The organism is Marispirochaeta aestuarii, from assembly GCF_002087085.1.
Classification (GTDB): Bacteria; Spirochaetota; Spirochaetia; order JC444; family Marispirochaetaceae; genus Marispirochaeta; species Marispirochaeta aestuarii.
In genome coordinates, this window is the sequence record NZ_MWQY01000017.1 from 1 (window position 1) to 100096 (window position 100096).

General features: G+C 52.0%; 95 protein-coding genes. 36 read left to right on the plus strand and 59 right to left on the minus strand.

The genetic code is table 11. The features are described from left to right. Positions 1 to 175: 175 nt before the first annotated feature. The 3 genes from B4O97_RS14360 to B4O97_RS14370 all read right to left on the minus strand — a co-directional run bounded on the left by B4O97_RS14360 (position 176) and on the right by B4O97_RS14370 (position 3711). Positions 176 to 1315: a DNA adenine methylase gene (locus B4O97_RS14360; RefSeq protein ID WP_083051845.1), complete on the minus strand. Its 1140-nt coding sequence runs from the start codon at positions 1313 to 1315 to the stop codon at positions 176 to 178. Between the two features lie 11 nt (positions 1316 to 1326). Beyond that, the gene (locus B4O97_RS14365; RefSeq protein ID WP_083051846.1) at positions 1327 to 2496 is read right to left on the minus strand and encodes an HNH endonuclease; all 1170 of its coding nucleotides are present in this window, start codon (positions 2494 to 2496) and stop codon (positions 1327 to 1329) included. Positions 2497 to 2739: 243 nt separating this feature from the next. Further along, on the minus strand, positions 2740 to 3711 hold the full coding sequence (locus B4O97_RS14370; protein WP_083051848.1) for a HEPN domain-containing protein: 972 nt from the start codon (positions 3709 to 3711) through the stop codon (positions 2740 to 2742). A gap of 777 nt (positions 3712 to 4488) precedes the next feature. Between B4O97_RS14370 and B4O97_RS14375 the strand changes: the two genes are divergently transcribed. Continuing rightward, positions 4489 to 5751 (plus strand): PAS domain-containing protein, encoded by a 1263-nt coding sequence (locus tag B4O97_RS14375; protein WP_158084313.1) that lies wholly within the window; start codon positions 4489 to 4491, stop codon positions 5749 to 5751. An 18-nt stretch (positions 5752 to 5769) separates the two neighbouring features. On the opposite strand, the gene B4O97_RS14380 is transcribed toward B4O97_RS14375, so the two are convergent. From B4O97_RS14380 to B4O97_RS14420, 9 genes are all read right to left on the minus strand, one after another. Next, entirely contained in the window at positions 5770 to 6210 is a 441-nt protein-coding gene (locus tag B4O97_RS14380; protein ID WP_083051851.1) for an NUDIX domain-containing protein, read from the minus strand. A gap of 105 nt (positions 6211 to 6315) precedes the next feature. Next, positions 6316 to 9372, minus strand: a complete 3057-nt coding sequence (locus tag B4O97_RS14385; RefSeq protein WP_083051853.1) for an efflux RND transporter permease subunit — start codon at positions 9370 to 9372, stop codon at positions 6316 to 6318. Next, a complete protein-coding gene (locus B4O97_RS14390; RefSeq protein ID WP_083051854.1) occupies positions 9369 to 10520 on the minus strand; it encodes an efflux RND transporter periplasmic adaptor subunit in 1152 nt (383 codons plus the stop codon). Before B4O97_RS14390 ends, B4O97_RS14385 begins: the two co-directional genes overlap by 4 nt. A gap of 322 nt (positions 10521 to 10842) precedes the next feature. Further along, positions 10843 to 11727 (minus strand): alpha/beta hydrolase, encoded by an 885-nt coding sequence (locus tag B4O97_RS14395; protein WP_083051856.1) that lies wholly within the window; start codon positions 11725 to 11727, stop codon positions 10843 to 10845. A gap of 145 nt (positions 11728 to 11872) precedes the next feature. Continuing rightward, the gene (locus B4O97_RS14400) at positions 11873 to 12625 is read right to left on the minus strand and encodes a class I SAM-dependent DNA methyltransferase (protein ID WP_083051857.1); all 753 of its coding nucleotides are present in this window, start codon (positions 12623 to 12625) and stop codon (positions 11873 to 11875) included. Between the two features lie 155 nt (positions 12626 to 12780). Continuing rightward, positions 12781 to 13242: a pyridoxamine 5'-phosphate oxidase family protein gene (locus B4O97_RS14405; protein ID WP_083051859.1), complete on the minus strand. Its 462-nt coding sequence runs from the start codon at positions 13240 to 13242 to the stop codon at positions 12781 to 12783. An 83-nt stretch (positions 13243 to 13325) separates the two neighbouring features. Further along, positions 13326 to 13886: a YIP1 family protein gene (locus B4O97_RS14410; RefSeq protein WP_083051860.1), complete on the minus strand. Its 561-nt coding sequence runs from the start codon at positions 13884 to 13886 to the stop codon at positions 13326 to 13328. 59 nt (positions 13887 to 13945) lie between these two features. Then, positions 13946 to 14125: a hypothetical protein gene (locus tag B4O97_RS14415; RefSeq protein WP_083051862.1), complete on the minus strand. Its 180-nt coding sequence runs from the start codon at positions 14123 to 14125 to the stop codon at positions 13946 to 13948. Positions 14126 to 14295: 170 nt separating this feature from the next. Next, complete coding sequence (locus tag B4O97_RS14420; protein ID WP_083051863.1) at positions 14296 to 14616, minus strand: hypothetical protein; 321 nt, start codon at positions 14614 to 14616, stop codon at positions 14296 to 14298. A 158-nt stretch (positions 14617 to 14774) separates the two neighbouring features. Between B4O97_RS14420 and B4O97_RS14425 the strand changes: the two genes are divergently transcribed. Next, positions 14775 to 15536 carry a hypothetical protein gene (locus B4O97_RS14425; protein WP_143305719.1) on the plus strand — a complete coding sequence of 254 codons (762 nt, stop codon included), beginning with the start codon at positions 14775 to 14777 and terminating at the stop codon, positions 15534 to 15536. Positions 15537 to 15551: 15 nt separating this feature from the next. Here the strand turns inward: B4O97_RS14425 and B4O97_RS14430 are convergent, their stop codons facing one another. Further along, a complete protein-coding gene (locus tag B4O97_RS14430) occupies positions 15552 to 17390 on the minus strand; it encodes a PAS domain S-box protein (protein WP_083051866.1) in 1839 nt (612 codons plus the stop codon). A gap of 227 nt (positions 17391 to 17617) precedes the next feature. Between B4O97_RS14430 and B4O97_RS14435 the strand changes: the two genes are divergently transcribed. Together B4O97_RS14435 and B4O97_RS14440 are read left to right on the plus strand one after the other, a co-directional pair. Further along, complete coding sequence (locus tag B4O97_RS14435) at positions 17618 to 19117, plus strand: sigma-54 interaction domain-containing protein (RefSeq protein WP_143305721.1); 1500 nt, start codon at positions 17618 to 17620, stop codon at positions 19115 to 19117. Positions 19118 to 19203: 86 nt separating this feature from the next. Further along, entirely contained in the window at positions 19204 to 21234 is a 2031-nt protein-coding gene (locus B4O97_RS14440; RefSeq protein ID WP_083051870.1) for a methyl-accepting chemotaxis protein, read from the plus strand. A 12-nt stretch (positions 21235 to 21246) separates the two neighbouring features. Here B4O97_RS14440 and B4O97_RS14445 read toward each other — a convergent pair whose 3' ends face one another. Genes B4O97_RS14445 through recQ form a run of 4 tightly spaced genes read right to left on the minus strand, consistent with a single transcriptional unit; the run spans position 21247 to position 26745 of the window. After that, the gene (locus tag B4O97_RS14445; protein WP_158084315.1) at positions 21247 to 21741 is read right to left on the minus strand and encodes a DUF456 domain-containing protein; all 495 of its coding nucleotides are present in this window, start codon (positions 21739 to 21741) and stop codon (positions 21247 to 21249) included. After that, positions 21738 to 22769 (minus strand): histone deacetylase family protein, encoded by a 1032-nt coding sequence (locus B4O97_RS14450; protein WP_083051873.1) that lies wholly within the window; start codon positions 22767 to 22769, stop codon positions 21738 to 21740. Before B4O97_RS14450 ends, B4O97_RS14445 begins: the two co-directional genes overlap by 4 nt. Beyond that, positions 22756 to 24912, minus strand: coding sequence for a P1 family peptidase (locus tag B4O97_RS14455; protein ID WP_083051874.1), 2157 nt, complete (start codon positions 24910 to 24912; stop codon positions 22756 to 22758). Before B4O97_RS14455 ends, B4O97_RS14450 begins: the two co-directional genes overlap by 14 nt. A 27-nt stretch (positions 24913 to 24939) precedes the next feature. Next, positions 24940 to 26745 carry a DNA helicase RecQ gene (gene recQ, locus B4O97_RS14460; protein ID WP_083051875.1) on the minus strand — a complete coding sequence of 602 codons (1806 nt, stop codon included), beginning with the start codon at positions 26743 to 26745 and terminating at the stop codon, positions 24940 to 24942. A gap of 214 nt (positions 26746 to 26959) precedes the next feature. Between recQ and B4O97_RS14465 the strand changes: the two genes are divergently transcribed. After that, positions 26960 to 27634, plus strand: coding sequence for a FecR domain-containing protein (locus B4O97_RS14465; RefSeq protein WP_158084316.1), 675 nt, complete (start codon positions 26960 to 26962; stop codon positions 27632 to 27634). A 6-nt stretch (positions 27635 to 27640) separates the two neighbouring features. Here B4O97_RS14465 and B4O97_RS14470 read toward each other — a convergent pair whose 3' ends face one another. Continuing rightward, on the minus strand, positions 27641 to 28171 hold the full coding sequence (locus tag B4O97_RS14470) for a molybdopterin-dependent oxidoreductase (protein ID WP_143305723.1): 531 nt from the start codon (positions 28169 to 28171) through the stop codon (positions 27641 to 27643). Between the two features lie 8 nt (positions 28172 to 28179). Beyond that, positions 28180 to 28485: a glutaredoxin family protein gene (locus B4O97_RS14475; protein ID WP_083051881.1), complete on the minus strand. Its 306-nt coding sequence runs from the start codon at positions 28483 to 28485 to the stop codon at positions 28180 to 28182. A gap of 141 nt (positions 28486 to 28626) precedes the next feature. Here B4O97_RS14475 and lipA point away from each other — a divergent pair, with 141 nt between their 5' ends. Then, the gene (gene lipA / locus B4O97_RS14480) at positions 28627 to 29526 is read left to right on the plus strand and encodes a lipoyl synthase (protein ID WP_083051882.1); all 900 of its coding nucleotides are present in this window, start codon (positions 28627 to 28629) and stop codon (positions 29524 to 29526) included. Here the strand turns inward: lipA and B4O97_RS14485 are convergent. Genes B4O97_RS14485 through B4O97_RS14500 form a run of 4 tightly spaced genes read right to left on the minus strand, consistent with a single transcriptional unit; the run spans position 29523 to position 32260 of the window. Beyond that, positions 29523 to 30185 (minus strand): ferredoxin--NADP reductase, encoded by a 663-nt coding sequence (locus B4O97_RS14485; RefSeq protein ID WP_083051884.1) that lies wholly within the window; start codon positions 30183 to 30185, stop codon positions 29523 to 29525. The genes lipA and B4O97_RS14485 overlap by 4 nt on opposite strands. Before the next feature lie 6 nt (positions 30186 to 30191). Next, the gene (locus tag B4O97_RS14490; protein ID WP_083051885.1) at positions 30192 to 30968 is read right to left on the minus strand and encodes a TPM domain-containing protein; all 777 of its coding nucleotides are present in this window, start codon (positions 30966 to 30968) and stop codon (positions 30192 to 30194) included. Further along, positions 30965 to 31642 carry a TPM domain-containing protein gene (locus B4O97_RS14495; protein ID WP_083051887.1) on the minus strand — a complete coding sequence of 226 codons (678 nt, stop codon included), beginning with the start codon at positions 31640 to 31642 and terminating at the stop codon, positions 30965 to 30967. The genes B4O97_RS14490 and B4O97_RS14495 overlap by 4 nt, the downstream gene beginning before the upstream one ends. Positions 31643 to 31651: 9 nt before the next feature. After that, positions 31652 to 32260 (minus strand): LemA family protein, encoded by a 609-nt coding sequence (locus B4O97_RS14500; RefSeq protein WP_083051888.1) that lies wholly within the window; start codon positions 32258 to 32260, stop codon positions 31652 to 31654. Positions 32261 to 32473: 213 nt separating this feature from the next. Here B4O97_RS14500 and murC point away from each other — a divergent pair, with 213 nt between their 5' ends. The 5 genes from murC to miaA are packed head-to-tail and all read left to right on the plus strand — an operon-like array spanning position 32474 to position 36440. After that, complete coding sequence (gene murC / locus B4O97_RS14505; protein WP_233143069.1) at positions 32474 to 33838, plus strand: UDP-N-acetylmuramate--L-alanine ligase; 1365 nt, start codon at positions 32474 to 32476, stop codon at positions 33836 to 33838. Further along, the gene (locus B4O97_RS14510; RefSeq protein ID WP_083051891.1) at positions 33835 to 34701 is read left to right on the plus strand and encodes a YicC/YloC family endoribonuclease; all 867 of its coding nucleotides are present in this window, start codon (positions 33835 to 33837) and stop codon (positions 34699 to 34701) included. The genes murC and B4O97_RS14510 overlap by 4 nt, the downstream gene beginning before the upstream one ends. Beyond that, positions 34691 to 35230 carry a (d)CMP kinase gene (gene cmk / locus B4O97_RS14515; protein ID WP_083051893.1) on the plus strand — a complete coding sequence of 180 codons (540 nt, stop codon included), beginning with the start codon at positions 34691 to 34693 and terminating at the stop codon, positions 35228 to 35230. The genes B4O97_RS14510 and cmk overlap by 11 nt, the downstream gene beginning before the upstream one ends. A gap of 57 nt (positions 35231 to 35287) precedes the next feature. After that, entirely contained in the window at positions 35288 to 35479 is a 192-nt protein-coding gene (locus tag B4O97_RS14520) for a DNA-directed RNA polymerase subunit omega (protein ID WP_083051894.1), read from the plus strand. After that, positions 35469 to 36440, plus strand: coding sequence for a tRNA (adenosine(37)-N6)-dimethylallyltransferase MiaA (gene miaA / locus B4O97_RS14525; protein WP_083051896.1), 972 nt, complete (start codon positions 35469 to 35471; stop codon positions 36438 to 36440). Before B4O97_RS14520 ends, miaA begins: the two co-directional genes overlap by 11 nt. Here the strand turns inward: miaA and B4O97_RS14530 are convergent. Genes B4O97_RS14530 through hisD form a run of 8 tightly spaced genes read right to left on the minus strand, consistent with a single transcriptional unit; the run spans position 36377 to position 44869 of the window. After that, positions 36377 to 37816 (minus strand): hypothetical protein, encoded by a 1440-nt coding sequence (locus B4O97_RS14530; protein WP_083051897.1) that lies wholly within the window; start codon positions 37814 to 37816, stop codon positions 36377 to 36379. The genes miaA and B4O97_RS14530 overlap by 64 nt on opposite strands. After that, on the minus strand, positions 37816 to 38406 hold the full coding sequence (amrA, locus tag B4O97_RS14535) for an AmmeMemoRadiSam system protein A (RefSeq protein ID WP_083051899.1): 591 nt from the start codon (positions 38404 to 38406) through the stop codon (positions 37816 to 37818). Before amrA ends, B4O97_RS14530 begins: the two co-directional genes overlap by 1 nt. A 16-nt stretch (positions 38407 to 38422) precedes the next feature. After that, complete coding sequence (gene amrB, locus B4O97_RS14540; protein ID WP_083051900.1) at positions 38423 to 39169, minus strand: AmmeMemoRadiSam system protein B; 747 nt, start codon at positions 39167 to 39169, stop codon at positions 38423 to 38425. Continuing rightward, the gene (locus tag B4O97_RS14545) at positions 39166 to 40587 is read right to left on the minus strand and encodes an NFACT RNA binding domain-containing protein (protein ID WP_083051902.1); all 1422 of its coding nucleotides are present in this window, start codon (positions 40585 to 40587) and stop codon (positions 39166 to 39168) included. Before B4O97_RS14545 ends, amrB begins: the two co-directional genes overlap by 4 nt. Further along, positions 40588 to 41133, minus strand: a complete 546-nt coding sequence (locus B4O97_RS14550; protein WP_083051903.1) for an O-acetyl-ADP-ribose deacetylase — start codon at positions 41131 to 41133, stop codon at positions 40588 to 40590. Positions 41134 to 41161: 28 nt separating this feature from the next. Next, positions 41162 to 42241 carry a histidinol-phosphate transaminase gene (hisC, locus tag B4O97_RS14555; RefSeq protein WP_233143070.1) on the minus strand — a complete coding sequence of 360 codons (1080 nt, stop codon included), beginning with the start codon at positions 42239 to 42241 and terminating at the stop codon, positions 41162 to 41164. A 19-nt stretch (positions 42242 to 42260) separates the two neighbouring features. After that, the gene (locus B4O97_RS14560; protein WP_083051905.1) at positions 42261 to 43574 is read right to left on the minus strand and encodes a bifunctional folylpolyglutamate synthase/dihydrofolate synthase; all 1314 of its coding nucleotides are present in this window, start codon (positions 43572 to 43574) and stop codon (positions 42261 to 42263) included. Next, positions 43571 to 44869: a histidinol dehydrogenase gene (hisD, locus tag B4O97_RS14565; RefSeq protein WP_083051906.1), complete on the minus strand. Its 1299-nt coding sequence runs from the start codon at positions 44867 to 44869 to the stop codon at positions 43571 to 43573. The genes B4O97_RS14560 and hisD overlap by 4 nt, the downstream gene beginning before the upstream one ends. 76 nt (positions 44870 to 44945) lie before the next feature. Between hisD and folP the strand changes: the two genes are divergently transcribed. The 16 genes from folP (at position 44946) to dtd (ending at position 58931) form a co-directional block, all read left to right on the plus strand. Then, positions 44946 to 45797, plus strand: coding sequence for a dihydropteroate synthase (gene folP / locus B4O97_RS14570; RefSeq protein ID WP_096348898.1), 852 nt, complete (start codon positions 44946 to 44948; stop codon positions 45795 to 45797). Continuing rightward, complete coding sequence (gene cdaA, locus B4O97_RS14575) at positions 45785 to 46588, plus strand: diadenylate cyclase CdaA (protein WP_083051909.1); 804 nt, start codon at positions 45785 to 45787, stop codon at positions 46586 to 46588. Before folP ends, cdaA begins: the two co-directional genes overlap by 13 nt. After that, a complete protein-coding gene (locus B4O97_RS14580; protein WP_158084317.1) occupies positions 46578 to 47540 on the plus strand; it encodes a CdaR family protein in 963 nt (320 codons plus the stop codon). The genes cdaA and B4O97_RS14580 overlap by 11 nt, the downstream gene beginning before the upstream one ends. Next, positions 47537 to 47917, plus strand: coding sequence for a holo-ACP synthase (locus B4O97_RS14585; RefSeq protein WP_083051912.1), 381 nt, complete (start codon positions 47537 to 47539; stop codon positions 47915 to 47917). The genes B4O97_RS14580 and B4O97_RS14585 overlap by 4 nt, the downstream gene beginning before the upstream one ends. Continuing rightward, the gene (locus B4O97_RS14590) at positions 47914 to 48765 is read left to right on the plus strand and encodes a DUF2225 domain-containing protein (protein ID WP_083051914.1); all 852 of its coding nucleotides are present in this window, start codon (positions 47914 to 47916) and stop codon (positions 48763 to 48765) included. The genes B4O97_RS14585 and B4O97_RS14590 overlap by 4 nt, the downstream gene beginning before the upstream one ends. Next, positions 48758 to 49495, plus strand: coding sequence for a tRNA pseudouridine(38-40) synthase TruA (truA, locus tag B4O97_RS14595; protein WP_083051916.1), 738 nt, complete (start codon positions 48758 to 48760; stop codon positions 49493 to 49495). The genes B4O97_RS14590 and truA overlap by 8 nt, the downstream gene beginning before the upstream one ends. Beyond that, positions 49488 to 50195, plus strand: a complete 708-nt coding sequence (locus B4O97_RS14600) for a uracil-DNA glycosylase (RefSeq protein WP_083051917.1) — start codon at positions 49488 to 49490, stop codon at positions 50193 to 50195. Before truA ends, B4O97_RS14600 begins: the two co-directional genes overlap by 8 nt. Before the next feature lie 19 nt (positions 50196 to 50214). Then, positions 50215 to 52161 (plus strand): replication restart helicase PriA, encoded by a 1947-nt coding sequence (gene priA, locus B4O97_RS14605; RefSeq protein ID WP_158084318.1) that lies wholly within the window; start codon positions 50215 to 50217, stop codon positions 52159 to 52161. A 44-nt stretch (positions 52162 to 52205) separates the two neighbouring features. Beyond that, positions 52206 to 52700, plus strand: a complete 495-nt coding sequence (gene def / locus B4O97_RS14610; protein WP_319415009.1) for a peptide deformylase — start codon at positions 52206 to 52208, stop codon at positions 52698 to 52700. Further along, positions 52697 to 53647 carry a methionyl-tRNA formyltransferase gene (gene fmt, locus B4O97_RS14615; protein ID WP_083051919.1) on the plus strand — a complete coding sequence of 317 codons (951 nt, stop codon included), beginning with the start codon at positions 52697 to 52699 and terminating at the stop codon, positions 53645 to 53647. The genes def and fmt overlap by 4 nt, the downstream gene beginning before the upstream one ends. Continuing rightward, entirely contained in the window at positions 53640 to 54659 is a 1020-nt protein-coding gene (locus B4O97_RS14620) for a PASTA domain-containing protein (RefSeq protein ID WP_158084319.1), read from the plus strand. Before fmt ends, B4O97_RS14620 begins: the two co-directional genes overlap by 8 nt. Positions 54660 to 54662: 3 nt before the next feature. After that, positions 54663 to 55316, plus strand: a complete 654-nt coding sequence (gene rpe, locus B4O97_RS14625) for a ribulose-phosphate 3-epimerase (RefSeq protein WP_083051923.1) — start codon at positions 54663 to 54665, stop codon at positions 55314 to 55316. A gap of 64 nt (positions 55317 to 55380) precedes the next feature. Beyond that, positions 55381 to 56340, plus strand: coding sequence for a tetratricopeptide repeat protein (locus tag B4O97_RS14630; protein WP_143305726.1), 960 nt, complete (start codon positions 55381 to 55383; stop codon positions 56338 to 56340). After that, positions 56340 to 57374 (plus strand): hypothetical protein, encoded by a 1035-nt coding sequence (locus B4O97_RS14635; protein ID WP_083051926.1) that lies wholly within the window; start codon positions 56340 to 56342, stop codon positions 57372 to 57374. The genes B4O97_RS14630 and B4O97_RS14635 overlap by 1 nt, the downstream gene beginning before the upstream one ends. A 9-nt stretch (positions 57375 to 57383) precedes the next feature. Beyond that, positions 57384 to 58472, plus strand: coding sequence for a tetratricopeptide repeat protein (locus tag B4O97_RS14640; RefSeq protein WP_083051927.1), 1089 nt, complete (start codon positions 57384 to 57386; stop codon positions 58470 to 58472). Positions 58473 to 58481: 9 nt separating this feature from the next. Next, complete coding sequence (dtd, locus tag B4O97_RS14645; protein WP_083051929.1) at positions 58482 to 58931, plus strand: D-aminoacyl-tRNA deacylase; 450 nt, start codon at positions 58482 to 58484, stop codon at positions 58929 to 58931. 4 nt (positions 58932 to 58935) lie between these two features. Here the strand turns inward: dtd and B4O97_RS14650 are convergent, their stop codons facing one another. From B4O97_RS14650 to B4O97_RS14725, 16 genes are all read right to left on the minus strand, one after another. Further along, positions 58936 to 60945 carry a WD40 repeat domain-containing protein gene (locus tag B4O97_RS14650; RefSeq protein WP_083051930.1) on the minus strand — a complete coding sequence of 670 codons (2010 nt, stop codon included), beginning with the start codon at positions 60943 to 60945 and terminating at the stop codon, positions 58936 to 58938. Then, on the minus strand, positions 60942 to 61556 hold the full coding sequence (locus B4O97_RS14655; protein WP_083051932.1) for a CpXC domain-containing protein: 615 nt from the start codon (positions 61554 to 61556) through the stop codon (positions 60942 to 60944). Before B4O97_RS14655 ends, B4O97_RS14650 begins: the two co-directional genes overlap by 4 nt. Positions 61557 to 61575: 19 nt before the next feature. Next, positions 61576 to 62946 carry an RIP metalloprotease RseP gene (gene rseP / locus B4O97_RS14660; protein WP_083051933.1) on the minus strand — a complete coding sequence of 457 codons (1371 nt, stop codon included), beginning with the start codon at positions 62944 to 62946 and terminating at the stop codon, positions 61576 to 61578. Positions 62947 to 62952: 6 nt separating this feature from the next. Continuing rightward, the gene (dxr, locus tag B4O97_RS14665; RefSeq protein ID WP_083051988.1) at positions 62953 to 64092 is read right to left on the minus strand and encodes a 1-deoxy-D-xylulose-5-phosphate reductoisomerase; all 1140 of its coding nucleotides are present in this window, start codon (positions 64090 to 64092) and stop codon (positions 62953 to 62955) included. 5 nt (positions 64093 to 64097) lie between these two features. Continuing rightward, on the minus strand, positions 64098 to 64934 hold the full coding sequence (locus B4O97_RS14670) for a phosphatidate cytidylyltransferase (protein WP_083051935.1): 837 nt from the start codon (positions 64932 to 64934) through the stop codon (positions 64098 to 64100). Next, entirely contained in the window at positions 64931 to 65632 is a 702-nt protein-coding gene (gene uppS / locus B4O97_RS14675) for a polyprenyl diphosphate synthase (protein WP_083051936.1), read from the minus strand. Before uppS ends, B4O97_RS14670 begins: the two co-directional genes overlap by 4 nt. A gap of 8 nt (positions 65633 to 65640) precedes the next feature. Next, positions 65641 to 66195 carry a ribosome recycling factor gene (gene frr / locus B4O97_RS14680; RefSeq protein WP_083051938.1) on the minus strand — a complete coding sequence of 185 codons (555 nt, stop codon included), beginning with the start codon at positions 66193 to 66195 and terminating at the stop codon, positions 65641 to 65643. Between the two features lie 75 nt (positions 66196 to 66270). Beyond that, positions 66271 to 67110, minus strand: a complete 840-nt coding sequence (gene tsf / locus B4O97_RS14685; protein ID WP_083051939.1) for a translation elongation factor Ts — start codon at positions 67108 to 67110, stop codon at positions 66271 to 66273. A 10-nt stretch (positions 67111 to 67120) separates the two neighbouring features. Continuing rightward, positions 67121 to 68083: a 30S ribosomal protein S2 gene (gene rpsB / locus B4O97_RS14690; RefSeq protein WP_083051941.1), complete on the minus strand. Its 963-nt coding sequence runs from the start codon at positions 68081 to 68083 to the stop codon at positions 67121 to 67123. A gap of 97 nt (positions 68084 to 68180) precedes the next feature. Beyond that, positions 68181 to 68813, minus strand: coding sequence for a Maf family protein (locus B4O97_RS14695; RefSeq protein WP_158084320.1), 633 nt, complete (start codon positions 68811 to 68813; stop codon positions 68181 to 68183). Positions 68814 to 68828: 15 nt separating this feature from the next. Further along, positions 68829 to 69065 (minus strand): hypothetical protein, encoded by a 237-nt coding sequence (locus B4O97_RS14700; RefSeq protein ID WP_083051944.1) that lies wholly within the window; start codon positions 69063 to 69065, stop codon positions 68829 to 68831. Beyond that, on the minus strand, positions 69062 to 71041 hold the full coding sequence (locus B4O97_RS14705; RefSeq protein ID WP_083051945.1) for an ABC-F family ATP-binding cassette domain-containing protein: 1980 nt from the start codon (positions 71039 to 71041) through the stop codon (positions 69062 to 69064). Before B4O97_RS14705 ends, B4O97_RS14700 begins: the two co-directional genes overlap by 4 nt. A 1-nt stretch (position 71042) precedes the next feature. Beyond that, positions 71043 to 72347 carry an SH3 domain-containing protein gene (locus tag B4O97_RS14710; protein ID WP_083051947.1) on the minus strand — a complete coding sequence of 435 codons (1305 nt, stop codon included), beginning with the start codon at positions 72345 to 72347 and terminating at the stop codon, positions 71043 to 71045. 82 nt (positions 72348 to 72429) lie between these two features. Continuing rightward, positions 72430 to 73254, minus strand: coding sequence for a hypothetical protein (locus tag B4O97_RS14715; protein ID WP_083051948.1), 825 nt, complete (start codon positions 73252 to 73254; stop codon positions 72430 to 72432). Further along, a complete protein-coding gene (locus B4O97_RS14720) occupies positions 73251 to 74642 on the minus strand; it encodes a LysM peptidoglycan-binding domain-containing protein (RefSeq protein WP_158084321.1) in 1392 nt (463 codons plus the stop codon). The genes B4O97_RS14715 and B4O97_RS14720 overlap by 4 nt, the downstream gene beginning before the upstream one ends. Continuing rightward, positions 74635 to 75738: a tetratricopeptide repeat protein gene (locus B4O97_RS14725; protein WP_083051951.1), complete on the minus strand. Its 1104-nt coding sequence runs from the start codon at positions 75736 to 75738 to the stop codon at positions 74635 to 74637. Before B4O97_RS14725 ends, B4O97_RS14720 begins: the two co-directional genes overlap by 8 nt. Before the next feature lie 140 nt (positions 75739 to 75878). On the opposite strand from B4O97_RS14725, the gene icd reads away from it, so the two are divergent. From icd to aroE, 5 genes are read left to right on the plus strand one after another with little or no spacing between them, the layout of a single operon-like run. Next, complete coding sequence (gene icd / locus B4O97_RS14730) at positions 75879 to 77087, plus strand: NADP-dependent isocitrate dehydrogenase (protein ID WP_083051953.1); 1209 nt, start codon at positions 75879 to 75881, stop codon at positions 77085 to 77087. A 6-nt stretch (positions 77088 to 77093) separates the two neighbouring features. Then, a complete protein-coding gene (locus tag B4O97_RS14735) occupies positions 77094 to 77624 on the plus strand; it encodes a hypothetical protein (protein WP_083051955.1) in 531 nt (176 codons plus the stop codon). Beyond that, a complete protein-coding gene (locus B4O97_RS14740; RefSeq protein ID WP_083051956.1) occupies positions 77621 to 79297 on the plus strand; it encodes a tetratricopeptide repeat protein in 1677 nt (558 codons plus the stop codon). The genes B4O97_RS14735 and B4O97_RS14740 overlap by 4 nt, the downstream gene beginning before the upstream one ends. Beyond that, positions 79294 to 79740 (plus strand): hypothetical protein, encoded by a 447-nt coding sequence (locus B4O97_RS14745; protein WP_083051958.1) that lies wholly within the window; start codon positions 79294 to 79296, stop codon positions 79738 to 79740. Before B4O97_RS14740 ends, B4O97_RS14745 begins: the two co-directional genes overlap by 4 nt. Next, positions 79740 to 81176, plus strand: coding sequence for a shikimate dehydrogenase (gene aroE, locus B4O97_RS14750; RefSeq protein ID WP_083051959.1), 1437 nt, complete (start codon positions 79740 to 79742; stop codon positions 81174 to 81176). Before B4O97_RS14745 ends, aroE begins: the two co-directional genes overlap by 1 nt. Positions 81177 to 81333: 157 nt before the next feature. On the opposite strand, the gene B4O97_RS14755 is transcribed toward aroE, so the two are convergent. Together B4O97_RS14755 and B4O97_RS14760 are read right to left on the minus strand one after the other, a co-directional pair. Then, positions 81334 to 83322 carry a hypothetical protein gene (locus tag B4O97_RS14755; protein ID WP_083051961.1) on the minus strand — a complete coding sequence of 663 codons (1989 nt, stop codon included), beginning with the start codon at positions 83320 to 83322 and terminating at the stop codon, positions 81334 to 81336. A gap of 14 nt (positions 83323 to 83336) precedes the next feature. Continuing rightward, a complete protein-coding gene (locus tag B4O97_RS14760) occupies positions 83337 to 85010 on the minus strand; it encodes a DNA repair helicase XPB (RefSeq protein WP_083051962.1) in 1674 nt (557 codons plus the stop codon). A gap of 117 nt (positions 85011 to 85127) precedes the next feature. On the opposite strand from B4O97_RS14760, the gene B4O97_RS14765 reads away from it, so the two are divergent. Further along, positions 85128 to 86294: a phosphoribosyltransferase family protein gene (locus B4O97_RS14765; protein ID WP_083051964.1), complete on the plus strand. Its 1167-nt coding sequence runs from the start codon at positions 85128 to 85130 to the stop codon at positions 86292 to 86294. A 21-nt stretch (positions 86295 to 86315) separates the two neighbouring features. Then, positions 86316 to 87713, plus strand: a complete 1398-nt coding sequence (locus B4O97_RS14770) for a glycosyltransferase family 4 protein (protein ID WP_233143071.1) — start codon at positions 86316 to 86318, stop codon at positions 87711 to 87713. 69 nt (positions 87714 to 87782) lie between these two features. Here B4O97_RS14770 and B4O97_RS14775 read toward each other — a convergent pair whose 3' ends face one another. From B4O97_RS14775 to B4O97_RS14795, 5 genes are all read right to left on the minus strand, one after another. Further along, complete coding sequence (locus tag B4O97_RS14775; protein ID WP_083051965.1) at positions 87783 to 88799, minus strand: DUF6588 family protein; 1017 nt, start codon at positions 88797 to 88799, stop codon at positions 87783 to 87785. A 76-nt stretch (positions 88800 to 88875) separates the two neighbouring features. Further along, positions 88876 to 89409: a hypothetical protein gene (locus tag B4O97_RS14780; protein ID WP_083051967.1), complete on the minus strand. Its 534-nt coding sequence runs from the start codon at positions 89407 to 89409 to the stop codon at positions 88876 to 88878. A gap of 29 nt (positions 89410 to 89438) precedes the next feature. Continuing rightward, the gene (gene aroC / locus B4O97_RS14785) at positions 89439 to 90506 is read right to left on the minus strand and encodes a chorismate synthase (protein ID WP_083051969.1); all 1068 of its coding nucleotides are present in this window, start codon (positions 90504 to 90506) and stop codon (positions 89439 to 89441) included. Continuing rightward, the gene (locus B4O97_RS14790; protein ID WP_083051970.1) at positions 90496 to 91065 is read right to left on the minus strand and encodes a shikimate kinase; all 570 of its coding nucleotides are present in this window, start codon (positions 91063 to 91065) and stop codon (positions 90496 to 90498) included. Before B4O97_RS14790 ends, aroC begins: the two co-directional genes overlap by 11 nt. Positions 91066 to 91102: 37 nt before the next feature. Beyond that, a complete protein-coding gene (locus B4O97_RS14795; RefSeq protein WP_083051972.1) occupies positions 91103 to 93196 on the minus strand; it encodes an EAL domain-containing protein in 2094 nt (697 codons plus the stop codon). 118 nt (positions 93197 to 93314) lie between these two features. On the opposite strand from B4O97_RS14795, the gene B4O97_RS14800 reads away from it, so the two are divergent. Together B4O97_RS14800 and B4O97_RS14805 are read left to right on the plus strand one after the other, a co-directional pair. Next, complete coding sequence (locus tag B4O97_RS14800; protein WP_083051973.1) at positions 93315 to 94457, plus strand: deoxyguanosinetriphosphate triphosphohydrolase family protein; 1143 nt, start codon at positions 93315 to 93317, stop codon at positions 94455 to 94457. Between the two features lie 91 nt (positions 94458 to 94548). Next, a complete protein-coding gene (locus B4O97_RS14805; protein WP_158084322.1) occupies positions 94549 to 94815 on the plus strand; it encodes a hypothetical protein in 267 nt (88 codons plus the stop codon). A 75-nt stretch (positions 94816 to 94890) separates the two neighbouring features. Here the strand turns inward: B4O97_RS14805 and B4O97_RS14810 are convergent, their stop codons facing one another. From B4O97_RS14810 to B4O97_RS14830, 5 genes are all read right to left on the minus strand, one after another. Next, a complete protein-coding gene (locus B4O97_RS14810) occupies positions 94891 to 95589 on the minus strand; it encodes an anaerobic ribonucleoside-triphosphate reductase activating protein (protein WP_083051976.1) in 699 nt (232 codons plus the stop codon). Beyond that, positions 95586 to 96143: an anaerobic ribonucleoside-triphosphate reductase gene (nrdD, locus tag B4O97_RS14815; RefSeq protein ID WP_083051978.1), complete on the minus strand. Its 558-nt coding sequence runs from the start codon at positions 96141 to 96143 to the stop codon at positions 95586 to 95588. Before nrdD ends, B4O97_RS14810 begins: the two co-directional genes overlap by 4 nt. A gap of 20 nt (positions 96144 to 96163) precedes the next feature. Next, positions 96164 to 98263, minus strand: coding sequence for a ribonucleoside triphosphate reductase (locus B4O97_RS14820; RefSeq protein ID WP_083051979.1), 2100 nt, complete (start codon positions 98261 to 98263; stop codon positions 96164 to 96166). A gap of 53 nt (positions 98264 to 98316) precedes the next feature. Beyond that, on the minus strand, positions 98317 to 98772 hold the full coding sequence (gene nrdR, locus B4O97_RS14825; protein ID WP_083051981.1) for a transcriptional regulator NrdR: 456 nt from the start codon (positions 98770 to 98772) through the stop codon (positions 98317 to 98319). Between the two features lie 144 nt (positions 98773 to 98916). Then, on the minus strand, positions 98917 to 99879 hold the full coding sequence (locus B4O97_RS14830) for a site-specific DNA-methyltransferase (RefSeq protein WP_083051982.1): 963 nt from the start codon (positions 99877 to 99879) through the stop codon (positions 98917 to 98919). Positions 99880 to 100096 lie beyond the last annotated feature (217 nt).

Genomic DNA, 100096 nt, shown 5'->3' on the forward strand with positions numbered 1-100096 from the left:
GTCTGATACTGATTTAATGCAGGGTCCTCGCTGGTTTGTGAGAAATGCGGGCTAACCAGCACTATATCACCCATTTCGCTCGCATTAGCTTCATTTCAACTGTTCAGTTCTTGGAACCAGTAGCACAGACCATGACAATAGCCACGTGTGCTCCAATTGCTGGTTATATGCAAATTTACTTTCTTTCAACTAAATACAAATACTCTTTTATGTGTATCGTTCTATTTCTTAGATTCCTGCTACCACGGAATGTATTGTATTTCGTCTCAATCACATCCACTTTGCCAAATTTTTTTAACATGTGAACCATGTCCTTCTTGCTAATAAAACCTTCAGAGTTGAAAGACACAATTAAGTATTTGGCCTTAATTTTTTCCAATAAATTATTGAACGTTTCTGTGGCATATGCTCTTTTGTTATATAATGATCTTTTCCAATCAGTTGGTATACCAGATACTTTGCTAATATCATTTGGTTTAATATAATCAACAATAAGATTAAGCATAAAATAATTTGAACCATATGGGTGTTGATTATATGGAGGATCTAAATAGGCAATATCGACTTCTTCCAAGCAATCAGAAATTATATTTGAGTCACCACAATGTATTTGATATTCACATTCATAGTTGCTAAAAACTGGGAATGGTAAATGAATATCGCCTAATATTCTAAGAAGAGCGTCAGATCCATTTCCTCCAAATTGTCCGACGCCTGTTTTAGAATTTTTGTAGAACCCTTTAAATACACCAGAAGTATTCGCATGAATAGAGGCTTCAGATAACAATGGCGCTAAGAAATATGGTCTATATTTTTTCGGAACACTTTCAATATAGTGTCTTGCAGTATCTATATACTTTGCATTTCTATTAGTATAAAACACCCTTTCACCATTCTTAACATTTTCATCATCTTTAGGAGCATAAAGTTCTGAAATAAATCCATTAATAAGTTTTTCATTTTCTAGTTTAAAAACAATTTCATTATAGTAGTCTTTTAGAACTTTATCATCAATCTCGCTATGATTCGTAAGGTAACATGTATTAATTATTTCAGAGTATCTTTCAATATCATTTACAATAATCTTCTCAGCATTCTTCTTAAAATATCTAGCAACTATTCCTGATCCAGAAAAAACATCATAAAATGATAACTTATTCTTATCAAGGCGTGTTTTTATTATATTTATGCCTTCATTAATAAATGATAATAATGAACGCTTATTCCCTATGTAAGTAATAATTTGTTCATTGAGATAAGCTTCATTCTCTTCTCTTGCTTCCTCAAAAGCATAAATTATATTTTCAGTTTTCATTGTATCGCCGTTTATCCTTTGAAAATATTATCCCTGTGGTGTTTTAAGTATGATCTCATCCTATCGTTAACAACTAATCCAATTCGGCTATTGCTATTAGTAATTATATCTTTAATTATTGATTTTGATAAGACAGGGTCACTTGATAGGAGAATATTCCCATTATCATTTATAGCTATATATCCTTTATCAAATAAAGCATCATGCGCTGAACACAATGTGAGAACATTATCGAGATCTAATCGTCCTTCGCCGGTCCTCCATGGTTTTATATGGCTACAAATCAATAAGTTAGTTTCATCTACTTCACAAAGTAGACAACGGGAACTATCACGCTCTAGTGCAAGATTTCTAAGGCTACTCGTATTAAGTCTTGAATTTGTAATTACTTTTATAGTCGTATCTCTACCTTCAAGGTTGTACTGTTCGATATTAATTTGACTGATTATTTCAGTTAAAGACTGTGCCTGAATGTCTATTTGCCTAAAAATATCATTCTCTATAACAAGATAAATAAAATCTGAATCATTATCACCAAGAATGTTTCTATCAAAAAAATACTCATACTCTAAAATCACTTCATTTACATGGTTAAGATGTTCATTGTAAATTGGGAAAATGATATTCGGAACATATTCTATAAAATTTGGAGTATTTACCAACTCATAAATGACTCGATTATTTATATTATCAATTAGAATTCTTGGGTATGTATAATATTGGTCGCTATTTGATATAAATAGTTTTTTATTCCCGAACAAACGATGTGTGGATTCTTGCAGATGTCTCTTCGTACTAATATTTTTAAATACTCTGAATGCACTTGCTTCCGCCGTTTTATTTTTTATCAGCATATCAATTTCATTAAAAATATTTTCATTAGCGCACTCAACAGAAACGTTCCCACCATCAAGACTAAATGATATGTTACCAGATAAGCATTCATTATTCAGTTCTTTACCACGAAGTAAGAGTATTCTGTTTTTATCAGAATCATTTTGGATATCATACCCAAAGTAAGACAAATTCCCATCAAATCCTTGTTTGTTTGGAATATCGAATGGTGATTCACTGACTATGTATTCAGTAACATCAGAACGTTTGAAATATACCTCTCTTTTGCTACAACAATAGTAAATTAATTTTATAATGACTGTATCTTTTTCATACGTTTTTAACACATATTACTCCATTGTAACACCCAGTTGAGCTGCAAACCGTTAAGCTGGCGCAGTTTGTGCTGTATTGTTACTTCATTATACAACGATTTCAGCACGGAATCACTTCAATTCTATCTCTCATATCTAACCTTAACTGCACAAACTGTGACAGTAGGTTTGACTGCTCCAACTGCAGGTTATGTTTGCACTTAACACTCTTACCTTCTATTTATAAATACTTTCTTATTGTAATTCAATTCCGAATTATTTTTTCCAACCTGGTTCTATAATTTTTACCTTCGTGTTTTCTATCTTCATGTTCCTTTCCATTTTATTCGTAATTGACATAATTAATCCAATAACATTTTCATATGTTTCTAATAAATACTCTTGCGTAAAACAATCATTATAATATCGACTTGTATCCCCTTTCTTAAATCTTTCTATATCCAATTCAATAGCATCAACAGGATCAATATCATTTACATACATCAATAATTTTCTTATGTCATGGGTCTTTGGATATTGCATCTTTTGTGAAATATAGATTTTTAAACATTTTTCGACTGCCATGTGTAACTCATAAAATGCCAAAGACAATGCCATACTGTTTTTATTTTCTACAATCAAGCTTGCTGATTTCTTTAAATGAACCATAATACTATCTTTAAGATCTTTATTCTCATTTTCTATTTTTGCAGTTAATAAATTTGCTCGTATTGTCCTAATTTCTCTGATATATTTTCTAAGCTTTTTAAGTAATTTTTGATTTTCTGATTCAGAAAGATTTACTATGTTTGGCGGATCTTGAATATATTCGATTATATTCTCACCTCTTTGAACTGAAGAAGGGTAAATGATCCAATAGCTGTTATCCTTATTATGTCGTGTTAATATATATGGAATCCTTACAAGAAAGAAATCATTATATATTCTAACAACTGCATGTCCAAAATCTGATGGACGCTCCTTCAACAACCTTTTTCCATATCTCCTACGGTACCATTCAAGTACATTTTGATAGATATACTTAAACCATATTGAGTTCTCAAAGTCTTGCTTATCTGATATGACACTATCACCTTTCTTAATTGTTATATAGTTTTCTATTAATGCATAAGTAGCATAGTACGGTCTCACAGACATTGGCTTTGATTCTTTAAAGTAATCATCAATATCATTCAATGTATAACTTATTATTTTTATAAAGTCATCTTCTATTATCTCTTCCTTCATCCTACTTCACAACCACTGACCATGCAATTTTCTTAAATCTTAATCTTTCTACCCCTTGTGTCAACATAACATATTATAATCACCGCTTTTCCATACAACTAACGTGAGAGAACAATCTTATGGCAAAACTCTTGAACGGCCACCTTCGCTTCACCAGTAAGGCATGAAACACTCATCCTGTCCAAAAGATAAAGACCCATAATATGATATTTAGCACTACCGTACCTGTATCAACCGTTGTCGGTATGCTGCGCGCTAAGAGAAGTTGGGCCGGGGTATTTTATTGAAGATCATACAAAAGTGGCAGCTGCAACAATAGTTATCTTTACATTTTAAAACGAAATCCCAATTCGTCAACCTCTAATTCTATTAAAATGTAAATTCCTTCAATGTTTTGTACTATCTATGACGTTGTGCATAGGTAGTATTATTCAGCGGGTGGTTTCCTATACGAAAAAGGTATAATGGCCCCAGGCGATTCAAACAAGTCTCTCTTATTTTTATGATTTTTATACTCATACAAGGTCAAAGAATCATACCGTTATTATTCAAAAAGGGTCCCGCCTTCATGATCCTTGTGATAATCCCCAATGAAGATTAAAGGACAACAGGGAAAGAAGTACATAAAAAGAGACCTCATCAAAAAATCCGGTTGACATCTGACCTAATCCATATAAAATATCTAAAATTTAAATGGGGTTCATAATGTTTAAAATAATAGAGTTAATAGAGAAATATAAACTAAGAATCTTTATAAGTTTGACATTAGTGTATGTTATGAGTTCTGCCGCCATAGTCAGGATCCCGGAAGTCAGCATCCAACATATAATATTTATTGCTGCTCCCACCGTGCTGTTCTCCCTGGTTCATTATATTGCAGGGATTACCGTGGGCCTTATATCCGCTGTAATCGTACTTGTCAGCTATTTTGAACAGCAAACAGTGGTTTTGACGGTAAATACCTATGTTCTGTATGGAGTAGGGGTCATTATTAACACCTTTATGTCCTATCTTGTAGGGGCCTTGAAGGACGCGTATCTGCAGAATAAAAAGGCCTTCCAGGCGGTGGAGCAGTCAAAGGCGAAATATCAGCATGTTGTCGACAACATTAAAGAAGGCATGGTCATCGTCGATACCGATGGATCGGTGATCTTCATGAACCGTTCGGCTTCGAACATGCTCAACCTGTCGATTAATAATCTTGGATTCAGCTTTCTCGACCTCTTTAAAATCAGCATACCCTTTGATGAAAAAAGTGGTATCGATGAGAGCGGGTTTGGATCGGTTACAGAGTATGTCCTCGAATATGATAATCCGGAACTTGGTACACGGCAGATTGCGATTGCAGAAACGCCGTATGTAAGCCGGGAAGGGCGGATTTCCGGCAATCTGAAATTCCTGCAGGACGTCACCGATACAAAGGAGAAGGAACTCACCATTGAACTTCTTAAAAAAAGAAATGAATACCTTTTTTCGGAGATGTACGACCGCATCGGCAATAATCTGACCACGATACATTCATACATAAATTTGTATCTTGGGAATGATGAGATACAGCTGTCGGAAGGATTGGACAAGGTGGATGATTTTATCCACACCATGGCGTTTATGAATTCCGAATTCCATAGAAATTTCCGGCAGCAGACAGTCAATCTTGAAAAATGCATACGCAAGATTGTCCATGATCTGTCGGAGAAGTATTATTACAGCCTGAACAACATTCGCATGGATCTGCTCCCCCGGGACATTCACCTGAATATCGCTATTCCCTTCAGCATTTTGCTTACTCTCATTGTTGCCACAATTTTTCTGATGCACAGGGATGAAATCATAAAACCCCAGGTTTCAATAAACACGAAGGAGAAGGATGGAAAAACCGTAATCATTTTTAGCGTAAACACAAAGGATTTCTTCGTAAACTTGAGAAAAAGCGATACCCGCAGGACTGAAAAAGATATTCTCTCTGCCCTGCTTATGCAGATACAGGGGAGAATTTCCATCCTGCCGAAGGCCGGCAACTCCATAAAGCTGGAGTTCTGATTTTACCGGAACGCAGTCTCAATAATTATAGAAGATCTCTACACGATGGTCAGAGAATTTCTTGCTCCGCAGCCTGTCCAGAAGAGAGCGGGTGAACCCTCCCAGCTCATATTGATCAATCTCTTCAAGCTCTGCCCAGGCATATTCCTGTGCCTCATCGTTAAGGATTACCGCTGAACCTTCCGTTCTGCAGAGGTAATCGATAAAGATAAAATGTTTCGGTTCATGGAAGGTATCGCTGAAGATGCTTTCCTTGATTCCCAGGAGTTCCGCGGAATAGATCCGGAGGCCTGTTTCTTCCTGAATTTCACGCCGGAGGGCATCTTCCATTTTCTCACCCAGCTCTATGTGCCCTCCGGGAATGACCCATTTGTTTTCCCATTTATGGGATTTACAGAGCAGGACTTTTCCTGCCGGGTTCAGAATTACAGCGCCGACAGTTGGTTCGGGATAGCTCATATACAGAGAATACTATCAGAGAGCTGAAGCTTGATGGAAGATCGAGATTCGACAATTTTGCCGGTGTATGAGATTGACGGCTTGTAATTGTTCAGGGAACAGTTTTCATGATTTCTTTCCTATCATCGTCAGCACCACAGGCAGGATGGCCAGCGTAATGAAGGTCCCGAAGATCAGACCATAAGCGATGGATATGCCGATCGGAACGAGCATCTGTCCGCCCACGCTTTTTTGAAAGATCAGCGGAGACAGACCGACCGCCGTAGTGATGGTGGTCATAATGATCGGCCTGAAGCGCTGCAGGGCGGCCTCCCTGATTGCAGCGACGCGGGGCATCCCCGAGTTCAGTTTTTTGTTGAAGCAGTCGATCAGCACGACCGAATCATTGACGATGATCCCTGCCAGGGCGACACTTCCGAGGAAGGAGATGAAGGATACCTCGACACCCATGATCATATGGCCGTAGAGGGCCCCCAGAAAACCGAGGGGAATCAGGGAAAGCACCAGAAGGGGTTCTGACCAGGTTTTCATCTGAAAAAGCAGCAGTGTAAACATGATCAAAAGCGCCATTGCCATGCTGAAGAGCATCGACTTCATCATCCGGTTTACCAGTTCGGCTTGTCCCGCTTTTGAGAGACTGACTCCGTCCACCTGCGCGAGTACACGTGGCAGGATATCTTCGTTTATCTCCTTGAGCACGGTATTGAGGTCGGCGATGTTCGAATCGATACCGGCCATCACCCGTATGGAACGATAGCCGTTTTCCCTTCGGATCTGCTGGATACCCTGCCTCAGCTGAAAGTCGGCTATCTCCCTGAAGGGTACGATCCCTCCTCCAGGGGTATGTATGGGAAAGTCTTCTATCCGGCCGATGGAGTTCCGCTCGCTGAGGGGTAGACGCAGCACCACCGGTATACTGCGCCGTCCTTCCCGTACCTCGAACAGTTCACTGCCGTAAAACCCCATCCGCACCTGGTTGGCCACCGAGGAGGTATGCAGTCCCAGGGCCTGTCCCCTCCGGTTGAGGTGTATAAGAAACTCCTTCTGCCCCAGGGGCATGTCGTCGCGGATGTCCTTGACACCCTCGATTTCCCGCAGGGCCTTTTTAAACAGTTCGGCCGCTTTTTCCAGCTGTCCTTCTTCCTTTCCGAGGAAACGGAAGGAAATCGGGTCGCCTCCGAAAAAGGTATCCTTCCCGATGATGACCGATTCGGTTTCGGGAATATCGGGAAGTGCGCGGGCAAAGGCGTTGGCGAATTCGTTGACTGAATAATCCCGTTCGTCGTTTCCGATCAGCAGCAGATAGAGTACCAGATGTGAACTGTCGCCCCAGCAGAGGTAGTCCAGGATGGCGTTTTCATGGTCCGGGTCGGATTGGGCCCATTCACGACCGAATTCACGAGCCCGGCCCTCGAATTCCCGACCGATCCGGTTGACCACTTCGGCGTTGGTACCGGCGGGAAACTCGATCTCCGCGTAGACGTAGGGAGATACCAGCTCGGGAAAGAAGGCCGCCTTGATATGGTTTCCCGCAACGGCACCGACCGAGATGAGAATGGCACCGGCTGCCACAGAGAGTATCAGTGCCCTGTTTTGCAGGGCGAAGTCGAGAAAGGGGGCGTATATCCGATTGATGAGAACGTCCTGGGCCCTTTCGAGACTCCTTCTGACACGGTTAGACCGGCGGGCTTCTTCGGTCAGCGCCCTGGAATGGGACAGATGAGCCGGCAGCAGGATGACCGCCTCGATTATGGAGAAGGTCAGACTCACGACCACCACTATCCCGATTTGCCGGACATATTTTCCCATGTCTCCGTAGATGAAAAAGTAGGGCGCAAAGGCGGCAATGGTGGTGGCCAGGGAGACCAGCACCGGCGGGAGTACGTCGAGGGTTCCTTCGATGGCCGCCTGCCTGCGCTCTTTTCCGAGACGTTTCCAGTGATCATAGATGCTCTCGCCGATGACGATGCCGTCGTCCACCAGTATCCCCACGATAACTATCATGCCGAAAAGGGACATCTCGTTGATGGTCATATCCATGGTCCATTCCAGAAAGAGCAATCCCATAAAGGAGATCGGAATGCCCATGGCCACCCAGAAGGAGACCCGACTGTTCAGGAACAGACCCAGGACCAGCAGTACCAGGAGAAGTCCGCCGATGCCGGAGACCATGAGGGTGTTCAAGCGTTCGTTAAGTTCTTCCACATCACGGATTGCGACCCGGTAGCTTAAAATACCTTCGTAGCGGCTGCGGTATTCCTCCAGTTGGCGGTCCACCAGGCGGGCGATGCCGATTACATCCTCTGTATTGCTGTACATGATGTGAAAGCCGATGGCCGGCTCACCGTTCATCCTGGTATGGACGGCGTTTTCCGCCCGGCCGCGGCGGATGGTGCAGACGTCGCCGATCCGGACAGCGCGGCCCCCGCTCACCTTGACGACTATTTTCTCCAGTTCGGGGATGCTGGTCTTTTTCTCGTAGGTACGTATCTGGATCTGTTCGTCGGTGGTCAGGACCGAGCCTGCTGTCAGATCCAGGCTGGAAGCACGCACGGCTGTATCGATCTCGTCCAGGCTGATGGAAAAACGCTCCAGTCCGCGGGGTTTGACTTCGATGATGATCTGTTCGGAGGGAAATCCCCAGGTCAGTATCTGGGTAACCTGCCCGCTGCGAATCAGTTCTTCCCTGAACTCTTCAGCCGCCTGTTCGAGGGCCCTAAGGTCATCAGTGCCGTACATGAAGAGCAGCATTACCCGGTTCCACTCGGTCTCATGTACGATGACGGGGCGCTCGGCCTCTTCGGGATAATCGGGCAGGGTTTCCACCGTGGAGCGGACCTTTTCCATGAGGGTGTCCATGGGGTACCAGGGGGAAGTCTCCAGGCCGAACCAGGCCGAATTGTCCCTGGAGGTGGCCGAGATGTTGACGATTCCTTCCAGGCCCAGGAGTCCTTCCTCCAGGGGCCGGACGATGTTTTCCTCTATTTCCAGGGCGGACGCCCCGCTCCAGGTAATATGTATGCTTATATAATCGAATTCGATCTTGGGCCAAATCCGTTTCTGCAGGTTCAACAGACCGAAGGTTCCGGAGGCGAAGATGAGGATCATCAGCCAGTTGGTCAGGTGACGGTTATCTATGAAGTAGCTTATGAAACGTTTCATTTTTCTTCGATTCGGCGAAGGGCCATTCCCTGGAGAGGAGACTGCAGCCGCGTAAACACGATTCTGCTTCCCTCCGGCAGCGTGGGAGCAAGGATGACAGTCTCGGACTGGGTGTAGAGTATCTCGACAGGATATTTGACCAGGCGTCCCTCTTCGAAGGTATTGACCGTGCCGTCCGGGTTCAACAGGGCCCTGGGAAGAGCAAAGGCGGATTCGAAGCTTATACCCGGTATCTCGACTTCGGCGTAGTTGCCCGGAAAAAATCGCGGTTTAGAGTCCGGGTTTCGAAAGGCGATATGGACCTTCACCGTCTGCGACTCCTGCTGCATGGTTTTGTCGACCCGTACCAGCCGGCCGGGAAGGGAAATGTCCCGCATTTCCCCGGGATAGACCAGTACCTCCTGCGTATCGGGATTTATCATTCCAAGTTCATCCCTACTGAGCGCTGCGGTCAATTCAAGATTGAGGGGGTCGGTCAGAGTGAACAGGGGTGCTCCCTGAGATATGTTGCTGTAAAGCGTGACCCCGTCGCCTTCCAGAACCCCGGGAAAAGGCGCCGTGATGCGATGGTATCCAAGCCGGATAGCAGCTTCCCTGACGCCGTAGTAGGCGGACAAGACCCCGAAATTACTGGCCAGCAGCTTCTCCCGGTCGGATTCGACCTCTGGCAGGGGAGGGAGATCATCCGCTTCGGGGGATAGACGGGAAAAGAAATCCGACCAGCGGGAGTAGAGAGTTCCGTCTCCCTGGACTGCCGACAGCAGCGAGGCGGTCGATCGAATCAACTCCATCCGCGCCAGCGCCAGATTATTGGCAGCCTCTTCGTCGTCGATCAGGACCAGCTCCTGTCCGGCCTCCACCTCCAGACCGCTTTTCAGGCCTTCGAACGTATTGATGACCTTTCCGCCGGTCATGGCTGTCACGGTCAGCGATCTGGCCGAGCGGATGAAGCCTTCGCCTCTGATGATTACCGCCACCGGTTCATACACCAGCCTCCTGGTTTCAACCAGGCGGGCTTCCTCTTTTTCCGCGGAGGCATGGGGTTTGCCGGGATTGATAACAAGATAGACGGTCAGGGCAGCGCAAAGAAGCAGAACTGCCGCAGATGTCGTAACGGGGCGCTTATGCTTTTTTAAAAAACGTTTCATAAATTCTCCTTTTTTGTTAAAAAAAGGCAAGGCTGTTTGTTGTAATGAAAGATCACAGCTGTAAAAAAAGGGTGCATCAATTATCTGCTCTCCGGCTGAATCAATTACCCGCTGGGAGATCAGATATTCGAAAGCATAGCAGTATTTTAGGACTGATTCTACAGGTGTTTTCGAGATGTGAATTCCAGAGGATCCTTACAGCCCATGACTCCAACCGTTATTACAATAAGTACTAAACCTGCATTAACATGGTATCAATGCTTATTGCACCACTTAACGGGCAACAATCCGCGTAAAAAAAGGACGCAATTGCGGTATATTCTTATGGTAATCCCCAACCCAGATCTGTAACAGCTCCGACAAGCTCCATCTCCCAGACCGCGCGAATTGCTGGATCCTCCCAGGTGGCCAGATGGCTTCCTCCGGGAACGGGATACAGCTTTGCAGTATTTCCTGCCTGCTGCAGCTTCTTTACAAAACCTTCGGTGTAGCTGAAGGGCAGGATATCGTCGTCAACACATTGAGTCATATACACAGGCGGCAAACCTGATCGAACATTATGATAGGGAGAGCAATTAATCGGCTCCTCACGGCCCAGCAGCAATCGTTTAAAATAATCGTCATTGACATTGACCGCTCCGGCGACTGTAAAAACAGCATCGGGAATCGAGCTTATTCCCGGGTTTTCGGACTCCTCCATAAAATGCGGGAACATGGCGGTACTGAGAGCCAGGTGTCCGCCGGCGGAATCGCCCATGGCAATAATACGATGAGGATCGATATTGAACTTTTTACAATATTCCCGGGTCCAGCGGACTGCCGAATTCGCATCCATCATCAAATCAAGAACGCTTATGCTGTGGTAATCAGCCAGCCGATACTGAGCAGCAATTCCAATAAATCCCATATCGGCCATATATCGGGCATTATCCTGAGCCCATTCCATTTTCCCCTGTATCCAGCCGCCCCCACAAAAATTTACTACCGCCGGGTAGGGTTCTTTGCGCCGAGGATCATACCCTTCCGGATAGAAGAAATGCATTTCCAGTTTGCCGTTCACTGTTTCCTTGTAGTAACATGCATAATCGGCTATATCAGCGACGGCATTTGAAACGGGTTCATTTATAAGGTGTGGACTTTTTCCCCCATTGGTACACGTTAAAAATATACCTGACATACAGAGTATGACTGTTAACAGTCTTTTCATTTTTTACCTCCTGATAATGCATCACCGGGTTTTTGGCTCTCCTGTGGGTGGACCTGATACGATTTGATATGCACCACAGTTGTTTAAAAACGCGGGGATCTTGAACCAGGTACATGCCGGTTGTGCGCAGTGCCCGTCTCTTACATTATATCTTCCTGCCGATAAAAACTGTCATCGGGTATTCTCCTTCTCCAAGCAGGTATTTATCATAAATTCCATCCAGACTTCGTGGTTCCATGTTGAAGCCGGCATCCTTTAAAACCTTGTCCCAGGTCTTTTTTGGGAATAGTCCTGCCTTTGATTCTTCCATATACGTACTGAGCTTTCCTTTATGCCGGATCAGATACAGCAAGGTAATTTCATAGGTGTTGGGAACATACGGGTTTATGTAATTATTCTCAAACAGGGTTACATGTGTTTCGCCTTTTTCTCCGGTATAGACAAAGTTATTGTTGTGGAAGGTCTCCTCAGGTTTGCAGACTATCAGTAAAACACCGCCGGGATTCAGGTGCAGTGCCGCTGTCTGTACCGCCTGCTTCAAATCATCAAGGGTCAGCATATAATCAATACTGTCGGGTATGACAACACAGTCAAACAGGCGTTTCAAGCGGATAGTGCGCATATCCCCTTCAATATATTCGATCTCAGGGTTGGTAAGCTTCGCTTTATCCAACATTCCGGTACTTATATCGACACCGCTAACCGTGTAATGCTTTTTAAAATACACGTCAAATCCGCCGGCTCCACAGCCAAGATGCAATACCGTGTTTACAGGTGTTACGGCTGTACTGTTTATAAATTCGATGTATCCGTTTACTTCATCTCTGTAATCCGCCGGATCAGCGAGAAAATCATCAGTCCAGGCAAGTTCATTGTAGGATATCCAGTTCGAAGCCATATCGATACTTCTCCTTTACCTTCTATATTCTGCAGGGAGGCCAGCGTATATACCGTGTTGCGGGTCGCCGGGGTATGTTACTGCGCTCCTGCGAAAAACTGTAATTCCACTCAGGTGTTGAGGATATTCTCTGTCAAGGAAACTGCCGGGCAACCTCAGAATCCGGAAATTTTCCCCGAAACTTCTTCGATGAGAATTTTGAGAACCAGGACATTTGAAACCGCAGTCTTCGGAATATCCCATTCGGAATTCCCCGTCTGCTGCCTCATTATTATTTTTAATCCCTCAATTTTCTGCTTAACGTCAGTCACAAAATGTGCTGTTCCTGTACAAATAACCGAGCGATATTTTGTGCCATAGCCGCACGCTTTATCGGAGGTGACTGATTCTATTGAATCCGTTACCTCTATACAGACCTTTTTGTTCTTTTGTAAAAAATTGAGCTTCCTTCCTTCAGGGGCGGAATGTAAATAGAATGCCCGATCCTTATATCCATAGTTCATTGGGATTACATAGGGTGTATCCCCATCTGAAAGAGCAACTCTGCAAACAGTATTATTCGATAGAATCTCATCTATCAGACTATTGTCAGTTATTTCCTTGTCTTTTCTTCTCATGTTTTTCTTCCAGGCATCTTAAAATCCACAACGCCCTGCGGGAGCACATATTCGCTGTTATTTGAAGTTGACTGATCGACATTTTATAAAATCAGCTCGAATAGTATCGATGCCAGTGTAAACAAAAGAATCGGCCAAATACTTATAAAGAGTGTTTGTTTCCAGTTGAATTCATTTTTTGCTTTAACGGATTTGATTGCTCTGATTAACGCCCAAAACCCACAGAAAAGTGCTATGAGAGTGGAAATGCATAAAATCAACACGCTGTCCGGATGGAAATGGAGAAATATCAGAAACGGTATGCAAGTCAATGAAAAGAGTGCTGGTTTATAAAAATTTTCTCCCACGATGATGACCGTCTCTTTCAAGCGAGTTGTCCCTTTCATAATCCGACTGGCGATCCAGAACCATAAGACACCGAATACGAGCAAACTGAATGCTCCTCCTATCATCGCGCCCAAGATGCCTGCGCCTAAAATGTAAGCAAGCGATTCTGGTTGATCGGCCAGTATACCATTGCCAACAGCCTCGACATAACTCACCAGAAAATAAGCTGCTGATGCCTTGGCAACTCTATTTGTCTGAATGCTGTTTTTAGAATAAGAATTGAGTGTATAATCAGGTGAGTCTGGTTCACTGATCATTAAATACCTCTAAATACCACATAATTACCTTTTCCCCCAATGTGTATTCTTTAAAATATTCATCCTGTACCCCTCTCCAGATACTCATCAATATCCCTCTGTTCAAGGTACCCCAGGGTAACAGCTATCTCCCCGAACTTGAGGCCGGGATTCTCACTCTGGTACTCCATGATCTTTTCGATGTGCTCGAGAGAGAGCATCTGTATTCCTGCAAAGTATTCACCGATCCGTTCTTTCATACCCCTTCCTGATCTTTTTACTTCAGAGCTGCATGGAGTTCCTGGCTCGAGGATTATCAGCCTTTTATAAGCTTATGGAATGAACAATCCCTATACATAGCATTCTGCGATAATTATATCATGGAAAACTGGATGATCTGCATATTTGTTATGATGTACCGGGGTTTGCTTTAGATACGGGTTTTAGGGTCCATGGTCCAACAGCCCTGACATCGTTCAATGATCGGTTCAGCCATAATACGGGCTTCCTGAATGAGGATGTCATGCCTGGCGGCATCGTAGAGAATGTATACGGGCGTTTTTTCTGTTTTCAGCGCTATGGACTGCAGTCTGAAGTTGGGATTGTCCTCGAAAAAGTCTGTCAGCTCCTGCATGATTTCCGGGTAATTCTGATAGGCACAACAAAAAGCGGTTTTACCTTCCCCGTCAAGCTCACTGATTATCCTCGAAAGATCAAGGCTGCAGTGGCGATGGGACGGAGATATAATCATCTTCGGCATTTCATTTTGAGTAAACACATCTGATAATATACCTATAATCTGAAATTTGTCAATTAATATGATTAAATGGATCAGGAAATAGCCGTGTATCGGAAAAATATCGATCCTCCGGCTGGGAAAAACCTTGTAAGTGAATTAGAATTACAGGTATGAACAGGATAACTGCACTCCTTGGCCTGGTGCTACTTGTAACGGCCTGCACAACATCGTCTCCTTACAATCGAGGGTCTCTGAGTGATGCCATGGAGAAGGCAAAGGATGATTATCCCGAGGAACGGGAAGTTCCCAGCCAACGGGACAGAAGGCCCTGGTGGGAAGATGAAGAAGATGATCAGTCTGTTGCGGATGAAGCCGCCTATCTTGCATCCAACAGCAGCGGCCGGGTCTATCTTGGTGCCCGGGGAGGCAACTCCTGGAAAAGCTCTCCCTATTTTGACTCCCTCATGGATGCTGAACTTCTGCTCAGCTTCCGGGATGCACATGCTGAAGCCGGTGTTTTCGGTGGATTCAAATCTGTCACCGCCAAAGAGGGAAGCTCCATCGAGGAATCCGTCGACGGCGGTGTAATTTTTCTGCGGGCCGGTATCGAGGGGCGGTACTATCCTTTCCCCGACCTGGAATTCTTTTCCCCCTATCTGCTGGGGCAGGCCGGCGGCATCTATATGTACTGGTCCTTTAAAAATCCCCTTAAAGCCGGAGCGGATACGATTACCTCGGACAGTGTGGGGGGAATGATGCTCGGAGTCGGCATCGGGGTCAATGTGATCGATACGGATTTTCTTCGTATCGGGGCCGCATGCATTCCGGAAACCCATCTGTTCCACAGCGAAACCCAGGAGGGATTTCAGAACGACGTTTTCGACTACTACGGAACGGTTCGCTGGGCCCTGGAGGCGGGACTTTCCCTTTAGTCAACCTGAGTATATTTACTCTGGAAAGCTCAAGACAAATTTGGATCCTGTGGAGTTTTCGATTTGTATTGTTCCGTTCAATTGTTCGGTAAGGTTTGTAACCATGGTAAGACCGAATCCCCGGGATGTCCGGATATCGAAAGACTCCGGCAGACCCGAACCGTTATCCTGAACAATCACTGTAATGCTGCCGTCCCTGCGGTGGACTTGTATGGAGAGCCTGGGAACGGCATGGCCGGAAAAGGCATATTTCATGGAATTGGTTACCAGCTCGTTTACAATCATACCCAGGGGAGATAACCTGCCGGCGTCCAGGGATATATCCTCAATATCGGTGATCAGTTCAACCCCGGCACCGTTTGGAAAAAGACTTATTACCGATCGTGCAAGCTGATCGAGGTATTCCTTGACCGACGCGCTTTTATGGGAATCCGTGCGGTAGAGCTGGTTATACAGCACCTCCATGCTCTGGAATCGGCTTTTTGCATCCGTCAGGGCTTCCACTGCGGCAATTTCCTGTACCGTTTCAGCCTGAAGGGACAGTACACTGACCATGGTGTTCATGGTATTCTTGATTCGGTGCTGTACCTCCTTAAGGAGGGTCTCTTTTTCCCGCGCCAGTCGCTCAATCCTTTCATCGTTTTTTTTCCGTTCGGTAACGTCCAGTATTATGCCGTGCCACAGAGTCCCCCCGTCCTTGGTACGTTCCGGATGAGCCTGGGACCAGCGCCAGCGTAGCCCCTGCCTGGGAAGGATCACCCGGAATTCACAGAAGAACTCATTCAGGTTGCGGGCAGATTCCTGAATTGCACTGGAAACATAATCGTAATCATCCGGGTGGAGCCGGCCGAATACCGGTGAAGCGTCTTCCCGGACCTCCTCCGGAGAAACCTCGTAAATGCTGTTCATACCAGGGCTGGAGTAGGGAAACGCCGAACTCCCGTCCGGATTAAGGCGGTACTGGTAGATAACCCCGGGAACAAGACGGGCGAGATTGTCAATCATTTCGAGGGTTTCTTCCAGCTCGTCTTCCGCCGCCTTGCGCTCCGTAATATCCTGGGCAATGGAACCGATGGACCGTAATTGTCCTTTTGAATCAAACAGGGGAAAAAGGGTTGTCATAAAATATGAATTACCATTTTCCGTCAGGATTAAGTCGTCCACCTGAAGGGAGCAGAGTTCCTTTTCTACCTTTTCTATACGTTCCCGGAAAACATTGACGACCTCGGGGGCCAGCAGTTCATCAAAACTTTTACCCACCAGCTCTTCCGTTGTACTGTTGAACATTCTCGCGATAGCCGGGTTTACCATAAGGTACCGGCCTTCGGTGTCGAATTCGCTGATCATGAGGGGACTCAGATTGATGATGGAGCGCAAGCGGCTTTCGGCATTCCGGAGTTCCTCCTCCGTATGTTCCTGGCGGGTGAGGGTCCTATTCAGGTGCTGTTTCTGCTGCTTGAGTTCGGTGTGTGCATCGAAGAGCCTGAAGGCCATCCTGATGGATGTCAAAAGGACTGTGTCGCCTGAATTCTTGACGATATATCCGTAGGAGGTAATCCCTTCGGTTTTTTCCACGGTCTCCGCTTCGGTGTGGGAAGAGAGAAAAACTATGGGAACATCCTTTTCAGATAGGATCATCTGGGCGGCTTCTGTTCCGTCGATACCCCTCCCCAGGTCGATATCCATGAGGACCAGGTCGATCATGGAGTCTTCCAGGGCTGTATCCACGGCCTTTTCTCCGGTGTGTACGGTGATGACTTCGTAGCCGTTTTTTTCCAGGACCATCTTTTCGGCCATCGCAATGAGTGCTTCATCCTCTACCAGGAGAATTGTTTTTTTTCTGCTGAGCGTCATTAAACCTTCCCGATCATGATTAGCTCAGAGTTCTGTCGAAGCAAAAATCTGACGCTGATAAAATTATAGGAGAATCAATATATGCGCGCAAATTAATTTACTGGATACAGTCTGCCGCTTTTATAGTTTATTCTGCGTTTCATCCGATAAAGCGGGAGTTCAATAAAAGGTTCTGTGACAGGATAAAGGAAATTGCTATCCTTTTGTCGTTGTTCTATACTTCAGGTATGCCTGCACACGTTCTCCTTACATGGCTTGGACAGCATGATCTTGATGCGGCCTTTGAAAAAAAAGAGGCGGGGCTCGGACCGATTGCTTCAGCCCTGGAGTCCGGTCTCTACAACAGGCTGGTGGTTCTATCCAACTACGATGCAGAAAAGTCCCGCCTGTACTGTTCCTGGATAGAGGTCATGTATCCCAGGGTTGTTACCATTCTCTATCCTGTGGTCCTGACCAGCCCCACCGATTATGAAGAGATCTATATTGCCTGCGAAGGGGTTCTGCAGCAGGAAGAATCTGATGATACAGAACTGACCTTTCACCTGAGCCCCGGCACGCCGGCCATGGCTTCGGTCTGGATTCTTCTGGCCAGCGGCAGATCCCGCGCCAGGCTGATCGAGACCCACAGGGAAGAGGGGCTCAAAGAGGTCAGACTGCCCTTTGATATTTTTGCCCGGTACCGTCCGGAAAAAACCCTCGCCAGCCACATCTCCGCCATCGATGACGCTCTGCTTCCCGGAAGCCCCGCCTTTGACGGAATTATTCATGAATCTGCCGAAATGAGACGGGCGGTGGCAAAGGCCAAGAGGGCCGCGGTGTTTGAGGTGCCGGTGCTTCTTTTAGGTGAGTCAGGGACGGGAAAAGAGCTTTTTGCCAGGGCTGTTCACCATGCTTCGACCCGATCTTCCGGCCCCTTTATCGCGGTAAACTGCGGTGCAATCCCGGAGTCCCTGGCGGAATCTGTCTTCTTTGGTCATGCCAAAGGGGCCTTTACCGGAGCTGTGGAAATGCGTCCGGGATACCTGGAGATGGCAGACGGGGGAACCCTGTTCCTCGATGAGATCGGAGAACTCTCCCGGGACCTGCAGGTTAAACTTTTGCGGGTACTGAACGACAGAAAGCTGCGGCGCCTGGGAGAGGACCAGGTCAGGGAACTCGATTTCCGACTGATCAGCGCAACTAATCGTAACCTTGCTCTCGATGCCGCCAGGGGCCGGTTTCGTCCCGATCTCTTTCATCGTATCGCTGTCGGGGTAATAAAGCTTCCCCCCCTGCGGGAACGCGGGCAGGATCTGCCGCTCCTTACGCGGCATATCTGCGCCAGGCTGAACCGGGAATTTTCATCCACCCCCGGATGGCAGGAAAAATCCTTAAATCCGGGAGCCATGAGGGCAATCGGCCGGCACCACTGGCCGGGAAATATCCGGGAGCTCATAAACACCCTGACCAGAGCTTTTGTCTTTTCCGGCGGGACAGAGGTCGACGAGACCGCGATCAGGGATTCCCTTATCGATTTTGATACCTCCTCGGATGGTCTGCTGGACCTGCCTCTGGGAGAGGACTTTTCCATTGAGGAGATTATTTCCCGGACTGCTGTGCATTATCTGGAACGGGCCATGAAACAGGCCGGTGGAAACAAAACCCGGGCGGCGAAGCTCCTGGGGCTTAACAGCTACCAGACCCTGAGCAACTGGCTGGAACGCTACGGGGTGGAAGAAGATTTCTGAATACGGACGGGAGACCGGGAAGGTATTGTCTGTAGCGAAAAACGGTGTTCCGGGCATATCCCCGGGTACGTGCAGGAGGGGTAAGTATGAAATTAAAAGCTAATGTAATCCTGCTGTTGGCTGTAATGGTGTTTTTATTCGCTTCGGTGAGTATTCCGTATACTCTTATACAGGTCAGTAAAATCCGAAACGCCGCCTTGCACTCAAGCGTTGAAACGATCAGGTCTGAACTGAAGCAGGCATTGAGCGCGAAGGAGGATGTCTGGCTGACAAATGCTCTGCAGATTGCTTTTAATCCGATCATATCAGGTGCGATGGAGCAGGGGGATCGTCAGACCTGCATACAAATCCTGAACCATTACAGCAGTGTCTTTAAGGATAATACGGGTTTTAAAAATGTGCAGGTGCATTTGATCGACAGCCAGCTCAGGTCTTTTGTTAAATCCTGGGATCCTGACAGCTTTGGGGAATCCCTCGATTATTCCCCCGGCTATAAAAAGGTTGCTCAAAGCAGAAAACCTCTGGTAACCATGGAGGTTTCTTCAAAGGGCCTGCGCTTGAAAGGACTCTTTCCTGTTATTGTGGATGGAGTTTTTACTGGAATAGTGAACTTCGAAGGCGGCCTTAACTCCATAAAAAGATCACTGCAGGAATACAATACGGAATTCCTCTATTTCATGTCCAACGAGGATCTTTCCATAGGGAAAGAAATACAGGGAAGTCCGGGCATAGAAGGGTATACCCTGAGTCAGAGCGATTTTGATGAAACCTTTCTTGCCCATGTACAGCAGAAAGTGAATACCCCGGACGCACTGTCGGCGTATGAATTTGACGATGCCTATTTGACCGCTGCGGTGCCGATCTATGACAGTGCCGATACTCTGGCAGGGCTGTATTTCGTGGGAAAAAGGAGCAAAGAGGTAACAGCTCAGCTTGATGAAGCTACCCGGGTTATCACAGTTCTGTTAACGGTTTTTTCTGTTCTCTTTGTTTTTGTCGTCATTACTGTGCTGATTTTTCTTGTACGCACTGTTATACGTCCTTTGGCGGAATTTACCGCCAAAATCAATCAACTCGCCAGGGGGAATCTGTCCTCGAACTTCAGCGACGGAAAAGATCGAAGGGATGTGATAGGTATACTTACCCAGGCACTTCAGCAGATGCAGAACAGTCTGCAGTATAAAGCTGAAATAATAGAGAGCTTCGCTGAAGGAGATTTTTCTGTCGATTTTGAAAAAGAGAGCGAAGAGGACACCCTGGGTGAGTCCCTGATTAGTATGAAGCGTTCTCTGAACGGACTGATCGGCCACGTGGAGAACACCATAGATCAGGTCAACAGCGGTGCCGACCAGGTAGCCCAGGCCAGCCAGAATCTCAGCCAGAGTTCCACCGAGCAGGCCAGCAGTCTTGAAGAGATTACCTCCTCCGCCACAGAAATCAACAGCCAGTCAAAGAAAAACGCGAAAAATGCTGTTGAGGCGCTCAGCCTGGCAAAGCAGGCAACAAAGGATGCTGAAGACGGTAACAGGCAGATGCAGGAAATGGCCAATATCATGGATACGATCAATGCATCCTCCGATGCGATCAACAAGGTGGTCAAGGTTATCGATGATATTGCCTTTCAGATAAATCTGCTGGCTTTGAATGCCAACATTGAAGCTGCACGGGCTGGTAAATATGGAAAAGGTTTTGCGGTTGTCGCCGAAGAAGTACGAAACCTTGCGGTAAAAAGTGCTGAATCAGTAAAGGAGACAACCCAGATGGTAAACGATACGGTGAGCAACATAAAGGCCGGGAGCGATGCCGCAGCCCTCACTTCCAGGCAGCTGGAATCAATCGTTGAAGAATCCGGCAAGGTTGCTGAACTCCTCGACGATATAGCCAAAGCCAGCAGGGATCAGGCACAGGCCATCTCTCAGATTTCCGACGGTCTGGATCAGATTGAGCAGACGACCCAGGCAAATACCGCCAGTGCAGAGGAGAGCGCTGCAGCCTCAGAGGAACTTGCCGGTCAGGCGGATCATCTTCGCGGTCTTATTTCTCAATTCCGGCTCGATCGCCGCTACAGCGAAGCTGTCCTGGCCATTGGTTCAGACAGTGAATATGATGACACATGAGAAAATGCTTTTTTAGAACAATGCAAGGGTACCTTTGATAAAATAAAAACCGATGACACCGCTTACAGCGAGTTTAATCAGGATGGCCGCCATGGTTCCGGTGAATACCCCGAAGGCGGCTTTGAAGGGTCTGGATTCCGGTCGTTTCCAGATAAGTTCTCCTGCCAGGGCGCCCAGAAAGGTTCCGATTATGGTTCCGAAGGGCGGAAAAAAGATGGTACCTATAATCATGCCCGCAATGCTGCCCCGGACTCCCGCCTTCCCTGCACCGGAGAGGCGCGAGGCGGCCACGGGGAGCAGGGAATCAAAAAGCGCCGCCGCCAGGGATATAACTCCCAGCAGGATTATCAGCCACAGAGGGTATATTTCCCATGATCCCGCCAGGGAAACCAGTATCAGTGAAACAAAGGCGACAGGAGGGCCGGGGAGTACCGGTGCAATGCAGCCGATGAGCCCTGCCAGGATAAGGAGACTGCCTGTAAGGGTGCTTAAGACAGCCGGGATCATCGGGAGTTCCGGTGTGCATCGAGAAAGCCCGTCAGAAAATTCCTGACGCATTCTCCCAGAGTGGATGTATTGTACCCCCCTTCCTGGAGAATCAGGGTCGGAAGGTCCAAGGCGGCAAAGGCTGCACCGATTTCAGGATAGTCTGCCGTATCGAGTCCGAGTCCGCCGATGGGATCATCCCTGTGGGTATCGAAGCCCGCGGAGATAATCAGATAGGACGGTTTAAAGTCCCTCACCTTCGCGAGTATCCTGTCCAGTGACGCCAGGTACTCTCTTTTTCCCGCTCCCTTGGGAAGCGGTTCATTATGGTTGGTCCCTGCGGCCTGACCCTTCCCGGTCTCCTCGGCATAACCCCAGAAATAGGGGTACTCCGAGGAAGGGTCGCAATGAACCGAAGAGGTAAAAACCGACTTGACCTCCTCAAAAAACTCCTGGGTACCGTTTCCGTGGTGGTAGTCAATGTCAACGATGGCGACAGTTCCGGAGGGCAGCAGAAACTCGGCCGCAACAGCGGCATTGTTGAAATAACAGTAGCCTCCGAAGACCCGGGGACCGGCATGGTGTCCCGAGGGGCGGCACAGGGCGTATACGCATCTCTCGGTGCCCTCGCGGATCATTTCTGCTCCCGTCAGGGCACTTTCGGCTGAAGCCCGGGCCACCTCGTATGTCCGTTTCTTGATGGGAGTTACCGCATCGGTGCACCAGATTCCGCCCCAGAGAGGTTCATGGACCTTTTTTTTGAGTCCCGCACCTTCTCCCGGAAAAAGATCTGGATAAAACTCCTCTTCGTCGTTGGCCAGCGAGGCGGAGGTGTTGCGAATGTAGTCGTGGTAGGGATGGAGGCGCGAGATCAGGCGTTCCGGGTAGTGCTGTGCCGTAACAAACTCGAAATCTGTCGATTCCCCCAGGGCCTCCTTTATGCTTGCCACCCGGAGGGGTGTGTCCTTCACTTCGTAGGTTTCAGGTCCGAGCTGGTATTTCCAGAAGGGGTTATGGAGACTGTCGTTGTATTTTTCAATGACTTTCATGAATCTTTCTCCCTTTGTTCAGAAGCTCAATAAGCCTGTCATGGGGAATCGGCGGACACCAGCGTTGCTGCCTGCCGTTCATGCCCCCGGAACAGAAGACGGCATTCAGCACCGCCTCCTCAGTTGCCTCGATTACCGCTTCGTAGACAATATTTATGTGATTGTCCGAGATACACTTCAGGTTGATAAAACTCCCGGATGAGCGTGCCACCCGTGGTTTCCGGTTGCCCGTACTGAAGGCGATAATAATCTCACCGCTTGTGGATGCGGCATAGGATCCGGTACGCCCCAGCCCCAGGGCCGCCCGCCGTGAGATACGGTTCAGCTGGCTGCTGATAAGGGGGACGTCCGTCGCCACCACGACAATAACCGAACCTTCAGATAACTCCCTTCGGCCGGAATGCTCAAACTCGGTATCGAGCTGACGTCCCACTACGGCGCCGTCAATTGTAAGGTTCCGCATCCTGCCGAAGTTTGAGAGCACAAGTACCCCGATGGTAAAGCCGCTTCCTTCCGGCAGATCGAAGATTCGGGAGGAGGTACCGATTCCTCCGGCGAAATCGAAGCTGGTCATCCCGGTCCCGGCACCTGTTGACCCCTGGGCGACCGGACCGGGGGAGGCCGCCTCAATCGCCTTTATGGCGTCCTGGGCGCTGCAGGTTCCGATTCGTACATCATTGAGAAAGGAATCGTCCGCTTCACCTACAACCGGAAGCACCACGTCGGTTTCAGTCCCCATGGTGGGGTATTTACGGCTCATGTGCTGAATTACGCCGGCGTGAACCCTGCCGACGGAGTGGGAATTTGTCAGGAGAATCGGTGTTTCGAGCCAGCCTGTCTCCAGAACCTGGGTGAGTCCGGACATTTCTCCCACGCCGTTAAGTACAAAGCCCCCTGCGGCTATGCGGTTTGCATAGGCCTGCCCGGCGGGTAGTACAGCGGTTACCCCGGTACGGATGCTGCTCGATTCGGTCTGTCCGGGTATCTGCACGTTGTCCTCGATCCTGGTCAGGTGACCGACCCGGACACCTTTGACGTCGGTAATCGCGTTTACAAGGCCCGGATTCATGCGGCCGATCTGGATTCCCAGCTCTCTCACGCTTGTTCGGGGAACTGTTGAAGGGTGCCTGTTTTTCTGGTTCTTCCTGGCGGGACGTATGGCCATACCGTAACGGCGTGAAGCGGAACGGATTATAAGCCGCATCACATCCCTGAACTCAAGTCCCCGTTCCCGTGCGGCGGTCATAAGGGATGCGTTGGGATGCAGACTGGGCAGGGGATTCAGTTCAATAAAGTAGGGAGTCCCGTCGGTGTGCAGACGAATATCCACCCGCCCGAGATCTGGACAGGTCATGATATCGAATACCTGCCGCGCCATATGCAGGACCGACCGCTCTTCGCTGCCGTCTATGCGGGCCGGACAGATTACCTGAACAGCCCGGGCCGCTTCGCCTCCCTGCTTCATGTCATAGTCGTAAATATTGAATTTGCCGCCGGTCCTTTCCAGGTCAAAGGTGTGTTCCACGATGTCGAGGATTTTCCCCGGGTATCCCTCAATAAAGGGCACGCTCAGCTCCCTTCCGGTAATGAACTCCTCCACAACCAGCCCCTCGGGATACTGGCTGAGCAGTTCCGCTATCCGCTGTTCTGCCTCTTCTTTTGATTCAACAACTGACCTTTGTGTAATGCCCTTGCTGGATCCTTCGGAGTTGGGTTTTATTATCAGGGGATAGCGGAGTTCTTCATCGATATGGCGGTTTTTTCCGCTTATAAGGACACCCTTCGGAACCCGGATACCCCGGGAAGAGAGCACGGTCTTTGCCAGATGTTTGTCCAGGTTAAGGTGGAGAAGCGAGGCGTTTCCGCCGGTAAAGGGAATGCCCATCTGTTCATACAGGCCGGGGTAAAAGGCCTCTCTGGAACTGCCGATGGTGCCCTCGGCAAGATTGAAGATAAGGTCGGGTTCGCTCTCCACCAGGCGCTCGATAACCTGATGAGGATTCCCGCTCACCTCGACAACCGTAACAGTATGCTGCAGGCTGCTGATGGCACGGTATATTCGCTCGATGTCCTTGGGACTCAGCAGTTCTGCGGTGGCTTCGGAGTCGTCGGTCCGCAGGTTATATGCGACGGTGATCCTCATGCATCCTCCCTGGCAGGGTAGAGTATACTACATTCCGGAGTATTCCGCGATCGCTCTCAGAAAATGGCTTCCGTACTTTGCCAGTTTTACCTCGCCGACTCCGGGTATATCCAGCATTTGATCACTGTTCTGCGGCAGGCGGCTGGCCATGGCCAGAAGGCTTGTGTCGGGAAAAATCATGTAGGGGGGGAGCCCCGCCTGGTCCGCGAGTCTTTTTCGCAGGCCTCTGAGCACTTCGAAGAGCTGACTGTCATGCTTTTCCGGACGGCTTTTTATTCTATCCGAATGCATTCCATCCTCATGAAGCTGTCCGAAAACCTCGAGTTCTCCCCGCAGTACCTGCCTGGCTTTCCCGGTGGGGAGGAGGCTTCCGTGCTGCGGGTCCTGCGTCAGAAGGCCCTGCCGGATAAACTGACGGGAAAGATGAAACCACTGCCGCTTTGTGTATTCCAGTCCAATCCCGTAGGTAGAGAGTTGGTCATGCCCCCGGTCCAGAACCTTTTGGGACTTTGACCCCCGAAGGACATCGATTATGTGCCCCGCGCCGAAAATCCGTCCCGTACGAATAACACAGGAGAGGAACTTCCGGGCTGCCAGGCTGATGTTGTCCTGATGTTCTGTTTGTTTTTTTTCCCTGCTGCAGTTATCACAGTGTCTGCAGTTATCGCCTTCAAAAGCCTCGCCGAAGTAGGAGAGCAGGGGTATTCTCCTGCATATCTCGGACTCGGCATAATTTATCATTGCCTTCAGGTGCAGTTCCGCGGCTTTCTGTCCCTTTTTATCCTTTCCGGAGATGAAATATCGAATTGTCCGTATATCGCCGTAGCCGAACAGCAGAAGACAATGGGAATCAAGACCGTCGCGTCCTGCCCGTCCGATCTGCTGATAATAACTTTCGATATTCTTGGGTAGATCACGGTGCAGGATAAAACGGATGTCCGGCTTGTCTATGCCCATACCGAAAGCGACGGTTGCAACCATTATCTGGACATCGTCCTTTATAAAAGCCCGCTGGTTTGATCGGCGTTCTTCGTCGCTTAGGCCTGCATGGTATGGGAGCGCCAGGAATCCCCGGGACCGAAGCATAGAAGCCGTTTCATCCACCCTGCGGCGTGTGGCACAGTAGATTATCCCGGATTGATCCGGGTATTGCCGGATAAAGTCCAGCATCTGGGAATCCGGATCCGACTTGATGCGTACCTCGAGGAAGAGCCCGGGGCGGTCAAAACCGGCGACAAAGACTTCCGGCCGGATCAGATTGAGGCTGCTGCAGATATCATGGCGTACCTGCTCTGTTGCAGTGGCCGTCAGGGCAATCCACACGCTCTTCGGGAATCGTGTACGCAGGGCGGCTATCTGACGGTATTCGGGCCTGAAATCGTGTCCCCACTCGGAAATGCAGTGGGCTTCGTCTATGGCTATACAGGAGATATCCAGTTGCTCAAGAAACCCGGCAGTTCGTTCCTGCAGCAGGGTTTCCGGTGCAGTATACAGCAGTTTTATCTCTCCACGGCTCAGCAGCCCCATGTTCTGACGGTATTCCTCAGCAGATAAGGAGCTGTTCAGACAGACGGCGGGTATACCGAGCTCCTTCAGCTGGGACACCTGGTCTTCCATCAGGGAGATAAGGGGAGAAACGACCAGAGTTAGTCCCTCCAGCACGAGGGCGGGAATCTGATAGCAGAGGGATTTTCCACCCCCCGTGGGCATTACAACGAGGGTATCCCTGCCGGCGAGGACAGACCCGATAATTTCCTTCTGCAGCGGCCTGAAACTGTCAAAACCGAAAACCCTCTTGGCAATTTTTTTTGCCTCTGTTGTAGATCCCATCATAGCCCTTTTATCTTAGCAGTTTTGTCAAGCAGACTGAACCGCCCATGTTTATACGTCAATCGTCAATACAGGATACCTGTATTAAACCAGGAAAAAGCGCCGTTGATTTCTTATTTCAGAGGTTTCGGAAAAAAGCGACATGGCATGGGCTTTCATTTTTCCCTGTGCTCTGAAAGAAGTTGCGCTATTTAAGGGACTCCCCTACAATGAAGCTATGAACAATAAGACGCTATTATTGCTGGGGTTGCTGGTATGGGTAATTCCGGGATTTGCCGGTGGAGAAAAGGAAGCGGAAAAGAAGGCCCTTCCAGGATATACAGGGATCGTTCATTACCTCGAAGGAAACGTAAGCATGGACGGAGAGTCCCTTGCCATAGGCGATACCGTTGCTCCTGGTTCCACGCTGACCACCGGCGAGGATTCCTACTGCGAGGTTGTTTTCGGCGGAAAGAATGTCTTTCGAATCCTTGAAAGTACCGTTGCGGTAATCGATCTGGAAAGGGGCAGGGGGAATATCCGGGTGGACAGAGGATCCATGGCCTTTCTCCTCAAACGGCTGTCTGCCCTGGATGCAGAGGAACCTGAATTCCTGGTGGATACTCCCTCCGCCGCTTTTGGGGTTCGGGGAACGGCCTTTTTTGTGGCCCTTGAGTCCCCTGCTTCGTCCTATGTCTGTGCCTGCAATGGCAGCCTCCAGGTGGAAGATGCGGCAGGAGGCAACATACAGGAACTCACCGGGTATCACCACAAGGCTTTACGCATTAAGAAAACCGGAGACGGGACTTTCGAATTTTCCGCCCCCGGTCTCCTGTACCACGATGATGAAGACATGAACAATCTTGCAAAAAGCATTGACGAGACAATTCCCTGGGGCCGCCGGGAGTATTAAAGGCTTCTATTCAACCACAATCTTCGAAAGCCATTTTACCCAGTTGGATCCGTCGTGGCTGCCGGCGGCCAGTCGCAGGGGAAATCCATGTACCCGGTGGAACTGCCTGCCGTTGAACTCCCAGGCAATCAGCATGTCATCTTTCATGGCTTCATTAACCGGAAAGCGCGTCCTGTAGGAGCCGTCGGGGGTCGAGAATATCACCATCTTTGCGTCCCGGCGTATTCCTGCCCGTTCAAGGAGGGTACGTACCGTAACACCTGTCCAGATTCCCGAATCAGTAAAGGTATCGACACAGATCAGATCCAGCTTTTCCCGGACCGTGGGCAGGGCTTTTACCTCCGCAAATGACAGGGAGAGGGGACGTCGCACTTTTCCGCTTACCGTAAGGCGGTAGCTCTCTTCGTCCAGGTCAAAGGGTTTTCCCGTTACATGAAGACCGTCAAAGAACTCACCGAACTCAAACTCCCGTTCCTCGGCTGCAGAAAAGGCCGCCAGGATAAAAATAAGACTTAGAACTGTCAGTACTTTTTTCATGTCCAGCTTCACCGGACTTCAGCTGCCTGCCTCAGTTTCTGCTGCCAGATGGTCTGATCGAAGCCATACAGAAAATCATTATCCGTTTTCAAAACAGGGTAGACTATGGATTTTCCCCCTGCGGGTTCAATTTTACGTTTTATTCTGACAATCTCTTTTTTCGGGAGTCTGTCCACCTGAAGATACCGAAAAGAAAGCCCCATACTCTCCAGGAGTTCCTTTGCCTCTCTGCAGTGATCGCAGAAAGAGAGACCGTAGAGCGTCAGTTCCGGTGTTTCAAGCCCGCCTTCCGGTTTGGTATAATCTGCCTTCATCAGGAGTTCCTCCCTGTCGATTCACTAGGTTTCTCAGAATCAGTTATATATATAATACACACTATATAAAGATAGTAGTTGTCTCCTGTCTGGTCAAGATAAAGTTGCCAAAACCGGGGTCGAGCAGTATTTTAAGCACCTATGAAGCGTAGTTTTAATTACACCCGAAAACCTGCCTGGATCCGCATGAGTCTTCTTACCAACAGGGATTTCAATACGATAAAAAAGAGGGTGGGAGAGCGCAGCCTCACAACGGTCTGCGAAGAAGCCCGCTGTCCCAACATCCACGAGTGCTGGGGAGAACACCGAACTGCCACCTTTATGATCCTGGGGGACACCTGTACACGGCGCTGCCGGTTTTGTGCGGTAAAAACCGGAATTCCCGGAGAAGTGGATCTGGCGGAACCCCTGAGGGTGGCCCGCACCATAAGCGAGATGGGAGCCGCCCACGCGGTCATTACCATGGTAAACCGGGACGATCTTGATGACGGAGGAGCAGCTGTCATGGCTGCCACGGTACGTAAGGTTCATGAACTATCGCCGGATTGCAGCGTGGAGGTGCTCTCCTCCGATCTGATGGGGGATAAAAAGAGCCTTGAAATCATGATGGATGCGGAACCGGAGATCATGAGCCACAACCTCGAGACGGTTCGACGCCTGACCTCCGGGGTGCGGTCAAGATCTGACTACGACCGTTCTCTGGGTTTTCTGCGAATGGTAAAGGAGATTGATCCTCAGAAGCTCACCAAGTCGAGTCTGATGCTGGGTCTCGGGGAAGAAAAGCATGAGGTACTGCAGACCATGGACGACCTCCGGGCGGTGGGGGTGGAGATCATCAACCTCGGGCAGTACCTTCAGCCTGGGCGTACTAATCTGCCGGTGGTCCGGTACTGGGAACCGGAGGAGTTCGACGAACTGAAAAACGCCGCCCTGCATCGGGGTTTTCTGCACTGCGAATCAGGCCCCATGGTACGTTCGAGCTACCACGCCGGCGACCAGTATCAGCTTATACGACAGCGGCTCCTGAGGGAAAGGGCTTAGAAATAAATTTCCGCCTTCAACTGTTCCCGCCGAAATCCTGTTTTCCGGGCAAGACTGAAAAGTTCGTAGATCATGTCGCTGTTTCCACAGGCATAGATTGTATCGAAACTGTTTAAAAAGTCCGGATTTGCCCGAAGGTATCCGGTTACCCTGCCGGAAAATGTACCTGAAGGTGCATCCCCCCTGCTGACACAGAGAATCAGTCTTCCGGAGCTAAAATCCCCGTGCAGGTAATCTTCCATAGCAAAGCGGACCCCATGGAGCAGGGTATAATCGGGTTGTTTCTCCGGTTCTGATGAGATGTGCACAAGGGAAGTAAAGGGAGCTATTCCGGTGCCCGTGGCGGCGAAGAGTATTCTTCCCTTCCGGCCTGCTTCAGGCAGAAGAAAGTCCCCGAAGGGTCCCCGGATTTCGAGAGAGTCCCCCGCTTTCAGCTCCGCCAGCACCGGGGTAACCAGACCTTGAGGGATGCGTCGGAAGAGGATGCGTCCTTCCCCTGATCCGGGTGCCGATGCAAGGGAGTATTCCCTCAGATGACCCATGCCTGCGGGCCCGGCCATTATGTACTGACCGGGTCTGAAGGAAAATGCTTCCAGGGAAAAATGTAAAGCATAGACTTCGTTGCCGAAATACTCCCTGGCGATTACCGGGCACAGCACAGGATCCTACCAGCCCCCGGAGGCCCCTCCGCCTCCGAAACCTCCACCGCCGCCGGAGAACCCGCCCCCGCCGAAGCCACCACGGGAGTAGCCGCTTCTGCCGCGGCTGCCTGCGCTGCCAAGCAGGGCCCCCCAGAACAGGGCGCTGCCGAAGGAACCGCCCATTCTGCGGCGCCGGAAGATCATGCTGAGAAAAATGATCACGGCGAAGGCAAAAAAGTTAAAAGCCGCGCCTTCTTCGCTTCTCGATTGTTCCCGTTGCGAGGCGGCCAGCGCCTGGGGAGATATATCCGCTTCGCCGCTTACAATTCCTCCGATGGCCTGCACCGCCTTCAGAATCCCCCCGTCAAAATCGCCGGCCCGGAATCGGGGCTGAATTATCTCCCGGATAATAAAGCCGCTCTTGATGTCTGTCAGGCTGCCCTCAAGGCCGTAGCCTGTCTCGATACGGATCTTTTTCTCCTTCATGGCAACCAGAAGCAGCACCCCGTCGTCCCGGTCGGCGTTTCCCAGCTTCCACTGGTCGGTAACCCGGATGGAGTAAGCCTCCAGGGATTCTCCTTCAAGACCCGGAAGCGTCAGGACGGCGATCTGTGGACCCGCCTGTTTTTCCACCGCTTCAAGATAGGCGGATATCTCCTCTTCGGCCCTGGCGGAGAGGATTCCCGCCTGATCGTTTACCCGTCCTGTAAGAGGCGGTACCTCCAGGGACAGAAGCGGGAGACTGAATAGCAGGAGAAACAGGGATATCAGGACCGTTACTGTACCTTTTCTTATCTTCACGATCCGCTCTCCAGTTCTTCCGGGGCGTTTCCCAGTTCGTTTGTATCCTTCTGCCGCCTTTCGACCTTCTGGGCGAGAATATCTCCGCACTCCTTTACCGCTTCAACAATGGCATCGGCAATCTTTCCTGCGGAGATTTTGCTGATCATTCCGTTCACAATGCTCGTCCAGGTTTCCGGATCGACCTTCTCGTTTATCCCCCGGTCGGCAATCAGTTCGACCCGGCGTTCCAGCAGGGAGACAAAAATAAGGATACCCGTGTGGTCCAGGGTATCATGGACGCCTGCTTCCATAAAGTGTCGCCGGGCCCGGGCCTGGACCGCTGCGGCCATCGCTTTTTTCGGTATGATCAGCCTGTCAACTCCAGGTATCTGGGCCAGAAAATAGGCAAGGGCGCCGGAGAACAGGGCAATCCAGCTGTAAATAAAAGGCAGCAGCCCGGGATTGAAATCCCAGTACAGGGCGGAAAAAAAGGCCTCCATTCTGCTGTCCATAAGTGCCGCAGCGGTAAAGACAATAAAGCCGACGATGAGCGCGAAGACCAGCTCCCGGAACCCGTAGTCGTCACTCTCGGCGATTACGGCGGTGGCTATTTCTCCGCCGCTTTTTTTTTCTGCCTCCGCGACAGCTGCGGCGATACGCCGGCTGTCGTTTTCAGATAATAGTGGTTTCATATGTATTTCCTAAAAGGATACCTGCGGTGCGCTGGATGCTCCCTCGGTTGCGGAAAAATAGGCCTTTTCCCGGAAACCCATCATGTTGGCAATGATTACCCGTGGAAACTGCCTGATGTAGGTGTTATAGCTTCGTGCAGTCTCGTTGAAGCGCTGTCGTTCCACGGCTATGCGATTCTCCGTACCTTCCAGCTGATCCTGCAGAGCCAGAAAGTTCTGGTTTGACTTCAGATCGGGATAGTTCTCGGTAATCATCAAGAGGCGCTGAAGGGCGGAACCAAGTCCCGCCTGGGCCTCCTGAAAACGTGCAAAGGCTTCCGGATCCTCCAGCAGGGACTCATCCATCTGCATAACTCCGCCGGCTCTGCTCCTGGCCTCGGTAACGGCGGTGAGGGTCTCCTGCTCCTGATTTGCAAAACCCTTGACTGTCTCCACCAGATTGGGAATCAGATCGTAGCGGCGCTGGTACTGGTTCTCCACCTGCGCCCAGGCAGCCTTGACGGATTCATCCATGCTTACCATGGAGTTGTAGGTACTCCGGAAACTGCTGTACATTAAAAAAAGGAGAACGAAAATAACACCCAGGACTATAAGTCCCGTACGTAATCCCTTGCTCATTGAACCTCCCGGCCCGGTGCTGCGGACACCATTTTTCTGTATGTATCACACTATAATACAAAGGAGACGTTCCATCGTCCACCACCCCGGCTTTTACCTGGAGGTATTTCTGAAACTCCTTGTAAAAAATGGAACCCTCATCTATTATATCCGGCAATGATCGATTTCAGTTCCGGACCACAGGTGTATTGTATCGGTATCAAGGGTACCGGAATGTGCGCACTGGCAGAATACTGTCGGCATGCAGGGGCCAATGTGGAGGGCTCGGATGTACAGGAGGTCTTCTATACCGATGAGATCCTGAAGTCTCTTGAAATACCCGTGCATACGCCCTTCAAAAGCGGGAATCTTCCCTCCCATATCGACTATCTTTTCTATTCCGCCGCCTATGACGCGGACAACAACCCGGAACTGGCGGAAGCCTCCCGGAGGGGCATCCCGGGAATGAGCTATCCCCAGGCTTTGGGGATGATCTCCCGGGGACAGCCCACCGGCGCGGTGGCCGGGGTCCACGGTAAAACCACGACCACTGCCCTGGCGGGTTCCATGGCTCAGGCCGCGGGCCTTCCCGTGGGAGTGATTGTCGGGTCGGGGGTTTCAAACTTCGACGGGCGCTCCTGCCTCTTCCTGGGAGACAAGGGTCTCATTGCCGAGACATGCGAATACCGTCGGCACTTTCTGAACATTTCTCCCCGCTGGCTGATTGTAACCAGTATAGAACCGGACCACCTGGATTATTTCAGGGATTACGGCGACATATTCGACGCCTTTACCGAGTACGCCCTGAAGCTGCCTGAAAACGGGACTCTTATCTACTGTGCGGACGATGCCGGGGCCTCGGAACTGGCCGGAAAAATGCGCATCCTTCGTGCCGACCTTCGCCTGATACCCTACGGTTTTTCCGCGGACGGCGAATATGGTATTCAAAATTACCGGGTGGAGGGAGAGCGGCTTGTTGCAGAACTGGCCGGTTTCAGTAAGCCTCTCCGGCTCCGCATCCCCGGCCGCCACAGCGTTCTGAATGCCGCCGCCGCCGCTGCCCTTGTAACTGTCATGGGGGCGGATCTGGGACTGAGTCTGGACAGGCAGAAACTGCTTTCTGGCTGCGAAGAATTCCGGGGAAGCCGCAGGCGCAGCGAGATAGTCGGCGAGGCCGGAGGGATACTCTTCATGGACGACTACGCCCATCATCCCACGGCAATACGCACCACCCTCCGGGGACTGCGGGAGTTCTATCCCCACCGGCGCCTGGTAGTGGATTTCATGTCCCACACCTATTCCCGTACGGCAGCCCTTTTCGACGGATTTGCCGCAGCCTTCGGCGATGCGGATGAACTGGTTCTCCACGATATTTACGCCTCTGCCCGGGAGGATTCCGGGGGAGTGAGCGGAGAACAGCTTTACCGGAAAACCGCGGAGAACCACCCCTCCGTACGCTACTATCCTGAACCGGCGGACTCCCTGGAAGAGCTGGATTCTTTGCTCTCTCCGGGAGACCTTTTCATCAGCATGGGAGCGGGAAACAACTGGCTGGTAAGTCACGAACTCTATAAACGACGGAAAGGAAGGTCAGCATGATCAGCATGACGGGTTACGGCTACTGCGAGGAGGAAACCGAGAAGCTCTATCTCTCGGTGGAGATAAAGTCGGTTAACAACCGCTACCTGGACATTCAGATCAATCTTCCGCCTTTTTTGAATCCTCTGGAACCTCGGCTGCGGGAGTTCATCAGCTCCCGGGTCCGACGGGGAAGAGTCGAGGTGTATATACGTCTGCGGGAGCTGGAAGAGGAACTGAAGGTTCACCTGGACCAGTCAGTGGCTTCCGAGTATGCGGAAATCCTGCGGCGGCTTGCCGAACAGACGGGAATAACGGAACCCCTGCGCCTTGATCATCTGCTGGGAATGGAGGGTATTCTGAAAAGTACCCGGAGCCGCGACCTCGAGCGTTACTGGGATGCAATTCAGCCGCTTTTGAGCCGGGCCTTTAATGATTTTTCCCTCACCCGTAAAAAGGAGGGGAGTGCGACAAAACAGGATATTCTCCGGCATATCGAAATTATCCGGGAGGCTCTTTCAGGGGTGGAGGTTTTAAAAGACGACCTGGAAAGCTACTTTACGGAAACCGTGCGGGGAAAATTCCAGGAGGTCGTGGGAGACCAGGTGGAGGAGAGCAGGGTTCTGACGGAAATCGCATCCCTGATGGTCAAATACTCCATCAACGAAGAGCTTGTACGCCTTAAAGGACACCTGAAGAGTTTCAGCAGCATTGCGGAATCCGAGGATGCCGTGGGAAAAAAACTTGATTTTCTGGCCCAGGAGATACACCGGGAAATAAATACCATCGGATCAAAAAGTGTTCAGTACGATATCAGCAGCGGCGTCGTTTCCATGAAGGACGCCCTTGAAAATATACGGGAGCAACTGAGAAATGTCGAATAGAAGAGGAATTATTGCCATATCAGGAAAGAGCGGCTGCGGTAATACCACCGTCACTCATCTGGTGGCCGAAAAGCTGGGCTTTCGTGTGGTGAACTATACCTTCCGGACCATGGCCAGGGAGATGGATATCTCCTTCGACGAGCTCTGTGCTCTGGCCGAAAAGGACGATGCCTACGATCTCAGACTCGACCACAGGCAGGTCGAACTCGCCAGGGAGGGTAACTGTGTTCTGGGTTCCCGCCTCGCTATCTGGCTTTTGAAGGAGGAAGCGGACCTGACAGTTTTTCTCGACGCCTCCCTGGAAATACGGGCCGAACGCATCGCATCCCGTGAGGGAGGAACACACATCGAGGTTATGGAAAAAACCGTCGCCCGGGACCAGCGGGATCATGAGCGCTATAAAAGAATTTACGGTTATAATAACGACGATTACCGTTTTGCCGATCTCATTATCGACACCTCCGTGTCGGACCAGTACGAGGTTGCCGGACAGATAGTTCAACAGTACCGTAATCTCGGCAGGGATTGAGTCTCAGGGACATTTTCTGCTATAATTCCATGCAATATACAGAGTAAGGCGGTTTAGATGATAATTCCATTGGACCTACTGGTGGACAACACGGACAACGTATACGAAATGACCTGCGCCGCCATTCGCCGGGCTGTACAGGTTACCATTACCGGAGACGAGGAGCTCGAAGAGGACGGCGGTAAGGTTGTATCCACGGCGATCAAACAGGTCCTTACACGGACCGTGCAATACAGGCTTGAAGAGTAAATCAGCTTTGCGGCATCATGAACCACCGGTACTTCCGGTGGTTCTTCTTTTTGGTCCCACCGGGGTCGGCAAGACCGATCTTATCCGGAACCTTCCGGTTGAATACTTCGAGGTAATAAGCGCCGACTCCATGCAGGTCTACCGCGGTATGGATATCGGGACCGCCAAACCGGACAGGGCTTTTCGTGAGCATATTCCCCATCATCTCATCGATATCCGGAATCCCGGGGAGCAGTTTCACCTGGGTGATTTTATCCGCCTGGCCGACGAAGCTGTGCTGGATATCCTGAAAAGGGGCAGACTGCCTGTTATCTCGGGAGGAACGGCCTACTACTTCAAGCATTTTCTCTACGGGCTGCCCGAGGCCCCTTCATCGGATCCGCACATACGGGCGGAACTGGCGGCGAGGGTGCAGAGAGAGGGACTCGAGCCCTTGAGGGAGATGCTGCACCGGGTTGATCCCGTCTCCGCCGAAAGGATAGATGCCAGCGATGCCTACCGTATACAGCGTGCCCTGGAGGTCTACATGAGCAGTGGGCGTCCCCTGTCGTCCTTCAGGCTTCCTGAAAAGCTGCGGGAGGGGCTTGATCCCCTGATTATAGGTCTTACAAGACCCCGGGAAGAACTGTACCGGCGAATCGACAGGCGTGTGGAAGAGATGTTCGCTGCGGGGCTTCCCATGGAAGTGGCGTCCCTGAAGCAGGCAGGATATGGTCCGGGGGACCCCGGCATGAAAGCCATCGGTTACCGCGAGTTCTTCGAAGGGGAAGAGGAGCCGCTGCCCCGGATCCAGACTGCGAGCCGCAGATATGCCAAACGGCAGCTCACCTTTTTCCGGACCCTCCCCGGAACGATCTGGATGAATCCTGAAGAAGGGGAAGAGATCATCTCCAGGATCTATTCGTTTTTCAACTCCCGGAAAGAGTCGATTTCCCGGATCTCTTCGGTTTCCAGCGAATAGATATGATAATCCTCCTTATCCCGTCGAAGCCTGACCCTCTCCGTATGCTCGCTTACGTCTATCCTGATGCTCTCCTCCACGTCTTCCGGGTCCCCGCCTGCGGGCTGGGCGAAGATACAGGTGACCAGGAACTCTGCCTCTGCCATTTGACGGATGGAAATATCCGCGGCACCGAATACGAACTGTCCCCGTTTCAGGGGAGGGAGTCCCGAATCGATCCACTCCTGGGCAGATAAAAAGGGCGGCGGACCTCCGACGGAATAGGCCTTTGTTACCCTGGTAATTACCGTGAGTCTGACGGCCGATTCAATATAACGGCTGCCGGCGCCGTCGGTAGTACAGGCGTCCATGGTATCATGGTCCAGGCGGTTCATGCTCTCGTAAAAAAGACGTACCACCTGTTCAGGGTTCAGCCCCCGGGTGGGAGGCGGGACAGAGGCTTTCTGCAGAAGGTTGGCAGTCAGCAGGGTTCCGGCGACAACAAGGATCCCGGCAATTGTGAGGGGAATCCTGTAGCGGTGGAAGAATCTACGCAGAATGCCACGCCTGTGAATAAGCTTCTCCCTGCGACGTGCAAGGCTTCGTATACGCAGTAGATCTGCCTTCGATAACGCGGGAGCGGCTTCCGTCTCCACTTTTTTCAGGAGATCATGCAGCCGGGATAAATCCGGATTATCTGCGCTTCCATCGAGGATCTTGTCGATGTATTCCACTGTCTCCCGGTATAACTCCGGCTTTATCAGGCGGAGGGATACAAACTCAGCCCTGCGCATACGCTCCCTGAGTTCTCCGATGTCGGACACGGCCAATGAAGGTCCGGCAACAAAAGGATGACGTCCCGTCAGGGCAATGCAGGCAAGAAGGGCAAAGGAATAAGCAGCTGACCGGGTTCCCCTGATATCGGGATGCCTGAAGGCTTCGTAAACCTGCAGCAGTTCTTCTTCCCTGAAGCAGCCCCGCTGTTTTTCCGCCATGGAGGGGGAGAGAACCATAACCCCTCCGTCGTCGAGCAGAAAGACCGAGGAGGCGTCGAAGTGTTCAGGTTCTTTTTTCGAACTGAAAATCAGTTCATGGGCTGCAAGGACCTTTCTCAGGCATGGCAGATCGAGCTTGCCGTCGGCAATGATCCTGGAGAGACGTGTCCCTTCAAAACGGGGTCCGATACAGTAGCGTCCCTGGTTTTCGATGTATCCCTCCACCGGCCATTCGTCAAGCCTGCCGTTCCTGTATATCCAGGCCGTATCCGGGGTGTTCCCTGAACGCAGGTTCCAGATATCCGGCCGACTTCCGGGGCTTATCTTTATTCCCGTGTAGTGTCTGCCCTCGCGTCGAAGTTCAATTCTGGTGGAGTCGATCCGGTCTATTATGCTGTTCATCAGGGCTGAAAGTCCTCTTCTGAAAAGATACTGGCGGTAAATATTTCCATTCTGGTTTCAGGGTCTTCCAGGGCTTCTGGAGGAAGTCCCGCCTTGCGGCAGGTATGCAGGGCAAACTCCTCGCGGTTCCATCCCTGTTCGGTGGCCACCTGGGGAAGCAGGACCCCGCTTCTGTATCCTCTGGTTAAATACAGGCCGTGGGTTCCGGGTTCAAGCTCCTTTAGGGAATCGACCTGCACAAGGGGAGACAACACCGATATCTCTATGCTGATTTCCTGGAACTCCTCTTTTGAAAGGGGAGAAAAGCGGGGGTCCCGAAAGGCGCTGGAAAGAGCCATGGATGCAATCGTCTCATGCAGAGCGCTGCGGCTTGTCATGTTGCCGATGCAGCCACGGAGATCTCCTGCCTTTCTTAAGGTAACAAAGGCCCCCGTTTTCTGCCAGAGAACAGGATGTTCCTTGCTGAAGGAGGCAAAGCTGCTGAAGAAGTCTGCCGGAACAGAAAGACCGAGTTCCCGGCCTATTGTCCATCGGGCAAGCGAAAGGAGAGCTCTTTGTTCTTCTTCTGACAGATCGGTAAAGGTCTGCATGAAATCTCACCCCTGCTTATTCCGTTTTTTCCACCCCGGTGCCAGGCGATTCAAGCCAGAGGGCAGCGGAGTACTGTGGTCCTTCCCCATGATACCACCTGCCCGGGGAAGCGTGAAAGTGCATATTCAGGAGCTTCAGCAAAATTCTTCCCCTTTCCCCATGGATTGTTCCGTTTTCATGATCTTCCGGAAAATTCGCGCTGACCATGGGAAAATAATCCCCTCCCAGGTTTTCCAGGAGCTTCAGTCCGGGATCCAGAAGAGATTCGTTTTCAGAGCCGAAGAGCACCGGAAGGACTCTACCGGAAAAACCGAGATTCCCCAGGGCACTCAGGATCAGATCGAAACAGGGTTCTTCTTCAAAGGGGATTCTCCCAGGACGAAAGGCAGATCCCATGCCGGCAAGCTCGTCAAGTTTTTCCCGGGGAACAGGAAGCACGCCGAAGGGGGTGTGAAATCCCGAATAGTCGGGCAGCCAGATGCTCTCTTCTTCTTCCCTGTGTACCAGGGCCATGATGACTACCGCCTTCACGGAAGAAAGAGGAAGCTGTTGAAGCGCCCAGGCCAGGCCGGAACCTGCATAGTCCAGCCCGCCATGGGGAACCATGGCGGCGGCAGCACGTACAGGCTCAGCCGGAGGGAGGGCGGCCCTGCGTTCAGTCATAAGGGCGGAGAAATCCGTCCTGTCCCGGGGAAAAAAATGGCCGTCGGAGAGCAGGGGGCGAATACCGTCCTCTGCGGCGGAGAGGGGATAATCCATCATGAGTCATGGCCTTCCAGAAGACGGCGGAGCCGGTCTTCATCCATGCTGATGGCGAGATTTTTCTCCTGGGTCGGGAGGACCGTCCCGGTCTTTCCCTCCCGGGGGCGACGCAGGTATTTTACCTGGGTATAGTAGCAGTCTCCTCCACCGCCACGACGGGCCTTGCTGTAATGGAGCGCCAGGTTTCCGGCGTCCAGCAGAACCTCCAGGGGAGGGCTCTTGCCCTTCGGTCCCCGAAGGAAGATGTGCCCCCCGGGATAATCCCTGGCATGGACCCAGTAATCGTTGCCCCTGGCCCATTCCCTGAGCAGCTTGTCGCTCTCCCGGGCATTACGCCCGGCAATGATCTGCCATTCCCGGGAAAAGAAATATGCTCCGGGGCGGCTGCTTTCTTCTGCCGGCTTTCTGCTCCGTTTTTCCGGAGGCCCGGGGATTCCTTCAAGGTCGGCAAGCTCCCTGGCCTTTTCGCAGGTATCGACAAAGTGCTCTGCCTGATCGGCTTCCCGGCGTATATCATTAATCTCTTCCAGCGCCCGTTTCCGCCGGCGTTCTTCCTTTTTCCTCAGATTGAAGTATCTCTGGGCGTTCTCCTGGGGAGACAGGGCGGGATCAAGGGGAATCTGAAGGGTTTTTTTCCCGCTGAAGTCCTCCGCCTCGAGCCAGCGGTCCCCGGGCTTTATCCTATGCAGGTTCGCCAGAATAAGGTCCCCGGTGGATTCTTCGCCGGGAAGGTTCTCCTCCCGTGCTGCGGCGGCTTCGAGTCCATTCAGCCGCCCCCGCAGGGAGCTGCTGTAGCGCCGCCATCGGTTCAGGAGCTCGTTTCTTTTCTGCCTGAAGGCCTCTTCGGTTTCCTGTCGTGTGTAGAGTTCTTCAACCAGGGAGTTGTAATCCCTGTGCCCGGAATAGTCCTCGAGGGAAAAACGTGCATCCGGTTCCTGGTACTCTTCCTGCCAGGGAAGAAAGCTGCCTCCCGATACCTCTCCCCGTGCAGGACGCCGGTAAAAGGCGTCGATGATCTCTCCTGTCTCCCGACAGAGGATTATGTTTCCCGCGTTTCCCCAGAGACGGAGCCACAGACTGAGGGTTTCGTCTCCCTGAAGAATCTGAATCTCCACCAGGCGCTGGCCGGGCACCTGACGGGCGTCAAGGATTCTGCAGCCTTTTATTCTGGACCTCAGCAGCTGGGAAAAGCGCTGCAGTTTGATCTGACGTTTTACCTTGCCCGTAATTCTGTGAAGCCGGGTTTTTCCCTGTTTCAGGGAGATATAGAGTCCAAGACGGCCCCGGGGACCTTTTCCAGGCTTGAACAGTTCAAGCACCAGAGAGGAATAATCGGGCTGAATGATGTTCTGAATAAAGCCCCCGGAGAGCTCGAGTTCCGTGAGGATTTGATCGATCTCGCGCCAGTTGAGGGACATTTATTCGCCGATAATCCCGGCGCAGGAGCGGAAGGTCTCAAGATCAGCGGCGGAGAAAAAGACAAAGATTACTTTTTTGGGAAGGTCATTCTCCCGCAGAAAATCTGCCACCGTTGTATAGGCGATCGGAGCAGCCTGCTCCTTCGGAAAGCCGTAAACCCCGGTTGAGATGGCGGGAAAGGCGACGCTCCTGCAGCGCTTTTCCCTGGCGATGTTGAGACTGTTCAGGTAGGCCTCGGCAAGCTGTTTCCGGGCGACCTCATCGTCTCCGCCCCAGCGGGGACCCACGGTATGAATGACGTATTTTGAAGGAAGGTTTCCTGCGGTGCTCAGTACCGCCTTCCCCACCGGCATGCCGTGGGGGTACTCCTTCTGCCGGATTTCCCGGCAAGCTGCCAGGATCGCCGCGCCTCCTGCGCGGTGGATGGCCCCATCTACTCCGCCTCCGCCCATGAGACTTGAGTTGGCTGCGTTGACAATCGCATCCACCTGGAGTGTGGTAATGTCGCCCTGAATGATCTCTATCCTCTCTTCAGTTGTCTCCATCCCTTATCCTCCTGCTCGATCTGCGTTTTTAGAGTTCCCCATTTGTAATACAGGAAAGCTCATGGATAAAGCTCTCCATGTCTTTTCCGGAACCTATACTGATACGCAGAAAATCCCTGGTGCGGGGCTTGGAAAAGAACCGGACCAGGAATCCCCTGTCTTTCAATATAGCATACAGTTTTTTTGCAGTGGTAAAAGAGGGAGCGGCAAAAAGGAAATTGGCCTTTGATGGAAGTACCCGCCAGCCCGCATCCGTCAGTTTTGCCGCGGTCCATTCCCTGACGGCAATCAGCTCGTCCCGGCATTTTTCAAAATAGCCGGTATCCTCCAGGGCCGCAACGGCAATCTCCTGTCCCAGACGGGATACGGGGTAGGAGTTGAAGGCGTCCTTGGTTCTGGTCAGTGCTTCTATCAGATCCGGATGACCGGCGGCGTAGCCCAGTCGCAGCCCGGCCAGGGAATAGCTTTTGGAGAGGGTACCGACTACAAGCAGATTCGGATAGGTATTTACAAGGTCGACCACGCTTTCTCCGCCAAAGTCCACGTATGCCTCGTCCACGGCTATCAGACGGTCCTGCCTGGTTGATTCAAGCAGAGTGATAATCTCGCTTCTTGTAACAGCGATTCCCGTGGGGGCATTGGGGTTTGCCAGGATTATCCCGCTGTAATCGGATTCGGCGGCGATTTTCCTGAAGAGCCCGGTATCCACAGAAAAATCCTCCCCCAGGGGGACCTCCCTGTACGAAAGTCCGTGAAAGGAACAGAAGACCGGATAAAAGCTGTAGCTTACGTCAGGAAAAAGGACAGGACCATACTCTTCGTCAAAGAAGGCGTAAAAAAGATGGGCGAGGACTTCGTCCGAACCGTTGCCGCAGAAGATGTTTTCCTTTCCCAGGCCGAAGCGCTTGGCGAAGGCTTCCCTCAGGCGTGTCGAGTCCGGGTCCGGATAGAGTCTCAGACGGGATGCATCAAAGCTGTGCAGAAGCTCATCCACCCCCGGGGCCGGGGGAAAAGGGTTCTCGTTGGTGTTCAGCTTTATATACTGTCTGTTCTGGGGCTGTTCTCCCGGAACATAGGGAGTAAGGGCCCGCACTTTTCTTGAATACATGATATCTCCTCTGCTGTGCTCAAAAATCCTGCACTTCCTTGACCGCACCGATTAAATAGAAGGACCCCATCACCAGGATCGGCTCATGCGGAGATGCCAGCTCCTGTACCCGGCGTACCGCTTCTTCCGTGTCTGGGATCAGTTCGGTCCCCGGGAAATTCCGGGATACCAGCTCGTGAACCCTATCCGGTCTGCTCGCACGGAAAGTCCCGGGTCTGGTTACGACGATACGGGAGAGCCCGTCGGGCAGAGCCGCGACAACTCCCTCCACATCCTTGTCCTCGGCGATGGCGAAAAGAAGGACGCCTCCTTCAGGATGTCGTGTCCGGAAAAGGGCTGCAGTGGCCTCTGCCGAACGGGGTGTGTGGGCACCGTCGTATATCCATATCCTGTCCCCGGATCTGACGGTCTCGAAGCGGCCCGGGAGCCGGGTGGATTCAATGGCCCCGGTATATACTTCTGCCGGGATGTTCCCCACTTTTCCTGCCGTAAGCTGTACCGCCCGGGCAGCCAGGGCGGCGTTCATTCCCTGGTGCCTCCCGGGAATTCCTGGTCTCGCATGAATACAGGGACCTCCGGGAAGCTGAAACTCTACTGTTTCATTTTCCCCCGGGGAAACACGAAGTTCAGTGAGTCTGAACAGGGGACTGTGCCGCTTATCTGCGATCTCCGTGAGGACCGGGAAGGCCTCCGGATTGAGGTCGCCGAGGAGTACCGGAATCCCCTGTTTAATGATCCCGCCCTTTTCTGCTGCAACTTCGGCAATGCTGTTCCCAAGGAGCCGGGTATGTTCAAGCTCGATGGATGTGATTACCGAAATCTCGGGATTTACGATATTGGTTGCATCCAGCCGTCCCCCCAGACCTGTCTCCAGCACTGCCCACTGACAGCCGGCTTCGCGAAAAGCCAGAAGGGCCGTAAGCGTCAGAAGCTCGAAGGTCGTAGGGTTCGATCCGTCGCCGAACCAGTCGGGCCGAAAGGCTCCGCGTATGCGATTTATCGTATCCAGGAGGATCTCTCCCGTCAGATATTCCCCGTCCAGCATGAAACGTTCACGGTAACTTTGTACATGAGGGGAGGCGTACACCCCGGTTCGATAGCCCGCCTCCCGTAATATGCTTCCCGCAAAGGCACAGGTCGAACCTTTACCCTTGGAACCGGCGACATGAATGATGGAGAAGGATTCCTGGGGATCGCCGAACTCTCCGGCAAGGAACCTCATGCGGTCCAGCCTGAAGGGCCGCAGATTATCCGCGGTACGGCGTTCGAAATTGGTAAAACCCTCTATCCAGCCGAAGGCCTCCGCGAGGGGGGCGGGAAGGGCTTCCCTCATCTTCTTTTCTGGACCGCGTTCTTGTGTGCGGGAAAACCCTCGTATTCAGCGAGAACTGCAACATGTTCCGCCAGAAGGGCATTGCCGGCTTTGGTGGCGTAGATAACAGAAGAGTACTTCATGAAATCCCGTACCGAAACAGGGGAATAGGTCCGGGCTCGTCCGCCGGTGGGCAGGACAGCGTTGGCCCCCACTGCATAATTGGCTGCAGAAAAGGGTGTATTGTCTCCGAGGATTATCTCCCCGGCGTTCCGGATGAGGGGAAGCACGTCGAAGGGTTCATGACACTGTACCTGCAGGTGTTCCGGTGCATAGAGGTTGACGATCTCCGCAGCCTCCTCTATCGAGTCGGCGTAAATGACAGCGCCATAGCCGGAAAAGACGGAGCTGACAAAATCCTTCCTGGGCTGGGGCAGTTTTTCAATTTCCGCGGCAAGATGTTCAGCAGCCCTGCCCGCCACCGTCTCATCGGTACATACCAGAACTGCAGAGCTGTCGGCACCGTGCTCAGCTTCGGTCAAAAGATCGATGGCAAGGAGGTATGGATCCGCCTTGGCGTCGGCAAGCACTGCTGATTCCGAAGGACCCGCCGGCAGTCCCACATCAACGGTGTCGGACAGGAGCCGCTTTGCAGCGGCCACGTACATACTTCCGGGTCCGATAATCTTGGCAACCGGTTTTACTGATTCTGTTCCCAGGGCCATGGCGGCGACTCCGTGGGCCCCTCCGAAGCGGTAAATCTCCTCTATGCCGCAGATCTCCGCGGTATAGAGACAGGCAGGATCGATGCTTCCGTCCCTGTTGGGCGGAGTAAGAACCGCAATCCGCGGGACTCCTGCCACGGTGGCAGGGACACCGAGCATGTAGAGCATGGAGGGAAAACTCCCGCGACCCCGGGGAACATAGAGGGCTGCCGAGTCGATGGGGCTTGCACGTTCACCGGCAAACACACCGGGCCGAATTTCCATCATCTCCATGGACCTGGAAAGCTGGGCCTCATGATAAGAACGGACATTCTCGATGCAGAAGAGCAGAGCATCCTTGACCTCGTCCGCCAGGTTTTCCCTGGCCTGATCAAACTCCTGCTCCCCGACGCGGAAGGGGTGGAGGTCCAGGTCGACCTTGTCGAGTTCGAGACTCAGCTCCTTCAGCGCGGCGTCTCCGTTATCCTGTATCCGCCGGATAATGTCATGAACCGGGTCCATTACACTGTTGATGTTGATTTCTGATCGCTGCAGAATAGAGGTTTTCTGTTCATTGTTTAAGTCGCGCCAGCGCCGTACCGGTATATCCATCCCATCCTCCGGCTGTAACTGTAGTACGAGCCAATTCCTCTGGTCAATACAGAACCTTTTTCTTATAATGACGCTGATGTGTGTTCCAGATCATCCTGCGGATATTGATTTTTTCCCCAAGCCCCTGGTCATGGGTATAATAAATTGTACCCCCGATTCCTTTTTCCCCTCATCCCGGGCCGCCGCTCTGGCGGATGCCTCCAGAAAAGCGAGACAGCTGATTGCGGAGGGTGCTCACATCCTCGACCTGGGAGGGGAATCGTCCCGGCCGGGAGCCGATTATGTGGATGAGGCCGAAGAGCTGCGCAGGGTCATTCCCGTGGTGGAGGAGATCCGGAAAACCTCTCAGATCCCCATCAGCATCGATACCCGGAAAGCCGGCGTCGCAGAGGCTGCCTTTAAGGCGGGTGCCGACATTATCAATGATATCTCCGCTCTGCAGGATGATGCAGCCATGGCAGGGATAATAGCGGATTATGGCGGATACGTCGTCCTGATGCATAAAAAGGGCAGCCCCCGGGATATGCAGCTTGAACCCCACTACGTGAACGTCCTGGATGAGGTACTGGCCGAGCTACAGCTGGCGGTGGAGAAGGCTCTGAGGGCGGGTATTAAAAAGGAGAAGATTATTCTCGATCCGGGAATAGGCTTCGGCAAGCGGCATCAGGATAATCTCGACCTTCTCAGAAATATACCCCGGATCAACGAGCTGGGATATCCGGTGCTGATAGGTCATTCGAGAAAATCCTTCCTGGAAAAGATTTGCGGCCGTGGGGTGGACGAGCGGATTTATGCAAGCATAAGCGCCGGGGTACTGGCTCAACTGAAGGGTGCCGCTGTACTGCGGGTTCATGATGTGGCCGCGACCCTGGATGCCGCAGCGGTCGTGCGGGCTGTAGAAGGAGAAGGCACTGTATGGAGTGGCTGAACCAGATCTGGCTCTTCCGGGATGTAATCCGTCCCCTTCTGGATATCCTCATTCTCTCCTTTATTATCTATCAGATTTACCAGATCCTCGTTCAGACCAGGGCCATTCAGCTGGTAAAGGGTGCCTTTCTGATGACCCTGATCTATGTTCTGGCCTTTTTCCTGGAGCTTTCCACCCTGCTGTGGATCATGAACGGTCTTGCCACGGTTCTTGTCATTATTATCGCCATCGTATTTCAGCCGGAACTGCGGAATATTTTTACCACCATCGGCCGGGGAGAGTGGCTCAGACTGCAGAACAGGGGTACTTCCTACCAGCTGGACAGTGTTCTGAATGCCGTGGAGGTTCTTTCCGGGAGGCAGAGGGGTGCGCTCATCGTATTCAGCCTCAAGGTCGGCTTAAAGAATATAATCGAAACCGGCACCCGCCTGAATGCGGACATCAGTTCTTCCCTGATCCTGACGATCTTCGGCCATGATACTCCCCTGCATGACGGGGCCATTGTTCTCCAGGGGGGAGAGATCGTTTCCGCCGGCTGTTTTCTTCCCCTCTCAGAGCAGTCGGACATCCGCCGCAGCTTTGGAACCCGCCACCGGGCGGCCCTGGGGCTGGCGGAAGAGACCGATGCCGCGGTTCTTATCGTGTCCGAAGAGACCGGCGCTATTTCCCTGGCCTATAACGCCAATCTCTACTACGATCTTACAGTCCAGGAGGTTCGCCTGACCTTGAGACGACTCCTGAACATCCACGAGGATGAACGGGAAGAGGAGGCTGCCGCAATTGAATCCTAGACAGCTGCTTGAACGCATAGCCCATAACTGGCCGGTAAAGGTTCTGTCCGTAGCCCTGGCGGTGCTTCTTTTTCTGTTCTACAGAATATCAAGCCTGGAGGAACGTTTTTTCAGTGTACCCCTGGATCTCAGGATCAACGAAAACCTGGTACCCGCAGGTCCCTATCCGCGAAACGCCAGGGTTACAATCCGCGGTGACCAGGAAGCTGTATTCAATATTATCGAGGACGATATACAGGTTTTCGCCGACTTTACCGATTTCCGGCGGGAGGGTGTCTTCAGGGCCCCCCTGCAGTATCACAGGCAGGGTACTGCCCTTAACGTTGATTATCTTGAAATAAGTGTTGAACCGGTTGAGTTGAGGCTGGAACTGGAAGAAAAACGGGAGAAGATAGTGGATGTCGTTCCCAACATTGTCGGTTATCCGGCCCGGGGCTACGAGCTCGGACAGTATTTCGTTTCCCCCGAAAAGATCCGTATAGAAGGCCCGAAAAGCAGCGTACAGGATCTGCGGTCCATCATGACCGATCCCATCGATCTCACCAATCTGCGCAGTTCCATAACCCTCAAAGTCGGTTTTGAAACAGCCCCCGAGGATATGCTCCGTTTTCCCGATTTCAAGGAAGTCGAATTCCGGGGCATTATTCAGGAGACCCGGCTTATCAGAACCTTCGATAACATCGATATACTGGTGCTGGATATGGACGATGAGTTCAGAATCAGTTCCGAGATTCCGGAGGGCAGTATCAAATTCCAGGGAACCCAGCTCGTTCTTGAAACCGTCAATCCTGAGGATTTTTCCCTGGTTATTGATGGAAGTTTTATATCTTCCCCCGGAAGCTACCGCCTCGCCGTGGAAGCCGAGGTTCCTTCCGACATACTGATATTAAGTTACGAACCCGAAGAGATAAACCTGAGGGTTGAAGCGGCGGACGAGACGGAGGGTTTATGATCCTGGGAATAGGAGTCGATATTGTGCATGTCAACCGCATGGCCCATTGGCTTGAAAGGCCGGAACTGATGCACCGTTTTTTTCACCCTTCGGAAATCGAAGATGCCCTGAGACGGGGAAAATCTTCCGCTCTGTCTCTGGCCGCCCGTTTCGCCGCCAAGGAAGCTTTCGGCAAAGCCCTGGGTACGGGACTGCACGGACTGATCCTGAAAGAGATACGGGTAAAAAACAACCGTTACGGCAAACCGGATATCGAGCTCCTGGGGAGGGCGAAAAAAACCCTGGAGGAGATGGGAGGCAAGACTATCCATCTTACCATGACCCATGAACGGGACAACGCTGTTGCCATGGTGGTTCTCGAAGGAGAGGGACAATGAACAAGACCTCATTTTTTTCGAAAAAACCGATCTCCTGTCCTGTATGCGGTTCCAGCTTCCACCGGGAAGAGATGCTCACCGGAAGCGGACGCCTGATCGCAGGGAATCTTACTGAAGAACTCCGCCGGCTGTACGAGGTAAACAAAAAATTCGGAGAGGTGAATCCCCTGGTTTACCCGATTACCGTCTGTCCCTCCTGTTTTTTTGCCGCCTATCCGGCTGATTTTTCCGATGTTCCCCTTGAATCGGTTCCGGAACTCAAGAAAAACAGCGAAAAACGGGTGGCGGTTATACGTCCCATATTTCCCGAGCTGGAATTTCGTGAACCCCGGGGCCTTAAGGAGGGAGTGGCCGCCTACTATTTTGCCCTGATGTGCTACGATTACTTTCCGAAGTTTACGGCCCCGACAATCAAGCAGGGGCTCTCATCCCTGAGGGCGGCCTGGCTGTGTAACGATCTGCACACCGCGATGCCCAACGAAAACTACGACTATATGGCCAGGCTCTTTTACCGGAAAGCGCGTTTTTTCTACACCCTCGCGGTGGAATACGAATCCGATGGAACCGAGAGCCTGGGAAATGCCGGCAATCTGGGACCGGATCTGGATAAAAACTACGGTTACGACGGGGTCCTCTATCTTGCCTCCTACCTTGAATATATGTACGGTCCCCAGGAGGATCCGGAAAAGCGGGAGAAGTCTCTGCATCTGGCAAAACGTATTGTTGCCAGGATATTCGGTATGGGCAAAGCCACCAAGAGCAAGCCGGAGGCAATACTGAACTGCTCCCGGGATCTTTTTGATTCCATAAACGAGGCCTTGAAGGAGTTCGGGGGGGCTGATGCCTAGAATCCGTCTGGATCTGAGTTACGACGGAACCATGTTCTGCGGATGGCAGCTTCAGAAAAACGACCCCTCCGTTCAGGGGAGTCTGGAATCCGCCCTGCAGAAGCTGACCGGCGGGGAACTCAGGGTTATCGGATCAGGAAGAACCGATTCAGGGGTCCACGCCCTTAACCAGACCGCCCATTTCGACTGCGAAGCGTCGATTCCTCCTGAAAAGTATGCCCCTGCTCTGAACAGTCTTCTGCCCCGGGGAGTGAGGATCTACAGAAGCTCTGAAGTCCCTGATGATTTTCATGCCCGATTCAGCGCGCGGCGAAGAACATATCGATACCTGATTAAAACCGGACAGGAACGGAGCCCCTTCTGTGACGGCCGGATGTATCATATCCGTCATTCTCCGGATATTGTCAGGCTCAATGATCTGGCGGCGCCTCTTGTGGGGACCCACGATTTTACCACCTTCACCGCCGCCGGCGATGCCTCGGAATCCAGGGTTCGTAAAATCGAGGCAGCGAGTTTTTTCCCCCGGCGGGGACTTATCATGTTTCAGATAAGCGGTAACGCTTTTCTCTGGCGTATGGTACGATCAATTGTCGGAACCATACTGGATTTTGAACTGAAGAAAGAAGAGCAAGAGAGTATCCGGGATATATTGCTTTCCAGGGACCGCAGTCTCGCCGGACCTACGGCCCCGGCCCCGGCCCTGTATCTCTACAAGGTATATTATGAATAGCATTCTGTCTAAATATCGCGACATTCTCGACAATTTTGAAGATCTCGAGGCCGGCGGCTATCGCAGGGAACACGGCACAGAAACCGGTGTCCTGCGTCTGTCGGGGAGGGCAAAACCGGAAGAAGCTCCGGTACAGGACCTCTCCTCCTGCAGCCTGGAGGAACTTGCCGGACTGATCCGCCGATGCAGCGCCTGTCCTCTTGGTTCCCTGCGAAAAAACGCGGTTCCCGGCGAGGGGAGCAGCAAGCCGGAGGTAATGCTTATCGGAGAGGCCCCGGGAGGACAGGAAGATGAAAGCGGAAAAACCTTTGTGGGAGCCGCCGGGAAATATCTGGACAAGTGGCTTGATGCGGTTCACCTGTCCAGGGACAGGAACGTTTTCATCGCCAATGTGATAAAATGCCGCCCTCCCGGCAACCGTGACCCTGAAGAGTCGGAGATGAAAAGCTGTTTTCCCTATCTGTTGGCCCAGATCGAACTGCTCAAACCCAGGGCAATTCTGTGCCTGGGGCGTTTCGCAGGAAGAAAGATCACCGGAATGGAAACGAGCCTCAGGAACATGCGGGAAAAGGTCCATTCCTTCAAGGACATCCCCGTGATAGTCACCTACCATCCCAGTGCCGTACTCAGGAATCCCGAACTCCGCCGACCGGTATGGGATGATCTGAGGCGGCTCTCAGGACTTATCGGTCAGGGATGACCGGAGAACGGATTCCACAGTGTTTGCCGAAGTCGCTTTAAACCTGCCTCTGAACAAAACCTTTACCTACAGGCTCCCGGATGATATGAACGCAGGTCCCGGATACCGGGTGGAGGTCGACTTTCGGAGGCGTAAGGTCGTCGCCTTCGTGCTTTCCGTTTCTCCGGATCCTCCTTCCGGAGATTTTACCCTCAAGGATATCCTCCGGGTCCTGGATAATGAGCCTGTTTTCGGCGAATCCGAAGCAGACCTGGCCCGCTGGACGGCACGCCGCTATTTTTCTTCCGTCGGGGAGGTCCTGAGCAGCATGCTGCCGGGGGGAAAAAAGGAGAGCAGCATGCCTTCCATCCTGCCGGAGGATGATGTACCCCTCTCCGAATTTACCCTCTCCGATGAACAGCAGGACGCTGTCCGGGCAATCCTCGATCCGGATACCCGGCCGATCTATCTCTATGGAATAACGGGATCCGGTAAAACGGCGGTATTCTTTTCCGCCGCCACAGAGGTGCTGAAACGGGGAGACGGCGTTATCTATCTCGTGCCGGAGATCTCACTCACCCACCAGATTGTACGGGAGGCGGTTTCCCGCTTCGGGAATATCGTTTCGGTCTGGCACTCCAGGATCACCCCGTCCCAGCGCCTCACGGAATGGAGAAGAATCAGAAGCGGTGAAGCAAGGCTTGTAATAGGTGCCAGGAGCGCTGTATTTGCTCCGGTCGCCAGGCTGGGACTTATCATTCTGGACGAAGAACATGAGGGCTCCTATAAATCCGGATCGAGCCCCCGCTATCATGCCCGGCAGATCGCCATGTACCGTACAAAAAAGGACGCTGCAAGCCTCGTTATGGGAAGCGCCACTCCCAGTGTGGAGGCCTCCTATCTTATGGAGCAGGGACAGTTGAGAACCCTCCATCTGACCCGGCGTCTCGCAGGCGGGGCACCCCCGCAGATGAAAATTCTGGATATGAGGGGAGAGAAGGGTGTAATCAGTGCTGAACTGGCCGCGGGTCTTAAACGAACCCTGGCCGACAAGCGTCAGGCGATTCTCTTTTTGAACCGCCGCGGTTTCTCCTATTTTTTCCACTGCAGGAGCTGCGGGTACGAAATGCGCTGTGAACACTGCTCGGTGTCACTGACTTTTCATAAATCCCGGGGAATCATGCTCTGTCATTACTGCGGCTACCAGAGCCGCCCCGTACAGGTCTGTCCGGAATGCGGTTCCCTGGATGTCGGCTATTCCGGCTACGGAACGGAGGGAATAGAAGAGGAAATCGCCGCCCTTTTCCCCGACGCACGGATAGCCCGTGTGGATACCGATTCGGTGAGCAGAAAGGGAAGTCTCAGGAAAATCCTGGGCGATTTCCGGCAGGGAAAACTGGATATTCTCCTGGGGACCCAGATGGTCGCCAAGGGGCTGAATTTTCCGGGCGTCCGTCTGGTGGGAATCGTAATGGCGGATACGACCCTGATGCTGCCTGATTTTCGCGCCGCCGAAAGAACCTTCGCTCTTCTGACCCAGGTTGCAGGAAGGGCCGGACGTTTCCATCCCGATGGCGAGGTTCTTATCCAGACCTTCCATGGCCAGGCACCGGCCATACGGCTGGCGGCTGAGAGCCGGCAGGAGGATTTCTATGAAGAGGAGCTGTCGGTTAGAAGGAGTCTCGGTTTTCCGCCCTTCGCCCGGCTTATACGAATCCTTTTCCGCGGCAAGAGAAGGGACAAGGTACTGGCTGCCTCCCGCCAGTTCTGCACCGCTCTGGAGCGGGATCTGCCCCGGGGGATCGATCTGCTTGGTCCCAGCGAAGCTCCCCTGGCGGTAATATCCGGCAATTACCGGATTCATGCCATCCTGAGGGGAGAAGAATTTCCCGTTCTTTACGATTTCTGCAGTTTCTTTCTCGAGCGGATCGATCCCCCTTCCGGGGTATACCGTGAGGTTGATGTGGATCCCGTCAGCCTGCTCTAGGGCGAAGAATTGACCCTGTTCCTCCTTTTCGGTACTATTTCCTTATGATGAATATTGTTACCCTCGGCGATGAAGTCCTGCGTGAAAAAAGTACCAGGGTCGAAGAATTCGACGATAATCTCCATCGCCTGATCGATGATATGGCAAATCTCATGCGCGGGCAGGGAATAGGTCTGGCCGCCCCCCAGGTGGGTGTGTCCAAACGTCTTTTTATCTGTCAGCCCGAAGGACACAAGCTGTGGGTTTTTATCAACCCGGAGATTACCCTTACCTCGGAAGAACAGGGGGATTACGAGGAGGGCTGCCTGAGCATCCCCGGTATCTGGTCCGACGTTGTACGTCCTGTTCAGGTACAGATCCAGGCCTTCAACGAGAAGGGACGTCCCTTCCGTGTTGACGCCGATGGAATTCTCGCCCGGGTTATTCAGCACGAACTTGACCACCTGAACGGCGTTCTGTTTATTGATCACCTTTCCGAGGCGAAACGGGACAAAGCGATCAGGGAGTACGCAAAAAAAAGCACCAAGAAGGCGGTATGAGGATCCTTTTCGCCGGGACCCCCGAGATAGCCCTCCCTTCACTTGAAACCTTGAGCCGGGAGGGCCTTGTGGCCGCGGTCCTGACGAGTCCCGACGCCTCCAGGGGTCGTGGAAGAAGCCTCAGCCCCTCTCCGGTAAAAGCCCTGGCTCTGGATCTGAACTTACCGGTTTTTACCCCTGGCCGACTGGGGCGGGAAGCCCGGGAGGAAATCGCCGAAATCGGTGCTGATTTGTTGGCGGTGGTTGCCTACGGAAAGATTTTTGGTCCCCGTTTTCTTGAACTCTTCCCCTCCGGCGCAATCAACCTGCATCCTTCGCTTCTTCCCCGGCATCGAGGGCCTGCTCCCCTGCCATTTACAATTCTGGAGGGCGACGGAGAATGGGGCTTGAGCGTACAGAGAATCGCCCTCGAGATGGATGCGGGGGATATCCTGCTTCAGAAGAGCTTCCCCCTTAAGGGGACCGAAACCACCGGGGTTCTCGGCGCCCTGGCGGCTGAGGAAGGTTCCGCCGCCATGCTCGAAGTGGTTCGGGAAATTGAAGCCGGCATTGAGAAGCCGGTTCCTCAGCGCCATCAGGATGCCACCTATTCCCGGCTCCTTACCAAAGAAGACGGCATGATAGACTGGAACCAATCCGCGGAAAAGATCGGTCGCATGGTCCGGGCCTTTAATCCCTGGCCGGGTGCATACACAGGTTTTCAGGACCAGAAGCTGACGATCTGGGAAGCCGCGGTCCTTCGGGAAAACAGCAGCCTCGGGGCGGGAAATGTGGCGGCAGTAGACAGGAAGAGGGGAATTTTGATACAAACTGGAGAAGGTCTCCTCGCTGTCCAGTCTCTGCAGCTGCAAGGGAAAAAGCGCCTTCCCTGGCAATCCTTCGTCAATGGCGTACGGGGGATCGAAGGATCGATTCTTGGAGGAACCAATGAAAAACTTCATGGCTAAATTACGATCTCTGCTTCCCAGAGAGAGCGATTCTCCCGAACATCGTTATTTCAAGACCGTAATATTTCTTGCCCTGGGAACAATAGTTCTTATGCTGCTTGCAGGCTTTGTGACCTTTATGGTGACGATCCGTGGGCCGGAACAGACCATGGTCCCCAATGTGGTGGGCAATGATCTGGAAAATGCCCTTGTATCCCTGCAGGAGAAGGAGTTGTATCCGCATATTCAGCTGCGTTACTCTTCAACACCGGCGGACAAGGGTACTGTTCTTGAGCAGGATCCGAATCCCGGGGCCATAGTCAAGGCAAAATCAAAGATTGTACTCCGGGTGAGTAAAGGTTCGATTATTGAGCGGATAGACAACTATGTCGGCTGGAATATCGAGGATCTGGAGATACATCTCAAGAGTCTTGTTTCTGTTCACGGGCCCATGCTTTCGATAAAGGAGCCTGTACAACGTATCTTCAATGAGCTGTCCGAGGGAACCATTATTTCCCAGTCCCCGGAGCCGGGTACGGAAATTACCAGCCAGACCGCCCTTGAACTGGTTGTAAGCCGCGGACCACAGACCGGAACCATACTGGTTCGGGATTATACAGATATGCCCTACATTGAGGCGGTCGAGTCCCTTATCCGCCAGAATATCTACTTTACCGTTTCTGCACGGGATGCCGACGAAAACGAAAAAGCCGGTATCGTAGTTTCCCAGAACCCTGCCCCGGACAGCGATGTTCCCCGGGAGTCTCTCCACCAGCTGGTTATAACCAGACCGGAAGATATTCCCGAGGGCCATGTTTTCGGTATCCTGGAAAAGAGTCTTCCCAATTATTCCATACCCGCCAACATAACGATTGACGCGGTATCCCCCGAGGGTGTAAGGGAGACCAGGCTGGAACTCAGGCACAAGGGAGGGCTCCTCTCCGTTCCATATCTGGAACCGGAAAATACGGTGCTGCTCATACTGATCGAGGGTACGGAACGGATCAGGTTCACGGTCAAGAAGGAGGAATAGGGAATGGCACCACTGGTTGCACCTTCCATTCTCTCCGCCAATTTTACCGATATAGCCGGCGCTGTACGTCTTATCGAGTCAGCTGGCGCTGACTGGATACATCTGGATGTAATGGACGGATCCTTTGTTCCTCCCATTACCTTTGGAAGTCAGATGGTTGCCGATATCCGGGCGATCAGCAAGCTGCCCATGGATGTTCATTTGATGATAGATAATCCGGAACGGCACATCGAGAGTTTCTGTGCCGCCGGTGCTGATTATCTGACAGTACATGCCGAGGCCAGCGTACATCTTCATCGTATCCTCCAGACAATCAGGGATCACGGGGTTAAACCCGGAGTGTCCATTGTTCCGTCTACACCGGTGGATCATATCGTTGAAATTCTGAACGAGGTGGATCTTGTCCTGGTAATGTCGGTGAACCCGGGATACGGCGGGCAGAAAATCATACCTTCCACCCTGGCAAAGGTGGAGCGTCTGGTCGGGATCCGGGAAGAAAAATCCCTGTCCTACCGGATTTCAATTGACGGTGGAGTGAACCGGACTACAATAGATGAAGTCCGGAAAAGCGGTGTCGATGTTATCGTGGCCGGAAGCGCCTTCTTCAACGCTGAAGATTCCGCCGCAGAGGTCGCCATACTGCGGGGGCGTCGCTGAGGGCTCTCTTAAAGGTAATGCCGGCTCGTTTATTTGTCGAAAAGTATAGCGGGGGTACATAGGTGTGACAGAAGCCCGAAGAAATACTCTTTTTCTATTATTTGCAGCTCTCGTTGTTCTGTCTGCTCCGGATCTGGCTGCAGCGAATTTGCCTGGCGAAGTAGAACAGGGAATCACTGCCTATCAGGATGGACTGTACACCGAGGCATTACGCAGTTTCCGCAGCGTACTAACTGATTCCCGACTCGAAGATTATCAGGATGATGCCTATTTCTGGATAGGAAAAACCTATCTTGCGCAAGGGGACTACGATGAAGCGACCCGTCATCTGGAGTATTTCCTCTCCAGCTTTCCGGAAAGCCCCCTGAGACCGGAAGGACTGTACCAGAAGGGTCGACTGCTGTATCTTCAGCGGGACTTTGAATCGGCAATACAGATCCTGTACAGTTTTATTCAGGATTACCCCCGGGATGTCTATATTGCCAATGCCTATTTCTGGATAGGTGAGTCATTGTACAGTACAGGACATCTGGATGAAGCCGAAGAGGTTTTCCGTTTCATTGATGAAAAATACCCCTCAAGTTACAAAATAGAAGCTGCCCGCTTTCGGCTCCAGCTTATTCAGTTCAAACATCGTGAAAACGAACTGGTAAAACTCCTGAAAATCAGTCACGAGGAGTATCTCAGGGCTGTCGAGGAGTTTATCCAACGGGAAAAAGCCTACGAGCAGGCGCTGTCTGAATACCAGAAACGCCTGGCGGTTGTTCTGTCCGAGGATTTTCAGGAGGAACTCGACCGTCTTACTGCCAGGGTTAAAGAGCAGCAAATAACGATCAGCGAACTTGAAGAACAGAACAGACTTTTACGGAACCAGGCAGGCGATACGGCTCCCGTCGGCGAAACATCTGCTTCCCGTATATCCCCCACGGATACCGATGTTATCCGTGAACTTCTTGATATGAAGGCGGAAGCCCTGGAACTGAAGGAGTATTATCTCGGTCTCATTGAACGGAGTGGTCAGTAATGGGAATTAAAAGAACTGGACCGGCTGTTTTCTTCCTCATTATGCTTATACCGGTTCTGGCCTATGCACTGAATGTTGAATCAGGCCGCGTGCGCCTGGAAATCAACGAGAAAACCGGAACTTTCAGCCTTTTTTCTCTATCGGAAAAAGAAGGTCAGCCCCTGTCTCTCTTGTATTCCGATGATCCGAGAACCAGCTATTTCAGTATTGCAGTGAACAACCGGATTTACAACCTGCCGGCAAGTTCTGATTTTCGCAGGGAGATTATCAATGAAAAGGGACAGCCCCGGATTGTATGGACCTCCGGTCAGCTTGAAGTTCGTCAGGAGTTCCGGATTATTCGCTCATTTTCATCGGAAGTGAACAACGGACTTGCCATGAGCTTGAGAATTCGGAATATATCCTCACAGAAACTTTCAGTGGGGCTTCGATACCTCCTGGATACCTATCTTGGTGAGAACAGGGGGTCGCATTTTGTGAGTTCCGAGAACAGATCGATTAATGGCGAGACCGTGCTTAAGGCACCGTATCCCCGGTACATTCTGTCTCCCCGTGAACATTCGGCAGACAGCGGACTCATGCTTATGCTCAATGTTCCGGGAGTAACAGTCCCTGATTCGGTGATCTTCGCCAACTGGAAACGTCTGAACGAAAGCTCCTGGTCGTACGATGTGAGCACATCCCGGAGCTTTTCCAATCCCCCATATTCAATAAACGACTCCGCAATTGCCCTGTACTTTGATCCCCAGCCTCTTCTGCCTGGAGACGAGAGGCTTATAGACCTCGCCTTCGGTTCCTACGCACAGGGCGGGTATCTGCCGGCTTCTCAGAACGTGAATGACAAGATAGCGGATATCCTGTCACAAGAGAAGGAAACCGGAGATCCTGAACAGGAGGTTGCCCTCGTCCGGGAGCTTATAGCAGAGATTGATCTTCTTATGGAGACTGACCAGAAGGTGCCGGAAGAAAAAATTCAGATGCTGCGCCAGCTCCTTGAAACCCTGAAGGCTCGAAAGGCTGATTTTGAAGATTAGGCTTTGCTAATGGACCAGGTTCTTTCAGCTGCCGAGAAACTCTATTTCCGCGGAAAATACAGCAGAGTGCTGAGAATGCTGGAACCCCAGGTCTTTCAGTACAGGGACAGCTACCGTTTTTATCTCCTGCTGGGATATTCCTGTCTGTTTACCGGTGATTTCGGAGGAGGATACTCGTATCTGAGACGGGCTGAGCAGCTGAGTCCGGGAGACACCTCGGCCAATCTCGGTCTTGCCCTTGTTTCCGCCAAAAGAGGTGAAACAGAAGAGGCAATACGTATATGGCTCTCTATTCTTGAGAACAAGGGGGAGCTGAAGGAAGTTCAGCGGGGGCTTAAGCTCATACGGGAATCGAAAGAGTTCAGCCAGATCGCAATGCGTCTCGAGGAAGAAAAACTGGACCGTTATCTGCGCTACCCGAGAAAAAAGAAAAACCCATGGAAAAAGGTTCTTATTGTCTCTTCCGTAATTATCCTGGGAAGCTCAGTTTTTCTCTATTTCGATCCCTACGGGTGGTTTTCAAAGAAAGAAATACTGCGTCCGGAAATAGCCGGCATCGACTTTTTTTCCGCCAGCGGGTCCACGGAAAATGAAAACGCGGAGTTTGTCCTTACTGAGGATGAAGTCCGGGCAAGTACTGAAGAAATCCTTGATCTTATGAACAGCTTTCGGGACAATATGGCCAGGAGAGAAATAAACAGGCTTCTTCTTTCCAACGCCGCGGAAGACATAAAGGAAAAAGCCCGGTATCTGATTCAATATATAGCGGAACCCAACTTTGCAACCCTGAAGGACTCTTTTACTTTTGAACAGGTATCGTCTCAACCCCCTTTATACGAGGGGTGTTACATTGCCTGGAAGGGGAAAAGCGCAAATATACTAACCAAAAATGATGAGATTACCTTCGATCTTTTAGTCGGATACCACGACGAAAGCCTCCTCGAGGGTGTTGTCAAGGTGCGTCTGGACTTCCCTGTTTTCCTGGAAGAGAACAGAAGGGTAGAGGTTCTGGCAAAAATCGTCCTTCCGGAAAAAGACCAACCCGGCAGCCGCGGGTTTACCCTTGATGGAGTTTCAATTCATAAACTGCTTGAATAAAAAGGGAATATGAGAGCTGTAGTTCAAAGGACTGGATCCGCCAGGGTCGAAGTTGATAACAGAATCGTCGGAGAGATCGGAAAAGGTCTCCTGGTGTATCTTGGTATTGGAAATGAAGACACGGAAAAAGACCTTCTCTACCTGGTCGAAAAGCTGGTGAACCTGCGGATTTTTCCCGATGAAGGGGGAAAAATGAACAGATCAGTCCTGGATGTCAAGGGCGGCATTCTTGTTGTGAGCCAGTTTACCCTGTATGCTGATGCCAGAAAAGGAAGACGACCTTCATATAATCAGGCTGCGGAACCGGGGAAAGCGGAAAAACTGTATCAGAAATTCCTCGACAGCCTGGGGGAAAGAAATATCCGGGTATCAGCCGGCATTTTCCAGGCAGAGATGAACGTGGTCAGTCAAAATGAGGGACCCGTAACGATACTCCTGGATTCACAAAAAACTTTCTAAGCTTTTAAAATCCGAAGGACCTGGAGGAAATCTCCTTTTCCCCGTTAAACACCTTGACGTAGTCCATTCCGCCGGCAGAGGTGCGTATGGAACCGTCGCTACCTTTCAGCAGCCACTGATTCCCGGGGAAAAGATAGATATCTGAAAGCCAGTCCCCCGATTTCTTGTCCCAGATACTTATTGAAAAGTCACTGTTAACGCTTGCCAGGATTCTCCTGTCCACGCTGATCTTGTGGGGAATGTGAGATACGGATGAAAAGGATGAAAAACCGTCCCAGCCGGAAACCTGAATTTCTGAACGCCCCAGGGATGTATACAGCCGAAGTCCGTCAAGCACAAAGGCAGCGTTATGGTCTTCCCCGGGGTACGAGAGCAGGGGCAGGGAGTGCTGAAAGTTTGAACCCTGCAGCTGCTGCAGGACCGTCATGATATTGCCGCGTCTGTCCTGAAGTCCCAGGGTGTAAAGATGATTTGTCAGGGGATCGAAATGAAGGGAGTAAATAAGAAGATCCTCAGCATCCAGGGGAACAGTCTCGCCGGTTCGGAGATTTATTCGGGTAAGGGGAGACGGAAAACGGGCTGAAGGGCTGCGTCCCACAATTATGGATTCCTGATCAATAAACGTAACGTCCCGTATACCCGAAGCGGCGTACTGATACAGAACTTCCCTGCGCTGCAGATCGTAAAGGCGAATACTTCCGTTCTGATCAAGGCTGAGGATCCGGTTACCATTGGTATAGATCTCCTTGCAGGCAGAAGCAATCGAAAAGAGACCTTCGAAGGAACCGTCGGACACCGAGAAGAGGTAGGCCTGATCCGGGTTTTGCGCGTTCCAGACAATGCCGCGTCGAAAATCGAGAGGGAGAAACCCTCCCGACTGGCTGAAGGGAAGAGATACACGTGTGGTTTCGATTGACTCTGGAATCTTGACGGATTGGCCACGCAACTGGGCTGAATCTATTAAAACAATGGAACCAGGAGCACTGGCTGCAAGGGTTCCGTTCCAGGCGTCAATATCCGAAACAGCCACGGGACCGGGTTTTCCCCACTGGTTGAAGCCGGAAGAAGACGGATTGACTCTTCCAAGACTGCCGTTTTCAAATCCCGTGTCGATACCATCCCGATGAATCGCGAGTGCCACCGGACGGCGGGAGGGAGGAGAAACACGGGAAACCTCCAGCAATATGCGATTCGAAAAATCAATCTCGACTATCTCCTGGTACCTTTCTGCATTGCGAATAAGCGCTACCCGCGAAGCCTGGGGATGCATGGAGATATCGCTTACCCCGGTCATGGCGAGCGACGACAGGGTCCGGCCGGTAACAAGATCAAAAAGATGGAGGGTTGAGCTGCGGTATCCTATACCGAATCTGCCGGTGCTGTTGAAATTCACCATCTCCATATCACTCATGGTTCCAATCGGGGCTGCCTTGCGCCTGTTATTCTCCAGGTCCCAGTAGATAATATTACCCGAGGGAAGATAGCAGACCATGGTCGATTCGGTATTGGAAATAAAGGCGGCGGAGACTATTCCGAAGCCTTCGGTGGCAATTTCAAGGGGCGCACCGGTCCGGGCATCCAGGAGGGTCAGGCTGTTAAGATCTGCCCTGCTGTAAAATAGATATGAACCTTTTGGAGAGAAACCCAGAGAGAGAGGAGCATCCTTTATCCGAATACTGTACAGTTCATTATCATCAACCCAGTTGTAGACGATCAGACGATAGGTGTTGATACTGTCGGTGGCAATGAAAGCGCTGATCGGCAGGTCCGGATGAACAATCAGGTCTGAGAGGGGCAGATGCGAAACCTGCCGGCTGTAGAGCAGGGTCCCGTTTTTCCATACCCGGACTGTTCCGTCTCTGCCGGTACTGACAGTCAGACCGGAGCTCTCCTGACGGGCGACAGAACGTACTTCTCCGCTGTGACCGGTCTGAATTACGATTCTTGGCTGCGGGGTATTTGCGGACAGGAAAAAGGGTATGAACAGAAAAAGTATCAGTATCAGGCGTCTCATTCCGATGCCTCCTCAAAACTGACAAGCTTTACGGAGATGTACGGAGGAAGCAGCATGGCGCTATAGGGTTCTTCCTGTACCAGACGTTCCCGGTCACTCTCAAGCTGCCGGTAGGTTTTAAAGGGTACCTGAACAATCCCGACCTCATTCTCACGGAGTCCGATGAGCTCAAAGAAGAGTTTCTCGTTTTCCAGTTTTTCAAAGTAAATCGATACGCCCCGGTCAGATGGTACTTTCTGAAGAAGATGAAGCTTGATGGCCTCCAGGGGAAAACGCTCCAGGTTTTCCTTTTTCAGCAGCATGTGTTCCCGCAGCTCCGGATACCCTATAACAAGTTCCCAGTCAACGGGAACCTCTTTTTTCCCACTATAGAACCCTTCTCTGTCAATCTCCGGGAGGAACAGGAGGGGTGCTGAAGAATCTCCGAACCGAAAGCGTACTTCAAACTCCGGTTTGAGTTCTTTTCCGCAGTTGGGGCATTCCGTCTTTAAGAAATCACCCTGGATGATTTCTTCCATTTTTTCCGGGCTTGTTGCGAGATCGATCGTCTCGGGAACAGCAACTGTGAGTTCCCGTTCGCAGTAGCAGGTAATGCTGTATTCCCTGTCCATAAAATACCTCCACCCAGGATCAATGATTCGTAAAAAAGTAGAAAATATCGTTAAAGGTAGTAAAAACGAGCAGAGTCATTATAAAGATAAAACCAAAAACTTGGTAGCGGTTAAATACCTTTGGAGAAATCCTCTTTCTGCGTATCATTTCGAAGAGGGTTATTACAATCAATCCGCCGTCAAGGGCGGGAATAGGCAGAAGATTCATGACAAAGAGGGCGATACTCAGGAAACTCAGGAAACGAAAAAGTGAGATAAGCCCGGTCATGATACCGTCGCTGAATCCGCTGCTTGCTACCTGACCAACCATATAGGTAATACGTATGGGACCGGAAACGGCCTGCTGCAGGTCGATACCCTTGAACAGGAGGGCGAAACTCCTGATGCTCAGTCCAAGGATGGAGAATGATTCTCCGATTCCCCTGGAAAATGCATCGATAACGGATGAAGCCTGCTGTTTTGAGGTAATGCTTTTGTAACTGATACCGAGAAGCGGATTTCCGTTTTCATCATAGTCAGGAACCATTCTCAGTTCAAGTCTCTCTCCGTTTCTCTCGACGGTAAGGCCGAAGCGTAAAGGGTGCCCCTGCAGGGCCTGTAGAAAATCAAGATGGTTACTGACCGGATGGCCCTGGACGGCTACAATACGATCCCCCGGACGAATACCTGCAGCAGAAGCGGGAGATCCGGGGCTGACCTCTTCAACCACCGCTTCGATCCAGGGGGATACTCCGATTATTCCACCGCCGGTCTGAGGGTTCAGCATTGGGGTAATGCTCAGGTTTAAAACTTCTCCGTTACGTTCCACAGAGAGGTCGGTTGTCTTGTCCGCCCGAATGGAGATAAGCTCCTGAATATCCCGATAATAGCTGACCTTCTCTCCGTCGATGCTGAGAATTCGGTCCCCCGTCTCGAGGCCTGCAATGTCAGCGGGATACCTGGAATCTCCGGAAGCGACGCTGCCGTATTCGGAAACGAGTATGATGCGGTTCCCGAAGGTCTGTATGCTGTAGCCGATTCCCCATATCAGGGAGAGGATAAGAACCGAAAAGAGAAGGTTGCTTACAGGGCCTGCCAGGAAGGTAATTATACGTCTCCAGGGGGCGACGGAAAAGAGAGAACCTTCTTCGGTCGTGATTCGAGCGCTATCCGGACTCTCCCCGGGTTGAAGGTTTTGTTCTCCCTTCAGTTTGCAGTACCCGCCTATGGGCAGGGAGGATATTCGGTACTCGGTACCCCTGAAACTGAAGCGAACAAGAGGATTTCCCCAGCCAAGAGAAAAGGCCTCAACCTCGATACCCATAGCTTTGGCAGCCAGGAAGTGGCCGGTTTCATGAACAAAAATTACAATTCCCAGGCCGATAAGCCCGGCTACTATGGTAAAAAGCATTAAGCTCTATACTCCTTGTGCATCAAGCAGCTGTTCCGTGACTGCTCGCACCCGTAAATCGACTTCAAATACGTTTTGAAGGTCCCGGGGGGCATCGCTCCAGTCATGCTGCAGTACTGCTTCCACAACCTCGGCAATTTGAAGATATCGTATCCGCTCCCGAATAAAGCCCTCCACGGCAATTTCGTTGGCGGCGTTGTAGGCTGTCGGATAGGCGGCGGATTTACGGGAAGCTTCAAATGCGAGTTTCAGCATCGGGTAACGCCGATAATCGGGTTCATAAAATTCCAGATTTTTACCCGCCAGGTCAAGAGGGGCAAAATCACTGACCAGGGTTTCCGGATACGAGAGGGCATTGATAATCGGGTTCTTCATATCCGGCGCACTTACCTGGGCATAGAGAATGCCGTCACAGGTCCGGACCAGGGAGTGAACATAGGATTGCGGGTGGATAAGAACGGAGACCTTGTCGGTTTCCATATCAAAGAAACGTTCCGCCTCAATTACCTCAAGACCTTTATTGGCCATGCTCGCTGAATCGATGGTGATTTTTATACCCATGTTCCAGGTGGGATGATTCAGGGCTTCCTGAACACTGACCCCTGCCAGCTCCTGAAGGGGGGTATTGCGAAAGGCTCCCCCCGAGGCGGTGAGAATAATCCCGCTTATCTCGGAATGCGGTCGTGACTTGAGAAGCTGAAAAACAGCGGCATGTTCCGAATCAACAGGAAGTACATTAACACCCTTTTTGCGTGCCTCCGGCAGAAGTATCTCCCCGGCCATGACAATTGTTTCCTTGTTGGCCAGAGCAAGGTGCATGCCGGCTTCAATCGCGGCGGCCGAGGGTGCGAGTCCGGCGGACCCCATGATGCCGTTAACCACAATGTCGGCGTCGAGGGATTCAATGAGCTGTACCGCAGCAGTGCTGCCGTAAAAATCGATTCCCTCCCGCTGTTCCGCCAGAATCCCGGTCAGAGCTGTCCTGGCCCCGGGATGGTTCCGGGCAATCTGAAGCAGTTTATCACTGTTGGTATGGGCGCTTAATCCGACAATCCGGAATTTCTCCGGAAAGGACGACAGTACATCCAGGGTGCTTGTTCCTATTGAACCGGTGGCTCCAAGTAAAATGACGCGTTTTGTTTTCATATTCATCAGGCAAAATACTTTAGGATAAGAAAGTATAACGGAGCGCTGAAAATGATGGAATCAATGGAATCCAGTATTCCGCCCCGTCCGGGAATAACATCACCCGAATCTTTTATTACCGCTGAACGTTTTAATGTAGATTCAGCCAGGTCTCCTATGATAGCGGTCAATCCCACGGAAAAACCGGCTGCGGCGGCGATAAGAAAGTTGGAAAAAACCATCGGCAGCAGATAATGAATGAGCAGGGCTATCAATATGCTTACGACAAAACCGGATCCAAAACCGACCAGGCTTTTATTCGGACTGGCCTTGAAAAGACGGCGGGATTTCCTTCCGAAAAGGGAACCGAAGATGTAGGCCGCCGTATCGTTGGCAAAAACGAGAATCAGAAAGGAGAAAAGACGAATACCGGGGTGATCCAGGCCGGTAATGCGGACGGCATAGATGGAAAAGAATGCAGGGTAGAAGAATGTGGTAAGCGAAGCGCCGATCCTCAGAAGGGACGAACTGAAGTCGCTGTCTTCTGTACTGTTGATCTCCAGCATCAGGATAAGCATGATAAAAAGAACCGCATAATACTCAACGACAGAGGAAGAATAACTGTAATTGAGGCTGAGCCAGGTAATGAGAGGCAGCAGGGCGGCACAAAAAGGAACGACCCCGTGAACTGCAAAGCCCTTCTGCTTGAACAGATTTGCTGTTTCCAGAGAACCGAGATAGATAAATACAACCGCCAGCAGATTGAACGCCAGGTGGTTGGCCTGGGGAAGAAGAAGAATTATTGCGGAGATCCCGGGGACTCCAACAGCAAAGGTCAAAACTCTGGATTGTATGCTAGTCATTCCGCTCCGCCGTAACGCCGTGTTCGGCCCTGATAGTCTTCAATGGCCTCATCAAGGTCGTCTCCGCGCCAGTCGGGCCATAGTTTCTCTGAAAAATATAGCTCCGCGTAGGCGGATTCCCAAAGAAGAAAATTTGAAAGTCTTTTTTCTCCGGCTGTACGAATAATGAGATCCGCGTCGGGTAACTCGGGATTGTCAAAACAGCTTCTGAGACTCTCTTCGTCCACTCTTTTTTCTCCTTTCTCGAGGAGTCGATTAATGGCACGAAGTATCTGGTCCCGTCCGCCGTAATTGATGGCTATATTGACGGTAAGTCCGGTAAAGCCTGCGGTATCCTCCCCGACGGATATTAGTTCCCGCCGGACCTGTTCGGGAAGGTTGTCGGTGTCTCCGGTGTGTATGACCCGAATCCCCTTTTCCCGGTAAAAATCCATCTCTTTCCGGAGATATACATTTATAAGATTAAAAAGAAAATGCACTTCTTCCTGGCTGCGACGCCAGTTTTCCGTGGAAAAGGTGTAAAGGGTAACGAATTGTATGCCCAGCTCCGCCGCGCGCCCGATCACCGCTTTGGCGCTCGTGAGTCCTTCTTTATGGCCTGCGGTCCGCTGCATCTTGCGCATTTTCGCCCAGCGTCCGTTACCATCCATTATAATGCCAATATGCTTCGGCAGGCGAGCCGGGTCTATTATGGCCATGAATGAGTTTAGATCTCTAGGATCTCTTTCTCCTTCCTGTCGAGCTTTTCATTGATCTGCTCAATATACTGATCCGTCAGCTTCTGGATGTCATCGGTTCCGCGCTTGACGTCGTCTTCCGTAAGATTTCCCTCTTTCTGCTGCTTTTTCAGATCATCGTTCGCATCCCGGCGGATATTGCGTACGGCGACCCGACCCTGTTCCGCGGTGCTTTTGGCAAGTTTAACCAGATCCTTGCGTCGTTCTTCCGTGAGGGGGGGGATGTTGATGCGGATAACTTTACCGTCGTTGTTGGGGTTTACCGACAGCTCTGATTTGAGGAGGGCCTTCTCTATTTCGCCGAGAACGTTTTTATCCCAGGGCTGAATAACTACCAGCCGGGCTTCCGGTGTTGAGATCGTCGCCACCTGGGAAAGGGGTGTAGGACTGCCGTAATACTCGACCTTCACCTTGTCAAACAAAGCGGCGGATGCTCGTCCGGTCCTGATGGCACCGAATTCGTCCTCCATGGCGGCGAGGCTTTTTTTCATGCGGTCTTCAGCACTCTTCTTTATTGAATCCATTTTTCCTCCCTGCTGCTCTGCGGATAATCGGAAAGGCCCCACGTAAGGTGGGGCCCTGAAAGCATAAGCAGTCTGTTATTCAGCGCCAACGGCGTAATATACGTACTCTTTTATGGTAATCTTACCACCGGCCTCTTTGGATACTTCGTCCATGACCTGGGAAACGCTCTTTTTCTCTTCTTTGACGAAACCCTGGTTTAAAAGACAGATTTCCGCAAGGTGCTTGTTCAGCTTGCCCTTGACAATTCCCTGCACAACATTGTCGGGTTTATCAAGGTTCTTTGCCTGGGCGGTAAAAATATCCTCCTGCTCCTTCAGATACGCGGGGTCGACCGCGTCCTTGTCCAGGTACAGGGGGTTATATGCCGCTATATGGAGGGCAATATCGAAGGTAAACTCCTTTACCCGCGAATTATCGGACAGTTCAGGTTTTTCGAGACCGAATTTGACCAGTACGCCGATATTTCCTTCGCCGTGAATATAATCGACGGCAAGCTCGTCGTCTGCAACTGACAGGGTTTTGAAGCGAGCTATGGTGATATTTTCCTTGATCTTGCTGACGACCTCGGTTACAAGGGCGTCCAGTTCGGGAGTTTTTTCGTTCAGCCCGTCTTCGGAGATCTTGCGGATAATATTTTCACCGCTCTCGATAAATTCCTTGTTCCGTGCGACGAAATCCGTCTCACATCCCAGCTCGAGAATGGCTGCCCGGGAGTCGCTCACCAGGGTGAAAACCCGGCCTTCGTTGGTAGCCCGGCCGCTTCTTTTGGCGGCGGCGGCAAGACCGAGTTCCTTAAGGATTTTTTCGGCCTTGGCAAAATCTCCGTCGGATTCGACAAGAGCCTTTTTACACTCCATCATGCCGGCGCCGGTTTTGTCACGTAATGTTTTTACATCTGCTGCGCTAATTGCCACGTATATGCTCCTAATCTTCGTAAAGTTTGTCTTCGTCAACCAGGGCGACGGTCTCTTCTTCAGTTTCCTCTTCGTCGACGGTTTCGGTTTTTTCCTCTTCCTCCGGACTGTAGTCGGAGTAGTCCGCGTCGGTGAAGGACTGGTCGGTGCTGTCGTCTTCGTTATTGACCGCAGCGGCGACAGAGACGGTCTCTACCTCTTCGCTGTACTCAGCGTCATCCTTGTTGGGCGCTTCCTCGGAGTTCAGGTCCTCATCGTCGTCCTGCAGGGTCTCGATGACTTCGAGTCCGATCTCGTTATCCGCTTCAACGACGGCATTGGCAATAATCTGGGTAAACAGTGTTATCGCGCGAATTGCATCATCGTTGCCGGGAATGGGGTAGTTGATACCATCGGGATTACAGTTGGTATCGACAACCGCAATAATAGGAATCCCCATTCGCTGGGCCTCTGCCACTGCGATGGATTCTTTCTTCGTGTCGATGATGAATACTACGCCGGGGAGATCCTTCATCTCCTTGATACCGCCGAGGTTTTTCTCGAGGCGGGCGCGCTCTTTATTCAGTTTCGATACCTCTTTCTTCGTCAGGCTTTCAAAGGTACCGTCGATTTCCATCTTCTCGATCTTCTTGAGACGAAGGATGGACTTCTTGATGGTTGAAAAGTTGGTGAGCATACCGCCCAGCCAGCGGTTGTTTACATAGTACATTCCGCAACGCTGTGCTTCACGCTCAATTGCCTGCTGTGCCTGTTTCTTGGTCCCGATAAAAAGGACCGATTTTCCATCATGAACCGATTTACGGACCACCTCGTAGGCTTCGCGAATAGCGGCGATGGTCTTCTGCAAGTCGATGATGTGGATTCCGTTCCGCTCGGCGAAGATATACTTCTTCATGCGGGGGTCCCAGCGCTTGGTCTGGTGGCCGAAATGGACGCCCGACTCAAGCAGGTTCTTCATAGTAACTACTGCCAAGGTTTCCCTCCTAGGCGCGGCTTTCACGCCGCTTCCTTCTCTTTAATTCTCACACCCAGTATAAGCCGGGGCCGTACACTGATATGGTGTGGAAGATTTACCGCTTCAGCATATGAAACGGATAATTGAATGACCTTAACATGCCATAAAACGTCTGTATTGGCAAGCCCACCACGTTGTGGTAACTTCCTTTTAGGGCATGAATAAACAGCGCTCCCCGTTCCTGTATCCGGTAGGCGCCGGCGGCACCATCCCACTCCCCGCTATCCAGATACCATTCGATCTCTTCATGGCTCATGGAAGAAAACGCCACCTCGGTGCATACAGCTTTCATGGCTGATCTCTGTCCAAGGGTATCCAGGAGAACAATTCCCGACCATACCGTGTGAATCTCTCCCTCCAGAGCAATGAGCGTCTCCCGGGCCTCATCCCTGTCTGCGGGTTTTCCCAGAATTTGCGAACCGATACCCACCAGTGTGTCTACACCGAGTATCCATCGTCCATGATCCTTTCCTGACAGACAGGATTCCGCCTTCAGACGGGCCAGGCGCAGGGCTTCCTCGTCAATTCTGTCTGAAACAAGGGACTCATCTATATGCTGAGGGCGCTGCAGAAGAGGGAAGCCCAGGCCGGACAGCATGGCCGAGCGTTGAGGTGAAGCCGATGCCAGGCTTATACGAATGTCCGGGGGAGGATTTTTCTGTTCCGCAGGAATAATTTGCTGATTCATATTACCATATTGCATTCAAAGGGATTTGAAAAGAAGCCAGGCAGCGGGCAGTCCCGCCAGGGTCCCGGGATTGACGCGAACCCAGAAGGATACAACGTGAATGTCAAAACCCACGGGACCTGCTTCCAGGCTGAAGGAAAAGCCGAGAAGGGACAGCAGCATTTCCAGGAGTGCCCAGGCAAGGGTTCCGGTAAGGGCACCCAGGAATAAGAGCCGGTAGAGGACGGGTCTGTTTTTCGCAGTCCACTTCATTGATATACCGGGTTGATCAGTTTCTCGATGGCGGCTTCGGTTTCAGACAGTTGATGGGCAAGGGTTTCCCACTTTTCCTGGGCCTCTTCGATTCGAGTCCTCAGTCTGTTTATATTCGCCTGTACCTTTCGGGCGGCCTCCGGATCGGAATATACCCGGGGGCTTGCCAGGTTATCCTGGTCAAGGGAGATCTGCCGTTCAAGGTCCTCGATTTCCTCGAGAAGGGCTTCTTCTTCCCGGGAAAGCCTCCGGGAAGCCGCCTGCAGGTCCTTGAGCTGCTTCCTTTGAAGGCGGCTGTCGCTTATGCCGCCCTCCGGCGGCACTGCTGTATCTTCCTGCCTGGAGAGTTCCGCTGTAGCGGGCGATTCCCTCTCCTTGAGGGAACGATAGTAGGCGTAATCTCCGGGAAAATTTCTGCCCCTGCCGTTCTCTATTTCGAAGACCCTCGTTGCCAGCTGATCTATAAAGTAGCGGTCATGGGAGACAAAGATAAGGGTTCCTTCATATTCCTTCAGAACGTTCAGCAGAACGTCCTTGGTCTGCAGATCCAGATGGTTCGTCGGTTCGTCCAGGATCAGCAGGTTGACGGGATTCAAGAGAAGCTTGAGAAGGGCAAGCCGGCTTTTTTCTCCTCCGCTGAGGACGGCGAGCGGTTTGTATATATCGTCTCCCCTGAACAGAAAGGCTCCCAGAAGACCGCGAAGGGAGGGAATCAGGGCTGTAGGGGAGGAAGCCTCAATCTCGTCATAGATGGACCGCTCTGTTGTGAAGCTGCTCTCGAGATCCTGGTCAAAAAAACCGATCCGGACTCCGCTGCCGAGTTTGAGTTCACCTTCAAAGGCTGTATCCATCCCCGCCAGGATTCGCATAAGGGTCGATTTTCCAGCGCCGTTCTTTCCCACCAGGGCGAGCTTTTCCCCCCGCTGAATTTCAAGCTGAAGATCCGAGAAAACCAGATGATTCCCGTAGGATTTTTTCCCTTCGTAAAAACGGATAACCTGCCTGCCGCTGTGAGGAGGCTGGGGAAAGGAGAAGCGGACCTGCTTCATGTTTTCCGGTATCTGGATGGGTTCAATCTTTTCAAGCTGTTTAATACGGCTTTGAACGAGGGCAGCCTTGGAGGAGTTGTAACGGAAGCGCTGAATAAAACTCTCGAGGCGCGCGATCTCCTCCTGCTGTTCCTGGTAATCCTTATGAAGCTGTTCAAGTTCATGACTGCGCTGTTTCAGATAGGCGGAATAGTTACCCGTATACAGGGTGAGTTTCCCAAGAAAAAGCTCCGCCACCTTGTTTACGCAGGAGTCGAGAAAATACCTGTCATGGGAAACCAGGACAATACCTCCGTCAAAACCGGAAAGAAATGCCTGCAGCCAGTCCCTGGCTTCAAGGTCCAGATAGTTGGTGGGCTCATCCAGAAGGAGAATATCCGGGGTCGTCAGCAGAGCCCTGGCCAGGGCAATGCGCATCTGCCAGCCTCCGGAGAAGGTTCCGCTGTCCTTTGAAAAATCATCCTTCGAGAATCCCAGTCCGGAAAGGACCTCATGTATCTTCTGCTCCCGCTGATAGTAGCCGCTGTGGGCTATCGCCTCTTCCAGCCGGTGCTGATGATGAAGAAGATCCTCGACTTCCGGATCTCCTTCCTTGCTGGATGCCAGACGGTCTTCAACCGCTGCTTTCTCCTCAAGCATGACATGAACATAGGCATAGGCCTTTTCTGCCTCGTCACGCAGGGAGACACCCGAGTGTTCAAGTCCTGTCTGTGGAAGATAGGTCACCCGGGCATGAGGGCTCAGGAATGTCTCGCCGCTGTCCGCACTCACCAGGGCGGCGGCTATCTTTAAAAGAGAGGACTTTCCCGAACCATTGGCCCCGGTCAGGGCTATACGATCTTTTGAATCAATGCGCAGGGTGACACCCTCAAGAACGTCCCGGTCACCGTAGGCGAGGGATATACTGCTCAGCTGAAGAAAAGACATATCAGCTCTGAAGATTCATGAAGAGGACAAGGGAATTGTATCCGATCTCATCTACCATGAAATCCTTTACGTTATCCTCAGGGATCATGGTGAAACGGATTCCCTGGGGTTCAAGGCTGTAGAGGAAACTTATCCCCTGCTCAGGACCTGCTCCCTGAAACCTGAAAGTCGCTGCACCTGTGTAATCCCGCATCAGCTTCGGGGAGATATACCGGTCAAAGCGGATACTTCCTGTATCACCGAAACCTGCCTTGATCGTACCAGGAACGAGGCGTTCTTTTCCGGTCCAGTTAAAAGACCCGTCGGGAAAAATCTCGATGGTTCCATAGGCGCTGCTCATGAAGCGCTCACCCATTTCGACAATCTGCTGAAGGGCCTCTTCACGGCGGAGTTTTTCCTTTTCTATTATCTCTTCCAGATCAGGAATTGCGATAAAACGTGCGGTGATCTCTTCTGGTCCGTTCTGGAACTGGGCAAGTATCGAGGAAACCGGTGGGGCAGGGTTTTCCAGTGTTACATAGACATTGCTGTCCGTTAGATAGAAACGGTTGGTACCGGCTTCTTCAATTCCGGAGAATTCTCTGGAAAGCCGGTATTTTGAAGAGACTATGGTAACGACTCCCTGCTCTCTGTCGGGGAAAAACCCGAATTCGGGATTCAGCACCTGCAAAGCCGGAGTTCCCCGGCGGATAAGGTGAACAAAGCGTTCAGGATAATAGGAACGGGTGAAAAAATCATCCACCCGGGGATCTACATTCTGTACAGACAGCACTGCTTCCCGTTCACCTTCCTGGTACACAGTGAGTTCTTTATCGAAGCAGTAGCCCTGTGTGCCATCCCGGGTGAGAACCTTGTACCAGAATCCCAGGTATTCGCCTACCTGGACCTCTTCCGTGGCTTTTGAGAGGACTTTCAACTCCTCATGCTGCCGGAGGCGGTAGACCCGGTCGCTCAGGGCATCAGGTTCGGAACGCACCGGAAGTCCAACCCTGGATGAGAGGGCCATGGTATTCGCAAAGGGCCTGTAATTCTCGGCTGCCCTGCGCGCCTCATTTTCGTTATTGTAGTAATCGACCCTCCAGCGTTTGAGACTGAGATTTTCTTCAGATCTGGGGTCTTCAATTATGTATGATTCTTCTATATTGGATTCACTTATAATCCTGACAACATCGGCACTCTCAAGAGAACTGCCTTCCGGAGGCCAGAGGATAACACCATAGCCGATTCCGCCGGAGGTGCAGGAGAGAAGCAGAAGGATGAAAATGACCAGAACACTTGCTGACGAATAGATTTTACCGACTCGCATAGCTTTGAATAGACCATATATACCGGGATAAGTCAATAATTCCCGGATCATCTGCCCGGACTGCGGGCTGAACAGGAAATGCTTAATCGCCAATCACGAAGGCGATTTTTCCCTGCTGCAGGATTTCCCCGGCCCGGGGAGAATTAAGAAGGGAGAGGGCATCGGAGCGTGGAATAACGGGATCCGAAGGGGCAATGCCAAAGAGACCCCTTGCGACGATTCGCAGGGGACTTGGGCCTACGCGATCCTCCAGTTCCACGGAAGACAGTGATCTGAAGTATCCAACCGGTCCCCGCTCAAGGAGAGTCTCCCGGTCCATCATTTCCGGTTCAAACACGATATTCATCTCTGTATCCCAAATACGGGGAAAAAGAACCGGGACAAGATTCGAATCTCCCTCTTCACCGAAGACGGGATACGTATCCTGGGCGTATATAAGAACGCCCGTGTAATTTGCGCTTGGTGCATGAAATAGACCGGGGGGCGGTGTGTATCCTCTGGAATGATCAAGGAATACTGCAGCCAGATCCGGAAACAGGGCTAATCGGAAGGTGAAGGTCAGCTCGCCGAATTCCCGGGAAAAACTGCTGGAGACAGGCTCTATTTTGGTAAGCGCGTCGAGTAAATCGGAAATCCTGCGGGGATTGCGGCTGATCCACTCCTCGAGGGAGAGGGATGATGAAATACGCAGATCCCCGGCAGCGGATATAAACCGCTCTCCCAGATTACTGAAGGTTTCACGCCTCAGTCGGGACCGCTCTTCCGGAGAGAAATCGTCCACCCTGTGTACGACGGAGAGTCCTATAATCCCGTTCTGCCAGTCGACATCGACCCGGGACCCCGGATCCGGAAAGATGTTTACCGCACATATAACAAGAGCCGCAATAAGCGGAAAAACTCTTTTCACCGCTTCTCCTCCGGTGCAGACTTCCCCAGGGGAACCTTGAGTACCATCCCCGGATGAATCAGGGAGTTGAGACTGAGCTGATTATTGTAAGCCAGTTCAGCGGCGCTGGTGTTATAGCGGCGACCGATGCTGCTGAGGGTGTCCCCGGGCTGAACTTTGTATTGAGTAACGGTGTTATACTGCACAATACCGGCGTTGTCTTCTGGTCCTGCATAGGGCGGCATAGGTGCCGCAAGGGGGATGATCACTTCCGAGCCGATCATCAGGCGCCGGGGATCCAGCCGGGGATTGAACTCAAGCAGAAGATCCGTGGAAACTCCGTAATGTCTGCTCAGAGCGTACAATGTATCTCCCTGCTGTATTGTATAGGTATCAAGATCCATTAATGCCAGTTCCTCATCGTTCAGGGCCCTTGTAATACTATCGGCGTATTCCTGTGGAACTTTCAGTCTGTACCCCTTTATCTGCGGGGGTGTTACAGGCTGGTTCAACTCCTGGTTGGCTTCCGCAAGAATTCGAAGGGGAATATCCGCGGCTTCAGCCAGCCGGCTCAGGTGGACCGGACCGCTGACTTCCACACGGGTCCACAGATGGTCTTCCCACTGGAGAGGAAGCCGGTAGCGGCCGGGATAGGAGGCAAAACGGCTGACGGCGAGAAAACGCGGAACATAGGATACTGTTTCTGCAGGAAGATACCCGTTCCGTGCAAGGGTCCAGAAATCCCGGGTCCCGGCAGCCTCAAGCGCCCGCTGCATGCAGCCGAGGCCGCAGTTATAGGCTCCTATGGCCAGGAGCCAGTCTCCGAGCACGTCATAATTCGACTTGAGTTTCTCCAGGGCTCCAGTGGTGGACTTCCAGAAGTCCCGTCGTTCATCCAGCCACCTGTTCACCTGGATATCGTAAGGATGGATGCTGTTCAGCATGAACTGCCAGAGTCCGGAAGCTCCTGAACGGGAAAGCGCCGAAGGTATAAAGGCGGATTCTATAATCGGCAGATAGGCCAGTTCCCAGGGGAGACCCATCTGGCGAATTTTCGAGTGGATGAAGGGCAGGTAGGGTTCGCCCCGCCGCAGAACCCGATCAAGATACTCCTGACCGGTTTTTCCGGAATAGTGAAGATAGTGGGCCTTTACCTCCGGAATATCTTCGAAATCCGATACATTGAGGGATTGAAAAGCCGGTCCCTTGTGGCCCTGTCTGGTAGGGAGGGGAGCGCCCTCTCTATTGAGTAAGTCAGACGGCGGGTGGGTTTCGTAACTCAGCATAATTTTCGAAGCACCCTTCCAATGCTCGACCCGTGCAGGCAGAGGACCGGAATACAGATGAAAGGTCATGCAGAGCAGGATACAAAGAGTTACATTGCCTCCGGAGAGGCGGCTTTTATCCATCACTGCTCCCGGCGAAGGGTTTTTCTCCAAAGTAAATTCCCGCCCATTCCCATTGACCATGAATTTCGGGATCCGCGGGGAAGTTAACCCGCCTGAAATAGAGGTACCAGGTTTTAATCCGGTAGGACCAGCCCCAGGTCCTTAAATATGCCTCCCTGCTGTTGGACCCCTCATCCAGCTCCCGGGAGTAGTAGACATTACCCTTGAGAAAGATGCCGATGTCCGCCAGAAAGTCGATATTTGCCTCGGTCTCTTCTTCTTCCCAGGAAAGGGCGAAAAAATTGACCTTGGCCATATACTGACGCAGCCTGCGGGGGTCCTCCCGCCAGATGGCAGCTTTTATGTTGTTCACCAGACGATCCAGATCGGCCATGGTCCAGTCCTTGTCCCTTCGATCGTAGAAGGTAATCATGGAAGTAATGTCTTTATGGGCTTCCGGTTTACCGGGAATGCTCGTTTCGGGATACAGCAGAAACTGCTTGTAGGCCTGGATTGCCAGTTCCCATTCGCCGACTTCCTCGTAGGTTTTTCCCAGAAAATAGTAGGCCTCGCCCATATCTATTTCGCCGGAGAAACGGGCGATCAGTTCCTTGTAGTACTGAATGCGTACCTCCGGATCTTCCACCAGATTAATGAGGCTTTTCAGACAGAGATAATGTACCGAGCTGTCCCGGACCAGCAGGTCCGAGTAGTTTTTCAGGATACGTTCGTAATAGTGTACGGCGAAGGGAAATGCCTTGCTGTCCCGGTAGTTCTCCGCAATGACGAGAAGATAATAGGCGTTGAAAGGGTCCTGGGGGTTTTTCTCCACATAGGTGGAAAGAAGAAGGTTCAGCTGTTCCACCGCTTCCCGCTGATAAAGCTGCTTGATTATCTCGTTGAGCAGAATGAACCGGGCTTCAAAGCGCTGGTTCTCAGAATCCCGCAGCTGGATTAAAAGATCCGCCAGCTCCTCTTTCTGTTCCCTGCTGCCCTTGAGAAAGTAGGAGAGTTCTCCGTACTTCAGGGAATCGATCAGGGAACACTGAGTAGAAGAGAGGACGAGGGTGATAATCATCACCACGAAAAAAGCCGTTACGCCTATGCGCTTTCTCATATATGAATCAGATACTACCAGACCTGTATGGACTTGACAATATTGGCCCGAGGTAAGGAGCTCTGCTTACTTGTCCGGCGGACGTATATTTGATAATCTGATAATCGCTGAACAGCGATTATTGTGTACCAGGAGAGGATATGGCGCAAAGTATTACCAAAACCGGAGATAAACTGATTGTTCCCGACCAGCCGATAATTCCCTATATTGAAGGTGATGGAATAGGTCCGGATATCTGGGCGGCTTCAGTTCGCGTCTTCGACGCCGCAGTGGCGAAAGCCTACGGCGGAAGCAGAAAGGTCGCCTGGAAAGAGGTGCTGGCGGGTCAGAAAGCCTTCGATGTCACCGGCAACTGGCTGCCCGTGGAAACCGAAAATGCTTTCCGTGAATACCTGGTCGGAATAAAGGGCCCTTTGACCACCCCGGTCGGCGGGGGCTTCAGGAGTCTTAACGTTACCCTGCGTCAGCACCTTGACCTTTTCGTATGTCAGCGGCCTGTCAAATATTATTCCGGAATACCGTCACCTGTAAAAAAACCGGAACAGATTGACATGGTGGTTTTTCGGGAAAACACCGAAGATGTCTACGCCGGTTTCGAGAGTCCCATGGGGGATGAAAAAACCGCCAGGCTGATAGAATTCCTCAATCATGAAATGGGCTGGCAGATCCGGGAAGATTCCGGTGTGGGAATCAAACCCATCAGTGTTTCCGGCACAAAAAGACTGGTCCGGGCGGCCATACAGTACGCCATTGATCATAAGCGGAAAAGCGTAACCCTGGTTCACAAGGGAAACATCATGAAATACACCGAGGGAGCCTTCCGGGAATGGGGATATGCCCTTGCCGGAGAGGAGTTCAGCGATTCCGTGGTCTCCTGGGACGACTGCAGAGGAGATGTCCCGGATGGGAAAATCCTTATCAAGGATGTTATCGCCGACGCTTTTCTCCAGCAGATTCTTACCAGACCCGCCGAATACGATGTTATCGCCACCATGAACCTGAACGGTGACTACGTTTCCGACGCCCTGGCGGCCCAGGTCGGAGGAATCGGTATAGCCCCCGGTGCGAATATCAACTACGACAATGGAATCGCGGTTTTTGAAGCCACCCATGGGACGGCTCCGAAGTATGCCGGCAAAGATATGGTGAATCCCTCCTCGGTGATTCTGTCCGGCAGCATGATGTTCGAATACATGGGATGGCAGGAGGTGGCTGACCTCATCGAAAAAGGAATGACCGGTGCTATTTTGCAGAAGAGGGTAACCTACGATTTTGCCCGGCTGATGGAGGGCTCAACAAAGGTTTCCACCAGTGATTTCGGCAACGCGATTATCGAAAACATGGGATAAGCAGATATGAAAAAAGGGAGGGTACGGGTTCCGCACAAACTTTTACTGGGAAGCGTCTTCTTTTTTCTGGTGGGCATCGGTCTGCTGCTGGTTACCACCGGACTGCTTCCCCGTTACGAAGATCTCTGGCCCATCCCTCTTACCCTTCTGGGTTTGCTGTTCATCTATCTGGTGCGGGTCAACAGTGCTCCTCCCGGATACATAGTACCGGGTATTCTCTTCTCCCTGGGAGGTCTGCTCCTTACCCTGAAGAGCCTGTTAATGCCCGATCTGACCATGGAAAGAATATGGCCCCTCTTCATGACCTTCGCAGGCGTTTCCCTGGCCATCTACGGCAGAGGATTCAAAGGCAGTTTCAGGGTTAAAATACTTGTTCCCGCTGTTGTCATGATAATCCTCTCCCTGTTGTTTCTGCCGTTCAGTCTTGAACTCGTCAGGGAGAATTTTTCTTCCGTCGTAACAGTCTGGTGGCCGCTTCTCTTCATTTTTCTGAGTCTGGGACTTTTCGGAGAATACCTGCGCAAGAAGAAAAAATGACCATACTTCGGCGATTCATGCGTATTCTGATCCTGCTGACAGTTGTTCTGCTTCTTTCCGGATGTTTTTCCACTCCGGAAAATCCTGATGAACCCGTCGCACCGCCTCAGATCAACAGAAACCAGGGTTTCGTGGTCGATGCCTTTCGGTCCCTGGCCAATGGATCTCCCGGGTCGTTGCGGGAAGCCTACAGGATTCTGGATGAGGCCGAAGGCCTGTCGGATTATGCCATGGATCTTAAATACTTAAGCAGCTGGCTCTACAACAGCCTCTATTCTTCCCTGCCTGAGAATCTGCCGGATCTTGAAGCTGTACCGAACAGTTATTTTTCATCCATCGTCGATGACATTGAAAACGGTGTATACCCGGTTACCAGGATCGAGGAGAGCAGTTACCTCTTTTTCATTCTTCCTCCCATGTCTGTCCTGTATACTGAATCAGATGACACTCTGGAGATAGCCTTCGAATCCCTCACGGTCGGTCATGATCTGAATCCGGAGGGTACGCTCCCGCTCTATCTTCTCGGATACGTGGAAGAACGCAGGGGTAATTACGACGAGGCTGTTACCCGGTACATCAGCGCTCTCCAGCAGTCCCGGGAGTGTTACCCCGCTGCCTACGGCATGGTACGGATATACATTGAAGAAGGACGCTACGAAGATGCGGAGCTTATACTCTCCGAGGCGGCGGAACTGGTTCAGCCTGATGCCGAATATCTCTATCTGCGCGGCCGGGTTTATCTGGGAACACAACGTTTTACCCTTGCCCGTGAGAATTTTGAGAAAGCCCGGGAGCTTCTGGGCGAGGATCCCAGACTTCTCATGGGTACTGCCCGGGCGCTTTTTTCACTGAACGAGCCTGAGGAGGCTCTGGAAACAGTGCGGCGAGCCCGCAGACGCGGAGCAGGAACGGTGGAAACTGCCCTGCTGGAAGCGAATATTCTGCGCTCCCTGGAACAGAGAATCAAGGCATTATCGATTGTTGAACAGGCCCAGGAGCTGTTTCCTGACAACCAGAGGCTCAAGGACCTGAAAGCCCAGCTCCTGCTGGAAACCGGCCGCAGCGAAGAGAGTCGTCTTCTTCTGGAGGACGTCAGTTCCCAGGGGTATGCGGAAACCCTGGAGCGGGATGTTCTGCTTATGAAGAGTGCCATTAACGCATCCCTCTGGCGGGAGGCGCTGATCTATTTCCAGCATGCCAGTGAGCAGTCCAGGGATCAGGAGATCCTGAATCTGGGAGCAGTTATTTACATGAACACCGGAGAAGCCGGGAAGGCACTGGAACTCTATCAGGAATTGAACAACCGGGATCCGCAAAATCCTGAGTATCCCCTGAGGGCCATGGAACTCTCCCGGGAAGAAAACAACCGGGAGCTTGCAGCTGCCATGATAGAGCGCCTCAGGACGATGGAACTGAACGCCATGCAAAAAAGCAGGCTGAAGGTGGGGGAGGCTTTTCTCGTGGCTGGTACTCCGGAGGAGCGGAAAATCCTGGAAGAAGCGCTTTTTCTTGATGTCCGCAACGAAGAGGCATTGCTGGGGCTCGCGGAATATCACCTGCGCAGGGGAGACAGGCGCAGGGCGGACCTGTATCTGCGCCAGCTGGAACGAATGTCCGGACTTGATCAGAAAACCCTGGACCGGATTCTCATACTCAAGGAGGAGCTATATTGAAGCTGAAACGTGCTGCTCTGCTGTGCCTGTTCGGAGCCTCATTTCTGTATGCCGATAATCCCGATTACGCAGCCTGGATCGGAATGGACCCTGCCGGATCCCACGCTGTATTCGGTCCGCCGAGCCACATTTACGTGCACCGGGGAGAACGCGCTGAGGAAGACAACGTGGTATTCTATCGGGACGGTATCTACCTTTTCTGGTTCGAAAACCGCATATGGCAGATCCGGGCGGACAGAAACTCCGGCGCTGCTCTGGCTGGTATCGGTATAGGGGACACCAGGGACAGGGTAATCGCTATGCTCGGTGAAGCCCTCTATACAGAAGCTGACGGAAGCCTCTATTTCGAGATTTCCCGGAGAAGCTATCCCCTGCGTCTCAGGGTAGTCCTTGACTCCGGCGATACCGTGGAAGATCTCTATCTTTACCGGGGAGACTACTGATGATCTGTCTCTCCCTTACCCGTGAAACCCTTGCTGAAAATCTTAAGGAAATAGAAAGGTATAAAAAGTATCTGCAGCTCTGCGAGCTGCGGGGAGATTGTCTCACAGAATGGGATACCGAAGCACTTCGGGATTTTCCCCGACAGGCCGGAGTACCTCTGATCCTGACCCTTCGCAGAGCCGGTGACGGTGGTAACTGGAGGACTTCGGAAGAAGAACGCTGTTCAAGATTTATGGAGCTCCTTTCATCCGGTTATGCCTGGGTGGATCTTGAGCATGTTTCTGCAACCGAATCAGTTGCCCGTGCAGCCCGGAAAAAGGGCATCCGGATTATCCGTTCCTTTCATGATACCCGGGGAGTCCCCGAAGATCTGCCGGAACGTTTCAGGGAATTGCCTGAAAGGGAAGGAGAGATTCCCCGTATTGTAACGACTCCCCGTTCTGTTGCCGACCTTCGGATCATTCTGCAGACCCTGAGGGAGACTTCGGGACCCGGAATTATCCAGGCCATGGGGGAGTGGGGGTTCCCCGCAAGGATACTCTCCGGCCTTTACGGTTCGTATTTTACTCTGGTGTCCCCGGAAAAATCCCCGGATGATCCGGTGCCTCTCTCTCCTGAATCCCTGGAAAAGTTATACCGATACAGTACCCTCTCCTCGTCTACCTCGATATTCGGGATAATAGGGAACCCCGTGCTCCACAGCCGTTCTCCCCTGATCCACAACTCCGGATACGCAAAGCAGTCCCTGGATGCTGTGTACCTGCCTTTCAAGGTCGATGATGTGGGAGAATTCTTCTCCCTGGCAGAGGAGCTTTCCATCCAGGGCTTCTCGGTAACCATTCCCCACAAATCTGAAGTAATCCCCAGACTTGTCCAGACCTCGGATGAGGTCGCAGCCATCGGCGCCTGCAATACCGTTGTACGAAGCTCCTGCGGCTTCAAGGGATACAATACTGATGTAAGGGGATTCATGCTGCCCTTGAAAAAGCTCTGCGTTGCCGGGTTCCCGAAGCGGGCGGTCGTTATAGGAGCCGGAGGAGCCGCCCGGGCTGTTGTCTACGGATTAAAAGAGGCCGGAACGGAGATCCTGATTGTCAACCGGACAGAGTCAAAAGCCCTGGACCTGGCGAGGGAGTTTAAATGCCGCGGCGCCGCACTGTCTCCCGGGATATACAGTGAGATGGCGGAATACGCCGAGCTTGTGGTTCAGACTTCCGCTGCGGGCATGCATCCTCTTGAGGAGATTGATCCTGTTTCGGGATATCCCTGGACTGGAAAGGAGATCGCCTACGATCTGATTTACATCCCCGAAAAGACCCGTTTCCTGTCCGCAGCGGAAAATGCGGGGTGTCGGATACTGAACGGAGCTCCCATGCTGCAGGCACAGGGAGAGGCGCAGTATAAACTTTTTACCGGCACCGAGTATCCCCGGTAAAGCCGCTCTTCAGGGCAGCTCTAAAAACTACTCTTTTGCCCATATCCTGCGTCGTCAGGATTTCCCGCGCTCCTCAGCTCTTGTTAAGAGCTTGCGGGCGCTACAAAATCTTCACTCCTTGACTATGCTAAAAAATACCACGTTTTTAAAGCCGCCCTCAATAAAACACCGAGCGTCGGCGTTTGCGTATTCTGCTGGCCCGCCGAATCTTGAAGGTATGTTCTATCTCTTCCGGCAGAAGAAGAGCAGTCAGGCTGGGATCCCCCGGGTCCTTGGTCAAACTTAAGGGATACACCAGGGCGCTTCCGTCGGGAATCTCGGGAGATTCAATCTCCAGAAGGTCTTCCCGGTTGTCCAGGACATCCTCGATGATTCTGAGCTTGGCATGAAAATCGATTCCCCGCGCCTCTATGCGTCCGATCCGGCAGACCTCGGGGCTCAACTGACGGGGGAAAATCAGCAGTTTTCTGGCAACCTTGGCTTCCAGCTCACGACGCTGTTCCTGAGTGAGCTCAAGACTGTTCAGGTGAGCAATAAGCTCTTTCTGTATACGCCGGGACTCCTTATCGGCATCCATGACGATCTTTCCTGTCTCTTCCGGTTCAGGGGCTGTTCTGGTGGAGATGGAGGGGATATCTGGAAGCCTGGGGGTGTAATCAAAAATTCCCTCCGCGTCTGCCTGGGAGAGAAGGTTCCGCACTTCTCCGGGGTCAGAGTAACCCAGGGCCCTCCACTTGGTGATGAAGGGACTCAGTTTTTCCGGTCTGACAAAATAGACTCCCGGCGCAAGGGTCAGCAGGATCATGGAGCTGAACTCCTTTTGTATGACGGTAACCAGCTCCGGTACAACCTTGATAACCGTGCCCGTGGCTATTTCGATCTGCTGAACCCGTTCCATCCAGCCCTGAAGGGTTATCACCACGTTCTGAGGGGTTTTCCCCTCACAGGCCTCTTCAAGCAGACCGGGGATATCCGTATCTTCTCCGCAGGTCCGCAGGGATTCGATAAAATGCTGTTGCTCGATCTCAAAATGAGAAACCCTGTCGTAACGTTTAAGCCTGCAGTAGAGGGCGGCAAAAAGGCGTGCCGCTGCCGAGGCTCCGGGGGGAAGAAGGACCTCAAAACTGGGTTGCAGAATCATGGGCATCGTTTCTGCTGCCTTCGTAGAATTCGCAGATACAGCGAATCGGACAAAGCCGTCATCCTCCTCCATATAACCGGCCATAATCAGACGGTCAAAGGACTGGGATATCCTCTTCGGGGTAAAACGCTGATCTTCCCGGGAAAGCTCGGCGCTCAGGAGTTTAATCAAAGGCTCCCGTTCATAACCCAGATGGCCGGAGGTGTTTTTCCTGAGGGCATTGATTATGGTATGTCCTGCCGCGAAAGCCCTTCGGGGAGGAGATTCCCGCCAGCCCCCTGCGGTCAACCCGGCAAGAAAAACAGTAAACCGTTCCTTCCCGGGAAGAGAGATGAATTTTTTCAGCTGTTCCGGATACACCGAAAAGCGGTCTCCCCTGTCATGGATGATCCCCAGATAGACGAGGCTTTCCAGGCAGAGCATGAATCGGGCATCGTCACCGCTCCCGGGAAAGAGATCGATGAAACTGCTGCGTACACTCTTCTTGAGCTCGCCGCTCTGCTTGCATGGGGAGGAGTTATCCTGCAGAAATGAGAGAAAAGCTATCATCATCTCTTCGGTAAACCATGCTTCTCCGGTCCTTTCCGGGAAGGCTTTGACTGAAATTGTCTCCTCCGTACGCTGTTCCAGCTCTTCCTCCAGGACGGGATTCACGAAATAAAAGCCGGATTCGTCCCGGTAGATAATGAGTCGCTCCTGGAGGTTTTCCATCAGGCTTTTAAACCGCAGTTCGCTGTAGCTGTCATGAAAATAGCGGTACAGATGATCAAAGTCCGATCCCCCGGAGCGAAGTATAAAAGCCGTTACAGCGCTTTCATCATCATTCAGGAGGGCAAGAATCCGTGATCTGGTCTCCGGATTCAGGAGAAACTTCTCAATGCTGTTGATTATGGAAGGTTTGTGATAAGGGGTCTGCACTTTGCCCAGGTGGTTCTTGATCAGTTCAAAAAATGGTTCATCTTCGAGGGTAAGGAGTGTGCGTTTCCAGTCATCTACTGAGGGCATCTGAACATCCTACCTTAAATATCCGTGTCCCACAACTCAATGTGATAGCCGTAGCCCTGTTCGGTCAGGAATTTCTGACGGTTAAGGGCGAACTCTTCCTCCAGGGTGTAGCGTGAAACAAGGGAGTAAAAATAGGAGTTCCGCGCCTTCGGTCTGAGAATTCGTCCCAGACGCTGCGCCTCTTCCTGTCTGGAACCGAAGGTCCCTGAAACCTGTATGGCCACCGAAGCATCGGGAAGATCGATGGCGAAGTTCGCCACTTTTGAGACCACAAGTATTGTAATCTCGCCGGAGCGGAACCGCCGGTAAAGATTTTCACGCTCGCTGTTCGGGGTTTTACCGGTTATCAGGGGTGCCTTGAAAGCGGCGGCAATCTTTGTGAGCTGATCGATATACTGGCCGATAACCAGGGTGCCCTCTCCTGCGTGGTTCGCCGCCAACTCCCGGGCAATTTCGATTTTTCGGGGATTTTCGGCGGCAATCCGGTATTTCCTTCGTTTGTCCGCCGTTGCATAGGGAATACGGTCCTCCTCGGGCAGGTCTATCCGAATTTCCGTGCAGTAGGCCTCTGCTATCCATCCCTTCTGTTCAAGCTCCTTCCAGGGGACATCGTAGCGTTTTGGACCGATGAGGGAAAAAACCTCTCCCTCTTTTCCGTCCTCCCTGACCAGGGTCGCAGTAAGCCCCAGGCGGCGCACAGCCTGTATTTCGGCAGTGACCCGGAATACCGGAGCCGGCAGAAGGTGAACCTCGTCATAGATTATCAGCCCCCAGTCCCTGGCCCGGAAGAGGGCAAAATGAGGGAAGGGTGGATCCTGTTTCTGTCCGTAGGAGAGTATCTGGTAGGTGGTAACCGTTACGGGGCGGATCTCCTTTTTCCCGGAGGTGTATTCGCCTATTTCATCGTGATCGAGTTCCGTTTTGTCCTTGAGTTCATCCATCCATTGATGGACCGCCGCCACATTGGTCGTTACTATCAGGGTGCTGGTCTGTAGCAGTTCCATTACCTTGAGACCCACGATGGTTTTTCCGGCCCCGCAGGGCAAAACGATGACGCCGAAACCGTTGCCTGGAAGTCCCCCGCCGTGGAAGCTTTCCGCCGCCTCGGCCTGATAATCCCGGACCGTAAAGTCCCGGCCGTCAGATGTGCTGGCGCGCAGGATAATGGGTGTTTTTTCTCCTTTCCGCAGGGGAACCCTGTCGTCCACGGGATAATTAATCCTGATCAATGCGCTCTTGAGGCTACCGCGGTTTACCAGGGAAACCATGAAATCATCTCCCAGGGGAACAAGGAGCTTCATTATGTCCCTGCGGGCAAGGATTTCCCGTCTAAGAGCCTCCGAGGCGATCTTCAGCACCAGGTAGGCAGGATCATCGGAGGGTTCAAGAACGATGCTGCCGTAGCGGCCCAGAAGGTCCCGGACATTGAAAAGAACGTTATCAGGCACCGGAAAGCGGGACCACTTTTTCAAACGTTCCTCGATCTCCTGTTCCCGTAAGCCGGCGGAGGCGGCGTTCCAGAGAGAAATGGGGGAGATCCGGTAGGTATGCATATGTTCCGGTGACTTTTCAAGTTCTGCAAAGGGGGCGATATCGTCCCTGGCCTGGGAAAAACCTGGATCATGAACATCCAGCAGCAGGGAGCCGTCACTCTGCACTATAAGAGGGGTACTGTTAATCGACGACATAAACTTGAGGATATCTGATTGTGCCTCTCCTGAACAGACCGTAAGGAGAGATAAAAAGAAAACCATGGAAAGAAAAATCAGCTTGACCGAAAATGAGCTTCCCTATAGTCTTTTTTTATGGGCAGGTTACTGGTCGTCGGAAACATTGCGGAGAGTCCTTTTTCAGCGGATATCGGGTATTACCTGAGGCAGGAGGAGCACTATTCCGATCTTGTCTCGCTGAAAAGCTTTCTCAACGGTGAATTCTGCCCTCGCTTTATTGTAGATGAGGCCTCCTGGGAAAACATCGGGCGCAAACTGGAATCCTATACCGTCATGATTACCAGTACCGCCATGTCCGGTTTCAGCCGGGATGAGCTTGCCATGAGGAATTTTCTGATTTCCAGGGCAGCCAAGGATAACGGCGCCGACCGGGTCATTCTCCTTGAACCGGACCTGTTCTACAGCGCCCAGGACCGGGGGCCCCGGCCGGAACATGGTGCGACCCCGGTAAAACGCAGTATCCAGGACTACAAGAAGTTTGACGGACAGCCTTTTTCCGCCCGGCTCTACGCCGATCTGCTGAAAGAGTCCGGGACTGACGAAGTGGTGACTGTACACAACCACTCCCCGTCGGTGGAGCATATCTTCATGGACAGATTCTCCGGCTATTTTACCAACCTTCTTCCCTGCGATGTGTATGCGGATTACCTGAGGGATTCGGATATAGCCGAGGTGGACAATATGGTGCTCTGTTCTCCGGATTCGGGGGCTTCCGGATTCTGCCTGCGTCTGCATAAGGCCCTGAATAATCCCGGGGTAAAAATGCTGAAGATGAACAAGCACCGCAGCGACGAGCGCACCGTGGACGTCTCCCTGGCCGAGGACTCGCCGGCGGATATAGGCGACATCGCCGGCAAGGATGTAATAGTTGTTGATGATATGGTTCGAACCGGGACGACCATTATCGAGTGCTGCCGTCTTCTTAAAAGCGGAAATCCCCGGCGGATTATCTTTGTGGTGACTCACTTCTACTCGAGCAGGGAGGGGCGCATAACCCTCAACGACCCGATTATAGACGAAATAGTGACCACCAGCACCATACCCCAGATTCTGAACCGGGACATGCAGGGCCGGCTGAGGCACAAGATGGTGGTCCTGCGACTGGGCCGCTGGATCTCCAATGCTGTAACCGGTCTCCGGGGCATCGATCAGGCCTCGCTCCCGGGACCCCTTTATACTGAAGACATCTCATCCAAACATCCCCGCTGGAAAGGCCGGACAGGCCCCATCTGCGGACAATAATGCGGTATTCGGAGGCATACAGTGAGCTCAGGCTTTCGTATCGGAATAATTTCCGGAAAACTCGGTGATGTCGACGGGGTTTCCCTCGAAGTCGACAAGTGGATCAGGATTCTCGGCGAGATGGGCCATGAGGTCCATACCATCGCCGGAAAATACGGTACTCCCCTGGTAAGCCTTCCCCAGGAACGGCAGTTTACCCTGCCGAACATCCGTTTCGACAGTCGGGAGCAGAAGTGGTACGAGAGCCAGGTCTTTCCATTTCTGCAGAAGCACCCGCCTCATATAACACCGAAGCGGAAAAAGATCATCCTTGACCGCCTGCAGTTCGAAGGCAAGGAGGTGGCCAACCGGCTCTTCGAGTATGTGCAGAACAACAGTCTGGATGTAATCGTGGCCCAGAATACCAATGCCATGCCCATGACCCTGCTGGGAGGGATGGGGGTCTACGAGCTGGCGACTCAGCGAAGGGTGGCTACAATTTTTCATCACCACGATTTCTGGTGGGAACGGAGTCGTTTTTCCAACAGCCATATCGAAGGTCTGCTGGGGCGGATCATGCCGCCCACGGACCCGGGACTGGAGCATATTGTGCTCTCCACCTACGCCGCCCATATCCTGCGGTCCATCAAGCGGGTACAGCCCAAGCTGGTTCCCAACTGCGAGGATTTTGACAACCCCGTTGTAAAGGATGAGTACAATGCGGATTTCCGCAGGGAACTGGGATTCAGGGATTCGGATATTCTCGTCGTGCAGCCCACCAGGATCGTCCGGCGCAAGAGAATCGAAGATTCCATTGGTCTCATGGGAAGGCTGATAGCCCTGCATCCTGAAATAGCCGACAGGGTCCATTTTATTATCTCCCTGTACCAGGGGGACGAACCGGACGAAAACTATATCGGAGAGATCCGGCAGATGGCGCAGGGACTGGGGGTCCAGGTACATCTGATTTCCGACCGCGTTGCCTCGGAGCGGGGAACAGATGAAGGGGGGCGGAAGCTCTACACGAACCGGGATGTCCTGGCCAATGCGGATCTGGTAACCTATCTTCCCATCTGGGAGGGCTTCGGCAACGCCCTGCTCGAGGCCATGGCGGCAAAGGTTCCGGTTGTGACCACCACCTACCTGGTCTACAAGACCGACATCGGGATTCTCAAGTTCAGGAACGTGGAAATCCTTGATGTGTACGGCGACGACGGACACCTGGTAATCCCCGACCAGGCGGTGGAAGAGGTCTATGAGCTGCTGACGAATCCCGCGGTCAGGCAGGAGGCGGTGGAACACAACTTTGAGATAGCCGCCAGGGAGTTCGGCTTCGGAAAACTGCGGGAGAGGATCGGGACGATCCTGGAGGATTACGGTGACGAGATCCGTGCCTCCCGCAAGCGTGTCGCCCGCAGCAAGCAGGCCTACTCCGTGTAGCAAACCCGCTCATAAAAAACGGGGTCCCTGAGGGGACCCCGCAAAGTAAACAGATATCTGCTATGTAACCTAGAACTGGGCCCGCAGGTTCAGCTGGCCGCCGTAGGCCCCGGAAACGGGGTTGTAGGTTCCGGAAAGGTCCAGCTTGGCAAAGAGCAGCTCCACGGAGGTTCCCAGGTAGGCCCGGAAGGATGCGCCATTAGCTTCGGAGTAGACGGTGGCACCGTCGGAATCAATATCATCGAAATCACTGCCGTATTTATTTTTCCAGTCTTGAATAGTAACTCCATTGCCGGTGTCAGTTGTTACGTCAGCATCATATCCTCCACCAACTTCGGAAACACCATATGATACTCCAAAACCGATGTACGGGCGAAGTATAAATAAGAAGCTCTTGCTGATCTGAACCTTAGCGTCAATGACATTGCTACGCCATCCGAAGACAACGTCCGGGGAATTAAATGTCAGATTTCCCAAGTTATTGTTGGGTCCGATTGTCGGGTCAGGATCAGGGTCGGATATTGTAGTCGTTTCACCAACACTGGTGGAAACCATTCCATTAAGATACGTATAACCGGCCCCTACGGAGATCTCAGGCATCAGAAGGCCTTCTTTCATAACCCGGTAACGCATGTCGAAACCGAACATCTTGTAGTCCACGGAGACATCGTTAAAAGAGTCTTTGGCAAATTCGGGGATATATCCGGCCTTGATGCCGAAATCGAAGGGCAGGATAAGTCCGCCTAATCTTGCTTCCACCGAAGTTGCGGGGACAGGCAGCCCTCCCAGGTCCTTCAGCTCCTTCGGAACTTCCGTTACTCCGAGGTTTGTAAAGAAGCCTTCGATATCGTCCATGGGAACAACTACAAAACCCAGCGAGGTACCCACGCCGAAATGGGGGAATCCGCCGATGTAGCTGTCGGACCAGCGCAGGCCTACGTCAGCCAGAATAGGCATCGAGGGTGCCGCATCGTCGGCGAAATCTTCAAAGGTGGCGATAAACTCGTCAAGATCAGGAGTCTGGGCCGTCAGAGAAAAATTCATAATTAACATTAAAACTGTTGTTATTGTCAGCAGGCGTTTCATATCTTCCTCCGTTGAAAAAAATCAGCTGAATACAAGTATAGTACGTTAATCCGGAATATCCAAATTTCAGGCGGTCTTAATCGCTGATTTCCTTATCTTTTTCGTCGGAATCTTCCGATTCGTCATCCCCATCCGCGTGTTTCGTTACCGGGCGTATGGTCTCCTGAATGCTTTTGCCCTTTTCCTGGCTCAGTTCATACCAGGCGGTTTTGGCTTTCAGCTCCTCATCCAGATCCTCCAGGCGGTTGTACTCTTCCGGGATCGTAGCCAGGCGGTCCTTTCCCTCGGCATAGATAAAGCGTACGAGCTTGTCTTCGGGGGTACGGATAATGCCTGCATGGGTAATCTGGTCCCACTCAAGGCGTTCCAGTGAACTGGTGGGAAAGCGCAGGGTTATCCCGTCATCATGGGTCATGATAAAGCTTTTAATGTGATTGAGGAGCATGCGGATCATCTGAAAGGCAAAGTAGCCGAAGAGAACCGCAATGAACATTCCCGCAATCCCCGGCAGAATAACCAGCGGAGCGGCGGTCAGAAAAAGCAGCAGCAGAATAAGGCCGTAGGCTACAAAGAGCCTGCGGTTGCCTTTTACGCGAAAGGAATAACGCATGAAAAAAATACCTCCAGAAATAGCATGATTCAAGCCTGGTTTTTACGGCCCCGGGCTTCCTGGCGCATGAACTGGTCTGCCAGTACAATCGCCGCCATGGCCTCCATAACCGGGACTATACGGGGGCAGATGCAGGGATCGTGGCGTCCTTCGGTTACGATCTCCCGTTCCTCTCCCCGGATGTTCCGGGTCTTCTGTTTTACCGTTATGCTGGATGTGGGTTTTACCGCCGCCCGGAACACAATCTCCTGTCCGGTGGATATTCCCCCCAGAACTCCGCCGGCATTGTTGCTCAGGAATCCCTCCGAATCCATCCAGTCGTTGTGCTCACTCCCCCGCATGTCGGCGCAGGCAAAGCCGGAACCGAATTCGATCCCTTTTACGGCTCCCAGGCTCAGAATGGCATGGGCGAGCTCAGCGTCCAGCTTATCGAAAACCGGTTCTCCCAGTCCCGCGGGAACTCCCTGAATGCGGCATTCGATGATACCTCCGACGGAATCCCCGATCTCCGAGAGCTCCTTGACCCTGGCAACCATCTTTTCGGCAGCCACCGGGTCGCAGGCCCGCATGGGATTTTTCTCGATAACGGCAGGGTCGAAGCTTTCGCAGGAAATTCCTGCCGCCCGCAGGGTGTAGGCTGTAACGGAGACACCCCGCTGCGCAAGAAGTTTCTTCGCAACCGCTCCCGCGGCCACCCTTCCGGCGGTCTCCCTGCCGGAGGCCCGTCCCGAACCGCGGTGGTCCCGGATTCCGTACTTTGCAAGGTAGGTAAAATCGGCATGGCCGGGACGAAAGAGCTCCCGGATATCATCGTAGGCGCTGGGGCGCATGTCCTGATTGTAGAGGACTATTCCAAGGGGGGTGCCGGTAGTCAGACCTTCAAATACACCGGAGAGAATATGTACCCGGTCGCTCTCCTGTCTGGGAGTGGTAACCTCGGACTGGCCGGGTTTGCGGCGGTTCATCTCCAGCTGGATATCCTCCTCCGACAGAGGAAGCCCGGGAGGAACGCCGTCCACGATGACACCGACCCCGGGTCCGTGGGACTCACCGAAGGTGCTTATACGAAACAGGGTACCGAAGCTGCTACCTGACATTATCCATCTCCTGAAGACTCTTGCGTATCCTGGCCGCACCATCCTGAACATCCGCACCATTAAGTTCGACTACAAGGTCCGCCGTCGAACGGTACAATGTGTCCCGGTGCCTGAAAAGTTCGAGAAAACTCTCCCAGGGGGCCTTTTCATCCAGAAAAGGGGGAATTCCCCTGGCGGCTATTCGTGAAAAGAGGACTTCCGCTTCTTCGTAAAGGTACACCATAATCCCGAGTCCGGACAAGACGGGGAGGGCATCGGGATTGTCCGGGGTACCGCCGCCTAAAGCCAGTACATATAATCCGCCCTGTTCACTGAGCCTTTTAAGCGCCCCGATTTCAAGCTCCTGGAAACCGGATTTGCCGAGACGTCGATAGATCTCCCGGGGCTCCCAGGTTATCGCATCCGGTCCTCCCCGGTTTTCACGACACAGGTCAACCACGAGATCATCGAGATCATGGAACTTGAGACCCAGTTCGTCTGCCAGGCGACGACCAAGGGTGGATTTTCCGCAATGTTTGATTCCCGACACAATGATCGGGCGGGAAGGGATGTAATTCATAGGCGTCACGGCAGAGTACCTGTCAGCAGACCGCTGGTCAAGGTTCAGAGGCGTTCAGCGGCGGTGCAGCCAGGGAAAACTGTGTCAGGGGGGAGGGGGCGGCGATTTCATACCCCTGGGCATAATCCACCCCGATATCCTTGAGGAGCAGGAGAATTTCCTTGGATCTTACAAACTCCGCCACCGTTACCGTTCCGATTATATGTCCCAGATTGTTGATGGCCTCCACCATGGAGCGGTCGATGGGATTCTCATCCATATCGGAAACGAAGGTGCCGTCAATCTTCAGGTAATCCACGGGGAGGGTTTTCAGATAATTGAAGGAGGAGAAACCGGAGCCGAAATCATCGAGGGAAAAGGAATAGCCCTTGTTTCGCATCTCCTTGATGAAATTATTGGTTACCTGCATGTTGGAAATGGCCGCCGTTTCGGTGACTTCGAAGCAGAGGTACTGGGAGGGAACCCCGGAGCTCGTCACCAGGTCCGCGATGGTCCCCAGAAACTGTTCATTCGCCAGGGTGCCGGCACTCAAGTTTATGCTGAACATCATATCCTCCTCAGGGGCTTCCCTGAGTATGGAGGATATTGCAGAAAGACTCTTTTTGACCACGGCCTTGTCAATGGTGGGCATGAAGTTGTAACGCTCCGCAGCAGGAATAAAGGCCCCGGGCATGATAAGGTCTCCCTCGGGACTGACTATACGCAGAAGGATTTCATTCTTGACTGTCCGGTATTTTCCGTTCAGAGGAACGATGGGCTGATAGTAGAGTACCAGTCGGTCCTCTTCGATGGCGGAATTGAGCTTGGAGATCCAGGTCATTTCGTTACGCCGGTTCTGGAAGATATTGGCCGTCGAATCGTAGAGCTTGATCTTGTTGCCCCCCTCCTCCTTGGCGGTAAAGCAGGCATCGTCTGCTGCTGCCAGAATTGCCTGGATGTCCTTGGACTCGGTATCGATCTTTACCAGTCCTATGGAGGAGTTGATGGTGAAGACCTTGTCGTCCCAGACCATCTTGTGATTCACCAGCCGGTTCAGAAGCCGTTCAGAAATGAGTTTTGCCTGGCTGATGGATATGTGAGCCAGAATTACCCCGAACTCGTCCCCCCCCAGACGCGCGCAGAAATCCGAGGTCCGTACCATGGATTTGATGATGGAGGTGGCCTGCAGGAGCATCTCGTCCCCCGCGCGGTGTCCCAGGGTGTCATTGACCACCTTGAACTGGTCGAGGTCGATGTAGAGCAGGGCGTGGGTAATGGAGACGTCCAGGGTATTCTGGACCAGGCTGTTCAACCTCATGGAGAAAGCCTCCCGGTTGGCCAGACCGGTAAGAATATCATGACTTGCCTGGTAGGAAATCCGGTCGCTCAGATGTTTTACCACCGAGGTATCGTGCAGGGCTACCACGCTCCCCTCGTTTTCTCCCCGGGGGCCGAGGATCATGGAAAAAGCTCCGTCCACGTGAATCTTGTCTCCGCTGCGGTTCATCAGAATTGTATCCTGGAACCGGAAGGGCAGGTCCTCGGCGGGAATGTTCGTCAGGTCCGTGAAGTCTATGCGTCCGGCCCGGGAATCGTATATCTCCAGAACCTCTCCCAGGGGATTTCCTGTCAGCTCATCGCTGCCCCGTCCGAGAATGGAGACCGCCACGGGATTAACGAAACGTACCTTTCCATCGGTATCCGTGGCGATTATCCCATCCTCGATGGAGGAGAACATCGCAGAGTACCAGCGCTCCTGCCACTTGAGCTGCCTGTCGACGCTGTATTTATAGAGGGCAATATCTATACTCGTGTAGAGTTCTTTTTCCTTGAAGGGTTTCAGAATGTACCCCAGGGGCTCCACGTTTTTGGCCCGCTGCAGGGTCTTCTCGTCGGAATAGGCGGTCAGAAACATGACGGGAATCTCGAATCGCTCTTTTACAATCTCTGCAGTGTCGATACCGTCCATATCGCCGGAGAGCATTATGTCCATGAGAATTATATCAGGGGGCTCATTTTCGACGGACTCTATCGCCTGGGGACCGGTCGCGGCGACACCGGTTACCCGGTAACCGAAGTTTTCCAGTCTTCGCTGAAGGTCTATGGCGATGATCCGTTCGTCTTCAACTATAAGAATCTTCTCGTTGTTCATAATCCCTCAAATTACTCAATAACTCCATGATACTTACTTGTGGAAGAATATGCAAACCAAAATAATGATATATTTCATCTTGACATATTTCTTTCCTGTCATCATGGTTTAAGCAGATATGAGCAGTCTGTTTTTTTCTACACCCTTGAGCCGGGAAGAACTGACCCTCAGGGTCCGTCCCCGGGACAACGACGTGCGGGGGGCCTTTTTCCGGGATACAACCGCGATTATCCATTCAAATCCCTTCAGGCGCCTGAAACACAAGACCCAGGTCTTCTTTACCCCCCAGAACGACCACATCTGCACCCGGATAGAGCATGTTCTGCACGTTGCCAGTGTGGCTGCCACCATCTGCCGTTCCCTGAACCTCGACGCGGATCTTGCCTGGGCCATCGGACTCGGACACGATCTGGGGCATACCCCCTTCGGCCATGTGGGGGAGAAAATCGTGGAAGAGATAATGGGTGCCCCCTTTGCCCATGAACTCTATTCCCTGCGGGTTGTCGACAAGCTGATCAACCACGGGCGGGGGCTCAATCTTACCTATGCCGTCCGGGACGGCATAGTCAATCACTGCGGTGAGCAGTTTGAACAGGCGATAGTACCGGATTTTGAGCTCAAGGATCTTTCAGCCATACAGGCCCGGAACCGCTACCCTTCGACCTGGGAGGGCTGCGTTGTCCGGATGTCCGATAAAATTGCCTATCTTGGACGGGATTTTGAGGATGCCGTCAAGCTGAGGATTCTTTCCAGGGATTCTCTTCCGAAAAAGGTGAGCAGCCTGCTTGGAGTCTCCAACGGGGAGATTATCGATTCCCTGGTAAACGACATAATCCAGTCATCCCTCAAGACCGGGACAATCGGTTTTACCAGGCCGGTATATGAGGCACTGCTGAGTTTCAAGGAATTCAACTACGAACGTATCTATCGACATGAACTTCTATCGGAATACCACAGTTATTTCCGGCGTATTCTCTTTGCCCTCCATACCTATCTGACGGATCTTTACGCCCGTTTCGGCAGCGAGTACAAACGTTATCCTGAAGAGGGGAATACCCTTGCCGCCCGCTACGGGGAGTATCTTTTAAAAATGGAGGAACTCTACAGCAGTGAGAAGGCCTCTCCCTCTTCCATGGCCATCGACTACATCGCGGGAATGACCGATGATTTTGCCCTGGATGCGGTATCGGAGATCATGGTCCCCAAACACTTCCAGTCGAAATTCGACACCCTTCTGTTTGAAAGGCGGGGAAGAATTTGACAAGCCCCGGCGGGAGTAGTATTTTATAAGCGCCTTGAGAATCAGCCGCATCCACAGACAGCTTTAAGAAACTTTTTCCGGGAGTTTCAGCGTGATGTACCAGGAGAAAATTGGGGAATACCTTCTGCGCACGGAGGAGATGTATCCTCGTCAGGTGGAAAACGTTCTTCTGCGGCAACAGTGCGGTGACAGGCGGCGTTTCGGCGAAATCGCGGTTGACCTGCGCTACATCGATCGAAAAACCCTCGAAACCTGTCTTTCCGCCTCTGATCTTCCCCTCTGGACGAAACGGAAAACCGATAAAAGCCTCAGATCCTCAGCTTCCGACAGAGGCATTTCATCTTTTAAAGAGTCCTGAAAGACAGCGGGACACCCCAAAAACTCTTTCCTGCCAATGCAGCAGTGCAGGCGGCTGCTGTATCGATGTGAACCCTTAATTGTTCCGCAGCTTCGTGGGTATCCCTGCCGATCGAAGCTTCTGTGCAACGGCTTCGAGGACCTCGGGGTTGTAGGGGTCTACATCGCTCCAGGCACTGTCCAGAGTTCGCTGGTTTCTGTATCCCGACAGAAGGTAAGAGTCCGCCCCCTGCACCTCGGGGATAATGTCGTCGAAATCCTTCTCATCCACGATGCCAGGGACCATGGTTGTCCGGAGCTGATGGGGTATCCCGCTCTGGATCAGGATTTTCAGGCTCCTCCGTATCTGTTCTACCAGTTCTTCCGCCTTCGCACCCGGAGACAGAACCCTGGGGTAGTTGGAGAAAGATGTCTTGATATCCATGGCGACAAAGTCAGGCCTGAGATTCTCCAGCACTTCGGGAAAACTTCCGTTGGTATCGATTTTTACCGGCAATCCGAGCTCCCGTATTGCCGTGAGAAGATTCCCGATATTCCGGTGCAGCAGAGGTTCCCCCCCGGTAATCACAACCCCCCCCAGCACGGGGCGCCGCTTTTCCAGAAACCTGAGGATCTCGTCAAAGGCGATAAAATCCTCCGGAACAGGTCCCTGGACGAGTTCAGGATTGTGACAGTAGGGACAGCGAAAATTACACCCCGGCGTAAAGAGGACTGCAGCCACCTTGCCGGGGTAATCAATTAGGGAGGTTTTGACCAGCCCCAGACGACGGATCAACCGGCCGCCCGTTCTTTATTGAAAGTCCTGAGAAGTTCCTGGAGATTTGCACTGCGCAGGACTTCGTTGCCCGCGGAATCCCGGAAGATTACCGTCGGGGTAGCACAGACCGCAAGTTCTCCCGCCAGTTCAAAACCTTCATCCATGTCCACATTGATCTCGCTTCCCGGAAAGCCGAGTTCCGCAAGATATGTCCTGACGGGTGGACAGTTCGGGCAGGTAGTGCGGAAGAAATACTGATAGGAGGCTATATTGTTAAGATCCAAGGCCTCTCCGGACTGCTTCTGATCCCCGTCGATACGGCGGCGGATTTCGTCTTTAGTTCCAGCAAGCTGCGCTTTTTCCGCGTACTCCCCGGGGAGCTCGAAGGTCCGTCGGTGGTTGTACTCCTCCCGTTTGCCCCGGTTCCAGTTTTTTACCGAGCGGTAGTATCCGACGATCCGGGTATAGACCTCTGTCTGACGGCCTCTGACGTCTTTGACTTCTCTGTTCAGTCTTTCTATCTCTCTGTCGATCTGTTCAATTGTCATTGTGCTGTCCGGTTTTTCCTTCATCTTTTACTCCTTTGCTGACTTTATGCGCTTTCCGAAACCATCTCGTTCTTCAGGGCTTCCAGGCGATGGATCTCCGTCTTCAGACGTGCGCGCTCCTCTTCCCGACAGCGGGGACACTCGAAGTGTTCTCCCGAAATGTAGCCGTGAACAGGACATACCGAGAAGGTAGGGGTCACGGTGAAGTAGGGAAGGTGGTAGTTTGTTGCGATACTCTTTACGAGGTTCCTGCAGGCTTCGGTGTCTTCTATCGCCTCACCCACGAGCCCGTGAAAAACGGTGCCCCCGGTGTAGCGGGTCTGCAGAGCGTCCTGATGATCCAGGGCCTCGAAGATATCCTCCGTATATTCCACCGGCAGCTGGGTGGAGTTGGTATAATATACCTCTTCCTCGCCGCCGGTAATGATGTCGGGATAGCGCTCCTTGTCGTGCTTCGCCAGACGGTAACTGGTGCTTTCGGCGGGTGTAGCCTCCAGGTTGAAGAGGTCCCCGGTGCGTTCCTGGTAGTCCGCAAGGCGGTCCCGCATGTAGTCCAGTACTTCAAGGGCAAACTGTTTTCCCTCCGGGAGGGTGATATCCGCTCCGAGAAAGTTGAGGAGGCATTCGTTCATGCCGCAGATGCCTATGGTGGAGAAGTGGTTGTTCAAATGTTTCAGATACCGCCTGGTGTAGGGGAACAGACCGTTCTCCATGAGCCGGTTAATAACCTTGCGTTTGATGGTGAGGGACTCGGCGGCCAGATCCATCATGCGGGCCAGGCGCCGGAAGAACTCCCCCCTGTTCTTTGAAAGGTACCCGATTCTGGGAAGGTTGATGGTTACAACCCCGATGGAACCGGTAAACTCATCGGAGCCGAATAGTCCTCCGCCCCGTTTTCTGAGTTCCCGCTTGTCGAGTTGGAGGCGGCAGCACATGGAACGTACGTCTCCGGGGTCCAGATCGGAGTTGATGAAGTTCTGAAAATAGGGTGTGCCGTATTTGGCTGTCATGTCGAAGAGCAGCTCCGCATTGGGGGATTCCCACTGAAATTCCCTGGTAATATTGTAGGTGGGAATGGGGTACTGGAATCCCCTGCCGTTGGCGTCCCCGGCAAGCATGAGTTCGATAAAAACTTTGTTTATAAGGTTCATCTCTTCCTGGCAGTCACCGTAGGTAAATTCAGCCTCGCTGCCCCCGACAATGGCGGGTTTATCCGCCAGGTCCGGCGGAACGGTCCAGTCCAGGGTTATATTGGTAAAGGGCGCCTGACTTCCCCAGCGGGAGGGGGTGTTGACACCGAAGATGAAACTCTGGATTGCCTGCTTGACGTCATCCTCGCTGAGGGTGTCGATCTTTACAAAGGGAGCCAGATAGGTGTCGAAACTCGAGAGGGCCTGGGCGCCGGCCCACTCGTTCTGCATGATTCCGAGAAAATTGACTATCTGCTGTATCAGGGTAGACAGGTGCTTTGCCGGAGTCGAGGTAATCTTGTCCGGAACGCCCCCAAGCCCCTCCTGGATCAGCTGACGAAGGGACCAGCCGGCGCAGTATCCGGAGAACATGGAAAGGTCGTGGATGTGAAAATCCGCCTTTCTGTGGGCGTCGGCGATCTCGTCGGGATAGATATTCTTGAGCCAGTAGTTGGCGGTGATGGTTCCGGAATTGTGCAGAATCAGACCGCCCAGGGAAAAGTTGACATTGGCGTTCTCGTTGACTCTCCAGTCCGACTGGCTCAGGTAACCGTCCATGGTGGAATTGATATCCACCATGAGTTTCCTGGTATCCCGCATTACCTCGTGACGGGCACGATATATAATGTATTTCTTGGCTATATCGCTCTCTCCGGACTCGATGAGTACGTTCTCCACGATATCCTGAATTTCTTCCACCGCGGGAGCGGAGTTGGGATGTCGGGTGCTCATGAAATCCAGGAGACGCTTTTCCACCCTGGCGGTAAGAACCTCCACCAGAGGCATGTTTTCCCTGTCTCTGGCCGCCTGTATGGCCCGGCTTATGGCCGAGGCTATCCGCCAGCGATCATACTGCTCAATGGCTCCGTCCCGCTTGACTATCTGTCGTACCGGGTGTCCTTCAGTGTCGGTATGATGTTCCTTTAAAAAATCTTTCCAGCTGTTCTCGGGCATAAAAAAATGTTCCCCTCCCAGTTTTACTTCAAGTATTTTGTTATATGCCTGCCCTAGCGGGTAAGCTTTTCGATCTCGTTTATGAACTCATCGACATTGTCAAACATGCGGTACACCGAGGCAAAACGCACATAGGCAACTCCGTCAAGTTCATAGAGTTTCTTCAGCACCATCTCACCGATCTCCTCGGCACGGATCTCCCTGCTGTTCTTGGATATCAAAGCTGCTTCGTCCTCTATGGCGTGAAGCATCTCCTCGATATCCTTCTGGGAAACAGGACGCTTCTGCATGGACCGCTGTATACCCTGTTCGATCTTGTCCATGCTGAACGGTTCCCGGCGTCCGTCCCTCTTGATCACCATAAGAGGCTTTTCTTCTATGCGCTCGTAAGAGGTAAAGCGATACCCGCAGGACAGACACTCCCGTCGGCGACGTATGGACGTACCGCTGGCATTCTGCCGGGACTCAACAACGCGATCTTCCACTTCGTGGCAATGAGGACAGCGCATATTTCTGACTAATTCCTTACAGAGCCGCCATATATAGCGACCGTATATATAGTGCTTAATTACGGACAATCAGAATAATAACACACTATATGTCGCGGTTCAATGGGCAGAAGGCAGAAAGAAGGGTATTTTTATACATAAGCTTTACAGACGTTCAGTGGACTCCATATCGATCTCCGGAAAAGGGTTTTCCCACTGCCAGCCGGTCTTAGCGGTACTGCGAAAACGTTCGATACGCCGTATGCTCAGTTCGGCATAGACGGGATCAATATCCATGGTGCAGCAGGGGAGCTGTGCTTTTTCCGCAGCCAGGAGGGTCGTGCCGGAATGAGAGAAAAGATCCGCCACCACGGAGTTTCCCGGCGGGGGTGATGCCGTAAGAATCCGTTCCGCCGAAGCCAGGGGTTTTTGTGCATACGCTCCGGGGACGTTTTCCTCCATACGGTAGAACACCTGCTGCATATCCACCCAGATGTTTCCGGGGCGAATACAGTCGCTTCTGCTGCGTTCCAGGTTTTCCTGCCTGCGGCCCCCCACGGTTTTATAGTACCCCTTCAGGATTTTTGGAATATCCGTGTAGACAACCTTGAATTCCGGTTTTCCCTTTACGTAGTACAGAAGTTCCTGACGCAGGCTCATCCAGTTCTGCTGTGTACCGTAGCCGCGCTGGTTCCGCATGCTTATAAAGCTTCTGGACCTGAGGTCCCCATACTCCCTCAGCAGAATCATGATCTCCGGGAGGGGCTGGAACCCGTCGTTCTGGTCCGCTCCGAGCCAGAGGTAGAAATGGGCATCTTTGTCCAGAAACGAAAGACTCGCGTCAAGCCAGCGCCGGGTAAATTCAACATATTCATCCGCGCTTTTTCTGGAGAGGGCTGCAGTGGGACGCCTTCCTACGGCGATGTTGTAGGGGGGATCGTTCAGCATGGTACCTATTCTGCGTCCCTTGAACAGCCTGTCCAGGAAATCGGGGTTCCCCGCATCACCGACACCCACCCGGTGCAGTCCTTCGGGGTCCTGCCATATCTCGCCCTCCTTGAGCCTGCAGTGGGGCAGGATGCGTTTCTTCAGTTCATTGTCCGTGTCCAGGCGGGGCAGTTTTTCCATACCCCCATGGTACAGTACTGTTTGCCGGCATTACCAGTCCCCTTTTTATAAAGGACACCTCTAAAAACGTGGTATTTTTACCAAAGTCAAGAAGGAAAGATTTTGTAGCGCCCGCAAACTCTTGTCGTAACAAGAGTTGAGGACCGCAGGAAATCTTGACGACGCAGGATATGGGAAAAAGAGTAGACAATATGAAGTGACCCCCAGTTTGCGAATC

What these genes read in the sequence shown, in the direction of transcription:
- B4O97_RS14360 (WP_083051845.1), bottom strand. Translation starts at nt 1,315, where the DNA reads ATGAAAACTGAAAATATAATTTATGCTTTTGAGGAAGCAAGAGAAGAG.
- B4O97_RS14370 (WP_083051848.1), bottom strand. Translation starts at nt 3,711, where the DNA reads ATGAAGGAAGAGATAATAGAAGATGACTTTATAAAAATAATAAGTTAT.
- B4O97_RS14375 (WP_158084313.1), top strand. Translation starts at nt 4,489, where the DNA reads ATGAGTTCTGCCGCCATAGTCAGGATCCCGGAAGTCAGCATCCAACAT.
- B4O97_RS14380 (WP_083051851.1), bottom strand. Translation starts at nt 6,210, where the DNA reads ATGAGCTATCCCGAACCAACTGTCGGCGCTGTAATTCTGAACCCGGCA.
- B4O97_RS14385 (WP_083051853.1), bottom strand. Translation starts at nt 9,372, where the DNA reads ATGAAACGTTTCATAAGCTACTTCATAGATAACCGTCACCTGACCAAC.
- B4O97_RS14390 (WP_083051854.1), bottom strand. Translation starts at nt 10,520, where the DNA reads ATGAAACGTTTTTTAAAAAAGCATAAGCGCCCCGTTACGACATCTGCG.
- B4O97_RS14395 (WP_083051856.1), bottom strand. Translation starts at nt 11,727, where the DNA reads ATGAAAAGACTGTTAACAGTCATACTCTGTATGTCAGGTATATTTTTA.
- B4O97_RS14400 (WP_083051857.1), bottom strand. Translation starts at nt 12,625, where the DNA reads ATGGCTTCGAACTGGATATCCTACAATGAACTTGCCTGGACTGATGAT.
- B4O97_RS14405 (WP_083051859.1), bottom strand. Translation starts at nt 13,242, where the DNA reads ATGAGAAGAAAAGACAAGGAAATAACTGACAATAGTCTGATAGATGAG.
- B4O97_RS14410 (WP_083051860.1), bottom strand. Translation starts at nt 13,886, where the DNA reads ATGATCAGTGAACCAGACTCACCTGATTATACACTCAATTCTTATTCT.
- B4O97_RS14415 (WP_083051862.1), bottom strand. Translation starts at nt 14,125, where the DNA reads ATGAAAGAACGGATCGGTGAATACTTTGCAGGAATACAGATGCTCTCT.
- B4O97_RS14420 (WP_083051863.1), bottom strand. Translation starts at nt 14,616, where the DNA reads ATGATTATATCTCCGTCCCATCGCCACTGCAGCCTTGATCTTTCGAGG.
- B4O97_RS14425 (WP_143305719.1), top strand. Translation starts at nt 14,775, where the DNA reads ATGAACAGGATAACTGCACTCCTTGGCCTGGTGCTACTTGTAACGGCC.
- B4O97_RS14430 (WP_083051866.1), bottom strand. Translation starts at nt 17,390, where the DNA reads ATGACGCTCAGCAGAAAAAAAACAATTCTCCTGGTAGAGGATGAAGCA.
- B4O97_RS14435 (WP_143305721.1), top strand. Translation starts at nt 17,618, where the DNA reads ATGCCTGCACACGTTCTCCTTACATGGCTTGGACAGCATGATCTTGAT.
- B4O97_RS14440 (WP_083051870.1), top strand. Translation starts at nt 19,204, where the DNA reads ATGAAATTAAAAGCTAATGTAATCCTGCTGTTGGCTGTAATGGTGTTT.
- B4O97_RS14445 (WP_158084315.1), bottom strand. Translation starts at nt 21,741, where the DNA reads ATGATCCCGGCTGTCTTAAGCACCCTTACAGGCAGTCTCCTTATCCTG.
- B4O97_RS14450 (WP_083051873.1), bottom strand. Translation starts at nt 22,769, where the DNA reads ATGAAAGTCATTGAAAAATACAACGACAGTCTCCATAACCCCTTCTGG.
- B4O97_RS14455 (WP_083051874.1), bottom strand. Translation starts at nt 24,912, where the DNA reads ATGAGGATCACCGTCGCATATAACCTGCGGACCGACGACTCCGAAGCC.
- recQ (WP_083051875.1), bottom strand. Translation starts at nt 26,745, where the DNA reads ATGATGGGATCTACAACAGAGGCAAAAAAAATTGCCAAGAGGGTTTTC.
- B4O97_RS14465 (WP_158084316.1), top strand. Translation starts at nt 26,960, where the DNA reads ATGAACAATAAGACGCTATTATTGCTGGGGTTGCTGGTATGGGTAATT.
- B4O97_RS14470 (WP_143305723.1), bottom strand. Translation starts at nt 28,171, where the DNA reads ATGAAAAAAGTACTGACAGTTCTAAGTCTTATTTTTATCCTGGCGGCC.
- B4O97_RS14475 (WP_083051881.1), bottom strand. Translation starts at nt 28,485, where the DNA reads ATGAAGGCAGATTATACCAAACCGGAAGGCGGGCTTGAAACACCGGAA.
- lipA (WP_083051882.1), top strand. Translation starts at nt 28,627, where the DNA reads ATGAAGCGTAGTTTTAATTACACCCGAAAACCTGCCTGGATCCGCATG.
- B4O97_RS14495 (WP_083051887.1), bottom strand. Translation starts at nt 31,642, where the DNA reads ATGAAACCACTATTATCTGAAAACGACAGCCGGCGTATCGCCGCAGCT.
- B4O97_RS14500 (WP_083051888.1), bottom strand. Translation starts at nt 32,260, where the DNA reads ATGAGCAAGGGATTACGTACGGGACTTATAGTCCTGGGTGTTATTTTC.
- murC (WP_233143069.1), top strand. Translation starts at nt 32,474, where the DNA reads ATGTGCGCACTGGCAGAATACTGTCGGCATGCAGGGGCCAATGTGGAG.
- B4O97_RS14510 (WP_083051891.1), top strand. Translation starts at nt 33,835, where the DNA reads ATGATCAGCATGACGGGTTACGGCTACTGCGAGGAGGAAACCGAGAAG.
- cmk (WP_083051893.1), top strand. Translation starts at nt 34,691, where the DNA reads ATGTCGAATAGAAGAGGAATTATTGCCATATCAGGAAAGAGCGGCTGC.
- B4O97_RS14520 (WP_083051894.1), top strand. Translation starts at nt 35,288, where the DNA reads ATGATAATTCCATTGGACCTACTGGTGGACAACACGGACAACGTATAC.
- B4O97_RS14530 (WP_083051897.1), bottom strand. Translation starts at nt 37,816, where the DNA reads ATGAACAGCATAATAGACCGGATCGACTCCACCAGAATTGAACTTCGA.
- amrA (WP_083051899.1), bottom strand. Translation starts at nt 38,406, where the DNA reads ATGCAGACCTTTACCGATCTGTCAGAAGAAGAACAAAGAGCTCTCCTT.
- amrB (WP_083051900.1), bottom strand. Translation starts at nt 39,169, where the DNA reads ATGATGGATTATCCCCTCTCCGCCGCAGAGGACGGTATTCGCCCCCTG.
- B4O97_RS14545 (WP_083051902.1), bottom strand. Translation starts at nt 40,587, where the DNA reads ATGTCCCTCAACTGGCGCGAGATCGATCAAATCCTCACGGAACTCGAG.
- B4O97_RS14550 (WP_083051903.1), bottom strand. Translation starts at nt 41,133, where the DNA reads ATGGAGACAACTGAAGAGAGGATAGAGATCATTCAGGGCGACATTACC.
- hisC (WP_233143070.1), bottom strand. Translation starts at nt 42,241, where the DNA reads ATGTATTCAAGAAAAGTGCGGGCCCTTACTCCCTATGTTCCGGGAGAA.
- B4O97_RS14560 (WP_083051905.1), bottom strand. Translation starts at nt 43,574, where the DNA reads ATGAGGGAAGCCCTTCCCGCCCCCCTCGCGGAGGCCTTCGGCTGGATA.
- hisD (WP_083051906.1), bottom strand. Translation starts at nt 44,869, where the DNA reads ATGGATATACCGGTACGGCGCTGGCGCGACTTAAACAATGAACAGAAA.
- folP (WP_096348898.1), top strand. Translation starts at nt 44,946, where the DNA reads ATGTGTGTTCCAGATCATCCTGCGGATATTGATTTTTTCCCCAAGCCC.
- cdaA (WP_083051909.1), top strand. Translation starts at nt 45,785, where the DNA reads ATGGAGTGGCTGAACCAGATCTGGCTCTTCCGGGATGTAATCCGTCCC.
- B4O97_RS14585 (WP_083051912.1), top strand. Translation starts at nt 47,537, where the DNA reads ATGATCCTGGGAATAGGAGTCGATATTGTGCATGTCAACCGCATGGCC.
- B4O97_RS14590 (WP_083051914.1), top strand. Translation starts at nt 47,914, where the DNA reads ATGAACAAGACCTCATTTTTTTCGAAAAAACCGATCTCCTGTCCTGTA.
- truA (WP_083051916.1), top strand. Translation starts at nt 48,758, where the DNA reads ATGCCTAGAATCCGTCTGGATCTGAGTTACGACGGAACCATGTTCTGC.
- B4O97_RS14600 (WP_083051917.1), top strand. Translation starts at nt 49,488, where the DNA reads ATGAATAGCATTCTGTCTAAATATCGCGACATTCTCGACAATTTTGAA.
- def (WP_319415009.1), top strand. Translation starts at nt 52,206, where the DNA reads ATGATGAATATTGTTACCCTCGGCGATGAAGTCCTGCGTGAAAAAAGT.
- fmt (WP_083051919.1), top strand. Translation starts at nt 52,697, where the DNA reads ATGAGGATCCTTTTCGCCGGGACCCCCGAGATAGCCCTCCCTTCACTT.
- B4O97_RS14620 (WP_158084319.1), top strand. Translation starts at nt 53,640, where the DNA reads ATGGCTAAATTACGATCTCTGCTTCCCAGAGAGAGCGATTCTCCCGAA.
- rpe (WP_083051923.1), top strand. Translation starts at nt 54,663, where the DNA reads ATGGCACCACTGGTTGCACCTTCCATTCTCTCCGCCAATTTTACCGAT.
- B4O97_RS14635 (WP_083051926.1), top strand. Translation starts at nt 56,340, where the DNA reads ATGGGAATTAAAAGAACTGGACCGGCTGTTTTCTTCCTCATTATGCTT.
- B4O97_RS14640 (WP_083051927.1), top strand. Translation starts at nt 57,384, where the DNA reads ATGGACCAGGTTCTTTCAGCTGCCGAGAAACTCTATTTCCGCGGAAAA.
- dtd (WP_083051929.1), top strand. Translation starts at nt 58,482, where the DNA reads ATGAGAGCTGTAGTTCAAAGGACTGGATCCGCCAGGGTCGAAGTTGAT.
- B4O97_RS14650 (WP_083051930.1), bottom strand. Translation starts at nt 60,945, where the DNA reads ATGAGACGCCTGATACTGATACTTTTTCTGTTCATACCCTTTTTCCTG.
- B4O97_RS14655 (WP_083051932.1), bottom strand. Translation starts at nt 61,556, where the DNA reads ATGGACAGGGAATACAGCATTACCTGCTACTGCGAACGGGAACTCACA.
- rseP (WP_083051933.1), bottom strand. Translation starts at nt 62,946, where the DNA reads ATGCTTTTTACCATAGTAGCCGGGCTTATCGGCCTGGGAATTGTAATT.
- dxr (WP_083051988.1), bottom strand. Translation starts at nt 64,092, where the DNA reads ATGAAAACAAAACGCGTCATTTTACTTGGAGCCACCGGTTCAATAGGA.
- B4O97_RS14670 (WP_083051935.1), bottom strand. Translation starts at nt 64,934, where the DNA reads ATGACTAGCATACAATCCAGAGTTTTGACCTTTGCTGTTGGAGTCCCC.
- uppS (WP_083051936.1), bottom strand. Translation starts at nt 65,632, where the DNA reads ATGGCCATAATAGACCCGGCTCGCCTGCCGAAGCATATTGGCATTATA.
- frr (WP_083051938.1), bottom strand. Translation starts at nt 66,195, where the DNA reads ATGGATTCAATAAAGAAGAGTGCTGAAGACCGCATGAAAAAAAGCCTC.
- B4O97_RS14695 (WP_158084320.1), bottom strand. Translation starts at nt 68,813, where the DNA reads ATGAATCAGCAAATTATTCCTGCGGAACAGAAAAATCCTCCCCCGGAC.
- B4O97_RS14700 (WP_083051944.1), bottom strand. Translation starts at nt 69,065, where the DNA reads ATGAAGTGGACTGCGAAAAACAGACCCGTCCTCTACCGGCTCTTATTC.
- B4O97_RS14705 (WP_083051945.1), bottom strand. Translation starts at nt 71,041, where the DNA reads ATGTCTTTTCTTCAGCTGAGCAGTATATCCCTCGCCTACGGTGACCGG.
- B4O97_RS14710 (WP_083051947.1), bottom strand. Translation starts at nt 72,347, where the DNA reads ATGCGAGTCGGTAAAATCTATTCGTCAGCAAGTGTTCTGGTCATTTTC.
- B4O97_RS14720 (WP_158084321.1), bottom strand. Translation starts at nt 74,642, where the DNA reads ATGGATAAAAGCCGCCTCTCCGGAGGCAATGTAACTCTTTGTATCCTG.
- B4O97_RS14725 (WP_083051951.1), bottom strand. Translation starts at nt 75,738, where the DNA reads ATGAGAAAGCGCATAGGCGTAACGGCTTTTTTCGTGGTGATGATTATC.
- icd (WP_083051953.1), top strand. Translation starts at nt 75,879, where the DNA reads ATGGCGCAAAGTATTACCAAAACCGGAGATAAACTGATTGTTCCCGAC.
- B4O97_RS14735 (WP_083051955.1), top strand. Translation starts at nt 77,094, where the DNA reads ATGAAAAAAGGGAGGGTACGGGTTCCGCACAAACTTTTACTGGGAAGC.
- B4O97_RS14740 (WP_083051956.1), top strand. Translation starts at nt 77,621, where the DNA reads ATGACCATACTTCGGCGATTCATGCGTATTCTGATCCTGCTGACAGTT.
- aroE (WP_083051959.1), top strand. Translation starts at nt 79,740, where the DNA reads ATGATCTGTCTCTCCCTTACCCGTGAAACCCTTGCTGAAAATCTTAAG.
- B4O97_RS14755 (WP_083051961.1), bottom strand. Translation starts at nt 83,322, where the DNA reads ATGCCCTCAGTAGATGACTGGAAACGCACACTCCTTACCCTCGAAGAT.
- B4O97_RS14760 (WP_083051962.1), bottom strand. Translation starts at nt 85,010, where the DNA reads ATGTCGTCGATTAACAGTACCCCTCTTATAGTGCAGAGTGACGGCTCC.
- B4O97_RS14765 (WP_083051964.1), top strand. Translation starts at nt 85,128, where the DNA reads ATGGGCAGGTTACTGGTCGTCGGAAACATTGCGGAGAGTCCTTTTTCA.
- B4O97_RS14775 (WP_083051965.1), bottom strand. Translation starts at nt 88,799, where the DNA reads ATGAAACGCCTGCTGACAATAACAACAGTTTTAATGTTAATTATGAAT.
- B4O97_RS14780 (WP_083051967.1), bottom strand. Translation starts at nt 89,409, where the DNA reads ATGCGTTATTCCTTTCGCGTAAAAGGCAACCGCAGGCTCTTTGTAGCC.
- aroC (WP_083051969.1), bottom strand. Translation starts at nt 90,506, where the DNA reads ATGTCAGGTAGCAGCTTCGGTACCCTGTTTCGTATAAGCACCTTCGGT.
- B4O97_RS14790 (WP_083051970.1), bottom strand. Translation starts at nt 91,065, where the DNA reads ATGAATTACATCCCTTCCCGCCCGATCATTGTGTCGGGAATCAAACAT.
- B4O97_RS14795 (WP_083051972.1), bottom strand. Translation starts at nt 93,196, where the DNA reads ATGAACAACGAGAAGATTCTTATAGTTGAAGACGAACGGATCATCGCC.
- B4O97_RS14800 (WP_083051973.1), top strand. Translation starts at nt 93,315, where the DNA reads ATGAGCAGTCTGTTTTTTTCTACACCCTTGAGCCGGGAAGAACTGACC.
- nrdD (WP_083051978.1), bottom strand. Translation starts at nt 96,143, where the DNA reads ATGAAGGAAAAACCGGACAGCACAATGACAATTGAACAGATCGACAGA.
- B4O97_RS14820 (WP_083051979.1), bottom strand. Translation starts at nt 98,263, where the DNA reads ATGCCCGAGAACAGCTGGAAAGATTTTTTAAAGGAACATCATACCGAC.
- nrdR (WP_083051981.1), bottom strand. Translation starts at nt 98,772, where the DNA reads ATGCGCTGTCCTCATTGCCACGAAGTGGAAGATCGCGTTGTTGAGTCC.
- B4O97_RS14830 (WP_083051982.1), bottom strand. Translation starts at nt 99,879, where the DNA reads ATGGAAAAACTGCCCCGCCTGGACACGGACAATGAACTGAAGAAACGC.